The organism is Sphingomonas echinoides, assembly GCF_029623395.1.
Classification (GTDB): Bacteria; Pseudomonadota; Alphaproteobacteria; order Sphingomonadales; family Sphingomonadaceae; genus Sphingomonas; species Sphingomonas echinoides_A.
Genome location: NZ_JAPYKK010000002.1, coordinates 56637 through 171979, shown reverse-complemented (window position 1 = coordinate 171979; position 115343 = coordinate 56637). Strand labels below are relative to the sequence as shown.

Sequence of the window (115343 nt, the reverse complement as noted above, 5' to 3'; positions counted from 1 at the left end):
GCGGTCGCCTATGCCAGCCTGAAGCTCTACGACGAGCCGGTGCGCCGCTGGCTGGCGGCACGCTTCCTGGCCCGCGCGCGATCCTAGGCGCGGGGGTGCCTGGGATCCCGGTCAGTGGTCCTCGGGGGCGTTCCGGCACTTCGGGAACCCCCCGGCGACCTGCCGTGCGCTCCAGTTTTCATGCGGTGTCTTGGTAACGAGCAGCGCGGATGTCGCGTTATAGGTGGGTCTGAATGTCTGACCCGGGCCCTTCAGCGCATTGTCATGGAAACAGAGCTGCAGGCGCCCCGGACCGGCGGACAGGATGATGAAGCTCATCTCCCAGCTCCGATCGGTGCGCAGCAGGCGGGCTCCCGCAGGCGTTTGCTCGACCAACACGAAGTCATAGTCCGCGAAGGTCGTTTTGCCAGGAAGGCGGCGGGGACCGACGGAATTGCGGAAAGATGTCAGGTCCAAGTTCTGAATGACGTCCCGTACTGCACGCGGCGCCGGAGTCGTCGCGAGCGCCGATCCACTTGAGAACACCGCCGCCACGGCGATCCACATGGCCCGACCCATTCCGATTGCTCCAACAAAGGTTGAGCCCAAGCGCCGCGGTAGTGTTCGCTCTCAAATCGTGTCGATCATGTCCGCAAGCACCGTCAAGCACGCATGGGCCAGCGTCTTCGACCGTTCGCCCGACCAGCCAAACTCGGCATCAGGGTTGGGATCATGATCCTTGAACGGCATCTCGAGCGTCATCGACACCGCCCCGAACCGCTCCGCCACCTGGTTGGTCGACATCGACAAGTTCGCGCGACCCGGTGCCGCCTTGTCATAGCCCTTGGCGGTCTGGAAATCGGGCGTCACCGCCTCGAGCCGCTTCCCAAAGTCGGTGTATTTCGCGCCCTGTGCCTCGGTCCACGACGGAATCCCCTCGAACCCTGCAAAGAAGTTCGCCGGGATCGCTTCGTCCCCGTGCACGTCCATCGCGAAGTCCACGCCGGCGCGGTCCATCGCGGCGAGCACGCACAGCACCTCTGGGCTCTTCTCGGGCGTCGGGGTGAGCCATTCGCGGTTGAGGTTCACCCCCGCCGCGTTGGTGCGCAGATGCCCGCGGAACGACCCGTCCGGGTTCATGTTGGGCACGCAGTAGAAGGTCGCCTTCTCAAGCAGCGTGGCGATCGACGCGTCGCCAGCGTCGGTCAGCCGTTCGAGCAGGCCTTCCATGAACCATTCGGCCATGCTCTCGCCCGGATGCTGCCGCGCGTAGAACCACACGGGCTTGGCCCCCGTACCGATCTGCAGGCAGTCGATCGCACGGCCGTCCAGCGTCTGGCCGAGTTCGTGATGCGTGACCCCCGGCGCGAGCGCGATCCGCGCGACCAGGTCGTCGTGGCGCTCCATCGTATAGGGCTGGAAATAGGCGAACCAGGCGAGGTCGCCCGTTCCGGTCCACTCGAATTCGAGCACCCCATCGACATAGCGCGTCGGGATCATCCGCCAATGGATCCGGTCAGTGCTGACGCGGACCTTGTAGCCCGGCCACCCGAACGGATAGGCCGAGCCCCCGGCGTTGAGGATGCGGAAGGTGCAGGTCGCCCCCTTCACGCCCGAGACGCGGAAGTGAAACCACTGGTAAAAATCGGACTGGCGGTCGTGCGCGATGTTGAGATCGATCCGGGCGGCATGGCTGCCCCCCGACTCGATCCCGACCAACTGGATGTTGCCGCTGTCGAACGCGGCGTTGATGGCGATGCTGTGGTTAAGGGCGGTCATTTCACCGTGATAGTGCGCCCTGATTCGCCGGGGAACCCCTGGAACAGCGCTGCCGCCAATTTCCGCGCGACCGCATCGGGCTGCGCATCGCGCGCGCGGTCGTCCGCGCTGGTCTGCGCGCGGCCTTCCCAGATGATCGTCTGGTCGCTGCGACGCCGGATCTGCACCTGCATGTCGGTCAGCGCGATCGCGCGATATTTCGGGCGGCCGATCGGGAACGAAATGCCGCCACCCAGGCCTATGCCGCCGCCGCGATACCCGCCGCCGCCGCCACCGCCGCCGCCAAGACCGATCTGCACGCCACTGCTCTGTGGCGTGGTCTCGCGGAACTGCCGACTATAGCCGACCACGGCGAGATATTGCGATGCGCCAGGCGTGCTCGCTGCAGTGAAGCCGTGCCGCAGCGCCTCGTCCTGCACTGCGTTGGCGTAGTTCTGAAATTCCAGTCCCGTCTCGATCGGGATCCGCTGTTGCGGGTTCTGCGGCGAAGGCTCGACCCCGACGTTCGAGCCATAGGTGCCGTAGCGCCCGACCGTTCCGCGCTGCATCGGCTCGACCGCGATCGACCCCGTTTCTAACGGTGCGCCGAGGTGGAAGCGGGTGACTTCCACCGGACCGCTGCGGGGCGTCGTCGCGCAAGCCGCAAGCGTGGATGCTGCTGCCAGTGCCAAACCCAAACCGATTTTCATGCGCTTGCGCCTTTAAGAGATCTTGTTGCGATGGGTAACGCTTCGACGCCCGGTTGGGGTTCCGCGGCAACCCGATCTTGACTAAGCCTCCCGTGCCCCATATGCGAGCGCCTCTTTTCCACATTCCAGAATTTGCAAAGCGAATCGATCATGAAGATCCGCAATTCCCTGAAGTCGCTCAAGGGTCGTCACCGCGATAACCGCGTGATCCGTCGTCGTGGGCGCACGTACGTCATCAACAAGACCAACCGTCGCTTCAAGGCGCGTCAGGGTTAATCACCCGATGCGTTCCGGGACGCGTGCCGTCGTTTTCGACGTCGGCAACGTCCTGTACGACTGGAACCCGCGGTTCCTCTATGAGCGCCTGATCGATGATGATCGGGCGCTCGATGCGTTTCTGCGGGATGTCGCGACCAAGGACTGGCACTTCCAGCATGACGCTGGCCGCCCCTTCTCCGAAACCTCGGCGGAGCTTGCGGTTGCGCATCCGGATCATGCCCATCTGATCGCTGCCTGGGGGCCGCGATTCGTCGAGCAACTCGGGGGCATGCTTCCGGGAATGGACGCGCTTGTGCGCGAGATCGAGGCGGCAGGCGTGCCGCTGTATGCAATCACCAACTTCTCGGGCGAGTTCTGGCCGCCGTTCCGCGAGCGCGAGGCGGCGCTGTTCGATCGTTTCGTCGACATCGTGGTGTCGGGCGACGAGTTGCTGACCAAGCCGGATCCCGCAATCTATCGCTTGGCGCTCGACCGGTTCGGGCTGGAGGCGGGGGATGCGCTGTTTATCGATGATCGCGAGGACAACGTCGCCGGCGCGCGGAGCGTTGGCATGCCGGCGCTGGTCTTCATCGATGCCGAGACGCTACGCGCCGATCTGGTGAACCACGGAATTCTCGATTGATTTGAAGCGTCGCGCTCCCGCCTGGGCAGGAGCACCAGCGCGGTAGGTAGGTGCGCGCGAGGGTGAACCCCGGGACAGGCCCGGGGTTACCGAAATCAGCCGTAATCCTTCAGCTCATCGCCGACGATCCGCACCACGTGAAGCACGTTGGTCGATCCCGGCGTCTTGAACGGTACACCCGCGATGATGATCACGCGGTCGCCGGCCTTCGCCAGCTTGTGCCGCAGCGCCATGCGCTTGGCCTTGGCCACCATCGCCTCGAACGAATCGACGTCCTTGGTGTGGACCGCATAGGCGCCCCAAAGGAGGCCGGCACGCCGCGCAGTCTCGATGTTGGGGGTCAGCACCATTAGCGGCACGCCCGGCCGCTCGCGCGCGACGCGGCGCGCGGTCGAGCCCGAGGCGGTAAAGCAGATGATCGCTGCCGCATCCACCGTATGCGCAATGTTCTTGGCAGCTTCCGACAGCGCGTCGGCGGTGGTTGGGTCCGAATGGATGACGGTGAAGTGGATCCGGTCGCCGTGCGTCGGGTCCTTCTCGACCGCCTCGCCGATCGCGTTCATCATCGCGACCGATTCCTTCGGCCATGCGCCGGCGGCACTTTCCGCCGAGAGCATGATCGCATCCGCGCCGTCATAGATCGCGGTCGCAACGTCGGACACTTCTGCGCGAGTCGGCGAAGGCGAGGAGATCATCGATTCGAGCATCTGCGTCGCGACCACGACCGGGCGGCCAAGCCGGCGCGACACTTCGATGATTCGCTTCTGCAGCGGCGGGACACTCTCGGGCGGCAGTTCGACGCCGAGATCGCCGCGCGCGACCATCACGCCGTCGCACGCCTCGACGATTTCCTCGAGCCGCTCGATTGCCGAAGGCTTCTCGATCTTGGCAAGCAGCGCGGTCTTGCCGCCGATCAGCTTGCGCGCCTCAGCAAGATCCTCGGGCCGCTGAACGAAGCTGAGCGCGATCCAGTCGACACCCTGGTCGACCGCGAACGCGAGATCGCTGCGATCCTTCTCGGTCAGCGCGGCCATCGGCAGCACGACGTCCGGAACGTTCAGCCCCTTGTTGTTCGAAAGCGCACCGCCGACGACGACGTCGGTCACGATCGTGTCGACCGTATGGCTCGTCACGCGCAGCACGAGCTTGCCGTCGTCGAGCAGCAGGCGCGCGCCCGGCTCGATCGCCTCGAAGATCTCGCGATGCGGCAGTTCGACGCGGGTCGCGTCGCCTGGTGTCGGATCGCGGTCGAGCGTGAAGCTGCTGCCGGTGACCAGTTCGACCCGCCCGCCTTCGAACTTGCCGACGCGCAGCTTTGGTCCCTGCAGGTCCGCAAGGATGGTCGAGGGACGGTTGTAGGTCTTTTCGAGCGCGCGGATCGCCTGGATCACCGCGATCTTCGATTGCTGGTCGCCGTGGCTCATGTTGACGCGGAACGCGTCGGCGCCCGCTTCGAACAGCGTCGCGATCATTTCGGGAGTGCTGCTTGCTGGCCCGAGCGTCGCGAGAATGCGGACTTTGCGTGCGCGGGGGCTGATGGCCTTTGTCATGGAATGTCCTTGCCCTGGGGAGTGGCGTTGCGCGTGCCGCTCTAACCCCTATCTGCGCACGATCAACCTTTGGAGCGAGCGGAATGAGCGATTTGAACCAACTTGATGATTCGGTGGCGGCGGCAGCTTTCCGTCGGCTGGTGCTCCACCTGCGCCACCGCGACGATGCACAGAACGTCGATCTGATGGGGCTGGCGGGGTTCTGCCGCAACTGCCTGTCGGATTGGGTGCAGGAAGCATCGCACGGCAATCTTGATAAGGATGCGGCGCGCGAGACGATCTACGGCATGCCCTATTCCGAGTGGAAGACGCACCACCAGGGCGACGCGACACCGGAGCAGTTGCAGCGGATGAAGGACAGCGTCGCCAAGAATGCATGAGCGGAGGCGGGCAGGGGGGTGACGCGGGGGCCGCGGATGGGTAAGGCCCGCGTCCACCGCCATTCGCCCTGAACCGCCACCGAGCGTGTCGATCCGGCGTATCGCAAAGTGCCCGCTGATCCAGCGCGGCGCCCCCGATACGCCCCGACGCCGCCCGGCCCCTGTTCGGGACGGATGGTCCACGATCTGTTTGCAGGGGACTTTTCATGAGCGAGACCATCGCCGCCGACCAGCTACGCCTTCTCATCGAGCGCATCGAGCGCCTCGAGGAAGAGAAAAAGGGCATCGCGGACGACATCAAGGACGTTTACGGCGAAGCCAAGTCGACCGGGTTCGACGTCAAGACGATCCGCACCATCGTGCGCCTGCGCAAGATGGAAAAGCATCACCGCGACGAGGCGGAAATGCTGCTCGAAACCTACAAGCAGGCGCTCGGCCTGGCGTAAGCGCCGACCGACCTACACTCTTGCCGTCATGCCGGACTTGTTCCAGCATCCACTTCGCCCCGGACGGTATGCGATGGGGCACAGGATAGGATGGATCCCGGCCCAGGCGCCGGGATGACGCGCAGGCAAAGCAGAGAGACCCATGGCAGGCCATTCCAAATACAAGAACATCATGTACCGCAAGGGTGCGCAGGATAAGAAGCGCTCGGGCATGTTCTCCAAGCTCAGCCGCGAAATCACCGTCGCGGCGAAGATGGGCCTGCCCGATCCGGACATGAACCCGCGTCTGCGCATGGCGATCAACGCCGCCAAGGCGCAGTCGATGCCCAAGGACAATATCCAGCGCGCGGTCGACAAGGCATCGAAGGGCGATACCGAGAATTACGAGGAAATCCGCTACGAGGGCTTCGGTCCCGGCGGCGTCTCGCTGATCATCGAGGCGCTCACTGACAACCGCAACCGCACCGCGACCAACGTCCGCACCGGCATGGCCAAGAACGGTGGCAATCTCGGCGCGTCGGGCTCGGTCAGCCATGCGTTCGACCGGATGGGGCTGATTTCCTATCCGGCGTCGGCGGGCGATTCCGAGAAGGTGTTCGAGGCAGCGCTGGAAGCCGGTGCCGAGGACGTCCAGTCGAGCGACGAGGGTCATGAGATCTGGACCTCGAACGAATCGCTCCACGAAGTCGTGACGGCGCTGACCCCGGTGCTCGGCGAGCCCGAGGGCGCCAAGCTCGCGTGGCGTCCGCAGACGATGGTCGAAGTCGGCGAGGACGATGCGGCAACGCTGTTCAAGCTGATTGACGTTCTCGACGACGATGACGACGTGCAGACGGTCTGGGGCAATTACGAAGTGTCCGACGCGATCCTCGAGAAGCTCGGCTAATCCTTCCCTAAAAGCCCCTCCCCTTCAGGGGAGGGGTTGGGGTGGGGCAGTGTCTCACGGAGACTGGCCTAAGTAAGGATTTATCACGCAAAGCCGCAAAGCCGCGAAAAGAAGAAGTTCATGTCTCCCGGCGCGACGGGCTCGCCCCGGTATTTCCTGCCGCCAGTTCCGCGAAGCGGAGGATTGAACCCCGGTGATGCTCGAGACGGCGAGGGAAGGGGCGGTTCTTGAATCACTTCCCTACCTTCAATCTTTGTGGCTTTGTGGCTTTGTGCGAGAACCCCTTCCTTGACCCGGCCAAACCAATGACAGTCCCAAAGCCTTCTTCCTTCGCGGCTTCGCGCCTTTGCGTGAAACCCTCTTCTCCCAGCCAAAAATGCTGATCCTAGGCCTAGACCCCGGCCTCGGCACCACCGGCTGGGGCCTGATCCGCGCCGAGGGCAACCGCCTGAGCCACGTCGCCAACGGTCGCCTCAAGACCGACACCGCTGCCCCGCTCCCGCGCCGCCTCGCGCACCTTGACGCGATGCTTGCCGCGCTCATCGTCGATCACAAGCCCGACGCCTGTGCGGTCGAGGAAGTGTTCGTCAATTCCAACCCGCAAAGCACACTCAAGCTCGGTCAGGCGCGCGGCGTTGTGCTATGTGCGGGCGCAAGAGTCGGTCTCGACGTGGGCGAATATGCCGCAACCCTGGTCAAAAAAGCGGTAGTCGGTGTCGGAAACGCCGAAAAAGCGCAGGTCCACGCGATGGTCTCGCGCTTGCTCCCTGGCGTGAAGATCGACGGCGCGGACGCAGCCGATGCGCTCGCGGTCGCGATCTGCCACGCGCACCACATGGCAAGCGCGCGGCGCATCCCCTGATTTCGCTTTCCCGTGCTGCGCCGTTCCGGGTACGTACCGGCTCCAAGCCGAACAAGAAGGGAGCTCCCGTGACGTCAGCGCCAAGTGCGACCCCGCCAAGCGCGGCTCTGCGATGATCGCGCACCTGCGCGGCGTCCTCAGCGCAACCGATCTCGACCATGCGGTGATCGACGTCGGCGGGGTCGGCTATCTTGTCGGGGCATCGTCGCGGACCCTCTCGGCGATCGGCCCGGTTGGCGAGCCGGTCATGCTCCACACCGAAATGCTGGTCGCCGAGGATTTCATCCGCCTCGTCGGCTTCGCAAGTGCCTCGGAACGCGACTGGTTTCGCCTGCTGACCGGCGTGCAGGGTGTCGGCGCACGGGTTGCGCTCGCGATCCTGTCGGCGCTCGAACCCACCGATCTGGTCCGTGCGATCGCCGCGCAGGACAAGGCGATGGTCGCGCGCGCCAACGGCGTCGGCCCCAAGCTCGCCGAGCGGATCGTTCGCGAACTCAAGGACAAGACCGGCGGCATCGCGCTCGGCAGCGGCGGGGGCGGGATGGTCGCCCCGGTCGGCGCGGGCGCGGATGCGGTATCGGCGCTGCTCAACCTCGGTTTCCGCCCCGCCGAAGCAAGCAGCGCTGTCGCGGCGGCGGAAGAGGAACTCGGCAAGGGCGCAACACTCGACGCATTGGTGCGCCTGGCGCTCCGCAAGGCGGCGAAATAGGCTCGGCGCGGCCGCGCTACACCACGGCGCTCGGCAACGGCGCATCCGCCAGATGCGCGTCGAGATTGGCGATCACCAGCGCCGCCATTGCGCCGCGCGTCTCGACCGTGGCGCTCCCTTGATGCGGCGACAGGACCACGTTGGGCATGGTCTTTAACGCATCCGGCGCAAAGGGTTCGTCCGCGAACACATCGATCCCGGCGCCTGCGATCCCGCCGGTCTCCAGTGCGGCGACGAGAGCTTCCTGATCGACCAGGCTGCCGCGCGCAACGTTGACCAGCACGCCGTCGCCGCCCAGCGCCGCCAGCACCGCGGCATCCACGATTCCCTGCGTCCCCGCCCCACCCGGAGCAGCGAGGATCAGCACGTCGCAGGCGGCGGCAAGCGTCGTGATATCGGGCAGGAACCTCCACGCGACCGGCTTCTGGCTGCGCGCGGTGTAGAGGATGTCACCGCCGAATGGCTCGGCCCGCCGCGCGATCGCGGCGCCGATCCGCCCCAGCCCGAAAATACCGACCTTGCGCCCACTCGCGCGGCGGGCCAGCGGGACATTCCAGCTACCCTCGCGGACGGCGGCGTCGTTCGCGGCAATCCGCCGTTCGATCGCGAGCCACAGGCCGATCGCAAGGTCGGCGACGTCATCTGTCAGCACGTCGGGCGTGTTGGTCACGCGAACCCGACGCGCCTTCGCTGCGGCCAGGTCAATCCCGTCATACCCCACGCCGTTGATCGCGATGATTTCCAGCGCCGGGAGTCGATCGATCAGCGCCGCGTCCACCACACTGCTTCCCCCGCCGCAGATCGCCCGCGTCGTCACGGGCGGATTGCCACGGTGGACCGTGAAGCGCTGCTCCAACGCAGCGACCAGATCGGGCGCCATGTCGGCAACGAGGTACAGGTCGGGAAGGTCAGCCATCGTCATGCCTTAGCCGCTGTACCTTGCTCCGCCCAGCCACCGCGCGCTATCGCCGTGCCATGACCGAAGACCGCATCCTCACCGCTGCCCGCACGCCCGAGGACGTCGACGCCGCGTTGCGCCCCAAATCGCTCGACGATTTCGTCGGGCAGAAGGCGGCGCGCGAGAACCTGCGCGTTTTCATCGCGGCCGCACGGGCGCGGGGCGATGCGCTGGATCACGTGCTGTTCTTCGGGCCGCCGGGGCTGGGCAAGACGACGCTCGCGCAGATCATCGCGCGCGAGATGGGAGTCGGGTTCCGCGCCACCTCCGGCCCGGTGATCGCGAAATCGGGCGATCTCGCGGCGCTGCTGACCAATCTCGAGGACGGCGACGTGCTGTTCATCGACGAAATCCACCGCCTTCAGCCCGCGGTCGAAGAAGTCCTCTATCCTGCGATGGAGGACCGCGCGCTCGACCTGATGATTGGCGAAGGGCCGAGTGCGCGGAGCGTGCGGATCGATCTGCCGCGCTTCACGCTGGTCGGGGCGACGACGCGGCAGGGGCTGCTGACCACGCCGCTGCGCGACCGTTTCGGTATCCCGGTGCGGCTGTCCTTCTACACCGTCGAGGAACTGACGCGGGTCGTGACGCGCGCGGCGGGACTGCTCGGTCTCGCGATCACGCCCGAGGGCGCGACCGAAGTCGCGCGCCGGTCGCGCGGCACGCCGCGGATCGCGGGGCGACTGCTCCGCCGCGTCCGCGACTTCGCGCATGCCGCCGGGCAGGACAGTGTCGATGCGACCGCCGCCGACCGCGCGCTCAATCGGCTGGAAGTCGACAAGCTCGGGCTCGACGCGATGGACCGACGCTATCTCATGATGATCGCGGACATCTATCGCGGTGGCCCGGTCGGCGTGGAAACCCTCGCGGCGGGCCTGAGCGAACCGCGCGACACGGTCGAGGAAGTGATCGAGCCGTACCTCATCCAGCTCGGCCTGATCGCACGGACCGCGCGGGGGCGGTGCCTCAACGCGGGCGGGTGGAAGCACCTCGGGCTCAATCCGCCGGCGGGGAGTCAGGAAAGCCTGTTCGACAGCTGACACCGCGCCCGCGATTCTCTTGTGCGGCGCAAGATGGAACCCACCGCTGCAATCTGTTAGCGCCATCTCATGCCAACCGCAGCCGCCTCCGCCCGTGAAATTCTCGTCCGCCTCCACGATGTGATGGCGTCGCGTACGCCTGCGCAGGCAAAGCTCAACGCGGTGGTCGGGATCGTCGGCGAAGCGATGGCGAGCGAGGTCTGCTCGATCTACCTGCTGCGCGAGGGTGTCCTCGAACTGTTTGCGACCCGCGGCCTCGCGCAGGAGGCGGTACACGTCACCAAGCTGTCGCTGGGCGAGGGGCTGGTCGGCACGATCGCCGAACAGGTCGAGACGCTCAATCTCGACGAGGCGGCGTCGCATCCCGACTTCGTCTATCGCCCCGAAACGGGTGAGGATCGTTACCATAGCTTTGCCGGGGTGCCGATCATCCGGCGCGAACGGGCGGTCGGGGTGCTGTGCGTCCAGCACGTCGAATCGCGCCGCTACGACGATGTCGAGATCGAGGCGCTGCAGACCGTCGCGATGGTGCTGAGCGAGCTCATCGCCAATGCCGAACTGGTCGATGCGAGCGGTTCGGCAACGCTGCGCCCGCAATCCACCGCGCCGATGCGGATTGCCGGGCTCAAGCTGGTCGACGGTATGGCCAGCGGTTGCGCGGTGTTCCATCAGCCGCGCGTCCATGTCGAACACACCGTCGCCGAGGATGCCGAGGCCGAGCGCCATCGCGTCTATGCCGCGTTCGACAAGATGCGCGACCAGATCGAGCGGCTCGCGAGTCAGGCCGAATTTGGCGGCGGCGGCGAGCATGAGGAGGTCCTCGAGACCTACAAGATGTTCGCCTATGACGAAGGCTGGAGCCGTCGCATCAACGAAGCGATCGACAGCGGGTTGACCGCCGAGGCGGCGATCGAACGCGTGCAGCAACGCACCCGGATGCGGATGCGGCAGATCGACGATCCGTTGCTCGCGGACCGGATGCACGATCTCGAGGATCTGTCGAACCGCTTGCTCAGGATCGTCTCGGGGCAAATGGGTACCGCCGCGCAAATGGGGCTGCGGCAGGACACGATCCTGATTGCGCGCAATCTCGGGCCCGCCGAGCTGCTCGAATATGATCGCCGCCGCCTGAAGGGCGTGATCCTCGAGGAAGGCTCGCTCACCGCGCACGTCACGATCGTTGCACGCGCGATGGGGGTGCCCGTGCTCGGTCGGGTCCGCGACATTCGGCGCTTGGTCGGGGAGGGCGATCTGTTGCTGCTCGACGTCACCGCGGGCAACGTGTTCGCGCGTCCGTCCTCGGCGATGGAAGAAGCGTTCGAGACCGCACTCCAGCTTCGCCAGAAACGCCGTGCGGTGTTCGCCTCGCTCAAGAACGTGGCCCCCATCACCAAGGATGGGCATCGACTGACGGTGATGGTCAATGCGGGCCTGCGCGACGACGTTGCCGCGCTCGACATGACGGGCGCGGACGGGATCGGACTGTTCCGCACCGAATTCCAGTTCCTGGTTTCGGCGACGCTTCCCTCGCGCGAGCGGCAGCAACGGTTGTACCGTGACGTGCTGGAAGCGGCGGGGGATCGTCCGGTCGTGTTCCGGACGGTCGACATCGGTGGTGACAAAGCGCTGCCCTATCTCAACAAAGCCGATGCCGACGAGGAGAACCCAGCGATGGGCTGGCGCGCGCTGCGGCTGGCGCTGGAACGCGGCGGCCTGATGAAGGTCCAGGCGCGCGCGCTGCTCGAGGCGGCGGCGGGGCGGACGCTCAACGTCATGTTTCCGATGGTCAGCGAGCCATGGGAATTCGACGAGGCGCGCGCTTTGTTCGAAGCGCAGCGCGACTGGCTGTCCGCACGGAACAAGAAGCTGCCTTCGGAAATCCGCTACGGGGCGATGCTGGAGGTGCCCGCGCTTGCGGAACAGCTCGATCTGCTGCTGCCCAACATCTCGTTCCTGTCGGTCGGCACGAATGACCTCACGCAATTCCTGTTCGCCGCCGATCGGGCCAATCCGAAGCTTGCCGAACGCTACGACTGGCTGAGCGGCGCGATCCTGCGCTTCCTCGTGCGTCTGGTCGAACCGACCCGCGCCGCCGGGGTGCAATTGACGGTCTGCGGCGAAATGGGCGGCCGTCCGCTGGAGGCGATGGCATTGATCGGGCTCGGCATCGAACGCCTTTCGATCACGCCTGCCGCGGTCGGGCCGATCAAGGCGATGGTGCGTACGCTGGACCGTGCGGCCTTGTCCGCGCATATGGCGACGCTTCTGGCGGCTCCCCCGCGCGACATGCGCGGCGCGCTTGCCGAATGGGCCAGGCAACACGGCGTCGAACTGGCGTGAAGCCACGATGGTCGACGCGCAAGGCGTTGACTTGTCCGGCTCGCTTTGTGAGACACGGGGGCGAGGGCCGGACGCACCTGGGGCGCAACCGTACGGCCGGAGGACTGCATGACCGATCCGTTACCGCCGGAAGAGGCGACGCTGTTCCCCAAGACAGCTGGGGAGCGGTTGCGTGAAGCGCGCGAGGCCATGGGACTTTCCCTGGCTGAAGTCGCTGCACGCACCCGTATTCCCGTTCGACAATTGGAGGCGATCGAGGACTCCAATTTCGCGGCGCTGCCGTCGATCACCTATTCGGTCGGGTTCGCCAAGGCGTATGCCCGCGCAGTCGGCGTCGATGAAGTGTCGATCGGCCGGGACATTCGCGGTGCGGTCGACAAGCCCACTACTCCGCGCCGGGTCGAATATCAGGCCTATGAGATCGTCGAACCGTCGCGCGGGCCGAGCCGTGGCCTGGCGGTCGGCGCCCTCATCGCGGCGGTTCTGCTGCTGATCGGCGCAGGGCTATGGTATGGGACCAATCTCTTCCGTAGCGAGGAAAACGTGCCATTGAGCACGCCGTCGATAGCTAGCACGGTCCCGGTCGCACCCCCGGCGAGCGCGCCGATCCCCACGCCGAAAAACGGACCGGTCGTCCTGACCGCGACCGACGAGGTGTGGCTGAAAGTCTATGATTCCGCGAACAAGACTCTGTACATCGGGACGCTCGCGCCGGGCGAGGCCTATACGGTGCCCGACGACGCGGTTGGGCCGATGATCAACGTCGGCCGGCCCGACAAGCTGCGCGTGACCGTCGGCGGACAGCCGATCGCCCCGTTGGGCGACGGCAAGCGCGCGATCAAGGACGTCAAGGTCGATCCCGCTGCGTTGATCGCGCGGGGGCAGCCGGCGCCTGCTGCAACCGATGCTCCGGCGGCGTCGGCTGGCGGTGCGCGTGGCGGCCCGGCAACGGGCGGCGCGCTCAACATCGCCGCGCCATCCACGACGAACCCCGAACCCGCCGCCTTGACGGGAGGCAACCGCGCTGCGCAGTGACGCCCGGTAGCTTCGCCTTGATTTGTCCTTGTCTCGCATCGGGGGGTGCATGATGCGCCGTTTTCCAGTCGTCACCATCCTGCTCGCGGCGTCCGCGCTCGCCACCACGCCCGCCATGGCGCAGTCGAACGTCGAAGGTCGTGTCGGGCGGCTCGAGAGCGAGATGCGCGCGGTGCAGCGCAAGGTGTTCCCGGGCGGCAACGCCTATGTCGAACCCGACAATGTCGCCGCGCAGCCCCAGACCGTGATTCCCGGCACACCGTCGGCTAGCCCGGTCGCGGACTTGACCGCGCGGGTCGATTCGCTCGAATCGCAACTTCGCCAGATGACCGGTGCGGTGGAGACCAATCAGCATCGGATCGACGTCATAGAAGGGCGTCTCAAGACGATCGAGGCGGATGCCGCCGCGGCGCGTGCTGCGGCACCGCAGCCGAGCGTGACCCCCGGCGGGTTCGGCAATACGGCGGCCGACCAGCCGCCGATGGAACGTCCCGCCGATCGGCCCGCTCCGGCGCGGAGCGGGGGCACGCTGGAAGGCCCGACGATGGGCGATCCGACGCGTGGGGCACCTGCCACCACGAATGCCGCGTCGACGGTCAGCGTGGAGCGACCCGAGACCGGCGATCCGGCGGAAGACACGTACCTCTATGGCTACCGGCTCTGGACGGCGAAACAATATCCCCAGGCCGAGACGCAGTTGAAGGCCGTCGTCAGCAAATATCCCAAGCACAAGCGCGCCAGCTACGCGCAGAACCTGCTGGGCCGATCGTATCTCGATGAAAACAAGCCATCGCTTGCCAGCCTCGCGTTCTACGACAGTTACAAGAACTGGCCGGACGGCGACCGCGCACCCGAAAGCCTGTTCTATCTCGCGCAGGCGCTGGTCAAGCTCGACAAGCCGGCAGCGCAGGTATGCAAGGTCTACACGGAGCTACAGCGGACCTATGGCGCCAAGGTCGATGCGGACGCGCGCATGAAGGCGGGCGTAGCCAAGGGGCGCGCGGCATCGAACTGTTCGTGAGATGACGGGGCCCGTCCCGGGGCTCGATCCCGCGCACGTCGCGCGGTTTGGCGCGGATACCGAGTGCACGCTGGGCGGGCCGTTGCCGGAGGAGGCGTGGCTCGCGCTCGCCGTATCGGGCGGGCCTGACAGCATGGCGATGCTGGCGCTGGCAACCGCGGCCTTCCCTCACCAGGTTCTGGCTGCGACAATCGATCACGGCTTGCGCGCTTCCGCGGCGACGGAGGCGGCAATGGTCGCCCGATGGTGTGCCGACGCTAGCGTGCCGCACCAAACGCTCGCCTTACATGAGGAAATCGGTCCGCGCGCGATCCAGGCGACTGCGAGAGCGTTGCGCTATGACCGGCTCGGGGAATGGGTCGCCGAAACGGGCGCCGTCGCACTCGCCACCGCCCACCATGTCGACGATCAGGCCGAGACCGTGCTGATGCGTGCGGTGCGCGGCAGCGGCCCGGCCGGGCTGGCGGGCGTGCGGCCGTATCGGTTCCAACACGCCGATCCCGCGGCAGCGTCGCTGTCTTCCGACTTTGCGATCATCCGGCCTTTACTGGGCTGGCGGCGCGCCGAGTTGCGCGCGATCGTCCTCGCCGCCAACATCCCGTTCGTCGACGATCCCAGCAACGCCGACCGGCAGTTCGAACGCGTACGGGTGCGCGGCCTTCTGGCGGATACGCCGTGGCTCGACCCGGCGGGTCTTGCCCGAACCGCGCATCACGCTGGCGAGGCACACGCTGCGCTGGAGGAGATCGCCGCGTGGCTGTGGGACGATCGTCTGCTGGACCGGGGCGAGGGCGTGATCGCGCTGCGGATCGCGGACCTGCCTCGCGCCGTGCAACGTCTGCTGGTGCGCAGAGCCATTCTCGCCGTGCGGCATTCCGCGCGAATCACCCGCCCGGCGTTCGACCTCGCCAGCAACGTCGAGTCGTTTCTCGATGCGCTTCGGATTGGCGTTTCGGCGACGCAAGGCGGCGTAATGGCGTCCCCGATCGCTGATATCGTGCAATTTACGCCGGAACCGCCGCGCCGATCGCGCTGATCGACGATTCCGCCGCGGCGTTCCATTGCCATTAATCCTTCTGTGCTTATCTTCAGCGTCCGAGAAAGGTACGATCAACCCATGAACGACAACGAAAAGCCGCCCGAAGGGCCGAACCCCTGGATGAAGTCTCTGCTTATCTGGGTCGGCATCCTGGTGGCGCTGGCGCTGTTCGTGACCTTGATCGATACCCGCACCGCCGGAACGGGCGCGAACCAGATCGCCTATTCGACGTTCCTCGACAAGGTCGAGGCCGGGTCGGTTCGGGACGTCAACATCGCGGGCGAAGTCGTCACCGGCAGCTATTCCGACAATACCAAGTTCCGCACGTTCGCGCCGCAGGATCCGCGTCTGACCGACCGCCTGCGTGAAAAGGGCGTCGTGATCAGCGCCAAGCCGGAAGAAGGCGCGCCGATCTGGCAGATTCTGCTGATGCAATCGCTGCCGTTCTTCCTGTTCCTGGGGCTGGGGTATTTCGTCCTGCGGCAGATGCAGAAGAATTCCGGCTCGGGCGCGATGGGTTTCGGCAAAAGCCGCGCCAAGATGCTGACGCAAAAGGAAGGTCGCGTGACCTTCGACGACGTCGCCGGCATCGACGAGGCCCGCGAGGAGCTTCAGGAAATCGTCGAGTTCCTCAAGGACCCGACAAAGTTCGCGCGCCTTGGCGGCAAGATCCCGAAGGGCGCCTTGCTTGTTGGCTCGCCGGGTACTGGCAAGACCCTGCTCGCCCGCGCGATTGCGGGGGAGGCGGGTGTTCCGTTCTTTACGATTTCGGGATCTGACTTCGTTGAAATGTTCGTCGGCGTCGGTGCAAGCCGTGTCCGCGATATGTTTGAACAGGCCAAGAAATCCGCGCCGTGCATCGTCTTCATCGACGAAATCGACGCGGTCGGTCGTCATCGCGGTGCCGGGCTTGGCAACGGCAACGACGAGCGCGAGCAGACGCTCAACCAATTGCTGGTCGAGATGGACGGGTTCGAAGCGAACGAAGGCATCATCATCATTGCGGCAACCAACCGTCCCGACGTGCTTGACCCTGCGCTGCTGCGTCCGGGCCGGTTCGATCGTCAGGTCGTCGTGCCGCGGCCAGATATCGAGGGTCGCATCAAGATCGTCGAAGTCCATATGAAGAAGGTGCCGCTGGCACCCGACGTTGACGCACGCGTCATTGCACGCGGCACTCCGGGCTTCTCGGGCGCCGATCTTGCCAACCTCGTCAACGAGGCGGCGCTGACGGCGGCGCGCAAGGGCAAGCGGCTGGTCGCGATGGCCGAGTTCGAGGAAGCCAAGGACAAGGTCATGATGGGTGCGGAACGCCGTTCCATGGTAATGACCGAGGACGAGAAGCGGATGACCGCCTATCACGAGGCCGGTCACGCAATCGTGTCGATCCACGAAGCTGCGTCGGACCCGATCCACAAGGCGACGATCATTCCGCGCGGTCGTGCGCTCGGAATGGTCATGCGTTTGCCGGAGCGGGACTCGTACAGCTACCACCGCGACAAGATGTACGCGAACCTTGCGGTTTCGATGGGTGGCCGGGTCGCCGAGGAAGTCATCTTCGGCTATGACAAGGTGTCTTCGGGTGCGTCGTCGGACATCCAATATGCGACCGGCCTGGCGCGCGACATGGTCACCAAATGGGGTATGTCTGACAAGGTCGGCCCGGTGGAATATTCGCAGCCGGAAGGGGAATCGTTCCTCGGCTATTCCAACTCCCAGCCGGTTCGCATGTCCAACCAGACCGCACAGCTGATCGACGACGAAATCAAGTCGATCGTTCAGGGTGGTCTCGATCGGGCAAAGCATTTGCTGACGCATCATATCGATCAGCTCCACCTGCTTGCAGGCGCATTGCTCGAATATGAGACGCTGTCGGGTGACGAGATCAAGGCGCTCATCGCCGACGGTAGCCTGTCGCGCGATGACGGACCCAAGAGCCCGTCGGTCCCAGGCGCCGGAACGTCGATCCCGAAGACACGTCGTCCTAAGGGCGGTGGCCCGTTCGGCAGCCCGACTCCCCTCGGCGCCTGACCCCGCTGATCGCGCTTCACTGTTGAAAAGAGCGTCGTTCTGGATCGGAGCGGCGCTCTTTTCGTTTCAGAGACAGGTCGATCCCAAAACGCGCCATGGATAGCCGGGGAAGTCGCCCGTCGGGCATCCCCCACGGGCTCGCCGTGTGATTTCGCTTTGCGGCGGCACCTGTCGCCATGATAGCGACTCCGAAATGACCGATGTAGCCGCCCATGTCGCAGACCTGACGCTCCGTTCGCGTGCCGCCGCGCGCGTGCTCGCAACGGTGCCAACCAAAACCAAGGCCGCAGCCCTGCGCGCGGCCGCGGCGGCGCTCGTCGCGGCGGAAGCGACGATCCTCGCCGCCAATGCCGCCGACGTGGCGAAGGCCGACGCCTCGGGCCTTTCGTCGGCAATGCTGGATCGGCTCCGGCTCGATTCCGGCCGCGTTCGCGCAATGGCCGATGGCGTCGTGGCTGTGGCGGGGCTTGAGGACCCGGTCGGCGCGACGATCGACGAGCGGACACGCCCGAACGGTCTCGTCCTGCGGCGCGTGCGCGTGCCGATCGGCGTCATCGGCATCATCTACGAAAGCCGCCCCAACGTCACCGCGGATGCCGCCGCGCTCGCGGTGATGTCGGGCAATGCGGTCATCCTCCGGGGTGGATCAGAGGCGATCGAGAGCAACCGAGCGATTCACGCGGCGATGGTTTCGGGGCTGACCGCGGAGGGTGTTTCGGCCGATGCAGTCCAGTTGGTCCAGACGACCGATCGCGCCGCGGTCGGCGCGATGCTGGCGGCAGACGGATCGCACGGAGGCGCCGCGATCGATCTGATCGTCCCGCGCGGCGGCAAGGGCCTCGTCGCGCGCGTCCAGGCGGAAGCGCGCGTGCCCGTGCTCGCGCATCTCGACGGTATCAACCACGTCTATGTCGATGCCTCAGCCGATCCGGCGATGGCGAAAGCGATCGTGCGCGATGCCAAGTTGCGGCGGACCGGCGTCTGTGGCGCGATGGAGACGTTGCTGATCGATCGCGGATATGGCGATCCGGACGGCCTGGTCTTGGCGTTGTGCGATGGCGGGTGCGAAGTTCGCGTCGATTCGGCGCTGTCGGGGCGGTTGCCGGCACTGCCCCAGGCAACGGACGCCGATTGGGATACCGAATACCTTGAGGCGATCGCTTCGGCGGCGCTGGTTGATGGGGTCGATGGCGCAATCGCGCATATCGATCGGCACGGATCGCATCATACCGACGCGATCGTCGCCGCCGACCCAGCCGTTGCCGAACGGTTCCTCGCCGAAGTCGACAGCGCAATCGTGCTGTGGAACGCGTCCACCCAGTTTGCGGACGGCGGCGAGTTCGGGCTCGGCGCCGAAATCGGAATTGCCACCGGGCGGCTGCACGCGCGCGGCCCGGTCGCGCTCGAAGGGCTTACCACCTACAAATGGATCGGCTACGGTACGGGACAGATCCGCGGTTGATGCGGGTCGGTCTTCTCGGCGGCTCGTTCAATCCCGCGCATGGCGGCCACCGTGCGATCAGCCTCGCCGCGCTGGATGCGCTGGGGCTGGACGAAGTATGGTGGCTGGTCTCGCCCGGCAATCCACTCAAGGATAGCCGTCGGGATATGGCGCCATTCGCCGCGCGCGTTGCATCCGCGACCAAGATGGCACGCCGCGCACCGATCCGCGTCAGCGCGATCGAACAGCGTCTGGGCACGCGCTACACCGTGGATACCGTCACGCGGCTCCGCCGGCTTTACCCCAGAAAGCGCTTCATCTGGCTGATGGGTGCGGACAATCTCGCGCAGTTCGATCAGTGGAAAGGGTGGCGCACGATCGCGCGTGAGGTTCCGATTGCGGTGATCGCGCGTCCGGGGTATGACAGCGATGCTCTCGCGGCTCCCGCGATGGGTTGGTTGCGGCGCGCTCGTCGGCCCGCATACCAGGCGAAGAACTGGACGCAGTGGAGATTGCCGGCCCTCGTGCTGTTGCGCTTCCGCCCCGACCCGCGCTCCGCGACGCAGCTTCGTGCTGCAGACCCCGCCTGGCAGCGGCATTTCCTGCCAGATGCTGTCACTTCCCCTACCGAATAGGAATCGCCTTGGCTTCAACTTCTCCTGTGTATCGCGCGTCCGAACCCGATGAGGTCGAGGCGTTGCATCGGCTCGTGCTCGCGTCGCTCGACGACGACCAGGCGGTCGATACCATTTCGATCCCGCTGGCGGGCAAATCGACGATCGCCGACTATATGGTGATCGCGAGCGGCCGCTCGACTCGGCAGGTCGCCTCGATGGCGCAGAAGCTGGCCGAGAAGATCAAGGGTGAACTCCGCCGCTCGACCCGGATCGAAGGCTTGCCGACCGCGGACTGGGTGCTGATCGATGCCGGCGACGTGATCGTCCACCTGTTCCGCCCTGAAGTCCGCAGCTTCTACAATCTCGAACGGATGTGGGCCTTCGGTGATGCGCCGACGCCGCCTGCCACGCCCGATCCGTTCGGCGGCGAAGCGTAACTCGCGCCGGCGCTGTGATCGGGGCAGGGGTAAGGGCAAATGCTGCTGCATATCATCGCGCGCGGCCGGATCGGGCGCGGGCCTGAGGCCGAACTGGTCGAGCGTTATGTCAAACGGCTGAACTGGCCCTACAAGCTGACCGAACTGCCCGACACGGGTGGCAAGATGCCGGTCCTCGAAGCGGGAACGCGTGTCGTTCTGCTGGATGAGACGGGCGTCGTACTGCCCTCGCGCGACATCGCCGCGACGCTGGAGAAATGGCGGGACGGTGGGGTGCGCGAAGTTCGCTTCCTGATCGGTGCGGCGGACGGCTTCGACGATGCGGCGCGCGCGCAGGCGGATCTCCTGCTGAGCTTCGGGCGGGCGACGTGGCCGCATCTGCTCGCTCGCGCCATGCTTGCGGAGCAACTGTGGCGCGCCACGAGCATCCTGGCCAACCACCCCTATCATCGCGAGGGTTGATCGTGCGGTCGCGCACGCTCGTGACCCTGGTGGTGGCGGGGACGCTATGCGCGGGTAGCATGGCGCCTGCGCAACCGCCTGCGGACCGGCGCACCGAACTTGCGCGCGCGCGCGCGCAATCGGCGGCAGCGGCAGCGCGCTCGACCGCGCTGGAGCGTCTGGCCGAGGGCGAGCAGAATCAAGCGCGCCAAGCCCTTGCCCGGGAGGCTGCCGTCGCCGCGCGGATTGAACAGGCGCAGGCCGACATCGTCGCGGGGCAAGCGCAAGTTTCGATCGTCACACGTTTGCTGGACACCCATCGTACCCGTCTGGCGGCACAGCAACGCCCCGTTGCGCGCCTGCTTGCGGCGTTGCAGGCGCTGTCGCAGCGCCCGGCGCTACTGGCGGTGATTCAGCCCGGATCGCTCGACGATCTGGTCCATGTCCGAGCGGTGTTGGCGGGCGCAATGCCGGTACTCCGCGCGCGGACGGAGCGCGTCCGGACGGATCTCGCGCAGGCGCGAACGCTGCAGATGCAGGCCACGCTCGCGGGGCAGGCGCTGGCGGAAAGTCGGTCACGGCTCGAAGCGCAGCGGCTGTCGCTCAGTCGTCTCGAACTGGCACACCGGTTGCGCGCGCGCGCCTTGGGGCGCGACGCCGTGTTCGAATCGGATCGTGCGATCGCGCTTGGGGAAACCGCGCGCGAGCTTGTCGACCTGATGGACCAGGCCGGTGCCGAAACCACCACCGAACGCGCGCTTGCGGCCCTTCCGGGGCCGGAACCCCGTCCGGGTGTCGCGGGTGCGACGATGGGCGCGATCTGGCCGGACGGTGCGCCGTATCGCCTGCCCACGACCGGAAAACTCGTCACGGGCTTCGGCGAGGTGTCGGACGCGGGCGTCAGGTCCCGCGGTTTGACCGTGGCGCCCACCGCTGGCGCACCGGTCGTCGCCCCGGCGGCGGGGCGGGTCGCCTTTGCGGGGCCGTTCCGCGGATATGGGACGATCGTCATCCTCGATCATGGCGCGGGGTGGACCTCGCTCGTCTCCGGGCTCGGCGCAACGTCCGTGGCGGTCGGCACTCAGGTCGGCGCGGGCGCGCCGATCGGCACTGCGCCGGCTGGCGCTGCGCCCCGCGTCACGGTCGAACTTCGGCGGCGCGACCGGCCGGTCGATCTCACGCCGCTGCTGGGCTGATCGCTGCGGCGGCTTGTTCCGCTTCGGTTCATGCGCCATGTGCAATGTTGATCCCGCAAACCCGGCTACGGTACAGCGTACCTTCCCGCCGCTCGAGTATTTCGCCGATGTCGCGTTTTTCAACGTCCCTGCTGCAAGCGACCGCGATTGCGGGAGTGCTGGCGATCGTTCCGGTGGGAACCAGCGCGATGGCAGCGGTCGATACCGGCACCTACCGCGAGATGTCGGTGTTCCTCGACGTCTACAATCGCGTGAAGGCGGAATATGTCGACAAGGTCGACGACAAGACGCTGGTCAAGGGCGCGATCGACGGGATGCTCGCGGCGCTCGACCCGCATAGCGCGTATGAGACCGGGCTCGATTACGACAATCTGCGGATCCAGACGCTGGGCAGCTACGGTGGCCTCGGCTTGACGGTGACGATGCAGGACGGGGCGATCAAGGTCATTGCGCCGCAGGAAGACACGCCGGGCGGGCGCGCCGGGATCAAGTCGGGCGACTATATCACCCACATCAACGGCAAGCTCATCTTCGGCCAGTCGCTCGACGAGGCGATCACCCAGATGCGCGGGCCTCCCGGATCGAAAGTCAGCTTGACACTGCTGCGCCCAGGCCGCGACAAGCCGATCGTCGTCGCACTGATCCGCGAGAAGATCGTCCAGAAGCCGGTCAAGTGGAGCGTCAAGGACGGCGTCGGCGTTATCAACATCAACGCATTCTCGGAACATACCGGCGATGCCGTGACCGCCGCGATCAAGGGCATTCAGAAGCAGTTGGGCCGCGATCCGCTCGGCTACATCGTCGACTTGCGCGACAATGGCGGCGGGCTGCGCGACGAATCGATCGCGGTTGCGGACAATTTCCTCAGCAGCGGCGAAATCGTCTCGCAACGCGGCCGCGACAAGGCGGATATCGAGCCTTTCTATGCCGAGAGCTACGTGAAGGGCGATCTCGCGCACGGGTTGCCGATCATCGTGCTGACCAACGCGGGCACCGCGTCGGCGTCGGAGATCGTCGCGGGGGCATTGCAGGACCATCACCGTGCGCTCGTCATGGGCGAACGCTCGTTCGGCAAGGGGTCGGTCCAGACCGTGATCGATCTCGGCGCGAACGCGGCGCTGCGCCTGACGACATCGCGCTATTACACCCCCTCGGGCCGGTCGGTGCAGGAGGGCGGGATCGAGCCCGATATCGCCGTGCCACAGATCTCCGATCCGGATTATAAGTCCCGCCCGGTGTTCCGTGAGGACGATTTGCGTCGCCACCTCATCAACGAGGTCAAGGCCGACAACGCCGCGATTGAGGAAGACACCAAGACCGACCCGCGTTTCGCCGCCACGCCCGAGCAGTTGAAGGCGAAGGGGGTGGAGGACTTCCAGATGAACTATGCGTTGCAGACGATCGGTCGCCTCGGCACCGCTGCTCCGCGGTCGGCAACGGCGGCCAAGTAGGATGACTGCGGACCGCTTCCCGCTTGCGCGACTGTTGGCGCTGGTCGTGCCGGGGGCGCTGCTCGGCGGCGCGCTCTTGTCGCAATATGTCGGCGGGTTGTACCCGTGCGAATTGTGCTGGTTTCAGCGCTACCCGCATATCGTTGCGCTCGTGCTTGCAGTGCACGCATTCGTCCTGCCAGGGCGGGGGACGCAGCGCCTGCTCGTCGCGCTTGCCGGGGTCGCGGTCCTGGTCAGCGGGCTGATCGGCGTCTTCCACGCGGGTGTCGAATATCACTGGTGGCAGGGCTTCACCGAATGCACGTCGACGATGACCGGCCCGGTCACGATCGAATCGATCATGAAGGCGCCGATCGTGCGGTGCGACGTCGCGCAATGGACGCTCGGCGGCATATCGCTCGCCGGGTTCAACGCGGTCTTTTCGATCGGCGGGGCAATCGCCATCTTCTGGGCATTGCGGAGGAAATGAGCATGAACTGGAAACCGGGCGATGCGCGCCGCGCGACCAAATCGATGATCCGGGTCGATCAGGCCGGCGAATTCGGCGCGACCCGCATTTATGCAGGCCAGCTCGCCGTGCTCGGGGACCGCAGCCCAGCCGCGCGCGCGATTGCTGGCATGGCGAACCAGGAAGAACGCCACCGCGCGTTCTTCGATGCGATGATGGCGCGGCGTGGGGTTCGCCCGACGCTCCTCGAACCGATCTGGAACGTGGCGGGCTTCGCTCTCGGCGCGGCGACGGCGGCGATCAGCCCGGAAGCGGCAATGGCGTGCACCGCCGCGGTCGAAACCGAAATCGACAAGCATTATGAGGATCAGCTCGTTGCCTTGGGCGACAGCGACCCAGAGCTGACCGACGCGATCCGCGACTTCCAGGCCGAGGAAGTCGAGCACCGCGAAACCGCACTCGCAGCGGGCGCCGAAAACGCAATCGGCTATCCGGTCCTGAGCGGGCTGATCCGGCTGGGCTGCAAGGTCGCCATCGCCACAGCCAAGCGCATTTGACGGAGACCCCGATGACTCGATCCATGTTCCCCCGGCTGACCCTCTCCGCCGCCGCGCTAGTGGCGGTAGGGTCGGGCCTGATCGTGTCTGCGCCCGTAGCAGCACAGAATGTGCCGACGCCGACGATGACCATCTACGGCAACCAGAAATGCCCGACCGACACCAACGGCAACGAAATCGTCGTGTGTGTCCGCCGCGCGCCGGGTGAGCAGTTCCGCATTCCAAAGGAGTTGCGCGAACTCGAAGTCACCCCGCAGAACCAGAGCTGGGCAGCCAAGGCTGAGGCCAATGACAAGGTCGGAGTCGAGGGCATCGGCAGCTGCTCGACGGTCGGTGCCGGCGGCGCAACGGGGTGCCTGGCGCAACGCGGCCAGCAGTGGAAGCGCGAGCGCCAAGCCGCCAAGGGCGATCAACGCGCCGTCGACCGGGCGCTCGAATAACGTGATCAGGGCGGGACGTCGCACCGTGATGCTGCTTCGCTCCGCCAGTTGAGCGCGCTCGACCGCAAGGTGCCGTCCGCAGCGGTTCGGGGGCCGCATGCGGTCGCGGCGATGCTGTTCGGCCTCGTCTGGATATCGTGCGTCTGGTTCGGGTCCTACGCCCTCAACCCCAATACGGCGACGCGCCTGTTTGCTGCCATTACGCTCGTCGAACGGGGGGACGCGCGGATCGATCGATATCAATCGCTGACGATCGACAAGGCGCAGTTCGGGCAGGGCGATGCGCGGCACTATTACATGGACAAGGCCCCCGGCATGACGCTGATGGCGCTACCTGCCGTGTGGGGCGTCGACCGCTTGACCGGCACGGAAGCGAGCGATCAGATCATCGACATCGCCAATCCGCGGCTGACGGCATTTATGCGGGCGCGCCTCAGCGTCGCGGTCGCGTCGACCGCAGCGATCCTCACCGCCTTCGCCACGGTCCTGTTGCTCGACCTCGGCACCGGGATTACCGGAAGTCCCGCCGCCGGGCTATTCGCGGCGCTGGGTTATGCGATGGGGTCGATCGCGTGGGGATGGTCGACCAGCCTGTTCGGCCATGCGCCGGTCGCGGCGCTGTTGTTGATCGCCACCTGGGCGATCTGGCGCGGTACCGCTGGCGCTACCGAGGAGGCGCGCGGGCGGTATCCGGTGATGGCGGGGCTCACGCTGGGATGGGCCGTCGCGATCGAGTATCAGTCCGCATTGAGCGGCGTCGCGATCGGCGTCTGGGCACTGTGGCGCACCCGGCGCTTCGCTGCGCGCGCGCGCTGGCGGATCTATAACGTCACGCTGGTCAGCGCGGCGGCGGCGTTCGTTCCGGTGGTCGTGTATAACGTCATCGCGTTCGGCACGCCGTTCATGCTCGGATATCAAGGCGTGGTCGGGTTCGACGGGATGAACCAGGGGGTATTCGGTTTGACCTATCCAAAGCCCGCGATCCTGTGGGAAATCCTGTTCGGGCTTCGCCGGGGTCTGGTGTGGGTTTCGCCCGTGCTGCTGGTCGGGGTCGTCGGCCTCGTCGGGATGATCCGGCGCCCTGACACCCGCGACATGGGCTGGCTGGCGGTGGCGGTGATCGTGGTCGTCGTGTCGATCAACGCCTCTTATTATTATTGGGACGGCGGCGCTTCGATCGGGCCGCGGCATTCGGTCCCAGCCATCCCGTTTCTCGCGATCGGGCTCGCGCCGTTCTGGGCGTCGCTGCGGGGCCCGCGTCTGCGGCAGGCGGCAATCGGTTTGCTGGCGCTGTCGATGGTGATCAATCTGGTCATCGCCAGCACCGACATCTTCGCCCCAGAAGCGTTGGCGGCGCCCGCCTGGACGCGCAACTTCGTCGGGCTATTCCTGGCCGGCAAGCTTCAGACCTTGCCCAATCTCTTCTTCGGCTGGGGCGCGTGGTTCGGGTTCGCGCTGTATCTTGATATCGCGCTGCCCTTGCTCGCGCTGATCGTATGGCAGACGCGCCGGGCCGAGCGCGCCCTGTCAGAATAAGCGACTGCCGTTCGGGACACGCTGGTCCGGCGCGATCAGCACGACCTCGCCCGCTTCATCCGGGAAACCGAGCGTCAGCACCTCGGACATCACCGGCCCGATCTGGCGCGGCGGGAAGTTGACCACCGCCGCGACTTGCCGCCCGACGAGCTGCTCCAGCGTGTAATGCACCGTGATCTGCGCCGAAGAGCGCCGGGTGCCGATCTCGGACCCGAAGTCGATCACCAGGCGATAGGCGGGCTTGCGCGCCTGCGGGAACGGCAGCGCCTCGACGATCGTCCCGACGCGCACGTCGACCTTCAGAAAATCGTCGAATGCGATCTGTCCTGCGGTCTCGGGGGATGAAGGCTCAGAAGTCGACATCGTCATAATGTTTCGGTGCCATGATTCCCTCCATCCGCTCTGACAGCAGCGGACGGAAGCTCGGGCGGCTCTTGAACCCGCGATACCATTTCGCGGTCTGTTCGTGATTTTTCCAGTCGATCCCACCGAGATAATCCGCGACCGAAATCTGTGCCGCGGCGGCAAGATCGGCGAGGCTCATCGTCGCACCCGCCATCCAGTTGTGATGGTCGAGCAGGTAATCGGTGTAATCGAGATGTCGCACGGCCGCTTTCATTGCGTCGCGAAGCCGCTTCGAATCGGGTGGTTCCTTCGTCACAATGCGCTTTTCCATGCGCTCATGCAGCAATGGAGCGACGATATCGGCGAAAAATTGCGTGTCGAACCACGCGACGAGGCGGCGGATTTCCGCGCGGCTGGTCGCGGTGCCGTTGATCATCGCGGCCTTCTCGACCGTTTCCTCGAGATATTCGCAGATCGCCATGGAATCCATCAACAGGATGCTACGGGACTGGTCCGCCAGCACGGGGACTTGCCCCGCCGGGTTCATGTCGAGGAATTCGTCGCGCCGCTCCCATGGGCTTTCGCGGACGAGTTCGTAGCCGATGCCCTTTTCGCCCAGCAAAAGCCGGACCTTGCGCGAGAACGGGCAGAGCGGGAATTGGTAAAGTTGCCACATACGGCCGTGGTAGGAGGTGTGGGACGCAGGGGGAAGATGGCGCGGGGGTTTAATCGGTCAGACGTTACGGCGTGTGGCCGGACAGCGCGGTTGAGCGCGGCTGGCCCGGGCGCGCCTCCTGCCGCGTGCCTTCCGTGACGATCCCGCCATTTTCCTCGACGACCACCTTCGCGATCGTATCGCCGTCCGTGACGAACGCGAACCTTAACGCACGCCCCGGTGCCTGGAACGTCGCGACGTCGATCGCGACGAGATCGGCGGACATGTGCCCGGATACGATGTGAAGCTGTCCTTGGGCGAGGGTAACGGCGATGTCGCTCAGCGGTGACGTGTACCGCCCGACATAGCGCTGCAAGGTCGCCACGGGTATATTGATCGCGGCCGAGGCAGGCGGCTCGACCACGGGGCCATGCGCGTAGCTGAGCACGCGACGCATCCGGGGCGCGCTTCCCACGTCCTGCCACACGACCGCGAACCGCGCTTCGCCATCGACCCGTTCGGGTTGGCCGTCACGCCGGGCATAGAAACGGTGCCGTCCGGTCAGCATCGCGCCGAACCCCGGCACCGGATCATAGGAGAGCGACCCCGCAACCAGTTCGCGGCGGACATGAAATCCCTTCGTACCGCAAGGGCCGTCCATCAACGACGCGACGACCGCGTCGCGCGAGACCGTGGCGCCGGTCTTGTCATGGTAGAACTCGACATCGGGCGTCATCATCGCTTCCATGCGCCTGCGGTCGCATGTGTTGAACGCTGCCCAGAAGGTGTCGTCCGCCGCCCTGATACGATCTTCGGTTGGTAGGGGAGCGGGGGAGTGCGTACCAACGAGCGTGGTTGCGAGCAGCGCTATCGGATGAAGCATCGACATTTCGTCCCAGTGGCGGGTTCGGTCATTCGAACTGTGTTATTCGAATAATACGCTACGATCGCCAACTGGCAAGCGAGTGGGTCGAGGGGAAAGGGAGGAGAATTTCCGACTGGTGACTTACGCCGGGCATGGCACCACGCTCGCCGCGATCGGGAAGGTTGCGGGCGCGGCTCGGGATGGCTCTTTTGGGAGAGCAAGAGCAGTTGCGTTGAACGGGCGTCGGTTTCCTGTCGCCCGGCCCGTATGCCCGAACGTCCGGACCGCAGCCTTACCCGTTCCTGCCGAAGGGACCCATCCCATGGAGTTGCCCGACGGAGCGGATGTCGACTTCTAGCGGTCGGCGTCCAGACCGAGCCCGCTTTGCGCCAGGACCGCGCGCAATCGGTCGGTCGTGCGCTGGAGTTCGGCGGTCATGCTCGCGACTCCCGTGGCGGCCTTGCCGGTCGCTGCAATCGCGCCCTTCGCGCCTTGGTGGAGGTGATCCGCATAATGGGGATCCTGCCGGGCGATGACGTCCGCCAGCGTATCCTCGGGCCGGATCCGCGCGCTGGGGTCCGCGAGTTGCGCGACCGGACCGACGTGCGTCTGGAGCAATGCGTTTGCATATTGGTCGACGACCGCGGCGAGCCCCTCCTGAATGAGCGGGTTCGACAGGAGCGCGCCCACCTTCGCCGCGTCGATCTGCGGCGACGGGCGTGGGGCAGGCTCATGCGCCAGCGCGGGAGTGGCGACGGTGAGGGCAAACAAACCTAGGAGATACAGACGCATGGCGTACCTTTTGGACTACGGTCAGACGTCGCCGATAGCATCTTTTCGAAGGTCCGTCGATCCGTCGGGCTGGTGGCGCCACTGCGCGGCAGTCAAAGGTTACGGACGGGGCCGCCCGCAACCTTTGGCTCCTGCCTGCGCCGCACCACCGCGGCGCTAATTATTCCGCGGCAACCTGCTCCACCCGGTCGTCGATCGGATGGGCAAGCCTGGTCAGCATTTCCTTCGGCACCACCTGCCAGAACCGATCCACCACGCGGCCCCAATCGTCGAGCAACGCGCCCGACCATTTGCTGTCGGTCGCGGCGTGGTGCGCCCGGACCATGCCGAGCAGCACCGCTTCCCAATGCAGCGACGACAGGCGGTTCCATGTGATGTTGTCGGGGTTGGCACGCCGCGCGAAGCTGCCGTCGGCGTCGTAGATGAACGCCATCCCGCCGGTCATCCCTGCGCCGAAGTTCGCGCCGACCGGGCCGAGCACGACCGCGGTCCCACCGGTCATATATTCGCAGCCATTCGCACCACAGCCCTCGACCACGACGTTCGCGCCCGAGTTGCGCACGGCGAAGCGTTCGCCCGCCTGGCCAGCCGCATAGAGGCTGCCCGACGTCGCGCCATACAACACAGTGTTGCCGATGATCGTATTGTCCTGCGACGCGAGCGGCGAACTCACCACCGGGCGCACCGCGATGATGCCACCCGACAGGCCCTTGCCGACATAGTCATTGGCGTCGCCGAACACTTCGAGCGTGATCCCCTTGCACAGGAACGCGCCGAGGCTCTGCCCCGCCGACCCACGCAGCCGGACGTGGACGTGCCCGTCCGCGAGCGCCGACATCCCGAAGGTGCGCGTGATCTCGCTAGACAGCCGCGTCCCGACCGCGCGGTGCGTGTTGCGCACCGAATAGGTCAGCTGCATCTTCTCGCGCCGACTGAACACTGCGCCCGCATCCTTGATGATCTGCGCGTCCAGGCTGTCGGGCACTTCGTTGCGCCGCGTCGTCAGGCTGAAGCGGCGCTGGTCGTCGGGCGCATCGACCTTGGCGAGGATCGGATTGAGGTCGAGATCGTCGAGATGTTCCGCACCGCGGCTCACCTGGCGGAGCAATTCGGTCCGGCCGATCACTTCGTCGAGGCTGCGGAAGCCGAGCCTTGCCAGGATGTCGCGGACTTCCTCGGCGATGAAGGTCATCAGGTTGATGACCTTTTCGGGCGTACCGGTGAACTTGTCGCGCAGCTTCTGGTCCTGCGTGCAGACACCGACCGGACATGTGTTCGAATGGCACTGGCGCACCATGATGCAGCCCATCGCGACGAGCGACAGCGTGCCGATCCCAAACTCCTCCGCGCCCAGGATCGCCGCGATGACGATGTCGCGCCCGGTTTTGAGCCCGCCGTCGGTGCGCAGCTTGATCCGCCCGCGCAGGCCGTTGAGCGTCAGCGTCTGGTTGACCTCTGACAGCCCCATCTCCCAAGGCGTCCCGGCATATTTGATGCTGGTTTGCGGGGAGGCCCCGGTGCCGCCGACATGCCCTGCGATCAGGATGACGTCGGCATGCGCCTTGGCCACGCCCGCCGCCACCGTGCCGATGCCGGCGGACGAGACGAGCTTGACGCACACCCGCGCGGTCGGGTTGATCTGCTTGCAGTCGTAGATGAGCTGCGCGAGATCTTCGATCGAATAGATGTCGTGATGCGGCGGCGGCGAGATGAGCGTCACGCCCGGGGTCGCATGGCGCAGCTTGGCGATGAACTCGGTCACCTTGAAGCCGGGCAGCTGCCCGCCTTCGCCGGGCTTGGCCCCCTGCGCGACCTTGATCTCGATTTCCTCGCAGGCGTTGAGATATTCCGCAGTCACGCCGAAGCGACCGCTGGCGATCTGCTTGACGCCCGAATTGGCGTTGTCGCCATTGGCGCGCGGCGAATAGCGTTCGGTGTCCTCGCCCCCTTCGCCCGACACCGCCTTCGCGCCGATCCGGTTCATCGCGATCGCGAGCGTCTCATGTGCCTCCGGGCTGAGCGCGCCGAGCGACATGCCCGGCGTCACGAAGCGCTTGCGGATCTCGGTGATCGCCTCGACCTGGTCGACCGGGATGCCTTCGTCGGGATATTTGAACTGGAGCAAGTCGCGCAGATAGACCGGGGGCAGCGCCTCCACCCCGCGCGCGAATTGCAGGTAAGTCGAATAGCTGTCGTTCGCGACCGAGTTCTGCAGCAGATGCATCAGCTGCGCCGAGTAAGCGTGCGTCTCGCCGGTATGGCGCTGGCGATAAAAGCCGCCGATCGGGAGCGTGGCGACGCCCTCGTCGAACGCCTTGTCGTGGCGAAGCTGAGCGTTGAGGTGGAGCGAGGCATAGCCTTCGCCCGAGATCTTCGCGGGCATCCCAGGGAACAGGTCGTTGACGAGCGCACGGCTGAGGCCGACCGCCTCGAAGTTATAGCCACCGCGATAGCTGGAGATCACCGCGATCCCCATCTTCGACATGATCTTGAGGAGGCCCTCGTCGACTGCAGTGCGATGCCGCTTGAGACATTCGGCAAGGGGCAGCTCGCCGAACAGCCCGCGCGCCTGGCGATCCGCGATCGACGCTTCGGCCAGATAGGCGTGGACGGTGGTCGCGCCGACGCCAATCAGCACCGCATAATAATGCGTGTCGAGGCATTCGGCGGTCTGGATGTTGATGCTGGCATAGGAGCGCAGCCCCATGCGGACGAGGTGCGTATGCACCGCCGCCGCCGCGAGCACGCCCGCGATGCCGATCCGGTCGACGCCGATCGCCATGTCGGTCAGGAACAGTTCGCTCTTGCCCTGGCGCACCGCCGTTACCGCTTCGGCACGGATGCGGGCGATGGCCGCACGGAGCGTCTCCGGCCCGCCGCCTGCCTCGAAGGTGCAGTCGATCTCTGCCGCCTGCGCGCCGAAATGCGCCTTGAGCTGCGCCCAAGCGGTGCCGTCGAGCACCGGCGATTGCAGCACCAGCACGCCGTCGCGCCGGTCCTCGGTGTCGAGGATGTTGGCGAGATTGCCGAAGCGCGTCTTGAGCGACATCACATGGCGTTCGCGCAACGGGTCGATCGGCGGGTTGGTGACCTGGCTGAAATTCTGCCGGAAGAACTGGCTGATCAGGCGTGGCTTGTCCGAGATGACCGCGAGCGGCGTATCGTCGCCCATCGAGCCGATCGCTTCCTTCGCGCCCTCGACCATCGGCGACAGGATCAGCTCCATATCCTCGAGCGTCTGCCCCGCCGCGACCTGACGGCGCGTGAGGTCGGCACGATCGAAACGCATGATCGCGTCTTCGGCGGGCTGCGGCAGCGCCTCGATCCGCTTGAACGCGCCGATCATCGCGGCGTAATCCGCCTCGCCCGCGATCTGATCCTTGATCGCGCGGTCATGGTACAGCACGCCCTCGTCGAGATCGATCGCGAGCATCTGGCCCGGCCCGAGCCGGCCCTTCTCGATGATCGTCGATTCAGGCACCACGACCATCCCGCTTTCCGACCCGACGATGACGATCCCGTCGACCGTGCGGACATAGCGCAACGGGCGGAGCGCATTGCGGTCCATCCCCGCGACCGCCCAGCGGCCATCGGTCATCGCGAGTGCGGCGGGGCCGTCCCACGGCTCCATCACCGATGCGAGATACTGGTACATGGAGAAATGATCGGCGGGCATGTCGATCGAATCCGCCATCGCCTCGGGCACCAGCATCAGCTTGGCGGTCGGCGCGTCGCGGCCCGAGCGGCAGATCGCCTCGAATACCGCGTCGAGCGCTGCGGTGTCGGACGCGCCCGCCGGGATCACCGGCTTGATGTCCTCCGACTGATCGCCGAACGACAGGCTCGCCATCTTGATCTCGTGGCTGAGCATCCAGTTCTTGTTGCCGCGGATCGTGTTGATCTCGCCATTGTGTGCGAGGCAGCGGAACGGCTGCGCCAGCCACCATTGCGGGAAGGTGTTGGTCGAATAGCGCTGATGGAAGATCGCAACGCGGCTCTCGAACCGCGGGTCGCGCAGATCGGGGTAGAACACCGACAACGATTCCGCGAGGAACAGGCCCTTGTAGATGATCGACCGGCACGACAGCGAGCAGACGTAGAAGCCCTGGATCTGCGCCGCGATCACGCGCTTCTCGATCCGGCGGCGGACAAGGTAGAGGTTCTTCTCGAACTCGGCGGCGGTCTGGTCGTCGGGCAGGGGCCCAGCGATCATGATCTGCTCGATCTCGGGGCGGGTCGCCTGCGCTTTCTGGCCAATCACCGACACGTCGACCGGCACCTGGCGCCAGCCGTAGATCGTATAGCCTTCCTCGATGATCGCGCTCTCGACGATCGTGCGGCACGCCTCCTGCGCGCCGAGATCGGTGCGGGGCAGGAAGATCATCCCGACCGCGAGGCGGTTGGGCATCTGGCGATGGCCAGAGGCGGCGACCGCATCGTCGAAGAACTTGAGCGGGAGATCGATGTGCAGGCCTGCGCCATCGCCGGTCTTGCCATCCGCATCGACCGCGCCGCGGTGCCACACAGCCTTCAGCGCATCGATCGCGGATTGCACGACGCGGCGCGAGGGCGTGCCATCGGCCGCGGCGACAAGACCGACGCCGCAGGCGTCGCCCTCGAATTCGGGGCGATACATGCCGTGTTCGGCGAGGCGGAGGCGTTCGGAGTCCATGTTGGTCATGATGTGCCCTTGGGGTCTTGCAGCTTGTTCTCTTTGGTACCCATCGCCTTCGCAAGGCGCGCTTTCTCAGCCGGGGTCAGGTCTTCCATCCGTCGCGGCGGCGGCAGCGCGGCGGTCGCCTTGGTAGCAGCTTCCATGAAATGCGGCATTTGCTGCATCATCCTGGGCATCATGTCCTTCATCGTATTCATGACCGCAGGATCGGTCATGATCGTGGTGACGGTCGCCGCATATTTCGCCCCGGTCGGCGTTCCGAAATACCGATCCAGATCGGTCAGCTCGGTTAGCGAGAAACGATTGGCATAGGCATGCGCCATCCCGTCGCGAAGCTCGGGCTCCATCGTCGTGAAGAAGTCGCCCATCGCCCCGAGCATCGCGTGCATCGTGAGTTGCTGACGCTCTTCCCACCGCGGGTCGTAGATTGCCATGATCTGGGTGAGATCGATCTTGTCGAGTTTCTGCGCATCCTCGACCTTCATCCCGCCCATTTGCGCGATCTGGCCGAGCGGCATGGCCTTGATGGCACCGCCCACGCCGCCCATGATTGAGTCCATCGAACCCGACATGAGTTGCTTGTAGACGCCGGGGGGCAGGAGCCGTGCGGCGACGCGACGCGCTACTGCCAGCCGGGCGGGATCCGTCGGCGCGCCGGGTTGTGCGGCGGTTTGAGCAACGGATGTCGGCGCGCCCTGCGCAAAGGTCGGTGACCCAACCATGGCGAGCACGCCCGCGATGATACAGGCGTATCTCACGCCGCGACCTTTGCGGTCCGCGCCTTCGCCTTCAGGAAGTTATGCATGGTCGCCGCAACGTCACGCCCGTCGCGGATCGCCCAGACCACCAGCGATGCGCCGCGCACGATGTCGCCCGCCGCGAAGACGCCGTAGAGCGAGGTCATCAGCGTCTTGTTGTCGACCAGCACCGTGCCCCAGCGCGTCACGCCAAGCTCGGGCGCATCGAACAGCCGCGGCAGATCCTCGGCGTCGAAGCCGAGTGCCTTGATGACGAGATCGGCCTGCAGATCGAACCCGCCCTCGGGATCGATCTCGGGGGCGCGCCGAGCGCTCGCATCGGGGGCGCCGAGCCGCATCGCGCTCGCCTTGACGCCGGACACGCGATCTTCGCCGACGAAGCTTTCGGGTGCGGAGAGCCAGACGAACTCGACGCCTTCTTCCTCGGCGTTGTTCACTTCGCGCTGTGACCCCGGCATGTTGGCGCGGTCGCGGCGGTAGAGGCACTTCACCGACGCAGCATCCTGGCGGATCGCGGTGCGGACGCAGTCCATCGCGGTATCGCCGCCGCCGATCACGACGACATGCTTGCCCGCCGCGTTGAGGCTGCCGTCGTCATAGGCGGGGACGGCATCGCCGAAATTCTTGCGGTTGGAGGCGGTGAGGAAGTCGAGCGCATCGACCACGCCGTCGCGCTCGACACCCGGCGCCTTGATCGCGCGCGCCTTGTACACGCCGGTTGCGATCAGCAGCGCATCATGGCGCTGCCGGAGCTCGTCCAGCGTCGCGTCGCGGCCGACCTCGAAGCTTTCGTGGAAGACGATTCCAGCCGCCTTGAGCCGTTCGACCCGGCGCATGATGACCGGCTTCTCGAGCTTGAAGCCCGGAATGCCATAGGTCAGCAGCCCGCCAGCGCGGTCGTAGCGGTCATAGACATGGACCTCATAGCCGTTGCCGCGCAGATATTCCGCTGCCGACAAACCCGCGGGTCCAGCGCCGATCACCCCGACCGACTGGCCGCGGGCAGGCCCCACCATGACCGGTTCGACCCAGCCCTGTTCCCAAGCGGTGTCGGTGATGAACTTTTCGACCGAGCCGATCGTCACGGCACCGTGGCCCGAAAACTCGATGACGCAATTGCCTTCGCACAGCCGGTCCTGCGGGCAAATGCGACCGCAGATCTCGGGCATGGTCGAGGTGGCGTTGCTCAGCTCATACGCTTCGCGGAGCCGCCCCTCTGCGGTCAGGCGAAGCCAATCGGGGATGTGATTGTGGAGCGGGCAATGCACCGAACAATACGGCACGCCGCACTGCGAGCAACGTCCGGCCTGTTGCTCAGCCTCGGGAGCCGCGTAACGATCCGCAATCTCCTGAAAATCCTCCGCCCGCAGTTCGGGCGCACGTTTTGCAGGATACGCCTGATCGCGATCGACAAATTTGAGCAGCAATGAGTCAGCCATGCACGCATCCTTTCGAGGAAGCGGCGCATATCGTACTATTATGTCGCTGTCACCGAAAAACTACGATATAAGTCACGTATGCTGACCTATTAAATTGCCGCCGGGTGGTTATGGCGGAAATCCATTGCCGGCTTGGTAAGTAAAACGACCGGAATGGACCTATAGCGTGGAAAGCCACGCCAATGCGATGGCGCCGGCAATGATCCGGTACACCGCGAAGGGAACGAACCCGTAGCGCGTCACCACGCCGATGAACCATTTCACCACGAGCAAGGCGACGACGAACGACACCGCAAACCCCAGCGCGATCGCACCGAGCCCGACACCCTGGCCGCTCATCATCTCGTGCCGGTTCTTGACCAGCTCGAGCGCCGTCGCGCCGAGCATCGTCGGAATTGCGAGGAAGAAGCTGAACTCCGCCGCCGTCCGCCGCTCGACCCCAAGCGCGAGGGCGCCGAGGATCGTCGCGCCCGACCGACTGACGCCGGGGACCATCGCGAGACACTGCAGGAAGCCGATGCCGATCACCTTCGTGAGCGGAATGTCGGCAACCCCGACAATGTCGCTCTTGGGGGCAAGCCGCTCGACCGCGATGATCGCAAGCCCGCCGACGATCAGCGCAATCGCAACCACCTCGGCATTGCCGAGCAACGCCTCGATCTGCTTGTGGATCGCAAGGCCGATCACCGCGGCGGGAATGAACGCAACGAGCACGTTGCGGACGAACAGCAGCGATTTCGGCTCGCGCTTCATCACCCCCATGCCGACCGCCCAGAATGTCCGCCAGTAGAGTGCGACGATCGCGAGGATCGCGCCCAACTGGATGATCACGTTGAACGCCCCCCAGCGTGCCGCGTCATAACCGAGCAGCTTGGTCGCCAGAATGAGATGGCCGGTCGAGGAAACGGGCAGGAACTCGGTGACCCCCTCGACGATGCCGAGGAGGATGATGTTGATGATCTCGTTCACGTGCGTTCCCTTCTACGGCTCCGCGAGGCCGGCCATCGATCGCGGACCTCGCCGGCTTTGTCAGGCAGCGATCGGTGCAGAGAAGCGACCGCCCTTGCGGTAGCGCACCAGCCATGCCGGCGCGACCGCATCGAGCGGCGTCGGCGTGATTCCGAGCGTATCGAGTCCGCTCGCCCCCGCCGACACGACATTGTCGGTCGCCAGCATCTTCCACTGGTCCTTGGTGATCGGCGCGCCCGGCAGGAAGCCGAGCCCCGCGATTGCGGCACCGATCGAATCGGGCAGCTCGACGATCCGGCGTTTGTGGCCGGTCATCTTGGCGATCCAGCGGATCAGCGCGCCCATCGTGATCGTGTCGGGGCCGCCGAGTTCGAAAGTCTTGCCTGCCGCGATCATGGGTTCGTCCAGCGCCTTGACGACCGCTTGCGCGACATCGCCGACATAGACGGGCTGGAACGTCGTGCCCGACCGCAGCACCGGAACGACCGGCGCGCTGCCGATCATCGCTGCGAATCGATTGAGGAACTGGTCCTCGCGACCGAACACGATCGACGGACGCAGGATGGTCGCGGACGGGAAGGCGGCGCGCACCGCGGCCTCGCCATCCCCCTTCGAGCGACCGTAAGCCGAATCCGACGCACTGTCCGCACCGATCGCGGACATATGAATCAGGGTCTCCACCCCGGCACGCTCTGCGGCCTCGGCGACGATTCGGGCGCCATCGACCTGAATCTTCTGAAAATCGCCGGCGAGGATGCCGACGAGGTTCACCACCGCATCCGCACCCGCGACCGCGCGCGCGACCGATTCGGGTTTGGTGATGTCGACCGCGACGAACTGCGTTTGGCCGAGGCCCCCCAAGGGTTTCAGGAAAAAGGCCTGATGCGGATCACGCTGCGCGATTCGCACCCGCGTGCCGCGTTCCAGCAGCGCCTGCGCCACATAGCGACCGAGGAAACCCCCGCCGCCGATCAAAGTCACCAGCTTGTTGTTCATCGAAGCGCCTTCTCGAATGTCGATCTGTCCTCTGCCTAGCATCGTGCGTGTTGACAAGACCAACGACGCTCCCCTAAGGCCCGCCACCTACCCAGTGCCCGGATGGCGGAATTGGTAGACGCACCAGCTTCAGGTGCTGGCGATCGCAAGGTCGTGGAGGTTCGAGTCCTCTTCCGGGCACCATTCTTTTCGCATTGCGCTGACTATTACATAGCCTTCGGGCACGTTGGCGAATGTCCCCGCATTTCCGGCGCTTTACGGACCGGTAGTTCTGGCGGTGGAGCCTAGAGACGGACACCATCGCGAAAATTAGAGGCGAATACGGCCTTCGTCTCAAGAGCCGAAATTCGGGACTCCACATTCAAAGTGAGTACAATTACGTAAGCGACCGTGGACTTCGTCGGAAGCCAACTGGGGGCTTAGTTTCGATTGAAGTTGACGTGAGCGGCGAGCCGATGCGGTCTCGATTGTATGCCTTTCGGTCGTCCTGACCCGGAAGGCAGCTTCAGCATTAGAGGTCGAGCAAGACCTTCTGCTGTGCCCAGCAGGCGGGTAGAGCCATCGCCAGCAGCTTTGCGGGAGTGAGTGTCGGTGGATGTCGTCCATCGCTGATGGCCCGTACGATCTCGGGAGCGAGCCACGATAGCCGAACTAGCCGGGTCATACGCGTGCTGCATTGGCCGGTGCTGCTGGCAAGCAGTTTAATAGAGGTTTCGGGCGAAGCCATGACGGCAGCGCGCGCGGCGACGGCATCGGCCAACAGCGTGACCAGCGTCTCGTCGCGGCGTACAACAGTTCCATCGTCGTTGGTCATCACCAACTTTACCGCCTTCCCGTGACGAACACGGACGGCTGGCGTAGTAAGCTGAACCGGCGCATCCTTAGTACCACTGTCGATCCCCAGGGCTCTAAACAGAGCCGCCCGATCCACGATCAGTTGAACTTGCTCATCATCCAGCCTGACACGTTGGACCAACGCTCTGACCAGCGTGTGCCGACCGTAATGGGTGGCAAGCTTGCCGACCATCTCGGCCGCAGTCGCGATTATCCCAGCAACCGTCTGCGCGGGTAGCTTTGGCGGTAGCAGTTGCCGAAGTTGATGCGAGGATGAGAGCAGCGCGCGAAGCCGGTCAACAACCACTTCCTCGATATCGCCAGCTGGCAGACGCGACGCCACCGGGCCGTGCTCAACCAGCTCGGATGCTGGGGTAATGTAATAGCGGTAGCGTTTAGCGGACTTTACCGCATGGCTCGGAGCCATCCGCCGACCGTGCATGTCGTACAGTACACCGACCAGCATGCTCGCTGTACGATGGTTGGTGCCAGAGTTGCGCTGGACCTGACCTGCCGAGATGGTCTGTTGCACCTGTTCCCAGAGTTGGGGCGAAATGATTGGAAGGTGCGCGCCTTTGAACGCAATACCCTTGTGAACGATGTCGCCAACGTAAATCCGATTACCGAGCATGTTGAACAGCATGCCGCGCTCAAACGGAACGCCACCGCGAGCGGAGCCGTTCGCCAGTTGTTGTACTTTGGTTCGGTAGCCATCGCTGCGTAGCTCGTCGATCAGCCCTCTGCCGGACCCGAGTGCTACATAGCGTTCGAAGATATGCCGGACGGTGCGTGCATCGTCATCGTTGATAACGAGCAGGCGATTTTCGACCCGGTAGCCCAGCGGCACTGGTCCCCCCATCCACATGCCCTTGGCCTTGGATTGCGCAATCTTGTCGCGGATGCGCTCCCCGGTAACCTCGCGCTCGAACTGGGCAAAAGACAGGAGTACGTTGAGCGTGAGCCGACCCATGCTGGTCGTGGTGTTAAAGGCCTGGGTTACCGATACAAACGAGGCCCCGCGGGCATCGAGTACATCGACGATTTTGGCGAAGTCCGAGAGCGCGCGAGTCAAACGGTCGACCTTGTAGACGACGATGACGTCAACCTTACCCGCCTGGACATCCGCCATCAGCCGTTTCAGTCCTGGTCGTTCCATATTGCCGCCCGAGAAACCGCCATCGTCATACGAGTCTTTCACCAGCGTCCAGCCCTCGTGACGCTGGCTCAAGAGATAGGCTTCGCAAGCTTCGCGTTGCGCATCGAGGCTGTTGAATGCCTGATCGAGACCTTCTTCGGTGGACTTGCGGGTGTAGATTGCACAGCGGACCGTGCTCGATCCGACTGAGCGAACTGTCGCCTTTGCCATCAGTTCAGCCCAAAGAAGCGTGGCCCTGACCAGGCCGTGCCGGTGACGTGGCGGGCAATGGCAGACAGCGAGCGGTAGCTTTCTCCGTCCATGAGAAAACCGTCGTCAGTGGCAAGCACATCGATGGTACGACCGTTCCAGCTACGGACAAGCTGTGTGCCGGGCTTGATCGTACGCGCAGCGGAAGTTGTGGGACGCGTTAGCGACCGCGCGACCCGTATTGGTATGCTGCCATAGACTTTCTCTTGTAGCCGGTAGGCGATACCGAGCCGGAGCAGGTCTGGTGACAGTTTGGGGGCAGGGACCTTGTAAGTTTGCATCCATTCGGCACGCAGGTCGGCCGGCGACAACGTCGCCAGCCGAGCAAGCTTCTCATCAATGCCCATCATGCCGCCATATGGTAGCGAAAGGCGCCGGTTTCGCCGCTGCGGGTGATGGCATGCCCCTTCTTGCGCAAACCGGTTAGTGCGGCCCGTGTAGTGTGCGGCAGCCAGCCGGTGACCTGAACAAGTTCGTCCAGGCTGGCGCCGGCGTCGCGGCGGAGAAGTTGCGCGACCGTGGCGATCTTACTGTCGGCCCGAGCAGCAGGGACAACGGTCTTTGGCACTGGCGCTTCGGCAACCGTTACCCGCCCAGCACTGGTGATGAGCAACCCAAAGTAGCTATTGCCATTCTGTCGCCAGCTTGCGTTTGTGTCCGTCACCAGAGTTTCTGTAACCAACGCGTGTTTGATGAGCGGGGGGATGGCATTTTGAATGCCAGCATCAAGGTCGCCGACATGTTCAGGAGCAGGTAGTAGGCTGCCATCGCTGCTTTCGGCGGCGATGGTTAGCAAAGCAAGCTGGAGGTCGGTGAGTTTAAAGGGCTGTGCCATGATGTTGGCCTTTCGGTCTTCGGCCGCGGCAAAATGCTGCTGCCACTGACCCAAGCCCCGTCAATGCAGGGCTCGCTGGAGTGGTGCTGGCATGCAGCGCCGGTTCATGGCCGGTGGCGTTGATCAGTCCGGCCCTGACAGCAATGCTCGAACCGTACACTAAGTCGAGAGCAAAGCCGGTTTGAGGGCTCAACTTTGTTAAAATTGGGGGGAAAGCCGCCCGTCCGCTTTGGAGCGGACGGCCGAAAAAACCAGCCATTCGTTCAAGAAGCAGGGAAGGGGGCTCGAGCGCCTCTCGAGGGTGGAAAGGGCTCGGCTGCTTACGGGTGGCGACGGCTGCAAACGGTCGTTCGTTCATGCGGCCCCGGGACGGGCCTTGAATGCCTTTCGTTGCCGAACAAGGGCGAAAACCCCACAACCATTGCGTTCCCGGAAGATCACGCTGCGATCCGGCGTGGCTCCGCTGGCGTAGAGTTGAGTGGGTGGAGTGCAGTTCGATATGGGCCGAGGCGCGATCCTAGCCCGCCGCGCCGGACGTCGCGGCCGGATCGAGCCAGAAATCGCAGCTAAAATTGTCGAGAAAGCGGCTTCGCATGCCGGACTGCGCTTCGAACCTCTCGAGGATCGCGGTGCCGTCGCCGCCCTTCTGAAAAAACTCCCGCACCGTGCCGAGCGCCCGCGACCGGAGATCCTCCCAGCGGCGGTAGAGCTCGTCCTGGCGCTCCTCATCCTGCTTAGCCGCGCTCGGCTTCCGCTTCGGCACCGGCTTCTCATAATCGGGATGCAGCTGGACGTTATGGGCGAAAGTGATGCTGCTGAACCGCCAGGAGTCCGAGGCGATGTCGCGCCATTGGAAACCGACCCGTACCTCGATCCGCTCACGCAGGCGGTGGGGCGGCGGGATCAGGTCATCGATGCGGAAGCGCTCGAGCTCCCTGTCCTCCGCCACCATCCGGTCCTGCATCTCGCGCACCGCGCGGAGGAGTTCACTCCCGGCGCTGCTCACCCGCGCTCGTGTATCGATCCTCTTTTGCGCCGATTTTGCCTTGGCGTAGTTGTCGAGGTCGCGTTCGAACCGCCGCAGTCGCTCGGCGACGTAGACACCGCAGCTTGCAAGGCGGAGCTCGCGGAGGGCGCGTGAGCGGGTGCTCCATACCGCCTCGTCGACCAGCTCGCGCAGCGTATTGGAGTTGATCGACTTAAGTGCGGACCGCTCGTGCTCGCTGAGGTAGAGGCTCATCGCTTTGCTTCCAGTTGATCACGCCACCCGGTCATAGGTAGCCCTCGCCGGCACGTCCGCGGTCGCCTTCTGATTTCTGTCTCCTTCATCGATCCGTCCCGTCGATCCGGGCTTTGAGCGCCGCCACATAGTCGGGGATCTCATACTCGATCAGATCGTCGTTCCGATCGAGAAGCTCCGCGAGCCGTGCAAGGTAGGCAGGATCGCTCTTTCGGTCACCGCCGCTCAGCAGCGCGTTAATTAAATAAGCGCGGAGAGCCGACCGATCCCCCTCGTCGGGATGCAATTCCTTGATCGGCCGGATCGCGACATCGTGCAGCGTTTGGATCACTCCGTCGTCCACCTTCTGCGACAGAACCGATACCGCGAGTACGCGTCCTAGCGCCTGGGCGGCGGCGAAGGGTATGGTGGCCGGGTAATCGGGCCGGTCGGGAACTCCGCGGTGCACTGCACCTTCGGGCAGATGCCGCAGCATGCCGACCCAACCAGTCAGGTGGCTCACGAGCTCGTAGAGCAGGCGGGCGGCGCGGATCGGGAACTCGGCAGTCCGATCTATGCCGGCAGCGCTCGAATCGTAGCCGCGCTCGAGCATCTCGGCGAAGGAGGTGAAGTAGTAGAGCCACATGTGGTAGCCAACACCTTGCTTGGCAGCCGAACTGACCATGATGTCAAAGAATAACATGCCGACATAGGTCGGGTCGCGCATCTGTTCCCGCTCGAACCAATCGGGCCGGCCATTGAGCCAAACCCAATAATCGGGGCGCTCGTCTCCGCCGAGCAGGCGCTTCAGATAGTCGCCCACGCCCTGCCATGCCGACAACTCCTCAGCGACCTTCGCATTGGCGAACAGGAAGTGGAGAATGCGATTGCGGGCAGGAAGATGGTAGCCGACCAACCCGTCGGAATGGTCGTTGGTGGCGACCTCCTGATAAAGAGCACTGCCCGGCCGACGCATCAGCTCGCCAAGGAAACGCTCGAGAAAGTCAGCGCCGCCATAGACCTGCTCGCGGACCAAGCCGAGCGCGAAGTACGGTCGGCGCGACACGATATAGTTGAACAGCTGGGGTGAGTTCATCAACAGCTGGAAAAGGTCACCGGCGGCTCGTTCGCCCCGGCGCCCGGCCGGAACGAAGCGCGCCAACCACCGCACCGGCGCTGCCGCCCAAGCGGGCAAGTTCTTGCCGCTGTAGCGGCGCGGCCCCGACCGGCGCAGATAGCGCCGAAACGAGTGCTCCTGCGTCGGCCCGAACTCCTCAAGCCAGTCGCGTAGCCGTTGCCGGGAACACTTCCGTCGGCTGGCGTGCGCCAGAAGGGCGATTTGCGGCTCCACGAGCTTCAATGCGTCGCCGTATTGCTCCTCGTCGATCAGCGCAGTCGCGACCTCCGTGAACGCCGGCACGCTCGACAGGGTGGGTTTGGCGATAGCATGAATGGCGACCGCCCCGGACAGCCAAGCGAAGGCGAGTAGGAAGGCGAACTTGCGCGCCACCCCCGGCTCCGCCCCGCCGAGGATCAAGGGCGGGCAGATATCGCCAAGTGCGATTGGGCATGCCGGCGGCGACCAGTCGTACAACTCGAACCCGAGGATCACCACCAGCATTGGCAGGGCGAGTAGCAGCTGGGGTCGCCAGGTCAGTGACACGCGCTGCCGCTGAACGGGGGATAGGACGGCATAGATCGCCGCCGCGAGCGTGAGGACCGTTAGAAATCCGTCAAGCGTCATTGAGGGACCAAAGTTTCGCTGTGTGCGAGCGCTCGCGGCGTTCGAACCCGGGTCGCGCCGAAATTCCGATCGGCTCGATCATGAGCAACGCCGGTCAGGGTCGTTGCCGAGGATCGAGAAGCGGCGGGCATTACTCGTCCTGCCAAGTGTCTTGGATCGGTCCAAACCCGCCCGGATGTACGTTCTCGGCAACCATGGTGAGCATTGGGCAAAGCCCGTCGTCGGTCGACCAATCGCCGCCATTCTCGTAGTTCGCCCAGAAGGCGTCCAGCGGGCGGGCGCGAACCCACAGCAGCACGCAACGGCCGTCCTTCAGCTTGACCGGGAGCTCCGCGATCGGCCGTCACGCGTCGTGCGCGCCGGCCGCCCTCGCGTCGCCGCTCACAGGAAGTTTCCGTTCGCATGCTCGTGGTCGCGCGCATACTCGCCGACCATTCGAGCAAAGCGTATCTGCTATGTTTGCGCATCCCGAACAGGTTGGCGTTCTGCCCGCCTGCCTGGATCTGGAACCTCGCCCGCGAGCCGTGTCCGAAACTGTCCCTTTCGACCCGGTCGCTAGTCATCGCGGCCAGCTTCAAGCGTCGGAACGCGCCGGCCAGACCGATAGCAAGCATCGCGCGATGTCATCGGTCAGCAGCCCCCGACGATCGCCACCGTCCTAGTGGCATAGCTGCGAACCTCGTCCTCGACGTAGGGGGCGTTCGGATCGTGATGGAACGGCGCCGTGTAGGCGTTGATGTCGTCGAGTTCGGCATAGTGCGGCGTCATCGGATGCTGCGGATCGGTGCGGATGATCGCGAGCATATCGCCCAGCCATTTGCCCTCGAGGATCTGGTTGGGGAAGCGGTAGCGGATATACTGTTCGAGCAATGGCCGGATGACGGTCCGCATCTCGCGGGCGTCGCCTGACTGACCGTCGGCGAACTCCTGCAGCCGCATATGGTCCTGCAGATACCCCTCTTTGACCTCCCGCTCGAGGTCCCAAGGCTCGATCGACGATCCCGTCGCCGTGCTCGAAATCTGCATGGTGACGCATTGCGCATCGCGGATCAGGCCATGCACCGTGTCCAGGAAGAACTTGTCGTGGCTCAGCACTAGCGTCTGCGCGGCCCGGCCGCCGCTGCGGACGATCTCCTTCGCGGTCATCGCGCGGCGGAAATCGTCGAGGCTGGTGAAGGGATCGTCGAAGATGACGAGCTTGCGGGTGAGGTCCGCGTCGCGCTTCAACTGCGCCAAGAAGAACGCGAAGGCGAAGGTGTTCTTGTCGCCAGCGCTCATCGTCGTGTCGAACCCAGGCTCGTCGGCGCTCGCCTTCGTCACGTCGATGTCGCTATTGTCGAACCGCAGGCAAAAGGTGGACTGCGGCGCCTTTCCGACATAGCTCTTCTTACAGTCGGCAAGCCGGAACCCGGCGCCGAAGCTCGTCAGAAATGAATTGATGTCGGCTTCGTAGGCACCGAAGATCGAGGCGTCGTAGGCGTCCAGCGCCTTCTTCTTGTCGTCCTTCGCGTCGACTAGCGTCTGTTTGTCGGCGGTGAGCTGGAGATACTCCGCGGCGAGCGTCACGACCGGCTCGGAATGTCGCTTCTCGACGGCACGTGCCCCCGCCAGCTCCGCTTCGATGCCGGCCTTGTCACCGGCTGCGCTGCCGTCCTTGACCGCCTGGATCAGCCAGTTGGCGTCGTCGACGCGTGCAGAGGCGCTTGCGAGCTCGGCCGACGTCGCCGACCAATTGGCGGCCGCGGTGATGAAGGCGGTGGAAGTTTCCACTGTCTCCAGCAGCGCATTGTTCTTCGCGGCCAGCAGCGCCTTTGCGGCATCAAACAGGGCTTCCACCTCGGCGACGATCCGTTCCGCTGCGGCGGGCGGCGCGTAACCGTGATCGCCATAGTCGAGCCAAAATTTCCCGTCGGCGGCGGCGGTCGTGAAGCCCTGTTCGACCCGCAACGCCGCCGTCCCGGACAGCGCCTGACTGAGGACGCGGCTCATGTCGGCAACCGCCTTCCTATGGTCGGCGTAGGCATTGCTGAAGAACCCCCGATAGGCGTCGATCAGGCCGTTGCCAGCAAGCGGCGCCTCGCAAAACGGGCAGGTGCCCTCGCCCGCATGGTCAAGGCCTTGGCTTAGCCATGCCTCGCCATGCTCGTCAAAATCGTGCCGCGCGAGTTGCGCCTGGACCTGCGCCGCGGCGTCGGCCGCCACGCCTTCGGCCGTCTTGCGGAGGAGGTCAACGAAGCCCTCGGGCAGCACCGGAAGCGGCGGAAGGCTGAGCAGCTTGCGCGATGCAATCGCGCCGCCGTCGTTGACCGCTTTCAGCCGCCGTTCCGCGTCCGCGATCGTATCGGCGTTGGCGGGATCGGCCGCGATCTTTAGGAAGGGATCGAGCCGGACGCCGCGCGGCAGGTGCTGTTCCAGCACCTTCTTCGCCGTCGCGAGTTCGCCTTGCTTCGCGGTTACCAGCTGATCGAGACGGTCAACTTCCTCCGCGAGTGCCACACCCGCAGGGCCAACCACGATCCGATAGAAGTTGCGTCGGTGTTCGACGTCGATCTGGTCACCGCCGTGGACATTCTCGGCGACGAACTGCTGGTCGAAGATGTGCACGTCGGGGTTGGCGGCCGACCAAGCGCCGTTGGCGAAGCGCACCTGCCCACTGTCGAGCAGCAGCCCGATCTCGGGATCGCTGGTCGCCTGAAACGTTCGGCGTCGCGTGACGGGGGTCGGGTCGTTTGTCTGGAGAGAGCGCAGGATCGCGCACAAGGTCGACTTTCCGCGGCCGTTGCCGCCGTAGATCAGCGTGAACCGTTCGTACATGCCGCCAGCGATGCGCGCCGCCTTGAAGCGGCCGACGCTCCGGATGCCTGTCACCTTCTTGAGAAACATGTCTCCCCCTCGATCGGTCGCGTCGTCTTCGTGTTTTCGCGGGCGCTCTCATCACCCTAACGCGGGCCTTGCGCGAAGGCGATATGCTTGCGGCCAAACTGCCGAATGCAGATCGGCCTCGCGGCCGGTCTCCCGTGAGAAATCTCAATATTGTACTGGTGGTAGGCGCGCCCGCTACATGCCAAGCCTGAAATCCTGTATCTCTTTGGCAATGACGGAAGCGGCATCGCCTCGTGCGGAAGCATTAAGCATTGCCACCAAGTGGGTATCATCTAGGATTAGAATCATCTTCTGATAATGAGCCCACTGTTCTCGAACTGTATGAATTGCTGAAGCGTCTCCACCGTTTCGAGATATAATAATTCCAAAAAGGCCCGTTCCGAAGTGCTTCAGATAATTAGCCATCTGCAGCACCTCTCTCTTTTTGACCTTCCCAACATAGTTTTTGGCATCTGCGACGATATAGTCGGCTGCATAACGAATTCGTACGCTATTCCAAAATCCGCTTTCAGCGAAATTTGCCAGAACGAAGTCTCTCCGATTCACCCCGGACATATCGGGCGATTCACCTAGCGGCGGATTGAGTGGCGGGCAAAAGCAGTGTTCTAGAACCCTGCCAATCAAATCCTGATAAATCGACCACATCTTTTTTCCAGGATCGCACGCCTCTAGTTCCTTAATGAGCGCAGATTCTGGTGTTTCCACCACACTCGCGAATGCGAACGCAATGTGCGGCTGCAGTACTTTCAGTTGCGCACTGAAGATCGAACCAAGAGCAGCTAAATCCCAAAGCTCGACGCCCGCCGACCTAATCCGTGCCGAGTCCTCTTCAGCAAGCTGGCCAGGCAGCGCGAGCACTAAGCGAGCCGTTGGTCGCCACGTCCCATACCGGAGTACTTGCTCGAGCGCTCGATCAATCTCGCGTCCGTAAAGCGGACGACTTTTGCATTCTATAACAAGCGCCTCTTTAGCGCCGCTTGACTTGTCGCGCACAGCTAGGATGTCGGCGCGAGCTAGACGCTCCCCTAAATTGCCATCGCGCGTGGTGATAATCGAGTCAATGGCAATCTCCGAATAGCAGGGATTTGCTTCCATTAGCTGCGCAAGAGCATGCACAAATTCCGTCTCATTCACGAACAAGCGTTCGCTTGGAGCATTTCGCATCTGAACCCCGCTTCTGCGCAGACAAGCACCAGATATGGCTAGGAGGGGCCGATGGCTCTTGCAACTGCCAAGCTGGTTCGCTTTTGCCTAGCGACGATGTTTGGACCTGCGACTTTCGTGTCGTGCGCAACAACAGCCATGTGGCCAACGACGGGGCCATGGCGCTTGTTGGCTTTTCAAAGCGCTAAAAGCGGTCGCGAGATAGCAATGAACGAGCGGCCGGAGTTGGGGAGCCGGATAGGCGACTCGAACGTCCGGAACTAGGTCTTGCGAACTGAACCTGCCGTCGGCTGACGACCAACTAAAGCCATTCCGCGAACCGCGTGTAACGGCCGCTCCTGCCGCAACCGGTCATTCCTGGTCCAGTGAGCGATCTGGCGCCAGCGCGCCCAGCGCACGAGATTGAGTGCGCAGACTGCAGATCCTCAAAGAAGTCATGCAAATAGAACGTGGCGGCTCCGACCAGCGCCGAATGCGAGAACTCTGGGCACGTCTGGTGCAGCGGGTGATCCGGCAGGCTGCGCGCGGGAGACGGCTGTATTCGGTCGACGGAGCGGACACGACCACCCCGGCCCGTCCGCCTTGCGCCTGCGGTTCCGCAGCGCGCCGGTCGGAACCGTGATGACACTTGAGATCGTTCGCTCGGTTCCAGGCTTTCCAAAACGATTGAGTTGAAAGACCAGATCTGATCTGCCCGCGCGTTATAGCAGGTCTTCGATCCGGAACGGCATTTCGCGCAGCCGCTTTCCGGTCGCGTGGAAGATCGCGTTGGCAACGGCGCCCGATACGCCCGCCATCGCGACTTCGCCCAATCCCTTGACGCCTAGCGCATTCATCTGGGGGTCGGGCTTGTCGATCATCCCGACTTCGATGTCGCCGATGTCGGCATTCACCGCGACGACGTAATCGGCAAGATCGTTGTTGAGCCAGCCGCCGTAGCGCGGATCGGTGTCGGTCGCTTCGCGTAGCGCGGCACTGATCCCCCAGATGACGCCACCGCGCACCTGGCTTTCCGCGGTACGCGGCGAGATGACGCGACCGCAATCGACGACCGACACGACGCGCGGCACGCGGATGCGACGGGTGCGGGGTTCGACCCGCACTTCGACGAAATGCGCAATGTAGCTGAATGTCGTGAAGTCGGGATATTCCGGCCCAGCGATCGCGTAGCCGCCTCCGCGCAGCGCCGCGAGGTCCTTGACCCCCTGCCCGGGGCCCGCGTGCGACACCTCGATTTCGAGATAGGGACGCCGGATCGCGGCGAGTTGTTGATGAAGGTTGCCGGCGACGGTTCGTCCCGCCAGCAGCTCGATCATCGCGGCGTTGAGCTTGGCAGCGGCCTCGGCGGCGACGGGCGCGCCGCTCGCGGTGCCCCAGGAGCCGGCGGTGGTGTGCTGCGGCGCGGCCGAGGTGTCGCCGATCGCCAACTCCAGCCCCGTCGGTTCAATCGCCAGATCGCGGACCAGCACTTGCGTGAGCACCGAGCGGAGTCCCTGGCCCATTTCGTGACCGGCGACAGCAAAGCGCGCCGTTCCGTCCGCCCGTATGCGCAGAGTGGCGATGCTGACATGCGTGATCGCGGGATAGGCCCCGCATCCCACGCCCCAGCCGATCTGCGTGCCATCGGGCAAGCGCATCGACCCGGGTGCCAGCCCGCGCTTGTCCCAGCCGAAGCGCCGCGCGCCTTCGCTGATGCAGTCGTTGAGGAAGTTTGATGACAGCGGCTTGCCGTTGAGCGGATCCACCGTTGCGCGATGCTTCAGTCGAAACGCGACCGGATCCTCGCCGAGCTTGAACGCGAGTTCGTCCACTGCGCTTTCGAACGCGAAGGCGGCCGGGTGCGGATAGGGACAGCGCATATATCCGGGGTCCTGCGTGTCGATCCGGATATCGGCGCCAGTGCCAAGATAATCAGCGACGCCGTACATCTGTGGCACATGCTCGTGGTAATCGGGCCCAAACTGTCCACCGCGCGATGCCTGGTGATCGGCATCGTAGCGGATTGCGCTGATCTTGCCCGAGGCGTCGGCACCAAGCTCGATGCTGTGTCGGCTTTTGGGGCGGAAGGTCGCGGTGTGGAATACCTGGCCGCGTGGGACAACCATTTTGACCGGACGGCCAAGCAGCATGGCGGCGCGCGCGACCAAGCTGGTCTGGCTCTGGACCGACCCCTTCTGACCGAAACCACCGCCGATCTGCGGACTCTTGACCACGACTTGCTCGGCATTGAGCCGCAGATTGCGCATCAGCGCGCCCTTCACCAGGTTGCTGCTCTGCGTGCCCTCGTGCACAGTCAGCACACCGTCCTTCCAGTGCGCGGTAGTCGACAGCAGTTCCATGGGATTGTGGTGCTGCGCGGGGCTGACGTAATCCGCCTTATGCCGCGTTGTCGCGCGCGCCATCGCGGCGTTGGCATCGCCGGCGGTAACGCGCTTGGCCGGCTCGCGCCCGGCACCGGGGCTGTTGATCAGCGTGGCGAATGGCGAGTTGGCGTACACCGGATGGATCGCTTCGGCCCCCTCAATCGCCGCTTCGAGCGACTCGGCCACGACCAACGCGACCGGTTGGCCGCGATAGGCAATGTCGGCGACGATCATCGACGGCGGTGGCCCCGCGCCGGGGATCGCCGGCGCGGGCGGCGGGAAGTCGGTCGCGGTCAGAACGCGGACCACGCCCGGTATGCGCAGCGCGGCGGCAGTCGGTACGGCCGTGAGCCGGCCCTTGGCGACCGTCGCTGGCACCTGCATCGCGTACAGCATGTCGGGAATTGCAAAGTCGGCGCCATAGCGCGCCGCGCCCAGCACTTTTTCGCGAGCGTCGGCGCGCGGACGATCGGGGAATGGCGCGGTAGTCATGCGGAGGTCCTTCCGGCAGCGAGGATCAGCGCATCGGCAACCGTGCGCGCGCCGAGGTCGATCTTGAAACCATTGTCGCGTCCGGCTTTCGCGCCAGCAAACGCTGCACGCCCGGCAGCCAAAGCGGTTTCCGGCGTCAGCTTCTGCCCGGTGAGCGATACCTCGGCCGCGGTGGCACGCCACGGCCGGGTCGCGACGCCGCCGAGCGCGATCCGGGCTTGCTTCACCACGCCGCCGTCCAGTTCCACGGCCACCGCCGCAGAGGTAAGCGCAAAGGCGAGGCTCTCGCGGTCGCAGACCTTGTAATAGGTCGACAGCCTGCCGATCGGCGTTTTCGGCACGACGATCGCGGTGATCAGTTCCCCCGGCTGAAGCGTGAATTCAAGATCGGGTGTGTCGCCCGGTAAGCGGTAAAGGGCGGCAATCGGGATCGATCGCGCACCGCCAGCGCCAAGCACTTCGACATGGGCGTCAAGTGCCACCAGCGCGACTGGCCAGTCGCCGGGCGATACGGCGGTACATGCCGCGCTTTGTCCAAGGACCGCCTGCCCGCGATCCTGACCGCCGATCGCGGCACAACCCGTTCCCGGCTCGCGCTTGTTGCACGGATAGATGTTGCCCGTGGAGGTGCTGCCCGCGCCGTTCCTGAAATAGATGCAGCGCGTTCGCTGCAGCAGATTGCCGCCCACCGTCGCCATGTTGCGCAATTGCTGCGACGCCGCCCGGGCGAGCGATTCCGCCAGCACCGGATATTCGCGGTGCACCGTTTCGTTCGCAGCCACTGCGCTCATCGGGGCCAGCGCTCCGAACCGCAGATGCCCGCCCGCGGTTTCGATGGTATCGAGGCCAGGGACCGCCGTAACGTCGACCAGATGTTCCGGCTTCTCGATCCCGAGCTTCATCAGATCGTAGAGCGTCGTGCCACCAGCGATATAGCGTGCGCCTGGTCCCGCCGCGGCGAATGCCTGTACGGCTGCAAGCGCGTTTTCGGGACGGGCATAGCTGAAGGCGTGCATCAGACTTCCCCTCCCTGGGCGACGACATCTTCGATCGCCGCAATGATGCCGACATAGGCGCCGCACCGGCAGATGTTGCCGCTCATCGATCGGCGAATGTCGCCGCGGGTCGTGGCGTTGCCCTCGCGCACGCAGGCGACCGCCGCCATGATCTGGCCTGGCGTGCAATAGCCGCATTGCAGCGCATCGTGATCGATGAAAGCCTGCTGCATCGGGTGGAGCGTCTTGCCGTCCGAAAGTCCTTCGATCGTCGTGACCTTGCGCCCATCGACCTTGGCCGCGAGCGTCAGACACGAAACCACGCGCCGCCCGTCGACATGGACCGTACACGCGCCACACTGGCCGTGATCGCAGCCTTTCTTCGCCCCCGTAAGACCGAGACGTTCGCGCAACAGGTCTAGCAACGATGACCGCGTATCGATTGCGACGGACAATTCGTGGCCGTTGATTGTCGGGCGGATCGTCAACGTCGTTCCGGCAAGCCTGGACTCCGCAGGCGCGGCAGACCCCGCGGGTGAGGGCCGGGCGGTAGCACCGGTGGCGACGAACGCACCGGCGGACAAAGCCGCGGCGCTGGCCAAGGCTTCGCGTCGCGTCGGGATGAACGCGCCGTCGCTATCGTCACAGGCTTGCCGCGTCAGCGCGACATCGGGATCATCGTCTCGGGTCACGCTAGCGTCCTTTTCGACCGAAATGGCGGGGGAGTTTTGGTTGGGCATGACGGCGGCGTCGCCATCCGCCGAAATGGACCGCATCGTCAGCAGCACCCCGCGGGCATGATGCGGCCAGCCAAACCGATCCAATATATAGATGTGATCGGAAGATCATCGAAGCTGATCGGCCCCGTCCGATGCTATCGAAGACTCGATATAGGCATCGACCAGCGGCGAGGGGGCCCGTTTGCGGGCGATCAAATGCAATTCCGCCGGTGCAACGGCCGGCACGATCGGCCTGAACACTACTCCTGCCACTCCGATATTCGTCAGCGTTGCGGGGACCAGCGCGACGCCAAGCCCGATCGCGACGCTGGCCAGCAAGGCAATCGTACTGGGCGCATAGCGAAAGATTTCGGGCTCGGTTCCAAGCAGTGTGCGGAGCGTCAGCACCTGCCCGCTCTCCGCCTTTCCGCCGGCGTAGAGGATCAGCTTTTCCGCCCGAATATGTTCGGGCGTCAGCACTTCAGCGTGCGCAAGCGGGTGCGTTTCCGCGAGCGCGACCCTCCACGGGAACGTCGCGATCCGGTGGACCGTGATATCGGCCGCGGTTACACCGAAGACGGTGCAATAGCCGATGTCGATCGCGTTGGTGCGGATCGCGGCGAGTTGCTCGACTGCATTCATTTCTTCGAGCACGATCTCCACCCCCGCGTGGGTGCGTCGAAAGTGTTCGACGTGCGCCTGCAGCTTGCCGCTGAACACAGCGTTGCTGAAGAACCCGACGCGCAACACCCCGACTTCACCGCGGAGCAACCGCGGCACGATCTCCCGCGTCCGCTCCGCCTGCGCCACCGTCAGCAGCACCTCTGGCAGGAGATGACGACCAACATCGGTCAGTTCGATGCGGCCACCGGAACGATCGAACAGCTTGGCGCCAAGCGCGCCCTCGATCACTTTGATCTGCATGCTGAGCGCCGGCTGCACGATGTTCAGCCGTTGCGCCGCGCGACCGAAATGCTGCTCTTCGGCTACCATGAGAAAGTAGCGCATTTGGCGAAAATCCATATCGGCGCCCCTTAAGATGCTGGCGATGGGCAGGTTTCCCGAGACGGTGTCGCCAATTCCTGGTCTCGCGTGCTCGCGTATCGATCGTGACTCGCCATCGGGACAGAGACACGCACCGGCAGCCGTCGAGTGTTCTTTCAGACCGGCGTCGTTCGTTGAAACCGATACTGGACAACCCATTTCGCAAATGCGTCCGCGAAGGTTTCGAGTATCACCTTCCCCGGACCCTCGATCAGCCGGCCTGCGTCGTCGAACAGCGCAGCGGAACGACTAAGATACGTCTCGGGCTGCTGCATCGCCGGCATGTCGAGAAACACGAGGCACTGGCGCAGATGATGATTGGCGCCGAACCCGCCGATCATGCCCGGGGATTGCGAAATGATACCCGCCGGTTTCTGTGCCCAGACGCTGTCGCCGTGCGGGCGCGATCCGACGTCGATCGCGTTCTTCAGCGCGGCGGGGATCGAGCGGTTATATTCCGGGGTCAGGAAGAGGATCCCGTCGACCGGCGCGACGGTTTGGCGAAACGTCGCCCATGCGGGAATGCCCTCACCGTCGCGCTCGGGATTGTACAAAGGAAGATCGCCGATCTCGATGATCTCGAGGGCAAGTCGATCGCCCACGAGATCCTGCATTGCGTGGGCGATCTTGCGGGTAATGCCGTGCGTCTGCAGGCTGCCCAGAATCACGCCGATGCGTGGGAGCTTGGTCATGGTCGATCCTTGATTCGAAAATGGTCCGCGCGAGCGCGTGGGGTGGCGACGAAGCGCTGGGCTCAGTACGCGCGTCGGCGTACGGCATCGATGCTCCACGGCCCGGCGCCGGCGAAGCCGAGATAGAGGAAGGCGAAACAATACAGGATGGCGAGTTCGCCGCCGTTTAGCGACGGGAAGAAGCCTTGGGGCGCATGGACCAGGAAATAGGCTACCGCCATCTCGCCGCACAGCAAGATCGCGACCGGCCGGGTAAAAAGACCGACGGTCAGGAAGGCGCCGCCGACGAACTCGAACAAGCCGGCAATACCAAACAGGCTTAGCAACGCGACGTGCCCGGGCTGCGCGCCAGCAGGGAAACCGGAAAGTTTCACAAGGCCATGCGCGAAAAACAGCAACGCGAACATGATGCGGAAGATCGATAGCACGCGGGGCGTCCAAACGGCGGGAAGATCGGTGGTGGTGGGCATAGCGAGTAACCTTGAATGGGGATAAAAAGAAGATTAGGAGCGCGAGCTCGCCGCGTGCCGGGCTCGGCGGTTCTAGCGTTCAGGCGCCTTTGAACACCGGCACCGACCGCTCGCGCTTGAGCGATCCGGCGGGCGGCAGCAACGAGCCCAGTTCGGCGATCCGGGTTTCCCCGCGGATCAGCGCGTCCTCGCTCGAATGGACCGAATAATAGCCAAGGACGAGGTCGTGCGGGTGCGGGATCGCAGAGCCTAGGACGAACGTGGTGGGGCCATCCGCGTCGGCCTGGAAATGCATGGCACCATCGTGATCAAACACGCCCATGTCACCGGCGCGCAGAGTAGAGCCGACATCGATCGTTCCGCTCGAGACGGCGACGAACGCCGCGCTGTGTCCGACGGGGGGCTCATACGTCCACTCCTCGTTCGCGCCCAGCGTGACGAGCAGATAGGTGATCCCGGCGGGGGCATTGACTGGGCTGCTCGTGCCATCGAGCTGGCCGAGGATGACCCGGGCGGGCCCGACCTGCGGCATTGCCTTCGCTTCGATATACGCGTTTTCGACCGGCCCGTTTTCCAGTTCGGGGGGCAAGGCGATCCACAATTGAAAGCCGCGAACATGGCTGGCCTCCCCGCGGGACAGCTCCTGTCCGTGCCAGACGCCGCCGCTCGCGCGCATCCATTCGACCGCGCCGTAGGCGATCGTGCCTTGCCCCTGCTCCGGGTCATCAAAGCGGAGATCGCCTTCCGCCAGCACGGTCACGGTGGCGATGCCCGAATGCGGGTGAACCGGCATCCCGCCCATTGTCTCGCCGTCGATCTCGAACAGGTCGAGGAAGACGAACGGCTTGAGCCGCTCGCCGAGATCCGACGGGCTCATCAGCCGGACGATGCCGCCATGACCGCGTCCGCGGGTGATGTGGACGATCCTCCGATCCTGGCGTGTTGGCATAGGGAGCGATGCGGCGAGCGTGGACACGGTCATGATTTTTCCTGAGCTTGAGCGGAAGAGGCGCTGTTGATCTTGAAACTGGATCTAAGCCTGAGGTGCAGGTCGCAGTAGCGGGTCATTCCGCAACGCAGCGTCCCGTGGCCGGGACTTTGAAGACGGCAGCGGCTGCTGCTACGCGTTCACGATCTTGGGAAATTCTCGGGACAGATGGTCGAGAAACAACCGCACCGCCGGCAACACACCGTCGCGGATCGGCACGACTGCGCTGATCGTCGCTTTGCCGGCGATCCAGTCGGGCATGACGCGGACCAGTGTTCCGCCGCGTTCCTCGGCGCGACAAATCCAGCCTGGCAATGCCACTACGCCGATCCCGTCCTGTGCGCATTGCTTCAGCATCAGCAGATCGTTGCCGGTAAAGCGCGGCGTTACTGGCACGATCCGCTCGCCAAGTTCAGCGTGGCTGAGCTTCCAGACGGTTGCATGGCCGGGTCGCAGCATTGCGAGTGTGTCATGGTTCGCCAGATCGTCGGGTGCGTTCGGCAATCCGCGAGCGCCGATATAGGCGGGGGACGCAAACAGAGACCAGGGTGCCTGGGCGAGCACGCGCTGGACGAGACTCGAATCGGACAGCGCGCCGCTGTGAGAGCGGATCGCGAGGTCGAAGCCGCCGCCGACAATGTCGATTTGATCGTCGCTGGTATGCTGCTCCAGGCGGACTTTGGGATGGTCGCGCGCAAAAGCCGGTACGATCTGTCGCATCGCGAAGAGCGACGGGGCAACGCCGGTGGTGAACCTGATGACCCCGGTCGGTTCGACGAGCCGCTGGCGCACGCCGTTTTCGGCGAGGTCGGCGTGGCTCAGCATGTCGACGGCATGGCGATAGAATTGCGTCCCGGCGTCGGTCATGCTCTGGCTGCGCGATGTCCGGTTGACCAGGCGGACGCCAAGCCCGGCCTCCAGTTGCTGCAACCGGTGGCTGAGCGTGGATTTGGGCACGTTCATCGTGCGGCTGGCGGCAGTCAGCCCGCCGGCATCGACGACGCCGACGAAGTACCTGAAGTCGTTGAGGTCGAGCACGCCATGTTCCTTGCGTAATTAGATATGCTTGGCTGGCGCAAAGCGAGCGTGGTTACAGGAACAGACGTCAGTCGGTGGGGCGAACTTTCACGTCAAGCAGCCGCCCGATGCCAGCCGCAGCGCCCGCGAACACATCGCGGTTGATCGCGGCAATGTCCTCGATCGTGGTTCCTTCCGTCGGAACGAACCAAGCGACGAACGTCACGCGCGACCAGCCTGGCCCCGCATCCTCGACGACGATCCGATTGTGCTGCTCGCTAACCGGGATCGGAAAGCTGAGCATGTCATACTCGAGGCACCGCAAACCGTCGTCCAACAAGGTTAGCCTTTCCCGAACCGATGTACCTTCGGTGGTACGCAATTCGCGCTCCGCCCCCGGCGTGGCATCGATGCCCGCGACGATGCGGCTGGTTTCGGCAATGGGGCTCCAGGCGGCGACATCCCCAAAGTGACGGATCACTGCCCAGATTTGGTCCGAGTCGGCCGCGATCCGTGCGGCAAACCGGATTTCACCGTGCCCACGGGTCATACCTTCGCGCCGCCATTGGCGAGGAGATGCTGGCCAGTAACCCAACGCGCCTGGTCGGAGGCGAGGAAGGCAACGACGTCGGCAACTTCGTCCGCTTCACCGATCCGGCCGAGCGGCGAACCCGTGGCGATGCGATCACGCTCGCTTTGCGGCGCGTCTTTCAGGAATTCGGTGTTGGTCGCGCCCGGCATCACCGAGTTCACGGTGACAGCGCGATGCCCCAGTTCGAGCGCCAACACTTCGACGATCAGCTTCGATCCGGCCTTCGACGCCGAATGCAGGCCCATGCCGGCACCCGCGAACATCGTCGTCGATGTCGATATGTCGATGATCCTGCCGCCATCACGAACGCGGCGCGCCGCCTGTTGCAGCAGAAAAAACGAGCCCTTGGCATTGAGTTTGAAGATGCGGTCGAAATCCGCCTCGGTGACGTCCGCGACGGCGACGCCGATGAACGGCAGGCCGGCATTGGCGATCACGATATCGAGACCACCGAACGCGGCGGTCACCTCGTCGAACAGGCGGGTAATGCCACCGATCTCGGCCACGTCGCCGTGGAACGCGCGGGCGATCCCGCCGGCCTGCTCAACGGCACGCACGGCTTGCTCTGCCTCCTCGGGACGGCTTCGGTAATTGATCGCGACGGTGGCGCCTTCGCGGCCCAGCGCTTCGCCGATCGCCCGACCAATGCCGCGCGATGCGCCGGTGATCAGCGCGACCTTGTTCTTCATCGATGTCATGACAGGTCTCCTTGAGAAGGTGGCGACCGACGCGTCGGCTGCCGGGAAATAGCGGTCGCTTCGGCTAGGCCAGAATTCGGCTGGCGATCCGTTCGGCGACCATGATCGTGGTGACGTTGGTCGGCACCGACGGGATGTCTGGCAGGATCGAGGCGTCGACGACCCGTAGGCCCTGCATGTCGCGCACGATCCCCCACGCATCGACCACCGCGGTTGGATCGGCGTCGGCGCCCATCGGGACGGTAGAGGTCGGGTGCTGATACGCCGCAATGGTCGCGACGATGTTCGCACGCAGCGCAGTTTCGCTTGTTACCTCCGCCCCCGGTGCCATCTCATGATCGACCATCCCGGCGAACGGTGCGGTCCGTCCGATCTCGCGCGACAGCTTTACCGCCTCGACCATGCGGTCGAGATCGCTCGGATCATCGAAGAAATTGTACCGGATGCGCGGGGCGGCTCTCGGATCGCGCGAGGTGAGCTGGAACGAGCCGATCGATTTCGGTAACGTGACTGCCGCCGCCAGCACGATCGCGCCACCCGTTGGGCTCGCCTTTGGATCAATGAAGTGCGTAGCGGACACCTGCAAATCGAGATCGCCCGTGGCGGCTCCGGCAGAGCTGGTCCAAGCCAGCGCCCCCGCCGCCGGCAGCATACCCTTGTCCGCCGCCTTGAGGGCGTAAGTGTTGTAGAAGAAGGGGTGATCCTGAAGTCGCATACCGACCTGCAGGTCGGCGACGACCGGGATGTCGAGCCCTCGGAGGTGTGCTGCTGGACCGATCCCGGATCGCAGCAGGATTGCGGGGCTGCCGAACGTACCGCCCGACAGAATGACCTCGCCTCCCATGACGGTCTCTCCGTTCGCGAGCCGTACGCCAGTGGCGCGGTGGCCGTTGAGGATCAGACAATCAACTTCGGCGCCGCCGCGGATCGTCAGGTTCGGCCGAGCGCGCACCTCTGCGGTCAGATAGACGATCCCCGTGTTCATCCGGACGCCGTCGACGACGTTGAGCGGATAACCCCCGGCTCCGTCCGCGACGTCGCTGTTGAAATCATCGACGCTGGCAAGGCCGACCCAGCGCGCCGCTGCTATGAAGGCGCGTGATGACGGCGACAGGTCGTCAAGCGTACGCTGGCGGATCGGGAAAGGGCCGGACCGCCCGTGCCACACTTCGGCACCGGACGGCGTGTTTTCGAGCGCCCTGAACGCGGGCAACACGTCGTCCCAACTCCATCCCGTGATACCCCGCGCGGTCCAGCGCGCAAAGTCGGCCGGACGGGCGCGCATCGCGACGGTGCCATTGATCGCCGAACTTCCGCCGACCACCTTGCCGCGCGGCAGTGGAATGTCGTGACCGAGCCTTGCCGCATCGTCGCTGTGATAGTTCCAGTTGAATTCGGGTGTACCAACGATGCCGGGATCGGTCAGGGCTTTGGGATAGGCATGCGGTTCAAAGACGGGGCCGGCCTCCAATAGAAGGACGCGACGGCGCGGGTCTGCGCTCAGCCGTGCGGCAAGCACCGCGCCGGCTGAACCGCCACCGACGATGACAACGTCGGCGGTCGATCGTTCGGCGATGCCCCGGCCACTGGTCAGGGATGCAGTCGTGGCGATTGCCCCGGCCGCCAGAACGCCTCTTCGTGTGATGGTCATCAAGCGTTCCTTTGGCGGCGTCCGAGACCAAGCAAGCGGACGGTGATGTGGAGGTTGGGGATAATCGTGCGGCGCATCAGAAGCGTCGTGACGACAGGAACAGCATGAGGCTGCGGACCGGCATCTCATATTCGGCCGGCAACAGGAGGATCGCGGTCGCCACGAAGCTCGCCAGACCGGCTGCCCACGGCCGATTCACGGACTGGAGCAGGCGCGCGGTAAGTCCGTGACGTTGCTTGCTCATCGATCCGGCCGAGGCTGAAGGGCTGGCGTAGAAGCGTAGCGGACGGACGGACAGGAATTGCATCGCGGGTCTCCGGGCAGGGATGCGGTCGATGACGGATAGCCATGCCGCGAAGGCTCTGGCTGGCGGCCGATCATCGGGCCGCCAGCTATGGCCAAGGACGTTCGGTCCCGACCGGAACCGCGCGCTGGTCGCTTCGTCGCTCAGCGCGCGATGAAGCCGCCGTTGATGAAGAGCGTCTGCGCCGTCACCCAGCTGCCGCCCGGACCGACCAGGAACTCGATCAACGGCGTGATTTCGTCGATCTCGCCCAGACGATTCTGGGGAGCCATGTGCGAGAGGAACGCCTTGGAGTCGGCGGTCTCGACCGGGTAGAAGAACGAGGTGTTGAGCGGTCCGGGCGCGACGGTGTTGACCGTGATACCGCGGTCCCCGATCTCCTTCGCAAGCGCGCGCGTGAAGTGTTCGAGCGGCGCCTTGGACCCGGCATAGATCGAATAGAGGCCGGTCGTTGCGGCCTGCAGCGTCGTGCCGATAGTGATGATGCGGCCATTGTCCGCGATCCGCTTGGCGGCTTCCTGCATGGCGAAGAATGCGGCTTTGCTGTTGATCGCGAAGCTCTGGTCGAAGTCTACCTCGGTGATCTCGACGAACGGCTTTTTCACGACCTTACCAACGGTGTTCACCACGATATCCAGCTGGCCGAACTTTTGCTCGACGGCGTCGAACAGCTTCACGACTTCATCGACTTGGGTAAGGTCCGCGCTAACCAGAAGTGGCTCGGCACCGAAATGCGCGATCTCGGCAGCGGTCTCTTCCGCCTCGCCGCGCGATTCCTCTCCGTGATAGTGGACCGCTACGCCGCTGCAGCCATTGCGCGCCAGCATCACGGCATAGGCACGGCCTTGGTTGCGGGTAGCGCCCATCACGATTGCAACTTTGCGAGCGAGGGTCTTGCTGAGGGTTTCGGTCGTCATCGTCATTCTCCTGGTTGATGACCAAGGAGTAGGTGACGCCGATGGGCGCGGCTTTCAGGATAGGCGCATCCGTGTTAGGAAAGCCGCATGCAGGGATCGGAAACGCATTATGTCAGATCCTAGCCCGACCGAAGCGCCGCACGTCGCTACCGCCGAGGTACCAGTGCCAAACTGGGGGCGCCTGGTCAGCTCGGAGTACGGTACGGCGGCGTGGAACCGACGCGACGCCGACGAGATCAGCCAGACGATCCCACATCATCTCGTATTGTTGTCATTCAAGCCCTTCAGCAACCGCGAGTCACGTCTTGGCGGGACCAGGGTCCGCAGCGCTTCAGCCGCGAGTGGATCATGCGAGATCGTGCCGGCCGGCGCCGATTATTGGTCGCGCTGGCATGAACCCAAGGAGGTTTCGGCGTTTGCCCTGTCGCAAGACTGGCTCGATCGCGTTGCGCAGTCAGATCTCGATCTGCCGGCTGCCACCGTCAACACCGATGCCTTGCCTATGGTGGACCGTCGCGTGGCGCTGATCGGCGGCATGCTACGCGACGAGCTCCGGTCGAGCGCCAATACCCCGATGGCAAGCCTGGAACTGGACTCGCTGCTCAGCCTGCTCGGCATCCACCTCATCAAGCAATATGGCATCGCCCGGCCGCAAAAAGACTTGGGCGGCCTTTCGGACCGACAGTTGCGCCAAGTGCGCGACTACATGGTGGTGCATATTGCCGATGGCGTGAAGCTCGAGGTATTGGCCGGCCTGGTCGGGCTATCTTCGAGCCAACTGATGCGTTCATTCCGGCGAAGTACGGGTACCAGCCCACACCAGTATTTCATGCGCTTGCGTCTCGATCATGCCCGTACGATGATCGTCAGTGGATCGCTGCCGCTGGTGGATATCGCGCTGACATGCGGCTTCTCCAACCAAAGCCATCTAACTGCGATCATGCGTCGGGAGGATGGGCTCACCCCGGGGGCGCTGCGGGCGTGACGTGAGATCGGAAGCGGTATGTCTTCACTCGTCTGGAACCGAATTGTCGCACGTTGTACGCGGGGTTCAATGTGCCGGATGCGACGGAGGAGCGGCCAACCGCCGCCTCGCAGCGTTAGGTGGCACAGCCGCGCATCACGTCAGATTTCTTAGCGCTTTCGGCATCTGACGCGAGCAACTACCGGAACGTCTGTTCGTCCCAAAAGCCGCCATTTGTAAGCAGGGTCCCAACGACCGCTTTGTCCCACTTTTCGCCATCTCTGCCATCGCTGGTTGGGGTGTCGGGCGAACATGAATGGACGTCCGAAGTTGAGGGGCGCGAAACGACCGCCGAACGTCGTATTGTGGCTCGTTTCCCCCGCGGCAGATCCCGACCATAGGCAGCCGTTCGCGCGCCCTTCGGTGAATGTCCTATCCCGACAATAGCCGAAGTGAAGCCATCCGCGGTGCGTTCCGCAGTCGGGATCAACTCGGAAAACGACAGCTTCCGTCCCGATTGAGATTGCGCCCAATCGTCACATGACCGACCTGCTCTGGCGCGAGTGCTCTAACGACTGAGGCGTCGGGCTTCGACACGCACTGAAACCACTCGTAATCACTTGAATCGAACTCATCAGGGTCCTTTCCGTGGCCAGTGCGAATGGCTTTCACCCAGAGGTCCATCGCCTTCTGCTGAGCGTCACCGTATCGGCTTGAGTAAACCACCTCGATGAAGTTGCTTGCGTGGGAACCGGGCTTGTAAAGTTCGATCGTCGGATCAGCGGCATTTCCACAGTTTTCGATGCACGATGATCGGATGATGTCGTAGCTACCCTTGAGCTGGGCAAAAGTCGTTTGAGGCGTGATCGTCGTACCCATTACCTTCGGCTGGCACCCGGCTTTCGCGAAAGTGCTGACGCTAGTGATCTCACCGCCGGTCACAGCGTAGGTTACGGTGCAACCCTTCACATCAAACTCCCAAGACCCGCCGCCCTTGCTCTTCGCCGGTCCTAGTTTACCCTCAATGTAAGTCGGGTTGAGACCGATGATCTGCTCGCTGAAAGCCCAATCGAGAGTTGTGCTTGGAGTGGGTGCAGCCACCGAGATCGGTGGCGCGATTGTATCCCCGACAAGCTCAGCTTCCTGCGTACTCGCTATCGACGTTGAGGGTTCCGACGCTTCCTGTTGCTCAGCCTGATTGCCCGGAGCGCTCACGTTCCGACCGCCGAGGATCGCAACGATGATCACGGCAGCAATGATGGCCGCAGCGATGGCGATTTTTAGCCCGTTGTTAGAGGTTTTCGCCTGACCCGCTGCGAGGATTACCGCCTTCTCGCGATCAAACTCTTCCTGCGTGAGTGCGCCGCTTTCCCGAAGCCGGTTTAATTGCTCCAGCTTGCCCAAATCTGGCATCGTTTACCCCTGTTTCCGTCGTCACAGTGGCAAGGCTCGACGGTTGGAGCAACGGCTTTTGGCCGTTAAGTTGAACGACGGGAGAGGCCGGAGGATGATCCATCACTGACGCAGGACCAGGACCGTACCGATAAGCACACTATGAACGCGGGTCGCGGTCGAAACTGGTCGCACTTCGTCTGGCATTGATAAATGACAGGAGTCGGGCGCGAGTTTAGAGGGGTGAGTGACCGGATACGACAAGAGCCGCTGTTCGAGATGTCGCATGCGGACGGCAGGAATGGCCCAGCTCAGGTCATTCCTAAAAGCAAAAGTCCGCCCCCCGGACAGGCCCGACACCCACATGAACGGATGACCACTTTTGGGAAGCGCTGAGTCGCTCGTGAATGTCCACAACTGGGTCTTCAAAGCGGTACCGTCTACCGCCCGTCCTTCGTGACGAGCCTGCCGCCCGTCCACGCTACGACGGGCGGCACCTTAAAGTTGACGTGCGGCGCCAATATCACTTGGGGAAATGGATCCCACAAAGCTTATTGCCATCGGGGTCGCGAAAATAGGCGAGCTCGATCGTCCCCATCGACGCAGTCTCGCGTGGGCCAGGCGGGGCCTCGATCGAGGTGCCCCCATTGGCAACTGCGGCATCGTGAAGCTGCTTTACTTGCTCAGGTGAGTTGCATGAAAAGGCGACGGTACTGCCGTTCGCGACGGTCGCAGGTTCATCGTTGATTGGCTGGCTAACGATGAAGTTCGTTCCGTTGCCATTATTGTAGATGAGCCGGGTGTGGCCGCTGTCGGCGATATTCCGCATCGGTTCACCTACACCGAGTGTGCCAAGCACCGTATCGTAGAATCGCTTCGATCGTTCGATGTCGTTTGATCCGACCATAGTATGAAACAGCATGCTTGTTCTCCTGCTCAAGGCGTTATTCAATAGATACGGGTGATGAGGACGCTAGGAGCGGTCATCCAGTTCCGAAACACCGCTCTGCCCGTCGGCGTAGGCAGCCATGAAGGCCGGCCGGGTCTGCCACCGCCGCCAGAACGCGTCGATATGCTCAAAACGCTCGTCCAGCGGGGTGGCGTTCACCGGGTATTTGGAAAACGCGATCGCGGTGGCTAGCGTGATGTCCGAGAAGGTCGGTTTGTCTCCGCCGAGCAGCCACGTCCGCCCGTCGGCAAAATGCCGGTCGACCAGTGCTGCATGCGCAAGCGCCACTTTGCGCGAATGCTCACCCCATGCGGCGTTGTGCGTCAGTTCCAACTTGGGCCCGAGGCCCTGGTGCAGGACGTGGAAGGCGGTGACGATCGGATAGAGGATGTGGACCCAGACCCGGTTGTCCCACATCTGGTCGAGGCCGCGCTCGATCGGCGTCTCGCCCATGACCTTGCGGCCTTCGAAGCTGTCGTCGAGGTAGCGCGCGATAGCCGACGTCTCGCTCAGGAACGACCCGTCCGCCAGCACCAGCGTCGGCGTTTCGCCCCACGGGTTCATCTTCAGGTGTCGCCACCCGCGCTGATCACCCACAGGCGACATGTCGTACACAGTTTCGGCAAACCGGTCGGCGATGCCCTTCTCGTGCATGAAAATGCGCAGCCGCTGTGGATTAGGGAAAGCAGAAGGGGAGGTGAAGAGCGCCAGCGTATCGGCCATGGGAGGTCTCGCTTTCATCGATCACATCACCTGCCTGTCAGATGACAGGCATGTATCTGCGGCGTAAAACTTGCCTCGTCAATCCCTGTCTGGCATATGACAGGTGGAGGCGTGACGATGGCGGCAACGACGAAGGAGAATACGCGGGAGGCGATCCTGCTGGCCGCACGCGAGGCGGCGATGATGCGCGGCTACGGCGGCATCAACTTCCGCGACCTTGCCGCAGCGGTCGGCATCAAGGCGGCCAGCATCAACTATTATTTCGCCAACAAGGCGTTGCTCGGTGAGGCGGTGGCCCGTCGCTACCAAGTGGATATCGCCCGCGATCTCGAGGCGATATCCACCGACGCGAAGGACGCGAGGGACGCGTTACGACGATACCCGAGCATCTTCCGGGCGTCTCTGGAGCGTAACAATCGGATGTGCCTCAGCAGCTTCATGGCGGCCGAGCGTGACGAGCTGCCTGAGCCGGTTCTCAAACAGGTACAGGCTTTCGCCGACGTCAACGTGGCGTGGCTCAGTAAACAGCTTGCCGCCGCAGCGATTGGATCGCCGGAAAGCGTCGAGGCAAGAGCGCGCGCAATCTACGCGGCAGTTGCCGGCGCACAGATCATTGCCCGCAGCAGATCCGACATCGCCGTATTCGATGCCCTGGTCGAAAGCTACCGCGCGGCCGGGCCGCTCCCCAGCTAGCTCCTTGTGCTGTCCGAATTCGCGTAGCTGCACGCTCGACAGACATGAACCAATGACCGGTATGGGGACTGGCGGGGTGAGGGCTTAATGACCGTTTCTGGGTCGAAGGCGGCGCGATCTTGTTACCGTTCGCTTCATGCCGCCTCGCTCTATTCGCTTAAGCATCCCAAAAACCGCTTTTACGTGCGTGACGCCGCTTAAGGTCCGCCACATACTCGACGTGGTTTGGATGCCCGGCAAAATTGTCGATCCGCCGGGCAAGACTCTCGCAGGTCTGGAGATGGCGGGCAGCGTGGCCGTAGCGCTTGTATTTGGCGGCATCGAGTGAGAAATCGATCATCGCCCGCAGCACGAGCGTGGCGGCGAGCGGATGGCGCTGCTCGAGCGCGTCGGCGGCAGAGGTCAGCAGCCAGTATTGGTTGCCGTCGAGTTCGCTGGCCCGAACCATGATGAGACCTGCGGCGCGGTCGAGCGCGGGCCAGTCGATCAGGAAGGCGAGCGCTTGATGGAAGCTGGTAAAGCGTGACGCGAAGCTGAGAGCCCGCTCCTCCGCCTCCATGTCGTCGAAATTCGGCAGCCGCTTGAGGTGCGCCCGGAGGTACCCGGCATCGAGACCGCGCTCGAACAGTTGCCAGCGCTCGCCCTGCGCTTCGTCGGATCGTCCGAGGGCGTCGAGCACCTCGATCCGTACGCGCTGCCAATCGGGCCAGTGGCCGCCTCGGCGAAAACCGTCAGCTGCCCCGTCGAGCGCCGCAAGCGCCTCGCTGGCGCGATCGGCCGCCAGCATCCGCTCGGCGATCGCCGCTGCTATTGCAGGGTTGGCGCGTTCCCCGTCCGAATAGCGGCCCGCGAACCCGTCGACATCGCCAAGCTCGTCTGCGATCTTGGTCAGCGCCGAGCGAACGAGGCGTCCATGACGACCCTGCTCGTAATCGTCCTGATAGATCGGCCCGCGCGTACTCAACCCGATCATCCGGCGTTCGCCGCCTGCGTCGCCTACGGGAGCGTTGGCCGCCAACTCCTCGAACTGCGCTTTGAGCCGGTTCAGCCCGTCAGGCCCGAGTGCCTGCGACATCAGGCCAATCAACTCATCGAACTGGCCATAGTCGTTCGCGCAGACCGCCGCGAACACCCGATCGGCCAATGCGCCGACTGGCTTGCCGGCTTTAACGGCGATCGCAGCGAGATCGTCGCGTGCGGAAGCGATAACACTGCCGATTGCGCCGTTGCTGTCGTCGCAGCGCTCGTAGATCGAGGGCGCCATCTCCAGCATACGCCAAAGAAGGTCGAAGGCCTCACCCGGGCTCCTCGCCGCGACATGGGCGTCGATCGCCTCGCGCTGCGTCTCGAGGTCACGGGCGAGTTCCTTCACCTTGCGCCAGTCGACGTACGAGCGCGATCTGGCGATGGAGACGAGCCGCTTGCGGATCTCGCCCGCGACGTCACCGCCGGCGCGGCTCGCCAGCTCGAGCCGCAACCGGCGCTTGGCCGCAGCGTCACCGGCGGTCACGTCTAGCAACAGCTCCGCCAGGCGCTCGGCTCCAAGGGCTGCGAGGTTCTTTGCATTCAACGTCGTCTCGGACGGCATTCCTTTCCGTCACGAATAGGGCTCGATTCGTCAAGCGGCGCGACAAGTTGAAGACCGGCAAAAGCCGTGTGAAGCGGCCAACTTGAGAGACGGAGATCAGCGCCCGGCGCGGCTCAGCCGCCTCGACTAAAGCCCCAAACCCTCCGCTCGGACGAGGTGAACCAAGGACCGGAGTTGAGAGAGGGTAAGTTGGCCCTGAATGTCGCTTTGTGGGTCGTTACAGCCGCGAAGCCGCTCCGTCTGGCTTGGAAATGGCGCGAGGAGAGGGCACCGAAGATGTCGCTTCTGAGTCAATTTGAATGGTCGCCACCGACTGCAGCAACCCCATTTAAATAGGCCGGCCGTGGTTTGACCGCGATCGTGCCGTAATCGGGATCGTAGAGAACGTCGTAGGCGAAATATGTCAACAGGCCCGACCGGATGCGGACGCCATCCACCCGCGGATCGGCGACTGCATCGAACCGAGATGCTTGCGCCCTGCGGCCTACGCTAAAGCGGATCCCCAGCGCCGTATCAGCGTGTTGTTCGAAGGTTAGGCGCGCGCTCACGCCCTCGGTCCAGCCGGCGTCAGCGCGGTGGTTGACCAATTCGATCCCCGGGGCCCCGCTATCGATCAGCGTCGGCGCACAAATGGGTTTTCCGCCGTCGTGCTCCAAACATGCGCGCACAGCGTCGTTCGCCCGCGACCGCTGCGGATCCGCCAGCAGCAACGGTGTGAACCCGGCCACCTGTTCGTCGCTTGGGTTCAGGATCAGGCGCCCGCCAGAAGTTTCGCCGGGCCTGGGAAGCTCGATGATCCAGCGGTGCGCGCCGATCTCTTGAAATGGATTGGGCAGGTCGGCGTTTGCCAGGCCAACACCAAGGATCGCTCGAAACCCCTCGCCGGCAAGGCCATTGCCCTGGATACCGAACTTGCGTGGATCAACGTGGGCAGCAGGGCAATCGGGACGCGCAGCGCTACATCCGATCGCACGAATGATCTGCCAGCGGCCACCGTTCTGCAGGCCCCCCACAGAAACCGCTGTTCGCACCACTGGTCCCTCAAGAAAGGTGCCGGCGCCGTAGCTATATCGCTGTACCGGTCCCACCGTCATCGTCGCCGCAGTGTCGACAACGCCTGGAAGGACGCGCAACCCCACCGAACCCGTATCGAGGCCGGCGTCGATGCGGTGGCCATCGATTTCGATCGTCACCACGTAGCGCCGCGTTCCGTCGGACAGATCGACCTCGCGGATCGGAACCTGAACTGATGCCGATTGGGCTTGGGCGGCCGAGTGAGACGCTGCAAGCAATCCGCTGACGGCAAGGCACCTCAAAATGAATGCAGTTTTTTGTCGAACCATCCTGCGATCCTTGGAACGGGGCACTCGTCCATGTGCCAAATGTGGCGATCGTTACGGGCCTCTTTTTAACGCACTCCCGCTACGATAGTGCGCGGTGGAACAAGCCGCACCGGGCTGGCAGGGCAGTTTCTTCCACGTTGAGATTTCGCGCTGAAGGGCCGCAAGCCAGCGCGCCATGTAGGCGTCGCGCTCCTGCGGAGTAAGGAGGCCGTTATGATCCGTGTCGGCCTCGTCGAATATCCTATTTGCACCAGCGACCGCTTCATCTGCCGATATTCGCCCGTCGTGATCGCTGTCCGCGCGATCGAACTCGGCATGGGCTATGCGATCGTTCGGCAGTTGCTCTGAGATCTGCGCTTTCGGCATGATCATGGCCAAGCTGGCAGCAAGCATCTCGGCATAGGTCACAAAGCCGTCGTGGTTCGCATCGAGGCGGTTATGCTGCGCCAGCGCCTTGGCTTCGTTCTGCGCGCGGGTTTCGCCGACCGGATCGGCAACTGTGGTCGCGAGGAATGCTGCAAAGAAAATCACCATCATGCGAGGGTGCTACGGGTCGAATGACGTGGGGATGACGAGTATCTGAATTCCATCCGCCGCGTTGAAGTACATGCGAGGTAGCAAGTCTCCCGTCGCTCTCGACCAGGCCGCGCCCTCGGACGTCCGAGCTGTCGCGCCAGCACGCGCCAAAGCCAGAGGATGAATGAGCGTCCGATTTAAGGGGAGGGGAAACGACCTGTGAGTGTCGCTTATTGGGTCTTGGCGGACGCAAAGCTGCCGTTCCGCTTGCGCCCAATATCGGACATAGGGCTGTCAGCCGGTGCAATCCTTCAACGGGAATGCGCCGCTCGTTTCCACGTCGGGCACTTCGCGAACGCTCCACCGCCTTGAAAGCGCCTGCACTACGTCATCGGACAATTTTCGAGCCTTCGGGATGTCGCCGCCTTTCGAGAAGCCGACGACGATCTGTGAAGGTGCCTCAGCAAAATTTCCTGCGCTAAACCCCATTGTATTGCGCCCTACCGTTCCGACGTTCACGGTCGGATGCGCCACTGGTAGGTCGTGCTGGACCTTAGCCGCCGAGTTAAGGTCAGCTTCGGTTGCTTTGCTGTTGTCGTAAAACGGGAGCTTGTTGGCTGCCGCGACTTCCCGAAGCACCGTGTTCATAGTCGCAATCTGACCCATGTCGCCCAAGCAGAACTGCACCATTCGAAACGGGCGCTCTCCCGTTCCGCACCCGGAAATTGCCAAACCGACGGAAAGGAGTGCAATCGATCTTTTCATTGCCGAGACGTGCGCGGAACCGCAACAATGCGCAATGTCCGCTCTCCACCAGCTATCGCCGTTCCGCGGACGATCCGCCTGCCTTGAAACCAGTCTCCAGATGGCATTAACGAATGGCAGATGTTGAGGATCTGAAAAGGCGCCTCGAATGGCCGGATGCGGGTCTTGCCAGCCGCAAAGCGGACCAGCAGCTAGCGCCCAGTTCAAGACATTCAGGCACATGGTGGGCGGAAGATGGCAGTCCGCCTTCAGCGAGCTGACCGTTGCGGCGCGGCAGGCGTTGAACGATCGCTAGCTACTGGAGGCGGGCTGCAGTTCGGAGGTGACCTTAACTGCAGCCCTGGCCAAGTTGATCCTTGGGGGACCCTCGAGGTTATCAGCAGCTTAGACCTATCGCCTGAGGCGGCAACGCGATTCAGGGCGTCATAGATCAAGCGGCTGCCGGAACCATTGCAGCAGGGTTCCCAGTTCTGTCGAACCCCGAACAAACGCGGATCATGAGGAACTACGTTTAGACTTCATGAATGAACGTCCGGAAGTGGGAGACGGGGAAGCGCGTTTGAATGTCAGAGTTTGGGTCACGGTGGATCATCGATAGCCAGCGGCCTGAAGCTCGAACAATTCAGCATAGCGTCCCCCTGCAGCAAGCAGGTCGTCATGGGTACCTGATGCCTCCACCTTGCCGTCGCTAAGCACTAAGATACGGTCTGCCATGCGAACGCTGGAGAAGCGGTGCGAGATCAGCACCGCAGAGCGTCCCGTGCTCAGTTCCCGGAAGCGTTGGAACACCTCGTACTCGGCGCGCGCGTCCAGCGCTGCGGTAGGTTCGTCGAGGATCAAGACCTGGGCATCGCGCATGTAGGCGCGAGCGATCGCCATCTTCTGCCATTCGCCACCGGACAGGTCGACACCGTTCCGGAACCGCTTGCCGATCATCTGGTCGTAACCGTCGGGCAGTTTGGCAACAACATCGTCGGCGAGCGCGGCGGACGCTGCCGCCTCGATCCGCTCACGATCTCCGCGCGCCTCGATGCGCCCGACGGCGATGTTGTCGGCGGCAGGCAAATTGTACCGCACAAAGTCCTGAAAGATCACGCCGATCGCGGCGCGCAGACCGTCAAGATCGTATTCGCGCAAGTCGCGTCCATCTAGCAGAACGCGGCCCTCTACCGGATCGTACAGCCGGGCCAGCAGCTTCACGAGCGTGGTCTTGCCTGCGCCGTTCTCACCGACCAGTGCAACCACCTCGCCCGGTCCCAGCGTGAAGGACAGGTGCCGTACCGCCCATCGTTCGGCGCTTGGATAGCGAAAGCCAACATTCTCGAAAACGAAGCCTTGGCGAACGGGATCGGGGAATGGCAGCGCTCCCTCCGGTGAGTGGATGCCGGGCTCGGTCCGAAAGAAGGAGAACAGGTCGTCGATGTACAATGCTTGGCCGGCGGTCGAAGAAAAGCCAGTAAGCAGTCCTTCCAGTAGCCCGCGGAGCCGCAGGAACGAGGCCGCAAGGAAAGTGAGGTCGCCAATGGTGATCGCCCCAGTCACTGCTCGCCAAGCAATGTAGGCGTAGGCGGCGTAATAGGCGATCGTGCCAAGAGCCGCGAAGCCCGAGCCCCAAACCGCCCGGCGCAGCGCCAGCCGTCGGCTCGCGCTGTAAGTGTCGCGTGAGATGGTGCGATAGCGGTCGATAAGAAAAGGGCTGAGGCCGAAGATCTTGACCTCTTTGGCTGTGTCCGCGCTGGCGGCGACCTGGCGTACATAATCCAGCTCCCGCCGCTGGGGTGTTCGCATGTAGCTGAGCGCGTAGCTTAGAGCGTTAAAGTGCGCTTCGCCGAGGAACGAGGGCACAAGGGCGACCGCAAGCAGCACGATCAGCCACGGGGCGTAAACGACCAGGCCCGCGGCGAAGGTCGCGACCGTGACGATGTCCTGGGCCTGTCCGAACAGCTGCCCCATCAGCGACATGCGCCCGCTCGCCTGCATACGCGCGCGATCCATGCGATCCTGGAAGGCTGCGTCCTCGAAGTCCGCGAGGTCCAAGGTAGCAGCGTGCTCCATCAACCTTACGCTCGCGTCATTGCTGACACGGTCGGAGAGGAGTCCGTCGACGAGCGACACGATTCGGCCGAGGAGGTCGGAAGCGACCGCTAAAGCGAACTCGGCCAGCAGAAGTGCCTCCAGCCGACCGAGCAGCCCGGAGCCCAGCCATCCCGCGAGTCCAACCGGACGTGCCGTTAAATGGGTAAGGTGGACGACCTCGTCGATAATAAGCTTGCCTACGAACAGCGTCGCGACGGGCAGAAGCGCTCGCACCAGCCGCACGGCGACCGTTGTGGCAGTTAGCAGCCGGCTGCTGTCCCAGACCATGGCAAGGAAGGGTGGTAGATTGCGCAGTGCACCCAGCCGCTCACGCCAAGTGGTCGGACGGACGGGTATACCGCCGCGCCCCTGTCTGACGCCGTCCGCCATTCAGCTACCCCAAATTGGGAGGCTGTCGCCTGCTTTGGACCTGGCTGCTAGAGATAATGAGGTCAGCTGCATGATTCTTGATACACAGTCGGTGGTATCAGCGGTACACGCTGTTTCCCTCTCATAGTTGTCAGCCGGAATGTCGGGTTGGGCTGCGGTCGCACTTGTTAGCCAGATCGAAGGGCGGGCGGATGAATGAGTGTCTGAAGTTGGGAAACGGGCAGGGGCGCGCAAATGGCCAACCATGGGTCGTATCAGCCTCAAACCGAACCGGTGGCTAGTCAATGGTAAACTGTCCGCTTTCGGAAGAGAGGAGGCGGTACTGAAGATTGAGCTGTTGGCGCAGGCTCTTCGAATAAGGGTCCTGACCGCGACAAACCGAATGTCTGCTAGCGCGGTGGGTTCCACTCGCCGTCGCAACGCGCTATTAATTGGCCAAAACAAGTTAGTAACAATGCGACAGAAGCAGAAAAACTAATAAGTGGCAGTACGGGGCTTAGAAAGTCTGGACGCTACCTAGAATTGTCGTAAGACGAATCGAGGTTTGGGTAACGAGCCATGTGTCCATTTTTCGTGAAACTAATATGAGCTGTGGAAGTTACACGATAATCGTCAGCCGTTTTTTGAGCGCTAACGACTGAGAGACATAGCGCTCCCGCTCCTAGCGGGAATTTCGATGGCCGATTTACCAGAATGGATCGTTTCAGCTGATCGTGAGCAGCTAAGCCCTCCACAGTTATTAGCTTGGTCACTATATCGCACTGGTAATGGAGATCGTGAGGCATTTCGCGAACTCTATAAGCTAACCTCGTCTAAGATCTTCGGCATATGCCTTCGTGTTTGTAATGATCGAGGAGCGGCAGAAGACATGCTGCATGAGGCCTATCTCATAATATGGAAGCGCGCGAATACGTTTGATACTAGCCGGGGCAGCGCGATCGCATGGATGTCAGCAATTGCGAGGAATCGCTCGATTGATTGGCAGAGGGCACAATACAAATGGAAGTTCGATCCCATTGACGGGGCTTGCGAGTTTGCAGACCCTGTACCGCTGATCAGTGAAACGATGTTGCAACTGGAAGCCTCGGCCGGCTTACTCGCATCTCTTGCATTGCTACAGCAGTGCCAGCGCGAAGCCATTTATGGTGCCTTTTTTGGCGGTCTTACCCATGCAGCAATGGCGGATCGTCAGGGGGTGCCTGTTGGAACTATGAAAAGCTGGGTTCGCCGGGGACTAGCTAAGCTGCGCGAAGCGATGGATGCCGCAGAACTTGTGACCCAGCCGACCAATTGAATGCTGTCAGCGTCGTTAACCTCGAACCGAGCCCGAATTGCCGCTGGAAATAGGTTCGACTGATCGACGTGTCGCGGTGCAGCCGTTGCCGTCCGCCTTCCGAAAGCGGCCAACGGCTCACCTTCATTTGAGCCGAACAGGTAGCCGATTAAGGTCGCCAAGCGATGCCGTCTGACAATATGAACGAATGTCCGAAAGTGGGAGGCGGGGAAGGGCGCGCGAATGTCCCAGTTTGGGCCTTGTTACATTGGGACGGATCAGGCTTGCCTTAGATCCCGGACGCTAGCGCTGTGCTTATTTAGTGATGGCCAGCGCCTGTCGGCGCACCTGCGGCAAGAAGCTTCCGCGCATTATCTGCGGGCATGGGTCTGCCAAACAGATAGCCTTGCGCATGGCTACAGTTTCGCGTGAGCAGATAGGCCGCCTGCTCTGGCGTTTCGACGCCTTCGGCGACGACCGCAATGCCAAGCTGGTGTGCCAGTCCAAGCACCGCGTCGACAATGGCAGCGTCGCTAGGCTCTGTTAGAAGGTCTGCTACGAAGCTGCGGTCAATTTTGATCACGTCGACGGGGTATTCTCGCAAGTGTTTGAGTGAGGCGTACCCTGTGCCGAAGTCGTCGAGTGCGACTGTGACTCCGGCATTGTGGAAGGAGGCTAATGTGTCTCCGACGCTCTCAGCACCGCGGCCGAGGAACACGGTTTCGGTCACCTCGAGCTCAAGAAGCGTCGCGGGTAAGCCGTGGTTGTGTAGCTGACCCATGATGCGGTCAAACAGATCCTCGCGACGGAACTCAGCTGGCGAGAGGTTAAGTGCCACGCGCGTGAGCGTTAGGCCTTCGTCGCGCCAGCGCGCTAGGTCACCGCAGATCCCTTGCAGCATCCGCTCACCAAGGGACGTGGCTGCAGTCAGATCGTCAAATGCTGCAGCGATCGTGTCAGGCCCCTGGATACCTAGAGTATCATGCCGCCAGCGTAGCAGCGCCTCGAAACCCGACAGAGCACCGTCGTTTAGCCTGACTTTCGGTTGGTAGAAGGGCATTACGCGATCATCACGCGCGACCATTCGGGCCACGGAAAGCATCGATGTGCGGCGCTGCATGTTAGCGCGCATCTCCGGACGAAACCGCGAAAGTTCGCCTCGCGCGCTCGCCTTGCCGGCGTAGAGTGCGAGGTCAGCCGTTTTAAGCAGATCACGCGCGTTCTGCCCATCCTTTGGATAGCAGGCGATACCTGCCGTTGCCTGGCACTCAAGCGTAATCGAGTCGGCCAAGATAGGCTGACGCAGTGCGCGAAGCGCAAACCGAAGGCGATCTTCCGCTGCTTCGTCAGGCGACGCTTCTACAATTGCCGCGAACTCATCCCCGCCCAGGCGCGCCACGACCACGTCGTCGCCCAAGGCCGCAACTAGCCGGTCGGCAACGGCACGTAGCAGCAGGTCACCGGCATCGTGCCCTACAGTGTCGTTGATCTCTTTAAGATGGTCTACGTCGAACAATGCCAGCGTGAGCACTGCTGTGTCCGACTGATCCGCTCGTCCAATCGCGTCATCGAGCAAGCGGTTGAAGGCGGCGCGGTTGATAAGTTTGGTCAGATGGTCGTGTTCAGCCGCCCAGCGGACACGGTGTTCTGCCGTAAGCTGCTCAGTAACATCGCGGACTGTAACTAGGATACGTTCTATCCGCCCGTTCGCCGCTTTAACCCGCCAGCCGCTCGTCTGCATCCAGCGAAGTGCGCCATCGTTGGCGCGGTGGATGCGGACCGTCAGCTCGAAGCGAGGATGAGTGTCGCCGGAATTGATTGAGTCGACGAGCTGTTGTAAGACTGGCCGGTCCTCCAAAACGACCAAAGCGAGCGCGGTGGCAGGCTCTGCCGGGACATCTTGCGCAAGGCCGATCATTGCGCGGAATACGTCCGACCAGAGACGACGACCGAGTAGGGCATCATAGTCCCAAACGCCGACACCCGCCGCCTCAGCGGCTAAACGGAAACGTTCTTCGCTTGCGAGCAATGAGGTCTCGGCCCGCTTTCGGTCGTCAATATCTTCTAACGTCCCGAACCAGGCAAGCACTTCCCCGTCGGGACAGAAGCGAGGCGACGCACAGGAGCGGAACCAACGGTAGCCGCTCGACGTCTGCAGTCGATAGTCGACGTCTATCGACGATGCCGTCTCAAGCGCCAAGCGCCATGCGCACATGGTTCGTTCCACATCGTCTGGGTAGAGTGCGTCAAGCCAGCCATCATTTAGCGCCTTGGTTGCATCGATGCCGGTAACCTCCGTCCATCGTGCGCTGACGGTGCGGATGGCGCCGCTTGCGTCTGCGCTCCAACTGATATGCCGTGCCATCTCCACGCTGGTCCGATAGTGATCGGCTTCCTGCTGTGCGGCGGCAAGCGTATCTAGCAGCGGCCAAGAGGTGGCTAGTGGATTGGATGTAACATCGTGTTTCATGCTTGCCGCTGCGTCCAACTAGCCAGTTGACCGTGCATCGTCACCTAATGCGTCGAAAACATCGTGATGAACGGCTTGATAAGCATATCCACAACAACGCTTTAAATTTGGTTAGCGCAAGCCACTCGTGCCGCTAATAACCAGCGAGCCATTAGACAAAGGTCGAATATTGGAAGAATCCTGAGCGCCCAATGACAAAACGGGCTCCTTGGAAGAGAGTAGGGTCCGAGACGGCTATCGTTCTGTCAAAATGGAAGGTCGAGCAGTTGTTGCGAATGTTTGACCGCTTGTATCAGCTTTGACCTGCTCCCCAGAAATTATCCCATTAGTAAGATGGCCCGTCAGATGGAGATGAATGATGCGGCGAAGACGATTACTGACGACCAGATCATTGGGGTGCTACGAGCGGACGAGTCCAGCGTGAAGACCGCTGATCTATTTCGCAAGCACGGGATTGGCGATGCTACCTTTTGCAGCTGGCAGTCTAAGTACGGTGGCCTGATGGTGTCCGACGCTGCGCGGTTCCGGGCTCGCGACCTTGGGTAAAGGCGAGTGCCGTACTGAAAACCTTCTAACCGTTGATTGCGGGCAAGGCGGAACGGAAGTGAAAAGAAGGCGGGGCGCAGTTCGGATGAGCGATACGCCAAGTTTGATGCCCTTTGTCGCATAGTTTCCGCTCTGAGCGGATGCCCATGCAATAAATGACGATCAGCATCCGGAGCTTCGACACCGGCGGTGCCCAAGTTTCTGGCATTCCCTAATCCGGCATCACGCAAGACCTTCGCGAACGGCATACAGGCTTTTTGCGTGTAGTCGACCAACTGCCTGGTGGATTTTGACAATGCCGTTGCTCGCTTTGCCGTCCAGCATGATACGATCCGGCAGGCCGATCTCACCGCGTGTAAGCGGATGATTGCGCGTTTATTGGACCAGTTTGGCATCTTGAAGGGGCGGCTGGCGGCGGACATCGGTTACTGCCCGTTGTGCGTCATCAGGAAACACACGGTGGTCGCTAATTGAGGTCGGCAGAAGCGTTTTGGACGATCTGTACGCGGACTGCTGGAATCATTTGCTTGTTGCGAAGCGGCTGCCACAATCTGTCCGTTACGCTACCAAGCTAACGTCCAAGTTTCTCGATGTCGCTTGGCACACCGTTGAACGAACGATCGTTGGATCCACCAATTTACGTGATGGTTTGCCGATTAGGTAGCCTTGAAGTGCGAAGCAACCGGCATCGGCAGCAATACGCAGCTGGTTCGGTACTTCGATGCCTTCTGCCAGCACAGGGATGTGCAACGTGGTTCCCAGCGCGACAATAGCTTGAAGCAGAGCAACCGCTTGTTCGTCGGTCTCAAGTTCGTCGACAAACGATTTGTCGAGTTTGATGCGATCAAACGCGAACGACCGAAGAACGTCGAGCGAGGAGTAACCAACACCAAAATCGTCTAGCGCCAGCCCCACGCCCAGGGCTTTCAACGCTACGAGCTGCTCGAGCGCATAGCGACGATCGTGGATAATTGCACTTTCGGTCAGCTCAATCGTGAGCCGTGACGGCGAGAGGCCGCTGTTCTCCAAGGCGTAGCGCACCATGTCGATCAACCCAGGATCAGAGAGGTGCAACGGCGACAGATTGACCGCCACGACATGTTGGTTTGGCCAGAGCGCCGCCTCGAAGCAAGCCTGGGCAATAATCCAGTTGCTGAGTGGAATGATGCTCCCAGTCTCTTCAGCAAGTGGGATGAAAGTCATCGGCGCGATCAGCCCGCGCGAGGGATGCTGCCAACGAACCAGAGCCTCATACCCGCTGATTTCCCCAGTCGCGATTTCGGCCTGCACTTGATAATGTAGTTCGAACCCGCCCTTGGTGATTGCGTCCCGGAGTTCACTAGCCAGCTCTCGCTTGCTGCGGGAAACGTCGTCCATCGTGGCATCGTAGAAGCAAGGTGCCGTCGAATGTTCGCTTTTCGCACGGTACATGGCGAGATCGGCGCGCGCGAGCAAGAGGTCGGCGTCCGTACCGTCCTGCGGGGCAAGAGCTACTCCAATGTTAGCACCAATCGTTGCGGAGAACCGCACGAACAAAAATGGCTCGGTGAACACCTCACTGATCCGTCTTAAGAAATCATCCAGATCGGATCGGTCCGTGTAAGAGATTAGAGCGGCGAACTCATCCCCGCCAAGACGCGAAATGCATTCCCCTGCGAGTAGGGCACTCGTCATGCGATCTGCTAGCGCCATCAAGAGCTGATCACCCGCTTGATGTCCATAGGTATCATTGACGTTTTTAAAACGAGCAAGATCAATCATAATCACGGCAAGATGCGATGTGCCGCCTTTACGTTCGCGCCGGATCGTGAGCTCTTCGTTGAATGCTTGCCGGTTTGGAAGGTCGGTGAGGCCGTCGTGCAAAGCCATACGTCGCATCCGGCGGTAGGCATCGTTTTGAGTTTCCCCATCGATCAGCGCACTTACCGCAGCGCAGCCGATAAACAGAAGGCCCGCGCAGGCCGTTCCAAGCGCTAGCTGCGTCATGGCGGTATCAGAGAGGCCACGTTCTGCGCTCAGGGTCAGCGCAGACACTTTGATTGCGGCCATCCCTGTGAAATGCAGCATGGCGACCGCCAGCCCGAGCAGCAGGCATCCGCCTACTCGTCGACCCGGCCGACTGGTGCGGAAGGTATTAAACGCCAAGGCAGAAAGCGTAGAGGACAGTAGCACCGAAGCGATCACGAATGGCCAGCGCCACTCGACAATGCCGTCGATCCGGTACGCCATCATGCCTGTGTAATGCATCGTCGAGATCGCGATGCCAACCACGGCGCCGCCAACGGGCACAAGGGTTCGTCGGTGTGAAGCCGCCAACGCCAGACCAGGTGCTGCGAGCGCGATCGCGACAGCGAGCGAAGCTAGCGTCAGCTCGGGGTTGAGCGTCACAGGAAAACCAGCGCGAAATCCCATCATCGCGACAAAGTGCGTGCACCAGACCATCGTGCCTGTACCAACCGAGGAGAGCACAATCCACCCAAGCCGGCTTTTTCCCTGCGATGCCAAAATTCGCCCGAAAAGTTGCACAGTTGCAGCTGATCCGACCAGCGCGACAACGATCGCAATGATGACCAACCGCAGATCGTGCTCCTGCACGATGCAGGCAGCAACTTCCATCATGCTGCAAGGCTGCCCTTGATGTGGGCGTCCCGTTCCATCGCCTGACTGGCTTGTCGCGCAAGTCCTACTAGGTAGGCGCGCTGGTCGCGTGACGCTGGTGCGCGGGATTGCGTGTCGAGCACGCAAAGAGCTCCAAAATCGGTACCATCCAGAAGGGTCAAAGGTGCTCCCAGATAATAGCGGATGTACGGCTCGCCGGTGACAGAGGGGAATGTTTGGAAAACCGGGTCAACACTGGCGTCGCAAACTTCAAGCAACTCGGCACGGTCGACAGCGTGGTTGCAGAAACTTTCGTTTCGAGGCGCACAGTGCATCTGGACGCCTGTCGTGGCCTTCACCCACAGCATATCATCGTGGAGCAGCGTGAGCAGTGACATTGGTGCGTCGAACGCCTCAGCCGCTTGCTGGACGAACCGATCAAAGCTAGAATCAGCTACACTGCCGACTACGCCGAGCCTCTCGACGGCGCGAGCCCGCAAGCGTTCTCGAAACAGCTTCCACAGCATCGTTGCTAAACTCGCAGCTTCACACAGCCTGTCTTGCGACACGGATATCTACAAAAGGTTAATAGATTTGCGAAATTTGCCACACCGCTTTTGGTTGCATGTCAAAATGTTCGGCATGCGTAGCCGGCAGATCTGACGACATACGTACGTCTGAAAGTCCGCTTTTGGACGAATGGCGTTTCAAATTAACGGTTCAGGACCGAAGTCGCCTGTTTATCGCATAGCCATGATTGAGACCGCTTTTTTCGCACATCCGACCGGTGAACGGCTATATGTGGTAGAAGGCAGCCAGCCCGTTTCATATGGTTCTATCCGATGTGGATGTTGAGGTTGCGGCGACAATGTCCCACGCCACCGGATTATTCGACCTCGATACCGGCGGGTCCAGCGACCTTCTCCCGAAATGTTTTATGCGCTTACGACTTAGTCGAATATGGGGGGGGCGAACGACAGGTTCACCGCTGTTTGATCACGCGATCCGACAATCCATTCAACATCCCGATCGGCAGCCGCGACCTTGGGGCCAGGCGCGGAGGCTGTCAGTGTCGGGGAATCGATCAGTGCGATCGCGTCGAGGCGGGCCCGCCGCATCCGATCGACGTTCTACGCTCGTCCGCAGGGGAGGCTTCCGTTCCATCTCCAACATGTCTGCCGATCGACGAACAATACTGATCTTGTTGCGCAATTCATGTCGCAGACTGACGATCGGGAGTGGTTCGGACGAGAGCATGGGCAATTCCTCGTCAGCGGGCGATGCGCCGGCAGATCGCGCGCTTATGCCTCGGGCGGGCCCTCAATCCTTGCTTGCCCGGTAAAAACGTAGCCAGTTCCGCGTGCTGCGCGGAGCGGCAGAGCGAGTCCGGTCGCCGCTTCAATCTTGCGGCGGACGCGCGACATGAGCACGTCGAGGCTCCGGTTTTGCGCGTCAAGCATCGGTTTTCCCAGTTTTGCGTTGATCGAATCGCGAGAATTGGCACGTCCCGGCTGTTCAAGGATTGAGGTGAGCAACTGATGCTCGGCCGCGGACAGGTCAACGACAGCGCCGTTTGGCGCAATCAGACGCCATTCGTCGCGCCTTAGCGTCCATATCGGTTGTTCGGGTATCGCATTGGCGCCGGTTTCGCGCCTTTCGAAAAGGCGTCGCGCGAGATTGCGGATGATGCTTTCGAGCTCGCGCAGGTCAATCGGCTTTGCGAGGTAATGATCGGCCCCCATGGAGAGACCGAGCAGTCGATCCTCATGTTCGGTCCGCCTCGTGACCATGATGATTCCAACCATCGAGCGCGCGCGAATGCGGGCGGTTGCTATGAACCCGTTCTCCCTTGGAAGATCGACGTCTAACACGAGGATATCAGGTCCCGTAGCGTTCGCCCAATAGTCCTCTAATGCGCCAATCGTCCTGTAACCAAAAACATCCATCCCGGCCTGCGTCAAATAGCGCGTAAAAACGCTGCGTAGGTCGTCGTCCTCCTCGACAATCGCGATAGAGACTATTCGCCCCAAAGGATTGCTCCTGGCATAACCCGTACACAACACTCCATCGCGTCACCACTTGCTTTATGAGCCGGATGTTTCGAAAGTATCGTAGAACCAAAAGCGGGGCTGTTGCAATGGCAACGGTAGTATATAACCCGAAACTAAAAATCGGGCCAACCCGCCGCTCCGGCACCGATCGATTTGGTAAACTTCGCTTGATTAGCCGCTGGATATCAGCGCGCCATTCGAATGACTACTTACCCTCAGCAAGTTATAAATCTTCACAATAGTACGCATCCGCTCTACATAGCCGAACCCCACGCGACAATACGATAACACAGAAGACTAGCGCTTTGCAGCAAGAGCCTCCGTTCTGCTAGATATTATATTAGACGCGTTTTTAGCAATGAAAAACTACACAATTAGCAGTTTAAAAATAAAGTTGCTTTAGCGAGCGTAAGGGTTTTGTTCGCACACGATCCGTGCCGAGAGCGTTCGCGCAGCGGTAGTCGTCCGAAGACAGGCATTGCTGGATTTCCGGCGAAACAGCAGAGTTCTTCCCGCACCCAACGCCAATGGGCATCAGCGCTGTTGAGCCCGACACCGTAACCGCTGAGCAATCCGCCACTACTGCGCCGACGGCGATCGACGTGCTGGAAGTCGATGCGACAGGCTGGGCATGGAGCGCGGATGGCGATCCACTCAGCGTTATCACCACAGCTGCTATGATTACGTTCCACAGTATCTTCATCGGCTCTTCATCATGGTAACACGTAGCCAACCAGGTTCGATCTTCTGGGTCGGCTGAAATGCTGTTCATCTTGTAACTTTAGGTAACACCTATCCAAAATTTTTGTTCCGTTAAGGAATGGCGGAATATTGGTAACCATATGAGCATCTTAGGACATAAATCCGGTTGTTGGGCGACAGTCGTTGGAATTATCTCAACTAGCGCCGCTGCGACCGCGCAGTCTCTTGAGATCGCGCCGATTACGGTTGATCTCCCCGCGGGTCGGTTGTCGAGCACCATCCGCATCACCAATCGCGGAACGACGCCGACAACTGTGCAGATCCGGTCGTTCGCGTGGTCCCAACCGGTCGGTGGCGAGCAGCTCGATCCGACGAGGGAGATGGTCGTCAGCCCGCCGTTTAGCACACTGGCCGCAGGGGATACGCAAACCGTACGGATCGTGCTGCGCAAGGCCGCATTGGAACGCGAGGCGTCGTACCGACTGCTGGTCGATCAGCTCCCGGCTACGGCGGATGCCGGCTCAATTCGGGTGGCTTTGCGGATCTCACTGCCCGTCTTCGCCGCCGCCGCCGGCGCGGCACGCGCGCGCCTGACGTGGAAGCTGGTCGGAGCAGACCCGGTCAAGCGCACGCTCGTCATCCGCAACGACGGGACGCGCCGCGCCAAGATCTCTGCGTTGAACCTTCCGCAAGCGGCGACCGTGCCGGGATTTACCTTTCGATACGTTCTGGCGGGGAGCGAAGTCGCGATTCCGGTCGAGGCGGGGACGTCCGGCTGGGCCGCAGCAGGTGCGACTTTGCACGTCTCCGCCACATCGGACCAAGGCAGGGTGGAGGCAGATGCGCCGATCGTGCCTGCCGCTTAATGCTCTTGCCGGGTGGCTGTTCGCGGTATCACTGTTCGTCCCCGCGTCGCTCGCGACCGCGCAGGCGGCGGGGCCACGCGATCTCCTGCTCGAAGTAGTCGTCAACGGCGTAGATACCGAGAAGGTCGGCGCGTTCCAGGAAAAGGACGGACGGTTGTTCGCGACCGCCGAGGAATTGCGCGCACTCGGCTTTGCTACGCCCACGGCGACCGCCGACGATGCTCTCGTTGATCTGGCAGAGATCGTCAGCGTGCCGGCCATAGTTGACGAACTCGCGCAGACGATCGCGCTGACCGTTCCGGTTCGCGGCTTGGCGGTGCACCGGGTGACGGGCGACTTGGGGCGCGAACAAGTGCGGACGAGTAGCTCGCCGATGGGGGTGTTGCTCAATTACGATATAACCGCGACCGCGCATGAGGGTACGTTCGACGCTTATGGTTATGGTTCGGCGCGGGTATTCGGCGGGTCTGGCACGTTCCAGAACGACTTCATCGTCGGGCATTCGCGCACCGGCTTTCATGCGGTCCGGCTTGCCAGCACCTACGCCTATTCCGATCCGAAACGGTCTCGGACCTATTCGGCGGGGGACGTAATTTCGGGGGCCTTGCCTTATACCCATCCGCTTCGGCTCGGCGGGGTGCAAGTCTCGACCGACTTCGCGCTGCGCCCCGACCTGATCACTTACCCCGTCCCAATCATTACCGGGGGCGCGACGGTGCCGTCGACGCTCGACGTTTTCGTCAACGGCGTTCGGCAACTCAGCACGTCGGTCGAGGCGGGGCCGTTCGCGGTGCCGCAGCTTCCGATCGTAACCGGGGCTGGTCAAGTGTCGGTGGCAGTTCGCGACATCACCGGACGCAGCGTCGTGCAGACTTCGTCCTTCTACGTCAGTCAGACGTTGTTGAAGCCCGGCCTGTGGGCGTATTCGTTCGAGGCCGGTGCGATCCGCAAGGGTTACGGTGCAGAAAGCTTCGCTTATGGGAGACCGGCGGCGTTCGGAACTCTGCGGCGCGGCATCACCCCGGGGCTGACGGTAGAGGGGCATGCCGAGACGTTTGGCGGACTCGCTTTGGTGACGGGGGGCGCCACGATCGGCATCGGTCGTTTTGCGGTCGCGAGTGTGGCGCTCGGCGGAAGCCGATCGTCCGCCGGGACCGGATGGCAATCCTATGTCGCGATCGAGCGGACGACTCGTCAATATCATTTCGGGGCTTCGGCGTCTTTGCCGAGCAAGCACTTTCGCGATCTCGGCCTGATCGCGGACGATCTTTCTGCCGGTCGCACGGTGCAGGTCAACGCCGGGTTGGTCCTCGGACGCCAAGGGTCGTTCAACGTAGCCTTCACGGACGTTGTGCAACGCCCGATTCGGCCCGCCTTCGTATCCGGCGTGGCGACCGTGATCGACCCGGGGCGTGCGTCGATCGTGTCCGGCACCTATTCGCGCGACGTTTTCGGACGCGCTTATCTGTACGTCACTGCTTATGACAATCTGTGCATTCACGATCGCGCCATCTCGGTCGGCGTCACCCTTCGCCTCGGGGGGCAACGCACAATCAGCGGGTCGTTCGAAAGCGCGTCGCGGCAAGCGGTGGTCGAAGCGAGCGACCCGGCGGTGGCGCCGGGCGACATCGGCTGGCACGTCTATGGCGGACATGGCGCAAGCGATCGGTTGCTCGGGGAAATGTCGTATCGTGGAAGCGTGGCGCAGGTCGGGGTGGGGATCGACCGGTCGGGCCGCTCGACGGCGCTACAGGCGACCGCGCAAGGCAGTGTCGTCTTGCTCGGCGGAAGCGTCTATGCGGCACCGACAATCAGCGACGGGTTCGCGCTGATCGACACGCAAGGGTTTTCGAATGTCGCGGTCATGGTCAACAACCGTCCCGCAGGGCACACCGGTCGGAACGGCAAGCTGTTGGTGCCTGGGCTGGTCTCCTATCAGCCCAACGCCATCTCAATCGATCCCGGCGACCTTCCCCTCGATACGCATTGGGACAGGCTTGACACGCAGGTTGCCCCCAACGCCCGGTCGGGAGTGGTGGCGCGGTTCGGAATTCGACGGCAGCATGAATTGTTGCTTACGCTCCGGCTGGAGAGTGGAGCGTTCGTCCCGCCGGGCGCGAGCATCGTCGTGGACGACGGCGCGGTGGTGACGACAAGCGGCTTCGATGGCCAAGTGTATTTCCCCGATCTCCCCGGGCAGCACAGGCTTACCGCGACCCTGCCTGATGACACGCGCTGCGACGCAAGCTTTCCGCCCTCCGGCGGAGACGACCTCGGGGGCGAAGTCGGCGTCCTATGTCGGCGCCATCCGACGACGCCATAATATATAAGACCACAATGGAACAAAATTTCGTAAAAATACGCTTTAACATTGCATTAACAACTTAGAAGTACAACAAGTTGGGTATAAAACAATAGAACAAAAGGATACATAATGACAGAAAAGGTAACATTGCGCCTCCGACATGCTGCGGTCATTATGTCGGTGCTGTCAACTTTGGGCATGGCAGGCGAAGTACAGGCTGCGACCAGCAATTCGTCGATGGCGGTTTCGGCGAATGTGCAGGCTACCTGCGCGATCGCTGCAAACCCGCTCGCCTTCGGCACCTATTCATCGAATCAATTGGATGCGGCTACAACTATCGGCGTCAACTGCACCAACACCACGACCTACAGTGTGTCGCTCGACACGGGGAGCGGGACCGGTGCTACGGTCGCACAGCGCAAGATGAGCAACGGAGCGCAGACGCTTACATATACCGTTTACAGCGATGCGGCGCGCTCGACGCTGTGGGGCTCGACGATCAACACCAACACTGTCGCAGGCACAGGAACTGGGTCGAGCCAGTCCCTTAACGTCTACGGTCGCATTCCCGCCGGGCAATTGCCGACGCCGGGCGCATATTCGGACACGTTGACCGCGACGATCACCTACTGATCGGCGGTTGGCGTTAGACACGGACATGAACCCGCCAGGCTTGCTCTTTCGGCCGTTTAGGATTGTTGCGGCGGCGCTACTGCTGACGATCCTTGGAATGGTAGGGTGGGTGGGGCCCGCGCAGGCGCAGTCCTGCGCGATATCTGCGGTGCCTATGGCGTTTGGTGCCTACAATCCACTGACCAAGGCCGCCGTCAACACGACCGCTACGGTCACGACGACGTGCACCGCGCTGATTATTGCCGGGACCTATTCGATCGCCATTGGCGCGGGGCAGGGCGCCACGCCCGCCACGCGGTACCTTGACAACAATGGCAACCGGCTAAACTACCAGATTTATACCGATGCCGCCCGGACCCGCGTCGCGGGAGACGGGGTTGCCGGAACGTCGATGGTGACCGGAACGATCGCCCCGCTGGTCGGGCTTATAACTGCGTCACGAACCGATACGCTCTATGGGACGATCGCTGGCGGGCAATCAGCGGTGCCCGGGAGCTACGGCGACACGATTATCTTGCAACTAACCTATTAGGTGTTTGATTCCGCTGTGTGGTGGTACGACTGACCAACACGTATGGCGGAGCGGTTAGGGCCAGCGGCCGGGCACATGAACCAACGTCGGAAGTCTTTTTGTTGGCGCGGTCATTGAGCTACCTGGGTAAATTTGGCGGGTTTACGGTATCGTCCGTTTCGGTTCTCAGCCACGCCAGCATGAAGTTCCTGGATAGCTTGTACGCTCCATTGGCACTCGGTCCCCCGCCCTGACCGGCCCGGCCCCCAGGTGAGCTGGGAAGATCTCCGCGTATCTTCCATTTACGAATAGTCACAATGGCTACTCCGCAAAGCTTGGCAACATCCGTCGTGGCGCGTTGCTCGCTCATAAAATCACGTCCCTGGCGGAAGGTGCGAAGAGAAGGGGGCAGCATTTTGCCGTTATCAATTAAGTACCGTCGATGAAGTCGGCGACAGTCTCTTTTGTACTACCTGGTCCAGCTTCCTTATGCGAATATTGCAAAACACCTGAGGGCCATGATCCATTTATGTGAGGCGCGATCTGATTCGGACTTTGCGAGGGGACCGAGGAAAAGCGACCTGTACTGGCTGGCCAACAAGCAGATAGCGCGGCTCGATCTATATTTTCAAAGAGGCACTGCAGGCCCCGAGCTGATGACCGCGGGTTTTTTTGGAGCGGCATTATGTTTGTCAACCGCAACGGCTTGGGTTGGTGCGATGCGCCCAGGGAGTATGGCCCTACAAGATGCTCTACAACCAGTGGAAGCGGTGGGGCGAAAGGCCCGTATTGCTCTCCATGATGGAGAGTTTGGCCGCCGCGAGTACTACTTCCAAGATAATCATGATCGACGCGACTTACCTGAGCGCACACCGCGCGGCATCGAGCCTGCGGGTTAATAAGGTGGCCTTGGGCACCTCATCGGACGCACTAAAGCAGGTATGAACACCAAGCTGCACGCCGTCGCCGATGCCAAAGGAGGACCGCTCAGCTTATTTAGGACGGCTGGCCAGGTCAGCGATTACAACGGCGCTGCCGCGCTACTCGCCGAACTACCCGAGGCGCAGTGGATGCTGGGCGACCACGGCTACGACGAAGAGTGGTGCAGGTACGCCCTTCAGGCAAAGGGCGTCACGCCCTGCATTTCGGTCCGAAAATCGCGGATCATGCCCGTCAAATACGACAAGCGCCGCTACCGAAGCCGGAGTTGTATCAAAATAATATGCGGCCGTCTAAAGGACTTGCGCCGCATCGCCAGTCGTTACGATCGATGCCCAACTGTCTTCTTCTCCGCTATCGCGCTCGCCGCCACCGTTATCTTAGATCTCCAATCAATGACTCGTGACCCTAGTGGCAATCAACCCCGCAGAAGGTCAGTGCTCGTGCACACGTGGATTGCGGATAGGCCCTAGCAGCTTCTGCTCTTCGAACACTACCGCGACCCGTAAAGCATCTACCAGTGGAAGGAAGCGTCGGATAAAGCCCTCAGGCGCATCAAGTACACGGCGGGTTGGCCATTCGCTATTGCAAAGCGCGATGTCTCCCCGCCAATGCATCACCAGCCGGTTGTGTCTGGCGACAAGCTCAGCACCGAGTAGGCCTTCTTGAATTGCCTTGGTTGTCTCGAGTGACTCGTCATCGACATGCGCCTTCACGGCTCGGACAAAAGCAAGGCGCAGTCGCACCAAATCATCTCCCCGCCTCATGCGCGCCGCGTTTAGTATTGCCCCGGCAAGATGGATCAAATCGTCATGTTGATCTTGTAACTGTGCAACCATGTAACCTCCTGGACAGGAGCGATTTGCCAATGTCATGGTTACGATAGATTAACTTGTGACGCGATTGGCGAGAATTGAGACTAATGTCTATGAAAATCGGATTTTAGTGATTGCTCTCGGTGACCTATGACGCGGTCACATACCCGATGCCAAGCTGTGCATGTAGACCATGCTAAACTATGTTAACTATTTAGAGCGACAGGGGGGTGCAGACCGGCTGTGGGCCGTATGCCATTAGTGCAACTTGTGCCAATAGATTCTATTTCGATGTTACTCTCACGGCGGCGGGCAACGCCGACGATCTCCACGGCAATGCCCTGTTTCGGACTTACAACCGCAAGCGTAAAAGCCTGTAGGGCAGCAGACATCAATAGCTGTCGCCAACCTAGTCACGTACAACGTAGAACCAGAATTTACCCAATATCTATTTTTTAAATATGATAAGTTTACCTACGTCCGATCGCTCTGTTATCCAATGAAGAAACTGGCTGACGCTATCGACTTGATCATCGTGTTTACCGTTCGGAAACTGGAGTATCTCAGATTGAAACGTTGCTAACCAAGACTTTTCTAGTGGAAGATGCACGTGGCCTTGTTCGATCCACGCCGTCTGCGCCGCCATACGCGTAACCTTGTCCTCTTTCGGAACTCGCGCGATTGGCCGTGGCAACCGCTCGTCATCTTCTTCCTGAAGCTGAGCGATCAACTGCGTGCCCGACCCTTTGTCCTCAATCAAGAGTACATCAATGCCCCACCTCTGGGCTTGAGTGTAGACTTGGCGCTTCAGATCGGGGAAGGTCACCCGGCCACGCCACACATCCATCAGGTAATAGTCGCGCCCTTTTATCAGCCATGTCGTGCATACCGAAAAGTCGTTTAACTCGCCTGCCTTTGAAGCCGTATCCCAGCTCTGTACATAGCGGTCACCTGCCTCGACCGACAACTCTGCCGTGTAGCGCTTGAACCAACTCCATTTTACGATTTCGCCATCGTCAGGTACTGGTTCCTGTTGATACTGCGCGGAGAAGGTTTGGCTACCCATTGAACGACGGCGTTGCGCTAAGGTCGCATGATCTTCTCGAATTGGGTCGAGCAAATCACCAACCCGACGGTCGTGCCAAAAGTTCGAGCGGATTGCGATCCGCTCGTCCCGTGTTGCAATTGCCGGTAGGTTAAGGTGTGTCCAATCGCCTGCTTCGTTCTCGAGCAAATAACCTGACAGATCATCGACATGCACTCGCTGTTGAACCACGATGATGACCGAGCGGCGGGCATTGTTCGCCCTTGAGACGAGCGTGTTTTGATACCACTCGATCACTTTCTGTCGGCCCGCCGCAGAATGTGCGTCACTCGCCGGATTTGGATCGTCGATCACGAACACGTTTCCGCCTAAACCGGTGAGCGCCCCGTCGATCGAAGTCGTGTAGCGTGAGCCCCGCTTGGTGGTTTCGAAGTCATGTGTCGCCGCCCGGCCGCCCAGACGGGCAGCCGGGAACACTTCTTGGTACCATCGCGTCTCCATGACCCGCTTGGTGTCGCGCGCGAACTTGAGCGCGAGATCGGCTGCGTATGACACCGCCACCACACGTTCGGTTGGATCATGACCGAGCATCCAAGCGACGAACGCTACTGATGCCGAAATCGACTTTCCGTGCCGGGGAGGGATGTTAATTATCAGCCGCCGGATTTCTCGCCGAGAGCACAGCTCCAAATGATACGCGACGGCTTGTAAATACCAGCTGATTTCTACCCTGTCCGCCGGCGAGACCTCCCGAAAAGTACGATCGAGAAATGCGCTCAGGTGCTGCCGGCAAGCCATACCGAAGGCGGCCTGCACGTCATTCATTTAGGCCCCCTTCCATAGGGGTGCCGTTGCCGGAGATGCGATCGATTAGGGCCTGCAGCGCAGCCGCACTGTCCGGATCGAGCGTCTCGTCACCTGGCGTCGGGTCGAGCTGTCCGCTTGCACGCAAGATCGCCATGACAATCGCCGACGCCTTTGGATCGCAACCAATCGCTTTATTCCAGAGATTGGTGGTCCACGCCTCCAATCGGGTCATCTTCACTGGCTTGCCGTCGACTTTCAACGTTATCTTCTCATCGCGAAGTTCGTTGAAGATAGTCAGCATATTGCGCGACTTGGGGGGGCGCCCACGGCGGTTTGCCGTATGACCAGGCAGCATAGTACCATCCGGGCGACGATCGGAATCAGCCATGGTTCGCCTCCCCCTGCGTCGCAGCCGGGTCGCGCGTGATATTTCTTTCGGCTTCTACCTGCGCGAACGTCAGGCCGGTCTCGACGTGAATCGCTTCCGTACCGGTGACATTCTCGAACCGGCAAGCTATCGCGTCGACGTACTTCGGGTCGAGCTCGATAAGGCAGGAGACGCGATCCACTCTCTCTGCCGCAATCAGGGTAGAGCCCGAGCCGCCAAACGGGTCCAGCACCACCTCACCGGGATCGCTACAATCGAGCAGGATGTCTGCCAACATGCCGACCGGCTTGCACGTCGGATGCGTTGCCAGTGCCGCGTCTCTGCCCTTCCCGAAACTGTTAATGCCTGGGTAGAAGAGCACATTGGCTCGATTGCGGCCATATCGACCGAGGCCGATGTTGTTAGTGTGAGGCGCTGAGCCATGCTTGAAGAAGCCGATCAGCTCGTGTTGCGATCGGTACATCGACCCCATGCCAGCGTTGTCCTTGCACCACACCAGCATGTTCTTCTGCTCGAAGTTGGCCGTCGCCGCGGCTGCGACCAACGCGTCATAATTGCGCCAGTCCATGTAAACGTAGAGCAGTGCTCCATCGACGAGGTGCAACTTCGCGGTCTCTAAAAACTCTGCCAGAAATGCACTGAAAGCTGGCTTTGTCATCTCGCCGGCAGCCATGATAAAGTCTGTGTGCTTCTTCTTACCGTTGCCTGACACCACCCCTTCGATCTTCAGGTTCCAAGGCGGGTCGGTAACAAGCGCTCGCACCTTTCTTCCGCCTAATAAGATACTTAGAAGCGCTTGATCTCGGGCGTCGCCGCACCCGAGTATGTGCCGGCCCAACTGCCAACGGTCGCCGAGGCGGCTGACCGGCTCGCCAATGCCAAGTGCTACCGGCTTGTCGTCGTCGCTAAGCTCAGTCGCCCGATGCCGCCCGTACATCGTGTCAATTTCAGCAATGGCGAAGCCGCTTGAGCTGAGATCCAGCTCCGGGGCGACGAGTTCGATCTCTTCAAGTTCGAAGCGGAGGGCGTCTTTATCCCATTCCACCCCTTCAGGCAGCTTATTGTCCGCGATTGCGAACAGACGTAGCTGAGCATCGGTTAAGTGTTCGACGCGAATAACCGGCACGCTGGTTAGCCCAAGCGCCTTTGCCGCGTCCAATCGGGTCTGACCGGCTACAATCTGGAGTTCGGCATCCACGATAATTGGGACAAGGCAGCCGAACTCCGACATGCTTCGTGCGACGCGCTGAATGTGCTGGCGGCTGCGCCGGCGAAGCTGTCGTTCTACCGGTTTTAAGAGCGTGGGAGTGACGTAATCCACACGCAAAATTATGCCCGCCATATTGGTCGGGCGCTGCAAGCTTGCGGGCTCAAGCGGATCTTCAGACATGCTAATGGCACTCCAGACGACGCGCGATGCATGCAGCGATAACTACATCAACAGCGCAGGATTTTTCTGAAGTGGCCCTCGGCTTGCACCACCGTCCTGGTGAAATGCACAACCGCCTCGGCATGTTGGGAGCTCTCCGTGAGCTGGATCCTTGGCCTTAACGGGTCACCAGAGTTACTTGGGCTTCCCCATTGAAGCAGTCAAGGACCTCGCTGGGCGGATCCGGCTTGAAACGATCCAGTTGATAATCGTGTGATGCCTGATCGGTACCTGTTCTGTTTCTAAGGCTTTTCGACATATTCTGCTTGATTACCAAGGAGTTGTGCTCGCCTTCGCCGTCAGGGCCACCTGTTTAACAAGCAAAACCCCTGTAAAACGACCCTTATCAGGCGTTTGGTACCGAGAGACCGGTTCGCTCCAGACTGCATGGCGCACCAGTCTTTAGATGACTAGGCATAGTACAGGACGATGGTTGGCTTCCGATTGGGCGGCCAGCGCGTTGTCTTGACTTGTTGGAAAATGTTGCTCAAATGTTCTCGTCGTATCGATGGGGGCAAGGCGGCATGGCACAGTCTGCAAATGACGAGCGACAGACAGCGTTTTCTCGATGGCTGCGAACAGGCAGACTTCCACGCATTTCAAGTCCGGACGTTGTCGAGTTCAAATTCAATCATTGGCATGATCCTGCCGACGGTCAGTTCACTTTTGCCGGATCAGGCCATTACCATGGCGGTGCCGGGCAGAAACCAGAGCCGGACCCCAGTAATCGTTCACCAAGAGTCGGTCATCGCGGACAGCGTGGGGCAGGGTTGCGAATGGCGACGATACCGCGCAGGGAAACGGTATCTTCCGAAAAGCCGATACGCGTTGGCAAAAGCCCGGGAGCTCACTCAACTCCTCCTAATCGGTCGGTAGTCAATTCCTCGCGACCGGTCGATTCGCCAAGCCTGATTGCGGAATTCGTCGGAGGAGTCGGCGAGGCCTTCACGACGTCGCCTCGGGCACTGTCACCGGAGCGTATTGCGTACTCACGACCAATCCCATCACCACAGTCCAGAATATCGGGATTGGCGTGGCGCGTACAATCGATGCAGTGCTCGTCGCCGACGCTACGCCGATGCGCATCCACATCTCGCGTGCAGCGGATGCCGCTGCGAACGCCTCCGCGCACGATTGGGGGAGAGCAACGGGGCTAGTCGCTGGCAATGTCGTGGTGGCAGCAGTGCCCGGGGCAGTGATATCCAAAGTCTCAGCATTACGCGCAGCGAGTGCGATTGCGTCGGAGACTCTCTATAAACCGCCGGTAATTCATTGGGTGAAAGAAAATTTAAATAGTACAAAGGCCTGGAAGGCATACAATGATGCAGCAACTGGTGCGCAGGCGGGCTTGGCGCCCGCATCGGCTCGAACGATGGCGGATGGCTCGGTAAGACTAGTCAAGTTCGATGGTGTATTTGAGCATTACGTCGTCGATCGAAAGTGGGCGATAAGGGATATGCCACATGCCCGAGCACAGGTGCTGCGCCAAGCGGATGTTCTGGCACAACACGATATAGTTGGACTGTGGGAAGTGCCTACACCCATCCAAAGAGTTAAAGCTTTCAAACTTTTAAAGAAAACGAACGTCACGAACATTGGTGTCAAGGTAATGAAACCATGATAGCTGCTCAGGTCGCGCGAATCATTGCTAACTTTGTCATCTTTTGTGAGTTGTCGGACGACGACGTCGTTGATCCCGACGAGGCTTGCGAGGTGATGGAGTTTCTTGGCAGTCAGCTTGAAGCGATGGACAAACCTTTCCTGAGGGAACTCGTCGACGCGTTTCCGATAATTGCCGTGGAATACACCGGTGAGGCGCAGGAATTGGTACGTGACTTGCCGTACGGCTTCTATCTTGAAGAAGCACTTGCTTCGGATGACCCTGTGAGGCTGGCCGAGCTGGAGGCCATACGGGATGCGAGGCCGTAGATATCGAAACGAAGCGTAAAGCTGGAGTTGCGATCAATCGCGCTGTTCTATCCTGTCAACAGCGGTGCTCTTCGATCGTCTGGGGTAATATAGAAATTTTCCAATTATCCAAGTGTCCGTCTTTGTCCTATACGGGGTGCCGGTCTTTAAACTACGCCACCTATTGGAGCGGCCTTGTCGATTGCGACGGCCTGCTGGTATGCCGTTTTCTCGATTTTCCGGAAAATGTTGTTCAGATGTTCTTGCCCCAGAGGTAGCGGGGGCGGCACGATTCAGATAGCCGATACCGAGCTAGCCGATACCGAGCGGCGACGGGCTTCTTCGGTTTGGTTGCGGACCGGTAGATGGCCGACCGTTACCACTGCCGACGACTTCGAAGTGAAATTCAATCCTTCGCATGATCTGGCTAATGGACGGTTTACGTTCTCGCGTTCGGGGCGCGCTTACGGGCGCACCGGGGGGAATGGATCCTCCGGTAGCGGGAGGTCCGGCAGCGGCGGGAGTCCTCGGCCACGATCCGCAGCGGCGCCGCACTCTCGATCTGCGTAGAATTTCCATCAGCCACGCGCAGCTCCGTCGCCCAATCCCCAAGACATAAATTCGCGCCCAGTGGCGGCATCGCCGAGAGCCGCCAAGCCAAGCCCCAACGCCGAGATTGGTTGGGCTGGTGGGGGATTTACCGCTGGTGGCGGCGGTCGCTTCGGGGGTGGCGGGGCTTCATCGAGCGAGCTCTGGATTGATGATCCAGTACAGCAGCGGCAAGTTTCAGACAGAGCCACAGCAAAGAGAAAGCAGCAAACAGCAGATTCGCGGACAAAGCTTGAAGAACGGCCCGGAATTTTTAGTATTGTGCCACAGCTGCATCGCGAAGTTCGCAACGGTTACGAATATCAGATCGACGACAAGGGGCGAACGCGACGTTTCCGGTGCACTTGTACTGGCCGGCAAGAAGATGCGGTCGCGCACGGCACAGGCGCAGGCAGGCGACGTAGAGTGGCAGCCTTCGGATGATGGCGGTCGCTACAACGCTGCGCAATTCAATTGGCCAACCGAGGCGTTCAATCACTTCGCGCGGAATGCCAATTTCAATCGCGGCGGTTATCGCGTGCTCGAGGATGAATGGGCGAGAGACAAGCGCACCGGACGTGCCGTGACGGTCAGAATCGTCCCGCAGTTCGATGGCGGATCGGTGCGCATCGGTGATCGATGTATGGTGGACGGTCGACGGCAATAGAAAGAGCGCGAAGTTTCGCAACGAACGATCGGAGAGAAACCGTGGGAAATGACGAAATCAACGCCCTGCTCAACGAGATTGGGCAATTGCTGGCGGCGGATCGCGATTATCCAGTCGAACCCACGCTCCTCTATGCCCAGCTCGACGACAACATGGTCGGAGAATCGATCTTCAAGGAACTGGGCAATCAGGTCCTCTATCGTTGGGCGGTAAACAGGCGATTGCCTGATGCGTTGCTTGAACTGTGGGAGGCGCAGGAGGGCGAAGAGCGATGGATGGAGCTGGAGTATCTGTGTCACGACGGCAGGTTTGAGGTCGTCTATATCTACACCGACGAGATTGATCCCAACGAGGATGTCGTCGAGCGTCGCGCGCGTGCGGTTCAACGGCGTTTCGGGGAGAAGCCGATTGTCTATCCGCCCTGGCCACCCGAAATCGAGGGGCTGGATTATAATCTGTAGGGTGCGAACTTCTCGACCGTCAGGCGTAGGCAGAGAACCCGCGACTGCGGTTTTTTCGACACGGTCGTGATCACCGATGTTGTCTCGTGTCTCGAGTCTCGGTGAGATCGTGTTTGCCGTTTCCTAGTGGATGGCGTCGCTGGTGCGAAGTCACTTCGATACGAAGGCGCTTTGCGGGTTGGCGGCGACCATCGCGGCACCGTCTAGGTCGAGGAGATCCACGTCTGCGATCGCAGAGCCTTCTTCTCTGCGCGGTGGTGTCTTTCAGCTGAAACGCTTGCAACGTGCGTCTCGACAGTTGTTCGATCACTGCGTCCGTTCCGGCGGAGGCGTCGATAACGTTCCAGTTCGTCCGCCAGCGGCTGACCTAACGGACTGCCCAGGATTCGGCGTCCTTAAGTGTCGAAAATGTCATGGAACCATCGGTCGAACGGGTCGCTTTCCGCGAAGATTACGGTGGTGGAGGGACGTTGGAATGGCAGGCTGCCTGAGTTGGATTCACTTTGGCGACCTGCACGTGGATGAGGCGGATGGCTTCGAAGGGTTGAGCCGGTTCGAAACGCTGGCACGCATTGCGCAAACGCAGATCGGCGGCGCAGTGGATTTCGCGTTTCTCCCTGGCGACAATGCGAACCATGGCACCGTGGCGCAATATGAAGGCATCCGCACGGCGATGAAGGTGCTCGATCGACCATGGCACGTTCTGGCCGGCGATCATGATTTCGAACCCGGCGACCTTGTCGCGATGCGCGCGATCACAACGAAGGATGCGCCGTATTCGGAGCGGATCGGCGACTATCGCTGCCTGTTTCTGGATATCGTGTCGGCGGGACACGGCGGCCCCGATTTCCGGATCGATCCCGCCCAGCGGCGCTGGATCGAGCGCACGTTAAGCGCGGCGGATGTCGCTGGCGAGCGTGCGGTTGTATTCATGCACGCATATCCGGGTGATCTGCGCGACGATCCCGATGGTATTGCCGCCCTGTTCGCAACACATCATGTCGCGTTCGTCGATACCGGTCACACGCATTACAACGAACTGCTCAACGACGGTCGCGTCATCTATGGTGCGACGCGATCGACCGGGCAGACCGAAGAGGGCGCACCCGGATTCTCGGTTGTTACGCTCGACGATGGCGTACCAAGTTGGTGCTTTCAACCGTTCGACGCAGCCTGGCCTCTGGTCCAGATCACCTCGCCCGCCGATCGTCGCCTGATCACCGACCCAGCCAACACGCTTCATGTTCCTCAAGGCGGCTTTGTCGTGCGGGCGAAAGTCTTCGGCGCGACGGAAAGCGCTTCCGCTTATCTCAACGACGGGGATGAGATCGCGATGGCGCGAGTTGCGGGCGAGCCTGCTCTGTGGAGCGCTACCATCACCGATGTCCCGGACGGCCTTCATCGGTTGGTAGTGCGGTCGGGCGGCAGTGAGGATGTGATCGACGTGTTGGTCCGCAGCGAAGGATCGACGCCGAAGCGCACGGCGCCCGTTGGGCTCGGGCGCGACGTCCACGCGATCGGTGCATGGCTGGAACGCGGGATCGACGGGGCGCAGCGCGGGCCGAACAAGAACGGAGCCGATTGGTGAGTGACGACCAGGTGGCGCTCAAGGGCAGTACACGCGCCCGCGGCGCGCTTGAGGCGCTCAACTTCAGCATGGCGGATATGCAGGCGGGGATCGGCCCGTTCCTCGGTGTGTTCCTGCAGGGTAAGGGCTGGGCGACCGGCGCAATCGGCACGGTGATGACCATCGGCGGTGTAGCGGGCATGCTGATGACTGCCCCAGCAGGCGCACTCATCGATGCGACCAAGAAAAAGCGCATCGCCGTGATTGTTTCGGGCATTTTCACGGTGCTTGCGTCGACGCTGATCTGGTTCTCACAAAGCATCTGGGTGGTCGCCACGTCTCAGATCGCGACTGCAATCGCCGGCGCGGCGATTGGCCCGGCGGTTGCGGGAATCACGCTTGGTATCGTTCGGCAAAACGGGTTTAACCGGCAGAACGGGCGTAACCAGGCATGGAACCATGCCGGCAACATGGTCGGCGCGGCGCTGTCGGGGTATCTTGGCTGGAAGTTTGGGTTCGGCGCGGTGTTCGTGCTGGCTGCGCTGTTCGGCGTGCTCGCGATCGTGTCGGTGCTGATGATCCCCGAAGCGGAGATTGATCACCAAGCCGCACGCGGTCTCGAGAAAGACGATGGCAAGGACGATGACGCGGGCAAGGCGGATGGGTTCAAGATGCTCCTGCACAACAAGCCGTTGTTGATCCTCGCCGCGAGCCTTGCCTTCTTCCATCTTGGCAATGGCGGGTTGTTGCCGCTCTACACGCTCGCGGTCGCGTCCAAGGACGTCAACCCGGCAATCTTTGCGGCCGAGATGATCGTCGTTGCGCAGGCGGTTATGATCGTCGCAGCAATCGTCGCGATGCGTTCGGCGGAAGCAAAAGGCTACTGGCTCGTCATCCTCGTCACCTTTCTGATTTTGCCAGTGCGCGGACTGATCGCCTCGTATTTCATTACCTCATGGGGCGTCTTTCCGGTCCAGATCCTCGACGGTATCGCGGCTGGGCTGCAAAGCGTCGCGGTCCCTGGTCTGGTCGCGCGGATCCTTGCAGGGACTGGTCGGGTCAATGTCGGGCAGGGTGCGGTGATGACAGTGCAGGGCGTCGGCGCCTCGCTCAGTCCTGCAGTGGGCGGCTGGATTGCGGAAGGTCTCGGGTACCACGTGACCTTCATCGTGTTGGGTGCATTCTCGCTCGTATCGATCGCACTTTGGGTAGGCTTTGCTGGATCGTTGAAGCCCGCCTGTGCCGGAAAACCCGGGGCGCCACTTCGGGCGGTGGCGGCGTGATGCTGCCATATGGCGGCTGAGGTTCGTGCGACAGCATGGGGCGAGCAACCGCCCCATGCTGTTGCAATCGATCAGCCTTCGATGAAGGCAATCAGGTCGGCGTTGATCCGGTCGGCGTGCGTGACCGGCATGCCGTGCGGAAAGCCGGGGTAAGAGATGAGCTTAGCGCCCTTCACGATCTCGGCTGACATCTTGCCGGTGGTCGCAAAGGGAACGACCTGATCGTCTTCGCCATGCAGCACCAGCGTTGGCACGCTGATCGCCTTCAAGTCCGCTGTGAAGTCCGTTTCAGAAAAAGCCTTGATGCCAAGCGTATGCGCGAGTGCAGAACCCATCATGCCCTGCCGCCACCAGTTGAGGCGCACAGCTTCCTTCACTTCCGCGCCCTCGCGGTTGTAGCCATAAAATGGGAGGGTGAAGTCGTAGTAGAATTGCGAGCGGTTCGTCGCGGTCTGCTCGCGCACCATGTCAAAGACGTCCATCGGCACGCCATCCGGGTTGGTGTCGGTCTTGACCATGATTGGCGCGACCGCGCTGACCAGCACCGCCTTCTTGACCCGGCCGGGCTTTGCACGGGCGACGTAGCGGGCAACCTCGCCACCACCGGTCGAGTGGCCGACGTGGATGGCTTCCTTCAGGTCGAGCGCGTCGGTGAGCGCGATCACGTCGGAGACATAGGTGTCCATGTCGTGGCCGTCCGCCGACTGAGTCGAGCGACCATGTCCGCGGCGATCATGGGCAATGACGCGATAGCCCTTCTGGACGAAGAACATCATCTGCGTGTCCCAGTCATCCGAACTGAGCGGCCAGCCGTGATGAAACATGACGACGGGCGCGTCCTTGGTGCCCCAGTCCTTGTAAAAGATTTCAGTCGCGTCGGCGGTGGTGATGAAAGGCATAACGGCTCTCCTCAAACGTGAGTGGATACGGGTACGCTACAGGGTCTGGTGCAGGTCAGGCAGCGTCGACGAGGACGATCTCCGCATCCTCGATCGCGGTGACGCGAAGTACCGCCTCATCGGTTATAGCGGCGCCATCCCGTGCTTCCAGGCGGGTGCCGTTGACCTCGACCGTGCCCGTCGCCGGGACGAGATAGCCGTGGCGATCGGCGCCGAGCGGATATTCGGCGGTCTCGCCGGCCTTGAGCGTGGCCGCTACGATGCGCGCGTCGGTACGGATTGGCAAGGCGTCTGCATCGTTCGCGAAGCCGCTCGCCAGCGTCACGAATTGACCCGAGCGTTCGCCCTTGGGAAAGGGTTTTGCACCCCATGAGGGCGCTTCGCCGCGTGTCTTTGGCTCGATCCAGATCTGGAAGATGCGGGTGGTGCCCGGCTCCCGATTGTATTCGGAGTGGCGGACGCCCGATCCCGCGCTCATCACCTGCACGTCGCCAGCTTCGGTGCGGCCGATGTTGCCGAGCGAGTCCTGGTGCGTGATCGCACCTTCGCGGACATAGGTGATGATCTCCATGTCGTTGTGCGGATGGGGCGGAAAGCCGGTGCCGGCTGCGATCGTATCGTCGTTCCAGACACGAATGCCGCCCCAGCCCATCCGGGCTGGATCATAGTAGCTCGCGAACGAAAAGTGATGCTTGGCGTCGAGCCAACCATGGTTGGCACCACCGAGGCTGGCGAAGGGACGACGGTCGATCATGGTTCGGTCTCCGGGGAGCCCTGTTGCTCCGATGACCTGAAGATGGCCCCAGTTCAGACTTGACGAAACGGCAAGGTTGGCATTTCATCCTTTCCGAAAATGATGAAGCGACTTCCCGATCTCGAAGCGTGGGCGATCTTTGCCAAGGTCGCCGAGCATGGCTCGTTCTCCCGTGCCGCGCGCGCGATGGGCATGTCCGATCCCACCGTATCCAAAGCCATCGGACGGCTGGAAGCGCGTCTTGGCCTCACGCTGATCGCGCGCACCTCACGTCGCATCGCCCTGACCGATGCCGGCCGCGCCGCACTGGAGCGGGCATCGCGAATCCTCAGCGAGGGCGAAGCGGTCGAGGACGAGGCCGGTGAGCAGTCAACGGTGCCGCGCGGACGCGTGCGTATCAGCGCACCGTTGTCGTTCGGCATCGCCTATCTTGGGGCAACGTTGCCAGCCTTTCTCCAGGCTTATCCCGAGATCACCGTCGAATTTTCGCTAAGCGACCGCAAGGTCGATCTGGTGGCGGAGGGGTTCGATCTGGCGCTTAGGATCGCCAGCCTGAACGATTCCTCGCTGTTGTCGCGCCGGCTTTGCACAGTCCGGCTCCTGCTGGTCGCGTCTCTCGAGTATCTTGATCGTCACGGCATGCCGACGCACCCGGCCGAGCTAGCCGGACATTCTGCCCTGGCCTATACCGGGGGAGCTTCGCGAAGCTGGCGCTTTACGCATCCCACGTTCGGGGAGGAAACCGTCGAACCGCCGGTGCGCGTCTGGACCAACAACGCCGATTTGCTCAACCCCGCTCTTCTTGCTGGGCAGGGGCTCGCGATTCAACCGGAGTTTCTGGTCTGGCAGGAACTTCGTGATGGCAAGTTGAGGCGTGCAATGCCGGATTGGTCGGTGACACCGCTAGGTCTTCATCTCGTCATGCCACCTAGTCCCTTGCGTCCGCTTCGGGTTCAGACTCTCATCGATTATCTTGGCCGCGAATTGGCAAGAGCGCCCTGGGATTGCGCGTAGGCAAGCAGCGTACGTGGGAATACCGCCGTCCTGTCGCTGGTCCGTTCAGGCGTCGATGGAAGGGCTGTCGGACTCCCGTAGAACGAGACCTCGCGCGACCTTAATCGCCAAGCTTTAGGGGGGTGAGCGCCGTTCGACCGCACGCGATTACGGTGTTTCGTGGGCGCGGCGTCACGCAAACGCCTTCAATCGCGAAACAGCAGCGGCGCCATCTCCCGCAGGCTACGGCGCCACGTCAGGAACTCGTGCGCCGTGTTTTGGGAGACGTAGAAAACGCTGTTGATCCCGGCCGCCTTGAGCGCCGCCGCGTTGGCGCGCGGGTCGGACGGTGGAGCGCCGGGTGGCAAGTTCGGGCGCGCGCGGTCGAGTTCGCGGCTTCCGAAACTGACGAAGACGAGCTTGACCTTGTCCTTGAAGCCGGGCGTGCCCGTTACATCTTCTAGGGAAATGGTACCGCCGCTGAGCAGACCGATATAGCCAAACGTGTCGAGGTTCTTGGGAGCGATCAGCTTGGTCTCAAAGCCACCCATCGACAGCCCTGCCATGGCGCGATGCGCGGGGTCGGTCACCGTGTGGAAATGGGTGTCAACGTAAGGGATCAGCTCGTTCACCAGCACCGTCTGGAACGGGCGAATGTCGAAGCTTGCGAGGCCGCCCGGGGCGCCAGGTTTTATATCGTTCGTCATGCCGTAGGTCATGACGATGATGAACGGTTTTGCTTGGCGTGCGGCGATAAGGTTGTCGAGAATGAGGTTTGCGTGGCCCTGATTCGACCAGGCTGTCTCATCCTCGCCCCATCCATGTTGCAGGTACAAGACAGGATATCGCGCGGCCTTGGCGGCATCGTACCCTGGCGGGGTGTAGACGAATGCACGTCGCTGGGTGCCAGTGCTTGGCGAGGGGAACAGGATTTGTTGCACATTGCCGTGCGGAACGTTCTTCATGGCGTAGAAATCGGCATCATGGGCGGGAATCTCGATCCCGCTCTCCCAGCGCGTGGAGCCATAATAGTTGAGTGCGCCCGGATCGTTGAATGTGCCCCCGTCCACGGTCAGATGGTAGTAATGAAATCCTTCGTCCAGCGGCCCCTCCGAGGTGCCGACCCAGCTCCCGTCGGGAGCCTTGGCCAGAACAGTGCCACCCCTGCCGCCCAGCCCCAGACTGACTTTTACCGCCTTCGCATCGGGTGCAACGATGCGAAAACGGGCGTAGCCTTGAGAGTTCACCTGAGGATATTGCTGTCCCGGCTGATTGACCGATGAAGGCTTGAAATCTTCGACAGGGGGCGACGTCGCGGTTTGGGCGGATGCAGCGCCGATCGAAAGAAGTGCAGCCGAGATACCGGCAATAACTGATCTCACGTCAGGCCTCCTCCACCGGTTCCGCTCCTAGCGTGGGCGAGAATCCGAATAGTCGGAGTTATTGCACCGTCAGTGTACGGTGGCAAGCGAGTCGCGTAAAGGTTTTGTTCTATGAGTCGCGAAATCGTGACGCCAGGTAGCCAAGAGGCTCCCGCGGCGATATTTGTCCGACAATAAAGAGTTTGTGCTGGTAACGATCAATTGCAAGACGCCCTAGTCACCGTTTCTCGGACGGACGTGATTAAACTGCCGGCTGCACTAGTCTTACTTGTCGATCGAAAGCAGATTGGGGCTTATGCGCCAAATGCGCGAGTACAAAGAGAACGTGACTCCCCTGCTCAACCTCCATCCCGGTTCCGGCGCTTCGTGGATCAAACCTTGCCGATCGTCGTCTGGCGAAGGGTATCGATCAGCACGCGCAACGCCGGGGTGACATGCCGGTTCGGATAATAGAGATAGCAGCCGGGGAAGGACAGACACCAGGCGTCGAGAACCTGAATCAGCCGTCCGTCGGCGATCTCGTCAGCAACGTCGTGTTCCAGCATATAGCCCAGACCCGCGCCGGCGCGGACGGCAGCCGCCGCAAGCAGTTCGTCGTTCACGATGAGTTGACCGCCGGGCCTGAACCGGATGTCACGATCGTCGCGATGGAATTCCCAGGGCAGCAGGCCGCCGCCGCCGAGAAGCCGGTAATTGACGCAGTTATGGCCTTCCAGATCGGCGGGCGTGGCGGGTAAAGCGCGTGTCGCGAAATACTCTGGCGTGCCGACCACCACCGTCCGGAGCTCCGGGCCGACCGGAACCGCGACCATGTCCCGATCGACCGTTTCCCCTAGGCGTATCCCCGCATCGAAACCTCCCGCGACGAGATCGACAAGTCGGTCCTCGACGATCACTTCCACCGAAATGTCGGGATGCTCGCGCAGGAAACGCGGCAGTGTCGGCGCGAGCACCGTTCGCGCGGCGTACCCGAACGTGGTCAGCCGGATCGCGCCCGAGGGCACGCCGCGCCAATCGGCAAGCGCTGACAGACCTTCGGCAAGTTCGGCCAGCGCCGGATTGAGCGACCGCAGCAGGCGTTCGCCGGCCGCGGTCGGTGCGACACTGCGCGTCGTACGGGCCAGCAGCCGGACACCGAGCCGCTGTTCCAACGCCCGCATCGCATGGCTGAGGGCGGACGGGGACAAGCCCAGTTCGGCGGCGGCGCGCGTGAAACTCCGCACGCGGGCGACCGCTGCAAAAGCGGCAAGGTCATCCAGATCGCCGCGCTTCAATGCTGCATCCTGCTCATAAGCTCTTGTCGCGAATGGCGGCTAATTAAGGCTCCAACAAGGTCTATCTTCGGGGAGACTTGCAACGGAGATACAGCAATGACCCTCACGACCTATCGCGCGCTTGGAAGATCCGGCCTGACGGTAAGCCCGCTCGCGCTCGGCACGATGACGTTCGGGGCGGGACGCTGGGGCGCGGACGAAGCGACGTCGCGCTCGATCTTCGACGCCTATGTCGAGGCGGGCGGCAATTTCGCCGATACCGCGGACGTCTATTCCGGGGGCAACAGCGAAGTAATGCTCGGGCGGTTCATCGCCGAGCGCGGCAATCGCGACCGGATGGTGATCGCGACCAAATCCGGCTTCCCGCGAACGGAAGGGACGCCGCTTTCAGGAGGCAATTCGGCGCGCAACATCCGTGATGGAATCGAAGGGTCGCTGCGCCGCCTGGGTACTGACTTTATCGACCTGTACTGGACGCATGTCTGGGATCGCACCACCCCACCCGAGGAAGTCCTGCGCGCGCTGACCGATGCGGTACGGCGCGGGGATATCCTCTATTACGGCTTCTCCAACGCGCCGGCCTGGTACGCCGCGCAGATCGCAACCTTGGCGCGGGCGCACGGATTGCCCGAGCCGATCGGCCTGCAATATTCCTATTCGCTGATCGACCGTGGCGTGGAACTGGATGTCGTTCCGGCGGGGCAGGCGCTCGGCCTGGGGCTGGTCGCGTGGAGTCCCCTCGGGGCGGGGTTGTTGACTGGGAAATATGGACGCGAGAAGATCGCCGCGGCCGGCCCTGCGGGAAGCCTCCCCAATCGCGCTGGCGACGCCACGAGCAGCGGAAGCGACGGGCGGTTGAACGGCGACAATCCCTTCGGCGGCATGTTGTTCACGGACAGGAATTTCGACGTGGTGGACACGCTGCGCGCCGTCGCAGGCGAGATCGGTCGGCCGATGGCGCAAGTCGCGCTCGCGTGGGTCGCGCAGCGGCGGGGGGTAGCGTCGGTGCTCATTGGTGCGAGCCGGCCGGAACAGCTCCGCGAGAACATCGCCGCGCTCGACATTGTGTTCGACGACGACCAGCAGGCCCGGCTTGACGCGGCGGGCGCGCCGCCGATGCTCAATCCCTATTTTATCTTCGACTTGCCGCGCAGTACGATCTTCGGCGGGCGGGATGTCGCACCCTGGGCGGCGACCACCAATTGAGACCGCATCCGAGGAGCGACTCTGCGGCGTTACCGTAGCGATTGATGTTTCGCGGCTTTTGCCCGAAACCGTGCGGCTATGACCCAAGCCTTCGCAAAGACACGAGAATGGCACGACGTCGATCGCGCGCAGTTCCGGTCGGAGATCGTGCCCTTGCGCCGACCCGCGGTGCTGCGCGCGTTGGCGAAGGACTGGCCGGCGGTGCGCGCCGCCGGGCGGTCACCGGAAGACCTGTGCAATCACCTCCGCGCCAGTGATCGCGGGAAGCCCGTCCCGGCGTTCCTCGGGCCGCCACAGATCAAGGGCCGGTTCTGGTATCGCGACGATCTGCGCGGCCTGAATTATCAGCAGCGCATCGCGCCGATCGCCGAATTGCTCGACGTGTTGCTGAGTGTGCAAGGCGATGCCGAACCGCCAGCGTTTTACGCGGGTGCGATCCCCGTTGCGGAGAATTGTCCCGATTTCGCCCGCGACAATGCGACCGATATCGTCGGTGCGGACGCGAGCCCGCGGCTGTGGATCGGCAATCGCGCGACGGTTTCGACGCATTTCGACATGTCGGAGAATGTCGCCGTCGTCGTCGGGGGGCGGCGGCGCTTCACCTTCTTCCCGCCCGAGCAAGTGCGCAATCTCTACGTCGGCCCGTTCGACTTCACGTTCGCGGGGCCACCCGTCAGCATGGTCGATTTGCGCGCCCCCGATCTGGAGCGGTATCCGCGATATGCCGAGGCGATGGCGATCGCGGAGGAAGCCGAGCTCGAGCCCGGGGATGCGGTCTACATTCCCTATATGTGGTGGCATCAGGTCGAGGCGCTCGATCCCGTCAACGTGCTGGTCAATTACTGGTGGAACATCGGTGAACGGACGTGGCCGGGCTCGCCGTTCAAGACGTTGATGCACGCGATCATGACGATCCGTGATTTGCCGGAACGCGAACGGGCGGTGTGGCGCGCGTGGTTCGATCATTACGTGTTCGACGGCGGGCATGACGCGGTCGCGCACCTTCCCCCCGGCGGGCGCGGTGCGCTTGGCGAGATGACGCCCGAGCGGGTCGCGGCGGTGAAACAGTATCTGATGGACGAACTGCGGCGCTGACCGCGCTCGAACCGCCGTTTCGATTCAGCGGCGATCGATCGCGCAATAATGGTCGATGAAGACCTGATGCTCCGGCATCCGCGCGACGCTTCCCTCCATCGCGGCCGCGATCCGCGTCATGCGCGCGGCCAGTTCGTCCGGAGGCAACAGGTCGGCGATCGGATGGTGGCTCCGTGGCACGACATTCTGCCCATGCAGCACCGCAAGCCAGCTCGTTTCGCTGAAAAGCTCGCTATCCTCCCGGTACAGGCGCGCATTCTCACGGAAAATGGCGATCCGTTGTTCCAGCGACGCGGGCACCACCATCGTCCTGCAGCGGTTCCAGAAGGCGCTGTCGTCGCGGTCGGTCGCCTTGTAGTGGAGCACTAGGAAATCGCGGATCTGTTCGTATTCGATCCGGGTGCGCCGGTTGTAATAGTCGATATCCGGCGTGTTGAAGCGCTTGTCGGGAAAGTTGGTCAACAACCGGGCGATCCCCGACTGGATCAAATGGATCGACGTCGATTCCAGCGGTTCGAGAAACCCGGCGGCCAGACCCAGCGAAACGACGTTGCGGTTCCACGCCTTGCGCCGCACGCCAGCCTTGAAGCGCAGGAAGTTCGGTTCGGATATCGGCTTGCCGTCGAGCCCGGCGTTGAGGACACGCAGCGCTGCGTCGTCGTCGATATGGTCCGAGCAATAGACGTGACCGTTCCCGGTCCGCGATTGCAGCGGGATCCGCCATTGCCACCCAGCCGCCTTCGCGGTGGCGCGCGTATAGGGAATCGGGTCGGCGACGCGTTCGCAGGCACGGGCGACCGCGCGGTCGCAGGGAAGATAGCTGCTCCAGTCGTCATAGCCGGTGCCCAGCGCGCCCTCGATCAGCAGGCCGCGAAACCCCGAGCAATCGATGAACAGGTCCCCGGCCACCACGGTCCCATCGTCGAGCAGCAATGTCTCGACATGCCCGCTCTCGCCGTTCAGCCGGACATCGACGATCCTGCCCTCGACCCGCAGCGTTCCCGCTGCTTCCGCCAGTTCGCGCAGATAGCGGGCATAAAGCGCCGCATCGAACTGATAGGCATACGCGATCGTCGCAAGCGGCGAATGGACGAGCGATGGATCGGGGCGCTGGAACTTGCCGGCACGCGCTGCGCCGACACCGATACTGTAGCGATCGAGCGGAAGCGCGCCGCCCGCCTGCGCCTGGCGATACCAGAAGTGATGGAAGTGCACGCCTTCCATTTCCTGGCCGTAACTCCCGAAGGGATGGATGTAGCGCTGACCCAGCCCGCCCCAGTCGACGAATTCGATCCCCAGTTTGAACGTGGCGGCGGTGCGCCGGACGAAGTCGTTCTCGTCGATACCGAGGAGTTGCGCGCTTTGCATTTCTGCGCGCGGCGGAGTTGACCGTTGCGGCGGGGCAACCGGTTTTCGCCGTCCTCGAGACACGGACGCAACAGGTGGAAGCGAGCAGGACGAGCAGCCTGTCATCGCGCGCCGGTCCCAATCTGTCGGGCGGGTCGGTCTCGGCCGGAACCGGCAGTCCGGGCGACCAATCGGGGGGAGCTCCGGGGGTTAGCAGTCCGTCGGTCCCGACTGGTCCGAGCACGGGCGGGTTCGGTGGCGGCGACGTCCCGTATCAGATGCTCGAACGATGGCAGCCGCGGCAGGTAAATCAGACGGTCCTGCTCGTGCAGATGGCCGCGGATCGCGAAACGCTGTTGCGCGGCCACACCAATCCGCCGCAGATTTTTGCGGCAAAGGATGTCATCGCAGAGATCACGCCCAAAAAGTAACGGCCTGCATGGGGGCGTGCTACCGTCCCCGGCTAGGTCTTCACGCCCTCGAACGGAGGTAAAACGTCGACACCGCCGAGACAGTGCGACAGTGTCCGGCAGACTTGATCCGAACGATCATCGGTTGCTGTCCGATAGAGCCTTGACGGCGACCTTTCACACGGGTTTGAGCTGTGCCGTTGCGCCGTCGATCCGGTACCTTGCGGTGTCGGCGACGGCGGGGGGGTGGATGTGGCGGATATCAAGCCGGAGGATCTGAGCTACGACCGGACCTCTATGTCCGCCCGTATCTCCAAAGCGCTGACCAGCAGTATGGGGAGAGGCGCGCTCACGGCGCGGAAACTTCGGGGCGACGAGTCCGGGACGTTGTGGACGCCTTCGCGCAAAGCGTTGCGGCGCTTGGCAGTCGCTGAACGGCAGCCGCGGCGCGACGTCATTATGATACGCCTGACCCTCGAGCGGAAGATCGACATTTTCCCGTCGCCGGCTGCGATGGAGGCGAGGTGCGTCCGGCTCGTCTCCAACCGGATACCCTCATCGAAGCGTAGTTGCCTGATCCAGCCGTATCAAAGCACGCTGGCGACCGTGGTGGCGAACGACATCGATGCCTATGACGCGATCAACGCCACGAACGCGCTCCACTGCTATGTTGCCGACCACGACGGGGTCAGCTGAAAAATCGTAAAGGAGAGTTCCCCCATGTCCGACACCCATCCGCTCGCGCAGCGCGAAGCCGTGCACGCGCGGTCTTTGGCCGATCCCGACGGTTTCTGGCTGGAAGCGGCCGAGCGGCTCAACTGGATGACGCCGCCGACGCGCGCGGGCGACTGGTCGTTCGACAAGGATGATTTCCGCATCACCTGGTTCGAGGATGGCGTGCTCAACGTCTCGGTCAATTGCATCGACCGGCATCTCGAAGCGCGTGGCGATCAGGTCGCGATCCTGTGGGAAGGCGACGACCCCGCGACCGAACCGCGCTCCATCACCTATGCTGAGCTGCACCGCGAAGTGTCGCGCTTCGCCAATGTGCTTAGGGGACTGGGCGCGAAGAAGGGCGATCGGATCACGCTGTACATGCCGATGATCCCCGAGGCGGCGTTCGCGATGCTCGCCTGCGCGCGGATCGGCGCGGTGCATTCGGTGGTGTTTGCAGGCTTCTCCGCCGAGGCGCTCGCCGGGCGGATCGAGGATTGCGACAGCCACATCGTCATTACCGCCGACGAGGGTCGTCGCGGCGGGCGCGCGGTGCCGCTCAAGGCGTGCGTCGACGAAGCAATCAAGATCGCAGGCAAGGTCGACCATGTCCTCGTCGTCCGCGCGAGCGGGGCCCAGGTCGCGATGACCGCGGGGCGCGACGTCTGGTATGACGAAGCGGTCGCGACGGTCAGCGACAATTGCCCGCCCGAGCCGATGGCGGCGGAAGACCCGCTGTTCATCCTCTACACCAGCGGATCGACCGGCAAGCCCAAGGGCGTCGTCCACACCACCGGCGGCTATCTGCTGTGGGCGGCGATGACGCATGCGACCGTGTTCGATTACGCCGCACCCGAGGTCTATTGGTGCGCCGCTGACATCGGCTGGGTCACCGGGCACAGCTACATCGTCTACGGTCCGCTCGCCAATGGCGCGACGACGCTGATGTTCGAGGGCGTGCCGACCTGGCCGACCGCGGCGCGGATGTGGGAAGTGGTCGACCGGCATCAGGTGACGACGCTCTACACCGCCCCGACCGCGCTGCGCGCGTTGATGAAGGAGGGCGATTCCTTCGTCACCGGCACGAGCCGCGCGTCGCTCAAGGTGCTCGGCTCGGTCGGCGAGCCGATCAATCCCGAGGCGTGGCGCTGGTATCACGACGTCGTCGGCGAGGGGCGCTGCCCGGTGATGGACACGTGGTGGCAGACCGAGACCGGCGGGCACATGATCACCCCGCTCCCTGGCACGCCGCCCAAGCCGGGGTCGGCGAGCTTGCCCTTCTACGGGGTCGATCCGCAGTTGCTCGACGCCGAGGGGCAGCGGCTTGAGGGCGCGGCCGAGGGCAATCTGGTGATCGCGAAATCCTGGCCGGGGCAGATGCGCGGGCTGTGGGGCGATCCGGCGCGCTTCTTCGAGGCGTATTTCAGCTTGTATCCGGGAGTCTACACCACCGGCGACGGCGCCCGGCGCGATGCCGACGGCTATTGGTGGATCACCGGCCGGGTCGACGACGTCATCAACGTGTCCGGGCACCGCATGGGCACCGCCGAGGTCGAGAGCGCGCTGGTGCTCCATGCCGATGTCGCGGAGGCGGCGGTGGTCGGCTTCCCGCATGACGTGAAGGGGCAGGGCATTTACGCCTATGTCACGCTCAACGCCGGGGTCGAGCCGGACGAGACGTTGCGCAAGGGGCTGCGCGACTGGGTCCGGCACGAGATCGGCCCGATCGCGACGCCCGATGCGATCCAGTTCGCGCCAGGTTTGCCCAAGACGCGCTCGGGCAAGATCATGCGCCGCATTCTCCGCAAGATCGCCGAGGGCGATACCGGGGCATTGGGGGATACGTCGACGCTGGCGGACCCGAGCGTTGTGGATGCGCTGGTGGCGGATAGTCAGGTGCCGAAGGGGTAAGGCGTTTGTGCTCCTGCGCAAGCAGGAGCCCAGAGTTCAGCAAACCAACGGCTTGTGGCGCGTGATACCCTGGGCTCCTGCCTGCGCAGGAGCACCGCACGGGTTGCGCGAGCAGCGCGGGTTCGGTCGTCCCGGCGGAACGCGCGGCGGTTGACCGGGTTGTGGGGTGGTCAACGATACAGGCCACCCCGCCCCATGCCGCACCTCGTCACCGAACATCTCTCGATTGCCTATACCGAGCACGGCGACCCCGCTGGACAGCCGGTGCTGCTGCTCCATGGCTGGCCCGACGATGCCTCGACGTGGGACGCGGTCGTCCCCGCGCTGACCGAGGCGGGCCAACGCGTGATCGTGCCGACGCTGCGCGGGTTCGGCGAAACGCGGCTGGGCGAGGGGCCGCGCACGGGCAACAGCGCGATCCTCGCGATGGATGCGATCGCGCTGATGGACGGGCTCGGGATCGAGCGGTTCATGGTCGCGGGGCATGACTGGGGATCGACCACCGCCGAGGCGCTCGCGATCGGCTGGCCCGAGCGGGTCGAGCGGATGGCGTTGCTGTCGTCGATGCCGCGGATGGGCGGCGCGCCGACCCCGCCGTTCGAACAGGCGCAGCGGACCTGGTATCACTGGTTCATGGCGACCGCGCGTGGCGCCGAAGCCGTGCGCGCCGATCCCAAGAGTTTCGCGCATATTCATTGGATCAATTGGTCGCCGCGCGGCTGGTTCGACGTGGCGTCGTTCGACCGCGTCGCGCAGTCCTTCGAGAATCCCGACTGGGTCGACGTGACGCTCCACAGCTATCGCGCACGCTGGGACGAGGCCGAGCCCGATCCGCGCAGCCAGTGGCTCGAGGACAAGGTCAAGGCGACGCGCTCGCTCGCGCTGCCCGCGATCTACATCCAGGGCGACGCGGATGGCGTCAATCCGCCGTCCGCGAGCGCGGGCGTGCCGGACAAGTTTACCGGACCGTTCGGCTATATCCGGATTTCAGGCGTTGGCCACTTTCCGCAGCGCGAGCACCCGCAGGGGGTCGCGCGGCACCTCCTCCATCTTTTCACCGGCGACCCCCAGAGCCTCGCCGACACGCATGACCGGAGTTTCCTTATGACCAAGACCAAGCCCCTCCTCGCCGGCATCGCCGCCGCCGGCCTGATCGCCGCCGCCGCGTTCGGCGTGGCACGCGCGCAGACTGGCCCGGCGACCAACGCGCTGAGCGAAGTCGCGACGTTCGACCATCAGGTGACGGGCGTCGCGGTGACCGCGGATGGCCGCCGCTTCGTCAACTTCCCGCGCTGGACCGACGATGCGCCGATTTCGGTGGCCGAAGTGATGGCCGACGGGTCGCTCAAACCCTATCCCGACGCCAAGTGGAACAGCTGGCGCAACGCGCGCGCGACCGAGCTGCCGGTCGGCGACTATTTCGTCTGCGTCCAGTCGATCGTGCCCGATGGCCATGGCAATCTCTGGGTGCTCGACCCCGGCGCGCCGGGCAATGAGAAGATCCTTGAAGGCGCGCCCAAGCTGGTCAAGATCGACCTCGCCACCAATCGGGTCGTGAAGACGATCCTGGTGCCGGGCGACGTCGCGTTGCAGGGGACGTATCTCAACGACATCCGCTTCTCGCCCGACGGCAAGACCGGCTACATCACCGACAGCGGGACGCGCGGGGCGATCATCGTGATCGACCTCGAAAGCGGCAAGGGCTTCCGCGCGCTCGACGGGCATATGTCGACGCAGATCGACAACACCGTCAAGGTGACCACCGACGGCAAGCCGCTGGTGCGCCCCGATGGTCGCCAGCCCGCTTTCTCGGCGGACGGGATCGCGATCTCGAACGACGGCGAGACGCTGTATTATCAGGCGCTGACCGGGAAGACTTTGTATGCGATCGACACTGCGCTGCTGCGTGAGGGTGTGGCCGAGACGGCGCGTGCGGCGGGCGTGAAGACGGTTGCGCAGACGCATGTCGCGGACGGGCTGTGGATGAGCAAGGCGGGGACGCTGTACCTGACCTCGCCGACCGACAACGCGATCACGCGGCTGGTGGGCGATCATGTCGAGCCGGTGCTGAGCGATCGCCGGCTGCGCTGGCCTGACACGTTTTCGGAAGGGCCGGACGGGCGGATCTATGTGACCGCAAGCCACATTCAGGACACCAACTGGTTCAAACCGGGGGCGCCTGCTTCGCTAAAAACGCAGTTGTTTGCGTTCGTGCCGGGGAAGGGCGGGCGGCGCTGAGGGTGCGGCTCCACGTGTCCCCCCACCACCGTTCGCCCTGAGCGAAGTCGAAGGGCCCCTGCCGAACGGAGCGCGATCTAAGGGAAGAGGGGGCTTCGACTTCGCTCAGCCCGAACGGGGTGGGGGGTGCCCCAACCCTCCCGTTCGTTTCGAGCGTAGTCGAGAAACCTGCGCTGTGCCCAGTTTCTCGACTTCGCTCGAAACGAACGGTGGGGGGTGCCACGATCTCGTCCCCCCACAAAATTCACATCACCCCGCCGCGATGAACCCGCCGATCCCCGCCAGCACCAGCGACGCCGCCGGAAGCGCGGTCGCGTCGAACGAGAGCCGCAACCACCGCGCGTCGCGCGCCTTGGCGAACGGCAACCGTTGCGTCGCGAGCGCATAAGCGATGTTGGCGAGTTCGCCCGCGCCCGCGGGCTCCCATCTTTTGCCATCGACGCTGGTTTCGCAGCGATAGCCGCGCGGCGGCGAGACGTCCTTGGCGAGCGTGCGCGACGGGGTGATACTCACACCCGCGAGGCGGACGAGCTTGCCCATGTCGATGGTGACGGTGGTCGGCGCGCCGGGCGTTGGTGCGGGGGTGGTCCAGCGGGTCGCGGCGTCGTCATCGAGCAACGCTTCCGCGCCGGGCGACGAGGCCGATACGATCCGCCAGTCTGCGGTCGACAGGATCGTCGGGTCCTTGCGCGTGCTGGGCGCGACCTTGACCGGCGCGACCTGACGGAACAGCGCGATTTCGCTGATCGCGGGGCAGGCGGGCGCGTCGAGGATGCGCAAGCGAAGCCGCCGCGGGGTGATCGGTTGCGGCAAGCGGATGATGCGCTGCGCGCCGATCGCTTCATGCTCGGCCAGCGTCTTCCATGCGCCGTCCACCTCGGCATCGACCGCGAAGCGCGTGACGCGGACGCCGAGCGGGAGATATTCGCGCAACCGGATCAGGTCGAAGCTCCGCCCCGGCGGCAGGTCGAGCGTCAGCGTGGGATTGTGGTCGGCGTCGGGGGTCGACCAGTAACTGTCGTCGCGCCCGTCGAGGACACGCGCCGCGCTGAAGGCCGCGCCGCGTTCGGCGCTGGCATGCGCGACAGCACCCTGCGCGAGATCGGTGCGATAGGTCGCCGCCTGTGCCGCGCCGAACGACGCGAGCACCGCCGCGTCGGTGTCGGCGATCCGTCCGCGCCGGTCGGGCGGCAGGTTGAGATTGAGGTTGGTGCCGCGCCCGACAGACTCATCGTACAACTTGAGCAGCCGGTCGGGCAGCTTGACCTTGCCGTCCTCATCCGCGTGATAGAACCAGCCGGGTCGGATCGACACGTCGGTCTCGGCGGGCCACCACAATTCCGCGCCGCGCACGCCGCTATTGCCCTCACTCTGGACATAGGGGTGGTTGGGCATGGTCGGCCAGCACGGGTCGCCCGCGACGCCGTCCTCATTCCCAACCCAGCGGATGTCCGCGCCGAGCGGATCGAACGTGCACGCCATCGGCTGATGCTGGTGGACGAGAGCGACGGTCGTCTTCCAGTCGTAATAGGCCGGCGCATCGATCTTCCGCGTCTCACGCGCGCCGCCGTAATAGCCGTCGCCGCCATTCGCGCCGTCGAACCAGAATTCGAACAGCGTGCCGTAGCGCGTGCAAAGCTCGACGATCTGCTTGCGGAAATAGTCGACATAGGCGGGGCGGCCGTATTCGGGGTGATGCCGGTCCCACGGCGACAGATAGAGCCCGAAGTCGAGCCCGGCGCGGCGGGTTGCCGCCGCCATCTCGCCGACGATGTCGCCCTTGCCGTTCTTGTACGGCGTGTTGCGGATGCAGCGTTCGGTCAGCAGCGTCGGCCACAGGCAGAAACCGTCGTGATGCTTGGCGGTCAGGATGATCCCGGTCATTCCGCCCGCTCTGGCCGCCGCGACGATCTGGTCGGGGGAGAAGTCGGTCGGGTTAAACAGCTTCGGGTCCTCGTCGCCGTAGCCCCATTCCTTGTCGGTGAAGGTGTTGATCGAGAAATGGATGAAGGCATATTGCTGGCGCTTGTGCCACGCGAGCTGACGGGGCGACGGGGTCGCGCCCCACGGCTTGGGCGCACCGGTGGGGGCCTTGCCGAGCGCGGGGGCCGTCAGCGCAGGGACGGCGGTGGCGGCGAGCCCGGAGACGATTACCGAGCGGCGCGAGAAGCTGGTCATAGGGGTCTCCAGGGTCATGCCGAATGGCCAAAGGATGGCGGACGATCGCCGCGTGCTGCGCCGAAGCCGGGGTTGGGCTTGGCCGACATGGTGAAGCGGAGCGTGCCACCGGCGACGAGCGTGGCGTGGTCGATCCAGCTCTTCGTCCAGGGTTTGCCGTTCCAGGTGACCGCAGTGACATAGGGCGTATCGGCGCGGTTGCCGGGGGCGAGGATCGTCAGCGTGCGGCGGTCACCGACGCGCACGACCGCGCGCTCGAACAGGGGGGAGCCGAACACATAGACCGCCTCGACCGGATCGACCGGGTAGAAGCCGAGCGCCGAGAAGACGAACCATGCGCTCATCTGCCCGCAATCGTCGTTGCCGATGATCCCGTCGGGCGCGTTGCGGTACATCTCGGTGCACAGCCGCCGGACCATCGCCTGCGTCTTCCACGGTTGTCCGGCATAAGCATAGAGATAGGCGGCATGCTGGTCGGGTTCGTTGCCGTGGGCATATTGACCGAGCATCCCCGAGATATCGGGCGGCGCATTGGCGGGGAGGGTCGAGGGCGCGGAGAACATCGCGTCGAGCTTGGCCGCGAACGCCGCGTCTCCGCCGACATGCGCGATCCGGCCGTAGATGTCATGCTGGTTGAGGAAGGTCGCCTGCCAGCCGTTCGCCTCGGTATAGTCACGCCAGCCGGGGCGCGGCATGTGGCCGAGCTGGATCGGATCGTACGGCGTCCACCATGTGCCGTCGGCGAAGCGCGGGCGCGCGAAGCCGGTCTCGCGGTCGATCACGTTGCGCCAGTTGCCCGAGCGCTTGAGCAGGCGATCGGCGTCCGTCGTCGCACCGGCGGCGCGCGCGATCTGCGCCGACGCCCAATCGTCATAGGCATATTCCTGCGTGCGGCTGACGCTTTCGAAAACCTTGTCCGCGGGGACATAGCCGAGCCGGTCGTACAGGTCGCGCCCAAGGCT

General features: G+C 63.0%; 106 protein-coding genes, 1 tRNA gene and 1 pseudogene (2 of these 108 cut by a window edge). 50 read left to right on the top strand and 58 right to left on the bottom strand.

Going from position 1 to position 115343, the window contains the following annotated elements; translation table 11 throughout:
* Positions 1–87 carry the end of an acyltransferase family protein gene (locus QBJ92_RS02565; RefSeq protein ID WP_277968121.1) on the top strand. Its footprint begins 1065 nt before the window's first position, so the window shows 87 of its 1152 coding nt (coding positions 1066–1152); the start codon falls outside the window, past its left edge; it ends in the stop codon at positions 85–87.
* A gap of 24 nt (positions 88–111) precedes the next feature.
* On the opposite strand, the gene QBJ92_RS02560 is transcribed toward QBJ92_RS02565, so the two are convergent.
* The 3 genes from QBJ92_RS02560 to QBJ92_RS02550 form a co-directional block, all read right to left on the bottom strand.
* Positions 112–546, bottom strand: a complete 435-nt coding sequence (locus QBJ92_RS02560) for a hypothetical protein (RefSeq protein WP_277968120.1) — start codon at positions 544–546, stop codon at positions 112–114.
* A gap of 63 nt (positions 547–609) precedes the next feature.
* Positions 610–1758, bottom strand: a complete 1149-nt coding sequence (locus tag QBJ92_RS02555) for a M14 family metallopeptidase (protein WP_277968119.1) — start codon at positions 1756–1758, stop codon at positions 610–612.
* Positions 1755–2447 (bottom strand): DUF4136 domain-containing protein, encoded by a 693-nt coding sequence (locus QBJ92_RS02550; protein WP_277968118.1) that lies wholly within the window; start codon positions 2445–2447, stop codon positions 1755–1757. The genes QBJ92_RS02555 and QBJ92_RS02550 overlap by 4 nt, the downstream gene beginning before the upstream one ends.
* 150 nt (positions 2448–2597) lie before the next feature.
* Here QBJ92_RS02550 and ykgO point away from each other — a divergent pair, with 150 nt between their 5' ends.
* Together ykgO and QBJ92_RS02540 are read left to right on the top strand one after the other, a co-directional pair.
* Complete coding sequence (ykgO, locus tag QBJ92_RS02545; RefSeq protein WP_004210176.1) at positions 2598–2723, top strand: type B 50S ribosomal protein L36; 126 nt, start codon at positions 2598–2600, stop codon at positions 2721–2723.
* Between the two features lie 7 nt (positions 2724–2730).
* Positions 2731–3348: an HAD family hydrolase gene (locus QBJ92_RS02540; RefSeq protein WP_277968117.1), complete on the top strand. Its 618-nt coding sequence runs from the start codon at positions 2731–2733 to the stop codon at positions 3346–3348.
* A 95-nt stretch (positions 3349–3443) separates the two neighbouring features.
* On the opposite strand, the gene pyk is transcribed toward QBJ92_RS02540, so the two are convergent.
* Positions 3444–4898 carry a pyruvate kinase gene (gene pyk / locus QBJ92_RS02535; RefSeq protein ID WP_277968116.1) on the bottom strand — a complete coding sequence of 485 codons (1455 nt, stop codon included), beginning with the start codon at positions 4896–4898 and terminating at the stop codon, positions 3444–3446.
* An 83-nt stretch (positions 4899–4981) separates the two neighbouring features.
* Here pyk and QBJ92_RS02530 point away from each other — a divergent pair, with 83 nt between their 5' ends.
* The 5 genes from QBJ92_RS02530 to ruvA all read left to right on the top strand — a co-directional run bounded on the left by QBJ92_RS02530 (position 4982) and on the right by ruvA (position 8181).
* On the top strand, positions 4982–5278 hold the full coding sequence (locus QBJ92_RS02530; RefSeq protein WP_277968115.1) for a DUF1244 domain-containing protein: 297 nt from the start codon (positions 4982–4984) through the stop codon (positions 5276–5278).
* A gap of 206 nt (positions 5279–5484) precedes the next feature.
* Positions 5485–5724, top strand: coding sequence for a DUF2312 domain-containing protein (locus tag QBJ92_RS02525; RefSeq protein ID WP_010160912.1), 240 nt, complete (start codon positions 5485–5487; stop codon positions 5722–5724).
* Between the two features lie 142 nt (positions 5725–5866).
* Complete coding sequence (locus QBJ92_RS02520; protein WP_277968114.1) at positions 5867–6610, top strand: YebC/PmpR family DNA-binding transcriptional regulator; 744 nt, start codon at positions 5867–5869, stop codon at positions 6608–6610.
* 376 nt (positions 6611–6986) lie between these two features.
* Positions 6987–7472, top strand: coding sequence for a crossover junction endodeoxyribonuclease RuvC (gene ruvC, locus QBJ92_RS02515; protein WP_277968113.1), 486 nt, complete (start codon positions 6987–6989; stop codon positions 7470–7472).
* 112 nt (positions 7473–7584) lie between these two features.
* On the top strand, positions 7585–8181 hold the full coding sequence (ruvA, locus tag QBJ92_RS02510; RefSeq protein WP_277968112.1) for a Holliday junction branch migration protein RuvA: 597 nt from the start codon (positions 7585–7587) through the stop codon (positions 8179–8181).
* Between the two features lie 16 nt (positions 8182–8197).
* Here ruvA and QBJ92_RS02505 read toward each other — a convergent pair whose 3' ends face one another.
* Positions 8198–9097: a 2-hydroxyacid dehydrogenase gene (locus QBJ92_RS02505; protein WP_277968111.1), complete on the bottom strand. Its 900-nt coding sequence runs from the start codon at positions 9095–9097 to the stop codon at positions 8198–8200.
* A gap of 59 nt (positions 9098–9156) precedes the next feature.
* Between QBJ92_RS02505 and ruvB the strand changes: the two genes are divergently transcribed.
* The 16 genes from ruvB to QBJ92_RS02425 all read left to right on the top strand — a co-directional run bounded on the left by ruvB (position 9157) and on the right by QBJ92_RS02425 (position 26209).
* Positions 9157–10179 (top strand): Holliday junction branch migration DNA helicase RuvB, encoded by a 1023-nt coding sequence (ruvB, locus tag QBJ92_RS02500; RefSeq protein ID WP_277968110.1) that lies wholly within the window; start codon positions 9157–9159, stop codon positions 10177–10179.
* 69 nt (positions 10180–10248) lie between these two features.
* A complete protein-coding gene (ptsP, locus tag QBJ92_RS02495; protein ID WP_277968109.1) occupies positions 10249–12519 on the top strand; it encodes a phosphoenolpyruvate--protein phosphotransferase in 2271 nt (756 codons plus the stop codon).
* Positions 12520–12627: 108 nt separating this feature from the next.
* A complete protein-coding gene (locus QBJ92_RS02490) occupies positions 12628–13554 on the top strand; it encodes a helix-turn-helix domain-containing protein (protein ID WP_277968108.1) in 927 nt (308 codons plus the stop codon).
* A gap of 52 nt (positions 13555–13606) precedes the next feature.
* Positions 13607–14575 (top strand): tetratricopeptide repeat protein, encoded by a 969-nt coding sequence (locus tag QBJ92_RS02485; protein ID WP_277968107.1) that lies wholly within the window; start codon positions 13607–13609, stop codon positions 14573–14575.
* 1 nt (position 14576) lies between these two features.
* Positions 14577–15611, top strand: coding sequence for a tRNA lysidine(34) synthetase TilS (gene tilS, locus QBJ92_RS02480; RefSeq protein WP_277968106.1), 1035 nt, complete (start codon positions 14577–14579; stop codon positions 15609–15611).
* A gap of 81 nt (positions 15612–15692) precedes the next feature.
* Complete coding sequence (gene ftsH / locus QBJ92_RS02475; RefSeq protein WP_277968105.1) at positions 15693–17645, top strand: ATP-dependent zinc metalloprotease FtsH; 1953 nt, start codon at positions 15693–15695, stop codon at positions 17643–17645.
* Between the two features lie 193 nt (positions 17646–17838).
* Positions 17839–19107, top strand: a complete 1269-nt coding sequence (locus QBJ92_RS02470; RefSeq protein WP_277968104.1) for a glutamate-5-semialdehyde dehydrogenase — start codon at positions 17839–17841, stop codon at positions 19105–19107.
* Positions 19107–19721 carry a nicotinate-nucleotide adenylyltransferase gene (locus tag QBJ92_RS02465; protein ID WP_277968103.1) on the top strand — a complete coding sequence of 205 codons (615 nt, stop codon included), beginning with the start codon at positions 19107–19109 and terminating at the stop codon, positions 19719–19721. Before QBJ92_RS02470 ends, QBJ92_RS02465 begins: the two co-directional genes overlap by 1 nt.
* Positions 19722–19729: 8 nt before the next feature.
* Entirely contained in the window at positions 19730–20140 is a 411-nt protein-coding gene (gene rsfS, locus QBJ92_RS02460) for a ribosome silencing factor (protein ID WP_431358354.1), read from the top strand.
* A gap of 39 nt (positions 20141–20179) precedes the next feature.
* Positions 20180–20602 (top strand): 23S rRNA (pseudouridine(1915)-N(3))-methyltransferase RlmH, encoded by a 423-nt coding sequence (locus QBJ92_RS02455; RefSeq protein ID WP_277968102.1) that lies wholly within the window; start codon positions 20180–20182, stop codon positions 20600–20602.
* 2 nt (positions 20603–20604) lie between these two features.
* Positions 20605–21777 (top strand): murein hydrolase activator EnvC family protein, encoded by a 1173-nt coding sequence (locus QBJ92_RS02450; protein WP_277968101.1) that lies wholly within the window; start codon positions 20605–20607, stop codon positions 21775–21777.
* Positions 21778–21884: 107 nt separating this feature from the next.
* A complete protein-coding gene (locus QBJ92_RS02445) occupies positions 21885–23228 on the top strand; it encodes a S41 family peptidase (RefSeq protein WP_277968100.1) in 1344 nt (447 codons plus the stop codon).
* A gap of 1 nt (position 23229) precedes the next feature.
* Complete coding sequence (locus QBJ92_RS02440) at positions 23230–23697, top strand: disulfide bond formation protein B (protein ID WP_277968099.1); 468 nt, start codon at positions 23230–23232, stop codon at positions 23695–23697.
* 2 nt (positions 23698–23699) lie between these two features.
* Entirely contained in the window at positions 23700–24233 is a 534-nt protein-coding gene (locus tag QBJ92_RS02435; RefSeq protein WP_277968098.1) for a demethoxyubiquinone hydroxylase family protein, read from the top strand.
* A gap of 11 nt (positions 24234–24244) precedes the next feature.
* The gene (locus QBJ92_RS02430) at positions 24245–24673 is read left to right on the top strand and encodes a hypothetical protein (protein ID WP_277968097.1); all 429 of its coding nucleotides are present in this window, start codon (positions 24245–24247) and stop codon (positions 24671–24673) included.
* Between the two features lie 48 nt (positions 24674–24721).
* Positions 24722–26209: a hypothetical protein gene (locus QBJ92_RS02425; protein WP_277968096.1), complete on the top strand. Its 1488-nt coding sequence runs from the start codon at positions 24722–24724 to the stop codon at positions 26207–26209.
* Here QBJ92_RS02425 and QBJ92_RS02420 read toward each other — a convergent pair.
* The 9 genes from QBJ92_RS02420 to QBJ92_RS02380 form a co-directional block, all read right to left on the bottom strand.
* A complete protein-coding gene (locus tag QBJ92_RS02420; protein WP_277968095.1) occupies positions 26201–26578 on the bottom strand; it encodes a tRNA-binding protein in 378 nt (125 codons plus the stop codon). The genes QBJ92_RS02425 and QBJ92_RS02420 overlap by 9 nt on opposite strands.
* Positions 26559–27230 (bottom strand): glutathione S-transferase family protein, encoded by a 672-nt coding sequence (locus QBJ92_RS02415; RefSeq protein ID WP_277968094.1) that lies wholly within the window; start codon positions 27228–27230, stop codon positions 26559–26561. Before QBJ92_RS02415 ends, QBJ92_RS02420 begins: the two co-directional genes overlap by 20 nt.
* Before the next feature lie 64 nt (positions 27231–27294).
* A complete protein-coding gene (locus tag QBJ92_RS02410) occupies positions 27295–28092 on the bottom strand; it encodes a nuclear transport factor 2 family protein (protein WP_277968093.1) in 798 nt (265 codons plus the stop codon).
* Between the two features lie 336 nt (positions 28093–28428).
* Positions 28429–28866, bottom strand: coding sequence for a hypothetical protein (locus tag QBJ92_RS02405; protein ID WP_277968092.1), 438 nt, complete (start codon positions 28864–28866; stop codon positions 28429–28431).
* Positions 28867–29026: 160 nt separating this feature from the next.
* Positions 29027–33547: a glutamate synthase large subunit gene (gltB, locus tag QBJ92_RS02400; protein WP_277968091.1), complete on the bottom strand. Its 4521-nt coding sequence runs from the start codon at positions 33545–33547 to the stop codon at positions 29027–29029.
* Positions 33544–34299 carry a hypothetical protein gene (locus QBJ92_RS02395; protein WP_277968090.1) on the bottom strand — a complete coding sequence of 252 codons (756 nt, stop codon included), beginning with the start codon at positions 34297–34299 and terminating at the stop codon, positions 33544–33546. Before QBJ92_RS02395 ends, gltB begins: the two co-directional genes overlap by 4 nt.
* Positions 34296–35738 (bottom strand): NAD(P)-dependent oxidoreductase, encoded by a 1443-nt coding sequence (locus QBJ92_RS02390; protein WP_277968089.1) that lies wholly within the window; start codon positions 35736–35738, stop codon positions 34296–34298. Before QBJ92_RS02390 ends, QBJ92_RS02395 begins: the two co-directional genes overlap by 4 nt.
* Before the next feature lie 159 nt (positions 35739–35897).
* Entirely contained in the window at positions 35898–36707 is an 810-nt protein-coding gene (locus QBJ92_RS02385) for an undecaprenyl-diphosphate phosphatase (RefSeq protein WP_277968088.1), read from the bottom strand.
* Positions 36708–36767: 60 nt separating this feature from the next.
* Positions 36768–37703 carry a complex I NDUFA9 subunit family protein gene (locus tag QBJ92_RS02380; RefSeq protein WP_277968087.1) on the bottom strand — a complete coding sequence of 312 codons (936 nt, stop codon included), beginning with the start codon at positions 37701–37703 and terminating at the stop codon, positions 36768–36770.
* A gap of 96 nt (positions 37704–37799) precedes the next feature.
* Between QBJ92_RS02380 and QBJ92_RS02375 the strand changes: the two genes are divergently transcribed.
* Positions 37800–37886, top strand: a tRNA-Leu gene (locus tag QBJ92_RS02375).
* 328 nt (positions 37887–38214) lie between these two features.
* Here the strand turns inward: QBJ92_RS02375 and QBJ92_RS02370 are convergent.
* From QBJ92_RS02370 to QBJ92_RS02270, 21 genes are all read right to left on the bottom strand, one after another.
* A complete protein-coding gene (locus QBJ92_RS02370; protein WP_277968086.1) occupies positions 38215–39903 on the bottom strand; it encodes a recombinase family protein in 1689 nt (562 codons plus the stop codon).
* Positions 39903–40292, bottom strand: a complete 390-nt coding sequence (locus tag QBJ92_RS02365; protein ID WP_277968085.1) for a DUF2924 domain-containing protein — start codon at positions 40290–40292, stop codon at positions 39903–39905. Before QBJ92_RS02365 ends, QBJ92_RS02370 begins: the two co-directional genes overlap by 1 nt.
* Positions 40289–40777 carry a DUF3489 domain-containing protein gene (locus tag QBJ92_RS02360; RefSeq protein WP_277968084.1) on the bottom strand — a complete coding sequence of 163 codons (489 nt, stop codon included), beginning with the start codon at positions 40775–40777 and terminating at the stop codon, positions 40289–40291. Before QBJ92_RS02360 ends, QBJ92_RS02365 begins: the two co-directional genes overlap by 4 nt.
* Positions 40778–41294: 517 nt before the next feature.
* A complete protein-coding gene (locus QBJ92_RS02355; protein WP_277968083.1) occupies positions 41295–42017 on the bottom strand; it encodes a hypothetical protein in 723 nt (240 codons plus the stop codon).
* Between the two features lie 85 nt (positions 42018–42102).
* Positions 42103–43740 carry a hypothetical protein gene (locus QBJ92_RS02350; RefSeq protein WP_277968082.1) on the bottom strand — a complete coding sequence of 546 codons (1638 nt, stop codon included), beginning with the start codon at positions 43738–43740 and terminating at the stop codon, positions 42103–42105.
* 130 nt (positions 43741–43870) lie between these two features.
* Positions 43871–44038, bottom strand: a complete 168-nt coding sequence (locus tag QBJ92_RS02345) for a hypothetical protein (protein ID WP_277968081.1) — start codon at positions 44036–44038, stop codon at positions 43871–43873.
* A 332-nt stretch (positions 44039–44370) separates the two neighbouring features.
* Complete coding sequence (locus QBJ92_RS02340; RefSeq protein WP_277968080.1) at positions 44371–46623, bottom strand: AAA family ATPase; 2253 nt, start codon at positions 46621–46623, stop codon at positions 44371–44373.
* 174 nt (positions 46624–46797) lie between these two features.
* Complete coding sequence (locus tag QBJ92_RS02335) at positions 46798–47757, bottom strand: hypothetical protein (RefSeq protein WP_277968079.1); 960 nt, start codon at positions 47755–47757, stop codon at positions 46798–46800.
* A 731-nt stretch (positions 47758–48488) separates the two neighbouring features.
* A complete protein-coding gene (locus tag QBJ92_RS02330; protein ID WP_277968078.1) occupies positions 48489–50642 on the bottom strand; it encodes a xanthine dehydrogenase family protein molybdopterin-binding subunit in 2154 nt (717 codons plus the stop codon).
* A complete protein-coding gene (locus QBJ92_RS02325; protein WP_277968077.1) occupies positions 50639–51658 on the bottom strand; it encodes an FAD binding domain-containing protein in 1020 nt (339 codons plus the stop codon). Before QBJ92_RS02325 ends, QBJ92_RS02330 begins: the two co-directional genes overlap by 4 nt.
* Complete coding sequence (locus tag QBJ92_RS02320; RefSeq protein WP_347342777.1) at positions 51658–52329, bottom strand: (2Fe-2S)-binding protein; 672 nt, start codon at positions 52327–52329, stop codon at positions 51658–51660. The genes QBJ92_RS02325 and QBJ92_RS02320 overlap by 1 nt, the downstream gene beginning before the upstream one ends.
* 153 nt (positions 52330–52482) lie before the next feature.
* On the bottom strand, positions 52483–53364 hold the full coding sequence (locus QBJ92_RS02315; protein WP_277968076.1) for a LysR substrate-binding domain-containing protein: 882 nt from the start codon (positions 53362–53364) through the stop codon (positions 52483–52485).
* Positions 53365–53516: 152 nt separating this feature from the next.
* Positions 53517–54092: an NADPH-dependent FMN reductase gene (locus tag QBJ92_RS02310; protein ID WP_277968075.1), complete on the bottom strand. Its 576-nt coding sequence runs from the start codon at positions 54090–54092 to the stop codon at positions 53517–53519.
* A 62-nt stretch (positions 54093–54154) separates the two neighbouring features.
* Complete coding sequence (locus QBJ92_RS02305; RefSeq protein ID WP_277968074.1) at positions 54155–54562, bottom strand: DoxX family protein; 408 nt, start codon at positions 54560–54562, stop codon at positions 54155–54157.
* 79 nt (positions 54563–54641) lie between these two features.
* A complete protein-coding gene (locus tag QBJ92_RS02300; RefSeq protein WP_277968073.1) occupies positions 54642–55544 on the bottom strand; it encodes a pirin family protein in 903 nt (300 codons plus the stop codon).
* 138 nt (positions 55545–55682) lie between these two features.
* Positions 55683–56588: a LysR substrate-binding domain-containing protein gene (locus tag QBJ92_RS02295; RefSeq protein ID WP_277968072.1), complete on the bottom strand. Its 906-nt coding sequence runs from the start codon at positions 56586–56588 to the stop codon at positions 55683–55685.
* Positions 56589–56655: 67 nt separating this feature from the next.
* On the bottom strand, positions 56656–57117 hold the full coding sequence (locus QBJ92_RS02290; protein WP_277968071.1) for an SRPBCC family protein: 462 nt from the start codon (positions 57115–57117) through the stop codon (positions 56656–56658).
* The gene (locus tag QBJ92_RS02285) at positions 57114–57857 is read right to left on the bottom strand and encodes an SDR family oxidoreductase (RefSeq protein ID WP_277968070.1); all 744 of its coding nucleotides are present in this window, start codon (positions 57855–57857) and stop codon (positions 57114–57116) included. Before QBJ92_RS02285 ends, QBJ92_RS02290 begins: the two co-directional genes overlap by 4 nt.
* 64 nt (positions 57858–57921) lie before the next feature.
* Positions 57922–59508 (bottom strand): GMC family oxidoreductase, encoded by a 1587-nt coding sequence (locus QBJ92_RS02280; protein ID WP_277968069.1) that lies wholly within the window; start codon positions 59506–59508, stop codon positions 57922–57924.
* A gap of 76 nt (positions 59509–59584) precedes the next feature.
* Entirely contained in the window at positions 59585–59815 is a 231-nt protein-coding gene (locus QBJ92_RS02275) for a hypothetical protein (RefSeq protein ID WP_277968068.1), read from the bottom strand.
* Between the two features lie 140 nt (positions 59816–59955).
* On the bottom strand, positions 59956–60729 hold the full coding sequence (locus QBJ92_RS02270) for an SDR family oxidoreductase (protein WP_277968067.1): 774 nt from the start codon (positions 60727–60729) through the stop codon (positions 59956–59958).
* 109 nt (positions 60730–60838) lie between these two features.
* On the opposite strand from QBJ92_RS02270, the gene QBJ92_RS02265 reads away from it, so the two are divergent.
* On the top strand, positions 60839–61714 hold the full coding sequence (locus QBJ92_RS02265) for a helix-turn-helix domain-containing protein (protein WP_277968066.1): 876 nt from the start codon (positions 60839–60841) through the stop codon (positions 61712–61714).
* 465 nt (positions 61715–62179) lie between these two features.
* Here QBJ92_RS02265 and QBJ92_RS02260 read toward each other — a convergent pair whose 3' ends face one another.
* The 3 genes from QBJ92_RS02260 to QBJ92_RS02250 all read right to left on the bottom strand — a co-directional run bounded on the left by QBJ92_RS02260 (position 62180) and on the right by QBJ92_RS02250 (position 64757).
* Positions 62180–63106 carry an SHOCT domain-containing protein gene (locus QBJ92_RS02260; RefSeq protein WP_277968065.1) on the bottom strand — a complete coding sequence of 309 codons (927 nt, stop codon included), beginning with the start codon at positions 63104–63106 and terminating at the stop codon, positions 62180–62182.
* A gap of 502 nt (positions 63107–63608) precedes the next feature.
* Complete coding sequence (locus tag QBJ92_RS02255) at positions 63609–64007, bottom strand: VOC family protein (RefSeq protein ID WP_056024477.1); 399 nt, start codon at positions 64005–64007, stop codon at positions 63609–63611.
* 51 nt (positions 64008–64058) lie between these two features.
* Positions 64059–64757 (bottom strand): glutathione S-transferase family protein, encoded by a 699-nt coding sequence (locus QBJ92_RS02250; protein ID WP_277968064.1) that lies wholly within the window; start codon positions 64755–64757, stop codon positions 64059–64061.
* Positions 64758–64874: 117 nt separating this feature from the next.
* Here QBJ92_RS02250 and QBJ92_RS02245 point away from each other — a divergent pair, with 117 nt between their 5' ends.
* On the top strand, positions 64875–65450 hold the full coding sequence (locus QBJ92_RS02245) for a TetR/AcrR family transcriptional regulator (protein ID WP_277968063.1): 576 nt from the start codon (positions 64875–64877) through the stop codon (positions 65448–65450).
* A 157-nt stretch (positions 65451–65607) separates the two neighbouring features.
* On the opposite strand, the gene QBJ92_RS02240 is transcribed toward QBJ92_RS02245, so the two are convergent.
* The 5 genes from QBJ92_RS02240 to QBJ92_RS02220 all read right to left on the bottom strand — a co-directional run bounded on the left by QBJ92_RS02240 (position 65608) and on the right by QBJ92_RS02220 (position 72128).
* Positions 65608–67020 (bottom strand): DUF6880 family protein, encoded by a 1413-nt coding sequence (locus QBJ92_RS02240; RefSeq protein ID WP_277968062.1) that lies wholly within the window; start codon positions 67018–67020, stop codon positions 65608–65610.
* 308 nt (positions 67021–67328) lie between these two features.
* Positions 67329–68381 (bottom strand): hypothetical protein, encoded by a 1053-nt coding sequence (locus QBJ92_RS02235; protein WP_277968061.1) that lies wholly within the window; start codon positions 68379–68381, stop codon positions 67329–67331.
* Between the two features lie 51 nt (positions 68382–68432).
* Entirely contained in the window at positions 68433–68918 is a 486-nt protein-coding gene (locus QBJ92_RS02230) for an EF-hand domain-containing protein (RefSeq protein WP_277968060.1), read from the bottom strand.
* Between the two features lie 273 nt (positions 68919–69191).
* Entirely contained in the window at positions 69192–69545 is a 354-nt protein-coding gene (locus tag QBJ92_RS02225; protein WP_277968059.1) for a hypothetical protein, read from the bottom strand.
* Positions 69546–70250: 705 nt separating this feature from the next.
* The gene (locus QBJ92_RS02220) at positions 70251–72128 is read right to left on the bottom strand and encodes an ABC transporter ATP-binding protein (protein WP_277968058.1); all 1878 of its coding nucleotides are present in this window, start codon (positions 72126–72128) and stop codon (positions 70251–70253) included.
* Between the two features lie 676 nt (positions 72129–72804).
* Between QBJ92_RS02220 and QBJ92_RS02215 the strand changes: the two genes are divergently transcribed.
* Positions 72805–73422 (top strand): sigma-70 family RNA polymerase sigma factor, encoded by a 618-nt coding sequence (locus QBJ92_RS02215; protein ID WP_277968057.1) that lies wholly within the window; start codon positions 72805–72807, stop codon positions 73420–73422.
* 298 nt (positions 73423–73720) lie between these two features.
* Here QBJ92_RS02215 and QBJ92_RS02210 read toward each other — a convergent pair whose 3' ends face one another.
* Positions 73721–75871, bottom strand: a complete 2151-nt coding sequence (locus QBJ92_RS02210; protein ID WP_277968056.1) for a putative bifunctional diguanylate cyclase/phosphodiesterase — start codon at positions 75869–75871, stop codon at positions 73721–73723.
* A 333-nt stretch (positions 75872–76204) separates the two neighbouring features.
* Here QBJ92_RS02210 and QBJ92_RS20610 point away from each other — a divergent pair, with 333 nt between their 5' ends.
* Together QBJ92_RS20610 and QBJ92_RS02205 are read left to right on the top strand one after the other, a co-directional pair.
* Positions 76205–76417, top strand: a complete 213-nt coding sequence (locus tag QBJ92_RS20610; protein ID WP_431358355.1) for a transposase — start codon at positions 76205–76207, stop codon at positions 76415–76417.
* A 282-nt stretch (positions 76418–76699) separates the two neighbouring features.
* Positions 76700–76891: a hypothetical protein gene (locus tag QBJ92_RS02205; RefSeq protein ID WP_277968055.1), complete on the top strand. Its 192-nt coding sequence runs from the start codon at positions 76700–76702 to the stop codon at positions 76889–76891.
* Positions 76892–76975: 84 nt separating this feature from the next.
* Here the strand turns inward: QBJ92_RS02205 and QBJ92_RS02200 are convergent, their stop codons facing one another.
* From QBJ92_RS02200 to QBJ92_RS02190, 3 genes are all read right to left on the bottom strand, one after another.
* A complete protein-coding gene (locus QBJ92_RS02200; protein WP_277968054.1) occupies positions 76976–79036 on the bottom strand; it encodes a putative bifunctional diguanylate cyclase/phosphodiesterase in 2061 nt (686 codons plus the stop codon).
* Positions 79033–79542, bottom strand: coding sequence for a GAF domain-containing protein (locus QBJ92_RS02195; RefSeq protein ID WP_277968053.1), 510 nt, complete (start codon positions 79540–79542; stop codon positions 79033–79035). Before QBJ92_RS02195 ends, QBJ92_RS02200 begins: the two co-directional genes overlap by 4 nt.
* 774 nt (positions 79543–80316) lie before the next feature.
* Positions 80317–81045 (bottom strand): response regulator transcription factor, encoded by a 729-nt coding sequence (locus QBJ92_RS02190; protein WP_277968052.1) that lies wholly within the window; start codon positions 81043–81045, stop codon positions 80317–80319.
* A 548-nt stretch (positions 81046–81593) separates the two neighbouring features.
* Between QBJ92_RS02190 and QBJ92_RS02185 the strand changes: the two genes are divergently transcribed.
* The 6 genes and pseudogenes from QBJ92_RS02185 to QBJ92_RS02160 form a co-directional block, all read left to right on the top strand.
* Positions 81594–81788: a hypothetical protein gene (locus tag QBJ92_RS02185; protein WP_277968051.1), complete on the top strand. Its 195-nt coding sequence runs from the start codon at positions 81594–81596 to the stop codon at positions 81786–81788.
* Between the two features lie 120 nt (positions 81789–81908).
* Positions 81909–82634: a fimbrial biogenesis chaperone gene (locus QBJ92_RS02180; RefSeq protein ID WP_277968050.1), complete on the top strand. Its 726-nt coding sequence runs from the start codon at positions 81909–81911 to the stop codon at positions 82632–82634.
* Complete coding sequence (locus tag QBJ92_RS02175; RefSeq protein WP_277968049.1) at positions 82609–84957, top strand: fimbria/pilus outer membrane usher protein; 2349 nt, start codon at positions 82609–82611, stop codon at positions 84955–84957. The genes QBJ92_RS02180 and QBJ92_RS02175 overlap by 26 nt, the downstream gene beginning before the upstream one ends.
* Before the next feature lie 111 nt (positions 84958–85068).
* Positions 85069–85572 carry a Csu type fimbrial protein gene (locus tag QBJ92_RS02170; RefSeq protein ID WP_277968048.1) on the top strand — a complete coding sequence of 168 codons (504 nt, stop codon included), beginning with the start codon at positions 85069–85071 and terminating at the stop codon, positions 85570–85572.
* Between the two features lie 25 nt (positions 85573–85597).
* On the top strand, positions 85598–86104 hold the full coding sequence (locus QBJ92_RS02165; RefSeq protein WP_277968047.1) for a spore coat protein U domain-containing protein: 507 nt from the start codon (positions 85598–85600) through the stop codon (positions 86102–86104).
* A gap of 497 nt (positions 86105–86601) precedes the next feature.
* Positions 86602–87402, top strand: a pseudogene (locus QBJ92_RS02160) (IS5 family transposase); the annotation flags it as partial.
* Positions 87403–87456: 54 nt separating this feature from the next.
* Here QBJ92_RS02160 and QBJ92_RS02155 read toward each other — a convergent pair.
* From QBJ92_RS02155 to QBJ92_RS02140, 4 genes are all read right to left on the bottom strand, one after another.
* Positions 87457–87861, bottom strand: coding sequence for a hypothetical protein (locus QBJ92_RS02155; RefSeq protein WP_277968046.1), 405 nt, complete (start codon positions 87859–87861; stop codon positions 87457–87459).
* 424 nt (positions 87862–88285) lie between these two features.
* Positions 88286–89707, bottom strand: a complete 1422-nt coding sequence (gene terL / locus QBJ92_RS02150; RefSeq protein ID WP_277968045.1) for a phage terminase large subunit — start codon at positions 89705–89707, stop codon at positions 88286–88288.
* Complete coding sequence (locus QBJ92_RS02145; protein ID WP_277968044.1) at positions 89700–90077, bottom strand: DUF5681 domain-containing protein; 378 nt, start codon at positions 90075–90077, stop codon at positions 89700–89702. Before QBJ92_RS02145 ends, terL begins: the two co-directional genes overlap by 8 nt.
* The gene (locus QBJ92_RS02140) at positions 90070–91467 is read right to left on the bottom strand and encodes a site-specific DNA-methyltransferase (protein WP_277968043.1); all 1398 of its coding nucleotides are present in this window, start codon (positions 91465–91467) and stop codon (positions 90070–90072) included. The genes QBJ92_RS02145 and QBJ92_RS02140 overlap by 8 nt, the downstream gene beginning before the upstream one ends.
* A 1072-nt stretch (positions 91468–92539) precedes the next feature.
* Here QBJ92_RS02140 and QBJ92_RS02135 point away from each other — a divergent pair.
* The 6 genes from QBJ92_RS02135 (at position 92540) to QBJ92_RS02110 (ending at position 97980) form a co-directional block, all read left to right on the top strand.
* Positions 92540–93127, top strand: coding sequence for a hypothetical protein (locus QBJ92_RS02135; RefSeq protein ID WP_277968042.1), 588 nt, complete (start codon positions 92540–92542; stop codon positions 93125–93127).
* Entirely contained in the window at positions 93124–93435 is a 312-nt protein-coding gene (locus QBJ92_RS02130) for a hypothetical protein (RefSeq protein WP_277968041.1), read from the top strand. Before QBJ92_RS02135 ends, QBJ92_RS02130 begins: the two co-directional genes overlap by 4 nt.
* A gap of 685 nt (positions 93436–94120) precedes the next feature.
* Entirely contained in the window at positions 94121–94669 is a 549-nt protein-coding gene (locus QBJ92_RS02125) for a DNA/RNA non-specific endonuclease (protein WP_277968040.1), read from the top strand.
* Between the two features lie 41 nt (positions 94670–94710).
* Positions 94711–95130 (top strand): hypothetical protein, encoded by a 420-nt coding sequence (locus QBJ92_RS02120; protein WP_277968039.1) that lies wholly within the window; start codon positions 94711–94713, stop codon positions 95128–95130.
* A gap of 475 nt (positions 95131–95605) precedes the next feature.
* Positions 95606–96718, top strand: a complete 1113-nt coding sequence (locus QBJ92_RS02115; RefSeq protein WP_277968038.1) for a metallophosphoesterase family protein — start codon at positions 95606–95608, stop codon at positions 96716–96718.
* Entirely contained in the window at positions 96715–97980 is a 1266-nt protein-coding gene (locus QBJ92_RS02110) for an MFS transporter (protein WP_277968037.1), read from the top strand. The genes QBJ92_RS02115 and QBJ92_RS02110 overlap by 4 nt, the downstream gene beginning before the upstream one ends.
* Positions 97981–98051: 71 nt before the next feature.
* Here the strand turns inward: QBJ92_RS02110 and QBJ92_RS02105 are convergent, their stop codons facing one another.
* Both QBJ92_RS02105 and QBJ92_RS02100 read right to left on the bottom strand, forming a co-directional pair.
* On the bottom strand, positions 98052–98879 hold the full coding sequence (locus tag QBJ92_RS02105; RefSeq protein WP_277968036.1) for an alpha/beta fold hydrolase: 828 nt from the start codon (positions 98877–98879) through the stop codon (positions 98052–98054).
* 55 nt (positions 98880–98934) lie between these two features.
* Positions 98935–99633, bottom strand: coding sequence for a pirin family protein (locus tag QBJ92_RS02100; protein WP_277968035.1), 699 nt, complete (start codon positions 99631–99633; stop codon positions 98935–98937).
* Positions 99634–99735: 102 nt separating this feature from the next.
* Between QBJ92_RS02100 and QBJ92_RS02095 the strand changes: the two genes are divergently transcribed.
* A complete protein-coding gene (locus QBJ92_RS02095) occupies positions 99736–100647 on the top strand; it encodes a LysR family transcriptional regulator (protein ID WP_277968034.1) in 912 nt (303 codons plus the stop codon).
* Between the two features lie 185 nt (positions 100648–100832).
* Here the strand turns inward: QBJ92_RS02095 and QBJ92_RS02090 are convergent, their stop codons facing one another.
* Both QBJ92_RS02090 and QBJ92_RS02085 read right to left on the bottom strand, forming a co-directional pair.
* Positions 100833–102008 carry an alpha/beta hydrolase gene (locus QBJ92_RS02090; protein ID WP_277968033.1) on the bottom strand — a complete coding sequence of 392 codons (1176 nt, stop codon included), beginning with the start codon at positions 102006–102008 and terminating at the stop codon, positions 100833–100835.
* 371 nt (positions 102009–102379) lie between these two features.
* The gene (locus QBJ92_RS02085; protein ID WP_277968032.1) at positions 102380–103282 is read right to left on the bottom strand and encodes a LysR family transcriptional regulator; all 903 of its coding nucleotides are present in this window, start codon (positions 103280–103282) and stop codon (positions 102380–102382) included.
* A 96-nt stretch (positions 103283–103378) separates the two neighbouring features.
* Between QBJ92_RS02085 and QBJ92_RS02080 the strand changes: the two genes are divergently transcribed.
* Together QBJ92_RS02080 and QBJ92_RS02075 are read left to right on the top strand one after the other, a co-directional pair.
* Complete coding sequence (locus tag QBJ92_RS02080; protein WP_277968031.1) at positions 103379–104488, top strand: aldo/keto reductase; 1110 nt, start codon at positions 103379–103381, stop codon at positions 104486–104488.
* A 78-nt stretch (positions 104489–104566) separates the two neighbouring features.
* A complete protein-coding gene (locus QBJ92_RS02075; protein ID WP_277968030.1) occupies positions 104567–105583 on the top strand; it encodes a cupin-like domain-containing protein in 1017 nt (338 codons plus the stop codon).
* A 24-nt stretch (positions 105584–105607) separates the two neighbouring features.
* Here the strand turns inward: QBJ92_RS02075 and QBJ92_RS02070 are convergent, their stop codons facing one another.
* Entirely contained in the window at positions 105608–107056 is a 1449-nt protein-coding gene (locus tag QBJ92_RS02070; RefSeq protein ID WP_277968029.1) for a tryptophan halogenase family protein, read from the bottom strand.
* Here QBJ92_RS02070 and QBJ92_RS02065 point away from each other — a divergent pair.
* The 5 genes from QBJ92_RS02065 to QBJ92_RS02045 all read left to right on the top strand — a co-directional run bounded on the left by QBJ92_RS02065 (position 107026) and on the right by QBJ92_RS02045 (position 112203).
* On the top strand, positions 107026–107361 hold the full coding sequence (locus QBJ92_RS02065; RefSeq protein ID WP_277968028.1) for a hypothetical protein: 336 nt from the start codon (positions 107026–107028) through the stop codon (positions 107359–107361). The two genes, QBJ92_RS02070 and QBJ92_RS02065, sit on opposite strands and share 31 nt — an antisense overlap.
* Entirely contained in the window at positions 107330–107620 is a 291-nt protein-coding gene (locus QBJ92_RS02060; RefSeq protein ID WP_277968027.1) for a hypothetical protein, read from the top strand. Before QBJ92_RS02065 ends, QBJ92_RS02060 begins: the two co-directional genes overlap by 32 nt.
* Positions 107593–108036, top strand: coding sequence for a hypothetical protein (locus QBJ92_RS02055; RefSeq protein ID WP_277968026.1), 444 nt, complete (start codon positions 107593–107595; stop codon positions 108034–108036). The genes QBJ92_RS02060 and QBJ92_RS02055 overlap by 28 nt, the downstream gene beginning before the upstream one ends.
* A 24-nt stretch (positions 108037–108060) precedes the next feature.
* Positions 108061–109965, top strand: a complete 1905-nt coding sequence (gene acs, locus QBJ92_RS02050; RefSeq protein ID WP_277968025.1) for an acetate--CoA ligase — start codon at positions 108061–108063, stop codon at positions 109963–109965.
* Between the two features lie 195 nt (positions 109966–110160).
* Positions 110161–112203, top strand: a complete 2043-nt coding sequence (locus QBJ92_RS02045) for an L-dopachrome tautomerase-related protein (RefSeq protein ID WP_277968024.1) — start codon at positions 110161–110163, stop codon at positions 112201–112203.
* A 249-nt stretch (positions 112204–112452) separates the two neighbouring features.
* Here QBJ92_RS02045 and QBJ92_RS02040 read toward each other — a convergent pair whose 3' ends face one another.
* Both QBJ92_RS02040 and QBJ92_RS02035 read right to left on the bottom strand, forming a co-directional pair.
* On the bottom strand, positions 112453–114381 hold the full coding sequence (locus tag QBJ92_RS02040; protein WP_277968023.1) for an alpha-L-fucosidase: 1929 nt from the start codon (positions 114379–114381) through the stop codon (positions 112453–112455).
* 14 nt (positions 114382–114395) lie between these two features.
* On the bottom strand, positions 114396–115343 hold the end of the coding sequence (locus QBJ92_RS02035; RefSeq protein ID WP_277968022.1) for a GH92 family glycosyl hydrolase. Its footprint extends 1371 nt past the window's final position; 948 of the gene's 2319 nt are visible here — the last part of the coding sequence; its start codon lies beyond the right edge, outside the window — the gene reads right to left on this strand; its stop codon occupies positions 114396–114398.

Bases quoted from the DNA above. Each gene is read 5' to 3' on its own strand.
- QBJ92_RS02420 (WP_277968095.1), bottom strand. From the start codon at position 26,578: ATGACGATGTCGACTTCTGAGCCTTCATCCCCCGAGACCGCAGGACAG.
- QBJ92_RS02235 (WP_277968061.1), bottom strand. From the start codon at position 68,381: ATGGTTCGACAAAAAACTGCATTCATTTTGAGGTGCCTTGCCGTCAGC.
- QBJ92_RS02080 (WP_277968031.1), top strand. From the start codon at position 103,379: ATGACCCTCACGACCTATCGCGCGCTTGGAAGATCCGGCCTGACGGTA.
- QBJ92_RS02525 (WP_010160912.1), top strand. From the start codon at position 5,485: ATGAGCGAGACCATCGCCGCCGACCAGCTACGCCTTCTCATCGAGCGC.
- QBJ92_RS02300 (WP_277968073.1), bottom strand. From the start codon at position 55,544: ATGACCGTGTCCACGCTCGCCGCATCGCTCCCTATGCCAACACGCCAG.
- ruvB (WP_277968110.1), top strand. From the start codon at position 9,157: ATGACCGAAGACCGCATCCTCACCGCTGCCCGCACGCCCGAGGACGTC.
- QBJ92_RS02405 (WP_277968092.1), bottom strand. From the start codon at position 28,866: ATGCGTCTGTATCTCCTAGGTTTGTTTGCCCTCACCGTCGCCACTCCC.
- QBJ92_RS02200 (WP_277968054.1), bottom strand. From the start codon at position 79,036: ATGATGGAAGTTGCTGCCTGCATCGTGCAGGAGCACGATCTGCGGTTG.
- QBJ92_RS02280 (WP_277968069.1), bottom strand. From the start codon at position 59,508: ATGACCATCACACGAAGAGGCGTTCTGGCGGCCGGGGCAATCGCCACG.
- QBJ92_RS02350 (WP_277968082.1), bottom strand. From the start codon at position 43,740: ATGACGCTTGACGGATTTCTAACGGTCCTCACGCTCGCGGCGGCGATC.
- QBJ92_RS02555 (WP_277968119.1), bottom strand. From the start codon at position 1,758: ATGACCGCCCTTAACCACAGCATCGCCATCAACGCCGCGTTCGACAGC.
- QBJ92_RS02255 (WP_056024477.1), bottom strand. From the start codon at position 64,007: ATGCTGTTTCATACTATGGTCGGATCAAACGACATCGAACGATCGAAG.
- QBJ92_RS02220 (WP_277968058.1), bottom strand. From the start codon at position 72,128: ATGGCGGACGGCGTCAGACAGGGGCGCGGCGGTATACCCGTCCGTCCG.
- QBJ92_RS02045 (WP_277968024.1), top strand. From the start codon at position 110,161: ATGCCGCACCTCGTCACCGAACATCTCTCGATTGCCTATACCGAGCAC.
- QBJ92_RS02195 (WP_277968053.1), bottom strand. From the start codon at position 79,542: ATGCTGTGGAAGCTGTTTCGAGAACGCTTGCGGGCTCGCGCCGTCGAG.
- QBJ92_RS02455 (WP_277968102.1), top strand. From the start codon at position 20,180: ATGCTGCTGCATATCATCGCGCGCGGCCGGATCGGGCGCGGGCCTGAG.
- ptsP (WP_277968109.1), top strand. From the start codon at position 10,249: ATGCCAACCGCAGCCGCCTCCGCCCGTGAAATTCTCGTCCGCCTCCAC.
- QBJ92_RS02070 (WP_277968029.1), bottom strand. From the start codon at position 107,056: ATGACAGGCTGCTCGTCCTGCTCGCTTCCACCTGTTGCGTCCGTGTCT.
- QBJ92_RS02265 (WP_277968066.1), top strand. From the start codon at position 60,839: ATGTCAGATCCTAGCCCGACCGAAGCGCCGCACGTCGCTACCGCCGAG.
- QBJ92_RS02560 (WP_277968120.1), bottom strand. From the start codon at position 546: ATGTGGATCGCCGTGGCGGCGGTGTTCTCAAGTGGATCGGCGCTCGCG.
- QBJ92_RS02530 (WP_277968115.1), top strand. From the start codon at position 4,982: ATGAGCGATTTGAACCAACTTGATGATTCGGTGGCGGCGGCAGCTTTC.
- QBJ92_RS02040 (WP_277968023.1), bottom strand. From the start codon at position 114,381: ATGACCAGCTTCTCGCGCCGCTCGGTAATCGTCTCCGGGCTCGCCGCC.
- QBJ92_RS02440 (WP_277968099.1), top strand. From the start codon at position 23,230: ATGACTGCGGACCGCTTCCCGCTTGCGCGACTGTTGGCGCTGGTCGTG.
- QBJ92_RS02550 (WP_277968118.1), bottom strand. From the start codon at position 2,447: ATGAAAATCGGTTTGGGTTTGGCACTGGCAGCAGCATCCACGCTTGCG.
- QBJ92_RS02365 (WP_277968085.1), bottom strand. From the start codon at position 40,292: ATGATGGGCATTGATGAGAAGCTTGCTCGGCTGGCGACGTTGTCGCCG.
- ruvC (WP_277968113.1), top strand. From the start codon at position 6,987: ATGCTGATCCTAGGCCTAGACCCCGGCCTCGGCACCACCGGCTGGGGC.
- QBJ92_RS02370 (WP_277968086.1), bottom strand. From the start codon at position 39,903: ATGGCAAAGGCGACAGTTCGCTCAGTCGGATCGAGCACGGTCCGCTGT.
- QBJ92_RS02250 (WP_277968064.1), bottom strand. From the start codon at position 64,757: ATGGCCGATACGCTGGCGCTCTTCACCTCCCCTTCTGCTTTCCCTAAT.
- QBJ92_RS20610 (WP_431358355.1), top strand. From the start codon at position 76,205: ATGGCCCGTCAGATGGAGATGAATGATGCGGCGAAGACGATTACTGAC.
- QBJ92_RS02105 (WP_277968036.1), bottom strand. From the start codon at position 98,879: ATGCCTTTCATCACCACCGCCGACGCGACTGAAATCTTTTACAAGGAC.
- QBJ92_RS02355 (WP_277968083.1), bottom strand. From the start codon at position 42,017: ATGAGCCTCTACCTCAGCGAGCACGAGCGGTCCGCACTTAAGTCGATC.
- QBJ92_RS02075 (WP_277968030.1), top strand. From the start codon at position 104,567: ATGACCCAAGCCTTCGCAAAGACACGAGAATGGCACGACGTCGATCGC.
- QBJ92_RS02305 (WP_277968074.1), bottom strand. From the start codon at position 54,562: ATGCCCACCACCACCGATCTTCCCGCCGTTTGGACGCCCCGCGTGCTA.
- QBJ92_RS02100 (WP_277968035.1), bottom strand. From the start codon at position 99,633: ATGATCGACCGTCGTCCCTTCGCCAGCCTCGGTGGTGCCAACCATGGT.
- QBJ92_RS02360 (WP_277968084.1), bottom strand. From the start codon at position 40,777: ATGGCACAGCCCTTTAAACTCACCGACCTCCAGCTTGCTTTGCTAACC.
- QBJ92_RS02225 (WP_277968059.1), bottom strand. From the start codon at position 69,545: ATGAACACGGTGCTTCGGGAAGTCGCGGCAGCCAACAAGCTCCCGTTT.
- QBJ92_RS02390 (WP_277968089.1), bottom strand. From the start codon at position 35,738: ATGGCTGACTCATTGCTGCTCAAATTTGTCGATCGCGATCAGGCGTAT.
- QBJ92_RS02140 (WP_277968043.1), bottom strand. From the start codon at position 91,467: ATGTCTGAAGATCCGCTTGAGCCCGCAAGCTTGCAGCGCCCGACCAAT.
- QBJ92_RS02290 (WP_277968071.1), bottom strand. From the start codon at position 57,117: ATGACCCGTGGGCACGGTGAAATCCGGTTTGCCGCACGGATCGCGGCC.
- QBJ92_RS02465 (WP_277968103.1), top strand. From the start codon at position 19,107: ATGCGGGTCGGTCTTCTCGGCGGCTCGTTCAATCCCGCGCATGGCGGC.
- QBJ92_RS02445 (WP_277968100.1), top strand. From the start codon at position 21,885: ATGTCGCGTTTTTCAACGTCCCTGCTGCAAGCGACCGCGATTGCGGGA.
- QBJ92_RS02145 (WP_277968044.1), bottom strand. From the start codon at position 90,077: ATGGCTGATTCCGATCGTCGCCCGGATGGTACTATGCTGCCTGGTCAT.
- QBJ92_RS02260 (WP_277968065.1), bottom strand. From the start codon at position 63,106: ATGCCAGATTTGGGCAAGCTGGAGCAATTAAACCGGCTTCGGGAAAGC.
- QBJ92_RS02380 (WP_277968087.1), bottom strand. From the start codon at position 37,703: ATGAACAACAAGCTGGTGACTTTGATCGGCGGCGGGGGTTTCCTCGGT.
- QBJ92_RS02130 (WP_277968041.1), top strand. From the start codon at position 93,124: ATGATAGCTGCTCAGGTCGCGCGAATCATTGCTAACTTTGTCATCTTT.
- QBJ92_RS02520 (WP_277968114.1), top strand. From the start codon at position 5,867: ATGGCAGGCCATTCCAAATACAAGAACATCATGTACCGCAAGGGTGCG.
- QBJ92_RS02490 (WP_277968108.1), top strand. From the start codon at position 12,628: ATGACCGATCCGTTACCGCCGGAAGAGGCGACGCTGTTCCCCAAGACA.
- QBJ92_RS02175 (WP_277968049.1), top strand. From the start codon at position 82,609: ATGCGCCGATCGTGCCTGCCGCTTAATGCTCTTGCCGGGTGGCTGTTC.
- QBJ92_RS02485 (WP_277968107.1), top strand. From the start codon at position 13,607: ATGCGCCGTTTTCCAGTCGTCACCATCCTGCTCGCGGCGTCCGCGCTC.
- QBJ92_RS02505 (WP_277968111.1), bottom strand. From the start codon at position 9,097: ATGGCTGACCTTCCCGACCTGTACCTCGTTGCCGACATGGCGCCCGAT.
- QBJ92_RS02340 (WP_277968080.1), bottom strand. From the start codon at position 46,623: ATGTTTCTCAAGAAGGTGACAGGCATCCGGAGCGTCGGCCGCTTCAAG.
- QBJ92_RS02210 (WP_277968056.1), bottom strand. From the start codon at position 75,871: ATGAAACACGATGTTACATCCAATCCACTAGCCACCTCTTGGCCGCTG.
- QBJ92_RS02270 (WP_277968067.1), bottom strand. From the start codon at position 60,729: ATGACGACCGAAACCCTCAGCAAGACCCTCGCTCGCAAAGTTGCAATC.
- QBJ92_RS02215 (WP_277968057.1), top strand. From the start codon at position 72,805: ATGGCCGATTTACCAGAATGGATCGTTTCAGCTGATCGTGAGCAGCTA.
- QBJ92_RS02310 (WP_277968075.1), bottom strand. From the start codon at position 54,092: ATGACCAAGCTCCCACGCATCGGCGTGATTCTGGGCAGCCTGCAGACG.
- tilS (WP_277968106.1), top strand. From the start codon at position 14,577: ATGACGGGGCCCGTCCCGGGGCTCGATCCCGCGCACGTCGCGCGGTTT.
- QBJ92_RS02230 (WP_277968060.1), bottom strand. From the start codon at position 68,918: ATGATGGTGATTTTCTTTGCAGCATTCCTCGCGACCACAGTTGCCGAT.
- ykgO (WP_004210176.1), top strand. From the start codon at position 2,598: ATGAAGATCCGCAATTCCCTGAAGTCGCTCAAGGGTCGTCACCGCGAT.
- QBJ92_RS02095 (WP_277968034.1), top strand. From the start codon at position 99,736: ATGAAGCGACTTCCCGATCTCGAAGCGTGGGCGATCTTTGCCAAGGTC.
- QBJ92_RS02180 (WP_277968050.1), top strand. From the start codon at position 81,909: ATGAGCATCTTAGGACATAAATCCGGTTGTTGGGCGACAGTCGTTGGA.
- acs (WP_277968025.1), top strand. From the start codon at position 108,061: ATGTCCGACACCCATCCGCTCGCGCAGCGCGAAGCCGTGCACGCGCGG.
- pyk (WP_277968116.1), bottom strand. From the start codon at position 4,898: ATGACAAAGGCCATCAGCCCCCGCGCACGCAAAGTCCGCATTCTCGCG.
- QBJ92_RS02435 (WP_277968098.1), top strand. From the start codon at position 23,700: ATGAACTGGAAACCGGGCGATGCGCGCCGCGCGACCAAATCGATGATC.
- ftsH (WP_277968105.1), top strand. From the start codon at position 15,693: ATGAACGACAACGAAAAGCCGCCCGAAGGGCCGAACCCCTGGATGAAG.
- ruvA (WP_277968112.1), top strand. From the start codon at position 7,585: ATGATCGCGCACCTGCGCGGCGTCCTCAGCGCAACCGATCTCGACCAT.
- QBJ92_RS02275 (WP_277968068.1), bottom strand. From the start codon at position 59,815: ATGCAATTCCTGTCCGTCCGTCCGCTACGCTTCTACGCCAGCCCTTCA.
- QBJ92_RS02155 (WP_277968046.1), bottom strand. From the start codon at position 87,861: ATGGTTGCACAGTTACAAGATCAACATGACGATTTGATCCATCTTGCC.
- QBJ92_RS02245 (WP_277968063.1), top strand. From the start codon at position 64,875: ATGGCGGCAACGACGAAGGAGAATACGCGGGAGGCGATCCTGCTGGCC.
- QBJ92_RS02330 (WP_277968078.1), bottom strand. From the start codon at position 50,642: ATGACTACCGCGCCATTCCCCGATCGTCCGCGCGCCGACGCTCGCGAA.
- QBJ92_RS02060 (WP_277968027.1), top strand. From the start codon at position 107,330: ATGTCATCGCAGAGATCACGCCCAAAAAGTAACGGCCTGCATGGGGGC.
- QBJ92_RS02325 (WP_277968077.1), bottom strand. From the start codon at position 51,658: ATGCACGCCTTCAGCTATGCCCGTCCCGAAAACGCGCTTGCAGCCGTA.
- QBJ92_RS02540 (WP_277968117.1), top strand. From the start codon at position 2,731: ATGCGTTCCGGGACGCGTGCCGTCGTTTTCGACGTCGGCAACGTCCTG.
- QBJ92_RS02170 (WP_277968048.1), top strand. From the start codon at position 85,069: ATGACAGAAAAGGTAACATTGCGCCTCCGACATGCTGCGGTCATTATG.
- QBJ92_RS02315 (WP_277968076.1), bottom strand. From the start codon at position 53,364: ATGCGCTACTTTCTCATGGTAGCCGAAGAGCAGCATTTCGGTCGCGCG.
- QBJ92_RS02410 (WP_277968093.1), bottom strand. From the start codon at position 28,092: ATGCTTCATCCGATAGCGCTGCTCGCAACCACGCTCGTTGGTACGCAC.
- QBJ92_RS02165 (WP_277968047.1), top strand. From the start codon at position 85,598: ATGAACCCGCCAGGCTTGCTCTTTCGGCCGTTTAGGATTGTTGCGGCG.
- QBJ92_RS02285 (WP_277968070.1), bottom strand. From the start codon at position 57,857: ATGACATCGATGAAGAACAAGGTCGCGCTGATCACCGGCGCATCGCGC.
- QBJ92_RS02430 (WP_277968097.1), top strand. From the start codon at position 24,245: ATGACTCGATCCATGTTCCCCCGGCTGACCCTCTCCGCCGCCGCGCTA.
- QBJ92_RS02470 (WP_277968104.1), top strand. From the start codon at position 17,839: ATGACCGATGTAGCCGCCCATGTCGCAGACCTGACGCTCCGTTCGCGT.
- QBJ92_RS02185 (WP_277968051.1), top strand. From the start codon at position 81,594: ATGGGCATCAGCGCTGTTGAGCCCGACACCGTAACCGCTGAGCAATCC.
- QBJ92_RS02115 (WP_277968038.1), top strand. From the start codon at position 95,606: ATGGCAGGCTGCCTGAGTTGGATTCACTTTGGCGACCTGCACGTGGAT.
- gltB (WP_277968091.1), bottom strand. From the start codon at position 33,547: ATGACCAACATGGACTCCGAACGCCTCCGCCTCGCCGAACACGGCATG.
- QBJ92_RS02415 (WP_277968094.1), bottom strand. From the start codon at position 27,230: ATGTGGCAACTTTACCAATTCCCGCTCTGCCCGTTCTCGCGCAAGGTC.
- terL (WP_277968045.1), bottom strand. From the start codon at position 89,707: ATGAATGACGTGCAGGCCGCCTTCGGTATGGCTTGCCGGCAGCACCTG.